The sequence below is a fragment of the Flavitalea plasmicola genome (assembly GCF_030546645.1).
In the GTDB taxonomy this organism is placed as follows: Bacteria; Bacteroidota; Bacteroidia; order Chitinophagales; family Chitinophagaceae; genus Puia.
Window position 1 is genome coordinate 287,660 of the sequence record NZ_JAUOTO010000008.1, and the last position, 115,343, is coordinate 403,002.

At 50.6% G+C, this 115,343-nt stretch carries 91 protein-coding genes (2 of these 91 running past the window's edge); 47 read left to right on the forward strand and 44 right to left on the reverse strand.

What is annotated here, in order from left to right:
• The 3 genes in view from Q4E93_RS29015 to Q4E93_RS29025 are tightly spaced (at most 36 nt apart) and all read right to left on the reverse strand, a layout consistent with a single transcriptional unit that may run on beyond the window.
• Positions 1 to 328 carry the 5' portion of a DUF4760 domain-containing protein gene (locus Q4E93_RS29015; protein ID WP_303591364.1) on the reverse strand. It extends 104 nt beyond the left edge of the window, so 328 of the gene's 432 nt are visible here — the first part of the coding sequence; the start codon lies at positions 326 to 328; its stop codon lies off the left edge, out of view.
• 5 nt (positions 329 to 333) lie between these two features.
• Positions 334 to 2,304 carry a fumarate reductase/succinate dehydrogenase flavoprotein subunit gene (locus Q4E93_RS29020; RefSeq protein WP_303591365.1) on the reverse strand — a complete coding sequence of 657 codons (1,971 nt, stop codon included), beginning with the start codon at positions 2,302 to 2,304 and terminating at the stop codon, positions 334 to 336.
• A 36-nt stretch (positions 2,305 to 2,340) separates the two neighbouring features.
• A complete protein-coding gene (locus Q4E93_RS29025) occupies positions 2,341 to 3,030 on the reverse strand; it encodes a succinate dehydrogenase cytochrome b subunit (protein WP_303591366.1) in 690 nt (229 codons plus the stop codon).
• 445 nt (positions 3,031 to 3,475) lie between these two features.
• On the opposite strand from Q4E93_RS29025, the gene accD reads away from it, so the two are divergent.
• From accD to Q4E93_RS29040, 3 genes are all read left to right on the forward strand, one after another.
• A complete protein-coding gene (gene accD, locus Q4E93_RS29030) occupies positions 3,476 to 4,387 on the forward strand; it encodes an acetyl-CoA carboxylase, carboxyltransferase subunit beta (RefSeq protein ID WP_303591367.1) in 912 nt (303 codons plus the stop codon).
• 27 nt (positions 4,388 to 4,414) lie between these two features.
• Positions 4,415 to 4,858, forward strand: coding sequence for an SsrA-binding protein SmpB (gene smpB / locus Q4E93_RS29035; RefSeq protein ID WP_303591368.1), 444 nt, complete (start codon positions 4,415 to 4,417; stop codon positions 4,856 to 4,858).
• A gap of 136 nt (positions 4,859 to 4,994) precedes the next feature.
• Positions 4,995 to 6,020 (forward strand): hypothetical protein, encoded by a 1,026-nt coding sequence (locus tag Q4E93_RS29040; protein ID WP_303591370.1) that lies wholly within the window; start codon positions 4,995 to 4,997, stop codon positions 6,018 to 6,020.
• A gap of 14 nt (positions 6,021 to 6,034) precedes the next feature.
• On the opposite strand, the gene Q4E93_RS29045 is transcribed toward Q4E93_RS29040, so the two are convergent.
• Genes Q4E93_RS29045 through Q4E93_RS29065 form a run of 5 tightly spaced genes read right to left on the reverse strand, consistent with a single transcriptional unit; the run spans position 6,035 to position 12,147 of the window.
• Positions 6,035 to 8,557 (reverse strand): DNA gyrase/topoisomerase IV subunit A, encoded by a 2,523-nt coding sequence (locus Q4E93_RS29045; RefSeq protein ID WP_303591372.1) that lies wholly within the window; start codon positions 8,555 to 8,557, stop codon positions 6,035 to 6,037.
• Between the two features lie 27 nt (positions 8,558 to 8,584).
• Positions 8,585 to 8,971 carry an SMU1112c/YaeR family gloxylase I-like metalloprotein gene (gloA2, locus tag Q4E93_RS29050; protein WP_303591374.1) on the reverse strand — a complete coding sequence of 129 codons (387 nt, stop codon included), beginning with the start codon at positions 8,969 to 8,971 and terminating at the stop codon, positions 8,585 to 8,587.
• A 7-nt stretch (positions 8,972 to 8,978) separates the two neighbouring features.
• Positions 8,979 to 9,350 carry a DUF4260 domain-containing protein gene (locus tag Q4E93_RS29055; protein ID WP_303591376.1) on the reverse strand — a complete coding sequence of 124 codons (372 nt, stop codon included), beginning with the start codon at positions 9,348 to 9,350 and terminating at the stop codon, positions 8,979 to 8,981.
• Between the two features lie 10 nt (positions 9,351 to 9,360).
• A complete protein-coding gene (locus tag Q4E93_RS29060; protein ID WP_303591378.1) occupies positions 9,361 to 10,200 on the reverse strand; it encodes a DUF1835 domain-containing protein in 840 nt (279 codons plus the stop codon).
• A gap of 48 nt (positions 10,201 to 10,248) precedes the next feature.
• The gene (locus Q4E93_RS29065; RefSeq protein ID WP_303591381.1) at positions 10,249 to 12,147 is read right to left on the reverse strand and encodes a DNA topoisomerase IV subunit B; all 1,899 of its coding nucleotides are present in this window, start codon (positions 12,145 to 12,147) and stop codon (positions 10,249 to 10,251) included.
• Between the two features lie 207 nt (positions 12,148 to 12,354).
• Between Q4E93_RS29065 and Q4E93_RS29070 the strand changes: the two genes are divergently transcribed.
• The 3 genes from Q4E93_RS29070 (at position 12,355) to Q4E93_RS29080 (ending at position 15,002) form a co-directional block, all read left to right on the forward strand.
• Positions 12,355 to 13,812, forward strand: a complete 1,458-nt coding sequence (locus Q4E93_RS29070; protein WP_303591383.1) for an ATP-binding cassette domain-containing protein — start codon at positions 12,355 to 12,357, stop codon at positions 13,810 to 13,812.
• Positions 13,813 to 14,114: 302 nt separating this feature from the next.
• Entirely contained in the window at positions 14,115 to 14,432 is a 318-nt protein-coding gene (locus Q4E93_RS29075) for a carboxypeptidase-like regulatory domain-containing protein (protein WP_303591385.1), read from the forward strand.
• A gap of 300 nt (positions 14,433 to 14,732) precedes the next feature.
• On the forward strand, positions 14,733 to 15,002 hold the full coding sequence (locus tag Q4E93_RS29080; protein WP_303591387.1) for a hypothetical protein: 270 nt from the start codon (positions 14,733 to 14,735) through the stop codon (positions 15,000 to 15,002).
• Here the strand turns inward: Q4E93_RS29080 and Q4E93_RS29085 are convergent.
• Positions 14,981 to 15,583: a hypothetical protein gene (locus Q4E93_RS29085; protein ID WP_303591389.1), complete on the reverse strand. Its 603-nt coding sequence runs from the start codon at positions 15,581 to 15,583 to the stop codon at positions 14,981 to 14,983. The genes Q4E93_RS29080 and Q4E93_RS29085 overlap by 22 nt on opposite strands.
• A 273-nt stretch (positions 15,584 to 15,856) precedes the next feature.
• Here Q4E93_RS29085 and dnaG point away from each other — a divergent pair, with 273 nt between their 5' ends.
• Complete coding sequence (gene dnaG, locus Q4E93_RS29090) at positions 15,857 to 17,824, forward strand: DNA primase (protein WP_303591391.1); 1,968 nt, start codon at positions 15,857 to 15,859, stop codon at positions 17,822 to 17,824.
• Here the strand turns inward: dnaG and Q4E93_RS29095 are convergent.
• From Q4E93_RS29095 to rpsO, 6 genes are all read right to left on the reverse strand, one after another.
• A complete protein-coding gene (locus Q4E93_RS29095; RefSeq protein ID WP_303591393.1) occupies positions 17,817 to 18,389 on the reverse strand; it encodes a DinB family protein in 573 nt (190 codons plus the stop codon). The two genes, dnaG and Q4E93_RS29095, sit on opposite strands and share 8 nt — an antisense overlap.
• A 200-nt stretch (positions 18,390 to 18,589) precedes the next feature.
• Entirely contained in the window at positions 18,590 to 19,252 is a 663-nt protein-coding gene (locus tag Q4E93_RS29100) for a YdeI/OmpD-associated family protein (protein WP_303591401.1), read from the reverse strand.
• Between the two features lie 100 nt (positions 19,253 to 19,352).
• Positions 19,353 to 20,036 (reverse strand): glycerol-3-phosphate 1-O-acyltransferase PlsY, encoded by a 684-nt coding sequence (gene plsY, locus Q4E93_RS29105; RefSeq protein WP_303591403.1) that lies wholly within the window; start codon positions 20,034 to 20,036, stop codon positions 19,353 to 19,355.
• Between the two features lie 81 nt (positions 20,037 to 20,117).
• Positions 20,118 to 20,927, reverse strand: a complete 810-nt coding sequence (gene prmA, locus Q4E93_RS29110; protein WP_303591405.1) for a 50S ribosomal protein L11 methyltransferase — start codon at positions 20,925 to 20,927, stop codon at positions 20,118 to 20,120.
• A gap of 59 nt (positions 20,928 to 20,986) precedes the next feature.
• Positions 20,987 to 23,158 (reverse strand): polyribonucleotide nucleotidyltransferase, encoded by a 2,172-nt coding sequence (pnp, locus tag Q4E93_RS29115; RefSeq protein WP_303591407.1) that lies wholly within the window; start codon positions 23,156 to 23,158, stop codon positions 20,987 to 20,989.
• A gap of 169 nt (positions 23,159 to 23,327) precedes the next feature.
• A complete protein-coding gene (gene rpsO / locus Q4E93_RS29120) occupies positions 23,328 to 23,600 on the reverse strand; it encodes a 30S ribosomal protein S15 (RefSeq protein ID WP_303591409.1) in 273 nt (90 codons plus the stop codon).
• 182 nt (positions 23,601 to 23,782) lie between these two features.
• On the opposite strand from rpsO, the gene Q4E93_RS29125 reads away from it, so the two are divergent.
• Together Q4E93_RS29125 and Q4E93_RS29130 are read left to right on the forward strand one after the other, a co-directional pair.
• Positions 23,783 to 24,886, forward strand: a complete 1,104-nt coding sequence (locus Q4E93_RS29125; protein WP_303591411.1) for a glycosyltransferase — start codon at positions 23,783 to 23,785, stop codon at positions 24,884 to 24,886.
• Positions 24,887 to 24,889: 3 nt separating this feature from the next.
• Complete coding sequence (locus tag Q4E93_RS29130; RefSeq protein ID WP_303591413.1) at positions 24,890 to 26,020, forward strand: glycosyltransferase; 1,131 nt, start codon at positions 24,890 to 24,892, stop codon at positions 26,018 to 26,020.
• Positions 26,021 to 26,031: 11 nt separating this feature from the next.
• Here Q4E93_RS29130 and Q4E93_RS29135 read toward each other — a convergent pair whose 3' ends face one another.
• Positions 26,032 to 26,721, reverse strand: coding sequence for a cell division ATP-binding protein FtsE (locus Q4E93_RS29135; protein ID WP_303591415.1), 690 nt, complete (start codon positions 26,719 to 26,721; stop codon positions 26,032 to 26,034).
• Between the two features lie 87 nt (positions 26,722 to 26,808).
• Positions 26,809 to 28,077: an NAD(P)/FAD-dependent oxidoreductase gene (locus tag Q4E93_RS29140; RefSeq protein WP_303591416.1), complete on the reverse strand. Its 1,269-nt coding sequence runs from the start codon at positions 28,075 to 28,077 to the stop codon at positions 26,809 to 26,811.
• Between the two features lie 242 nt (positions 28,078 to 28,319).
• Here Q4E93_RS29140 and Q4E93_RS29145 point away from each other — a divergent pair, with 242 nt between their 5' ends.
• The 3 genes from Q4E93_RS29145 to Q4E93_RS29155 all read left to right on the forward strand — a co-directional run bounded on the left by Q4E93_RS29145 (position 28,320) and on the right by Q4E93_RS29155 (position 30,554).
• Positions 28,320 to 28,889, forward strand: a complete 570-nt coding sequence (locus tag Q4E93_RS29145; RefSeq protein ID WP_303591418.1) for a Crp/Fnr family transcriptional regulator — start codon at positions 28,320 to 28,322, stop codon at positions 28,887 to 28,889.
• 188 nt (positions 28,890 to 29,077) lie between these two features.
• The gene (locus Q4E93_RS29150; RefSeq protein WP_303591420.1) at positions 29,078 to 29,641 is read left to right on the forward strand and encodes a DUF4138 domain-containing protein; all 564 of its coding nucleotides are present in this window, start codon (positions 29,078 to 29,080) and stop codon (positions 29,639 to 29,641) included.
• A 58-nt stretch (positions 29,642 to 29,699) separates the two neighbouring features.
• Positions 29,700 to 30,554, forward strand: coding sequence for a hypothetical protein (locus tag Q4E93_RS29155; RefSeq protein ID WP_303591422.1), 855 nt, complete (start codon positions 29,700 to 29,702; stop codon positions 30,552 to 30,554).
• A gap of 61 nt (positions 30,555 to 30,615) precedes the next feature.
• On the opposite strand, the gene Q4E93_RS29160 is transcribed toward Q4E93_RS29155, so the two are convergent.
• The 3 genes from Q4E93_RS29160 to Q4E93_RS29170 all read right to left on the reverse strand — a co-directional run bounded on the left by Q4E93_RS29160 (position 30,616) and on the right by Q4E93_RS29170 (position 33,213).
• The gene (locus Q4E93_RS29160; RefSeq protein ID WP_303591424.1) at positions 30,616 to 31,215 is read right to left on the reverse strand and encodes a carboxymuconolactone decarboxylase family protein; all 600 of its coding nucleotides are present in this window, start codon (positions 31,213 to 31,215) and stop codon (positions 30,616 to 30,618) included.
• Between the two features lie 64 nt (positions 31,216 to 31,279).
• Positions 31,280 to 31,849, reverse strand: coding sequence for a peroxiredoxin (locus Q4E93_RS29165; protein WP_303591425.1), 570 nt, complete (start codon positions 31,847 to 31,849; stop codon positions 31,280 to 31,282).
• Between the two features lie 155 nt (positions 31,850 to 32,004).
• A complete protein-coding gene (locus Q4E93_RS29170; RefSeq protein WP_303591427.1) occupies positions 32,005 to 33,213 on the reverse strand; it encodes an MFS transporter in 1,209 nt (402 codons plus the stop codon).
• A 147-nt stretch (positions 33,214 to 33,360) separates the two neighbouring features.
• Here Q4E93_RS29170 and Q4E93_RS29175 point away from each other — a divergent pair, with 147 nt between their 5' ends.
• Positions 33,361 to 33,807, forward strand: coding sequence for an Hsp20/alpha crystallin family protein (locus Q4E93_RS29175; RefSeq protein WP_303591429.1), 447 nt, complete (start codon positions 33,361 to 33,363; stop codon positions 33,805 to 33,807).
• Between the two features lie 64 nt (positions 33,808 to 33,871).
• Here Q4E93_RS29175 and Q4E93_RS29180 read toward each other — a convergent pair whose 3' ends face one another.
• Together Q4E93_RS29180 and Q4E93_RS29185 are read right to left on the reverse strand one after the other, a co-directional pair.
• The gene (locus tag Q4E93_RS29180; protein ID WP_303591431.1) at positions 33,872 to 36,325 is read right to left on the reverse strand and encodes a M56 family metallopeptidase; all 2,454 of its coding nucleotides are present in this window, start codon (positions 36,323 to 36,325) and stop codon (positions 33,872 to 33,874) included.
• Positions 36,326 to 36,329: 4 nt separating this feature from the next.
• Positions 36,330 to 36,692: a BlaI/MecI/CopY family transcriptional regulator gene (locus tag Q4E93_RS29185; RefSeq protein WP_303591433.1), complete on the reverse strand. Its 363-nt coding sequence runs from the start codon at positions 36,690 to 36,692 to the stop codon at positions 36,330 to 36,332.
• Positions 36,693 to 36,868: 176 nt separating this feature from the next.
• Here Q4E93_RS29185 and Q4E93_RS29190 point away from each other — a divergent pair, with 176 nt between their 5' ends.
• From Q4E93_RS29190 to Q4E93_RS29210, 5 genes are all read left to right on the forward strand, one after another.
• Entirely contained in the window at positions 36,869 to 37,495 is a 627-nt protein-coding gene (locus Q4E93_RS29190) for an RNA polymerase sigma factor (protein WP_303591435.1), read from the forward strand.
• Positions 37,496 to 37,571: 76 nt separating this feature from the next.
• Positions 37,572 to 38,564, forward strand: coding sequence for a FecR family protein (locus Q4E93_RS29195; protein ID WP_303591437.1), 993 nt, complete (start codon positions 37,572 to 37,574; stop codon positions 38,562 to 38,564).
• 230 nt (positions 38,565 to 38,794) lie between these two features.
• On the forward strand, positions 38,795 to 42,211 hold the full coding sequence (locus tag Q4E93_RS29200) for a TonB-dependent receptor (protein WP_303591439.1): 3,417 nt from the start codon (positions 38,795 to 38,797) through the stop codon (positions 42,209 to 42,211).
• Between the two features lie 26 nt (positions 42,212 to 42,237).
• On the forward strand, positions 42,238 to 43,752 hold the full coding sequence (locus Q4E93_RS29205) for a RagB/SusD family nutrient uptake outer membrane protein (RefSeq protein ID WP_303591440.1): 1,515 nt from the start codon (positions 42,238 to 42,240) through the stop codon (positions 43,750 to 43,752).
• 104 nt (positions 43,753 to 43,856) lie between these two features.
• The gene (locus Q4E93_RS29210; RefSeq protein WP_303591441.1) at positions 43,857 to 44,852 is read left to right on the forward strand and encodes a sterol desaturase family protein; all 996 of its coding nucleotides are present in this window, start codon (positions 43,857 to 43,859) and stop codon (positions 44,850 to 44,852) included.
• A 12-nt stretch (positions 44,853 to 44,864) separates the two neighbouring features.
• On the opposite strand, the gene Q4E93_RS29215 is transcribed toward Q4E93_RS29210, so the two are convergent.
• On the reverse strand, positions 44,865 to 45,740 hold the full coding sequence (locus Q4E93_RS29215; protein ID WP_303591442.1) for a hypothetical protein: 876 nt from the start codon (positions 45,738 to 45,740) through the stop codon (positions 44,865 to 44,867).
• A gap of 270 nt (positions 45,741 to 46,010) precedes the next feature.
• Between Q4E93_RS29215 and Q4E93_RS29220 the strand changes: the two genes are divergently transcribed.
• Positions 46,011 to 48,500, forward strand: coding sequence for a DUF5686 and carboxypeptidase-like regulatory domain-containing protein (locus Q4E93_RS29220; protein ID WP_303591444.1), 2,490 nt, complete (start codon positions 46,011 to 46,013; stop codon positions 48,498 to 48,500).
• Here the strand turns inward: Q4E93_RS29220 and Q4E93_RS29225 are convergent.
• Positions 48,497 to 50,467 (reverse strand): T9SS type A sorting domain-containing protein, encoded by a 1,971-nt coding sequence (locus Q4E93_RS29225; RefSeq protein WP_303591445.1) that lies wholly within the window; start codon positions 50,465 to 50,467, stop codon positions 48,497 to 48,499. The genes Q4E93_RS29220 and Q4E93_RS29225 overlap by 4 nt on opposite strands.
• Positions 50,468 to 50,544: 77 nt before the next feature.
• Positions 50,545 to 51,633, reverse strand: coding sequence for a cobalamin-independent methionine synthase II family protein (locus tag Q4E93_RS29230; protein WP_303591447.1), 1,089 nt, complete (start codon positions 51,631 to 51,633; stop codon positions 50,545 to 50,547).
• 73 nt (positions 51,634 to 51,706) lie between these two features.
• Between Q4E93_RS29230 and Q4E93_RS29235 the strand changes: the two genes are divergently transcribed.
• The 3 genes from Q4E93_RS29235 to Q4E93_RS29245 all read left to right on the forward strand — a co-directional run bounded on the left by Q4E93_RS29235 (position 51,707) and on the right by Q4E93_RS29245 (position 53,849).
• Positions 51,707 to 52,585, forward strand: coding sequence for a bestrophin family protein (locus Q4E93_RS29235; RefSeq protein ID WP_303591448.1), 879 nt, complete (start codon positions 51,707 to 51,709; stop codon positions 52,583 to 52,585).
• A 50-nt stretch (positions 52,586 to 52,635) separates the two neighbouring features.
• Entirely contained in the window at positions 52,636 to 53,298 is a 663-nt protein-coding gene (locus Q4E93_RS29240) for a (4Fe-4S)-binding protein (protein ID WP_303591450.1), read from the forward strand.
• Between the two features lie 65 nt (positions 53,299 to 53,363).
• Positions 53,364 to 53,849, forward strand: a complete 486-nt coding sequence (locus Q4E93_RS29245) for an anthrone oxygenase family protein (RefSeq protein WP_303591452.1) — start codon at positions 53,364 to 53,366, stop codon at positions 53,847 to 53,849.
• A gap of 6 nt (positions 53,850 to 53,855) precedes the next feature.
• On the opposite strand, the gene Q4E93_RS29250 is transcribed toward Q4E93_RS29245, so the two are convergent.
• On the reverse strand, positions 53,856 to 56,126 hold the full coding sequence (locus Q4E93_RS29250; RefSeq protein ID WP_303591454.1) for a carboxypeptidase regulatory-like domain-containing protein: 2,271 nt from the start codon (positions 56,124 to 56,126) through the stop codon (positions 53,856 to 53,858).
• Positions 56,101 to 56,253: a hypothetical protein gene (locus tag Q4E93_RS29255; RefSeq protein WP_303591456.1), complete on the reverse strand. Its 153-nt coding sequence runs from the start codon at positions 56,251 to 56,253 to the stop codon at positions 56,101 to 56,103. Before Q4E93_RS29255 ends, Q4E93_RS29250 begins: the two co-directional genes overlap by 26 nt.
• A gap of 124 nt (positions 56,254 to 56,377) precedes the next feature.
• On the opposite strand from Q4E93_RS29255, the gene Q4E93_RS29260 reads away from it, so the two are divergent.
• Together Q4E93_RS29260 and Q4E93_RS29265 are read left to right on the forward strand one after the other, a co-directional pair.
• The gene (locus Q4E93_RS29260) at positions 56,378 to 57,433 is read left to right on the forward strand and encodes a sensor histidine kinase (RefSeq protein ID WP_303591458.1); all 1,056 of its coding nucleotides are present in this window, start codon (positions 56,378 to 56,380) and stop codon (positions 57,431 to 57,433) included.
• 12 nt (positions 57,434 to 57,445) lie between these two features.
• Positions 57,446 to 58,201: a LytR/AlgR family response regulator transcription factor gene (locus Q4E93_RS29265; RefSeq protein WP_303591459.1), complete on the forward strand. Its 756-nt coding sequence runs from the start codon at positions 57,446 to 57,448 to the stop codon at positions 58,199 to 58,201.
• A 4-nt stretch (positions 58,202 to 58,205) separates the two neighbouring features.
• On the opposite strand, the gene Q4E93_RS29270 is transcribed toward Q4E93_RS29265, so the two are convergent.
• From Q4E93_RS29270 to Q4E93_RS29280, 3 genes are all read right to left on the reverse strand, one after another.
• Positions 58,206 to 60,134, reverse strand: a complete 1,929-nt coding sequence (locus Q4E93_RS29270) for a T9SS type A sorting domain-containing protein (protein ID WP_303591461.1) — start codon at positions 60,132 to 60,134, stop codon at positions 58,206 to 58,208.
• Positions 60,135 to 60,264: 130 nt separating this feature from the next.
• Positions 60,265 to 60,651 carry a VOC family protein gene (locus tag Q4E93_RS29275; protein WP_303591462.1) on the reverse strand — a complete coding sequence of 129 codons (387 nt, stop codon included), beginning with the start codon at positions 60,649 to 60,651 and terminating at the stop codon, positions 60,265 to 60,267.
• Between the two features lie 76 nt (positions 60,652 to 60,727).
• The gene (locus Q4E93_RS29280) at positions 60,728 to 61,681 is read right to left on the reverse strand and encodes a DUF6454 family protein (protein ID WP_303591463.1); all 954 of its coding nucleotides are present in this window, start codon (positions 61,679 to 61,681) and stop codon (positions 60,728 to 60,730) included.
• 181 nt (positions 61,682 to 61,862) lie between these two features.
• On the opposite strand from Q4E93_RS29280, the gene Q4E93_RS29285 reads away from it, so the two are divergent.
• Positions 61,863 to 62,531, forward strand: coding sequence for a DUF2306 domain-containing protein (locus Q4E93_RS29285; protein ID WP_303591465.1), 669 nt, complete (start codon positions 61,863 to 61,865; stop codon positions 62,529 to 62,531).
• Here Q4E93_RS29285 and Q4E93_RS29290 read toward each other — a convergent pair.
• Positions 62,488 to 63,387, reverse strand: a complete 900-nt coding sequence (locus Q4E93_RS29290; protein WP_303591467.1) for a peptidoglycan DD-metalloendopeptidase family protein — start codon at positions 63,385 to 63,387, stop codon at positions 62,488 to 62,490. The two genes, Q4E93_RS29285 and Q4E93_RS29290, sit on opposite strands and share 44 nt — an antisense overlap.
• A gap of 27 nt (positions 63,388 to 63,414) precedes the next feature.
• Complete coding sequence (locus Q4E93_RS29295; RefSeq protein WP_303591469.1) at positions 63,415 to 63,894, reverse strand: nucleoside deaminase; 480 nt, start codon at positions 63,892 to 63,894, stop codon at positions 63,415 to 63,417.
• Positions 63,895 to 64,029: 135 nt separating this feature from the next.
• Here Q4E93_RS29295 and mnmH point away from each other — a divergent pair, with 135 nt between their 5' ends.
• Both mnmH and selD read left to right on the forward strand, forming a co-directional pair.
• The gene (mnmH, locus tag Q4E93_RS29300) at positions 64,030 to 65,073 is read left to right on the forward strand and encodes a tRNA 2-selenouridine(34) synthase MnmH (RefSeq protein ID WP_303591471.1); all 1,044 of its coding nucleotides are present in this window, start codon (positions 64,030 to 64,032) and stop codon (positions 65,071 to 65,073) included.
• Positions 65,074 to 65,083: 10 nt separating this feature from the next.
• The gene (selD, locus tag Q4E93_RS29305) at positions 65,084 to 66,130 is read left to right on the forward strand and encodes a selenide, water dikinase SelD (protein ID WP_303591473.1); all 1,047 of its coding nucleotides are present in this window, start codon (positions 65,084 to 65,086) and stop codon (positions 66,128 to 66,130) included.
• Positions 66,131 to 66,148: 18 nt separating this feature from the next.
• Here selD and Q4E93_RS29310 read toward each other — a convergent pair whose 3' ends face one another.
• Positions 66,149 to 69,064: a ligand-binding sensor domain-containing protein gene (locus Q4E93_RS29310; RefSeq protein ID WP_303591474.1), complete on the reverse strand. Its 2,916-nt coding sequence runs from the start codon at positions 69,062 to 69,064 to the stop codon at positions 66,149 to 66,151.
• Positions 69,065 to 69,339: 275 nt separating this feature from the next.
• Here Q4E93_RS29310 and Q4E93_RS29315 point away from each other — a divergent pair, with 275 nt between their 5' ends.
• The 3 genes from Q4E93_RS29315 to Q4E93_RS29325 all read left to right on the forward strand — a co-directional run bounded on the left by Q4E93_RS29315 (position 69,340) and on the right by Q4E93_RS29325 (position 74,892).
• On the forward strand, positions 69,340 to 72,408 hold the full coding sequence (locus tag Q4E93_RS29315) for a SusC/RagA family TonB-linked outer membrane protein (protein WP_303591476.1): 3,069 nt from the start codon (positions 69,340 to 69,342) through the stop codon (positions 72,406 to 72,408).
• A 34-nt stretch (positions 72,409 to 72,442) separates the two neighbouring features.
• Positions 72,443 to 73,990: a RagB/SusD family nutrient uptake outer membrane protein gene (locus Q4E93_RS29320; protein ID WP_303591478.1), complete on the forward strand. Its 1,548-nt coding sequence runs from the start codon at positions 72,443 to 72,445 to the stop codon at positions 73,988 to 73,990.
• 62 nt (positions 73,991 to 74,052) lie between these two features.
• Positions 74,053 to 74,892 (forward strand): glycoside hydrolase family 16 protein, encoded by an 840-nt coding sequence (locus tag Q4E93_RS29325; RefSeq protein ID WP_303591479.1) that lies wholly within the window; start codon positions 74,053 to 74,055, stop codon positions 74,890 to 74,892.
• Between the two features lie 4 nt (positions 74,893 to 74,896).
• On the opposite strand, the gene Q4E93_RS29330 is transcribed toward Q4E93_RS29325, so the two are convergent.
• From Q4E93_RS29330 to Q4E93_RS29350, 5 genes are all read right to left on the reverse strand, one after another.
• Positions 74,897 to 75,421: a hypothetical protein gene (locus Q4E93_RS29330; RefSeq protein ID WP_303591481.1), complete on the reverse strand. Its 525-nt coding sequence runs from the start codon at positions 75,419 to 75,421 to the stop codon at positions 74,897 to 74,899.
• A gap of 27 nt (positions 75,422 to 75,448) precedes the next feature.
• Positions 75,449 to 75,877 carry a globin domain-containing protein gene (locus Q4E93_RS29335; protein ID WP_303591482.1) on the reverse strand — a complete coding sequence of 143 codons (429 nt, stop codon included), beginning with the start codon at positions 75,875 to 75,877 and terminating at the stop codon, positions 75,449 to 75,451.
• A gap of 178 nt (positions 75,878 to 76,055) precedes the next feature.
• Positions 76,056 to 77,306, reverse strand: a complete 1,251-nt coding sequence (locus Q4E93_RS29340) for an RNA polymerase sigma factor (RefSeq protein WP_303591484.1) — start codon at positions 77,304 to 77,306, stop codon at positions 76,056 to 76,058.
• 1 nt (position 77,307) lies between these two features.
• Positions 77,308 to 77,646 (reverse strand): YciI family protein, encoded by a 339-nt coding sequence (locus tag Q4E93_RS29345; RefSeq protein ID WP_303591486.1) that lies wholly within the window; start codon positions 77,644 to 77,646, stop codon positions 77,308 to 77,310.
• 85 nt (positions 77,647 to 77,731) lie between these two features.
• On the reverse strand, positions 77,732 to 78,370 hold the full coding sequence (locus Q4E93_RS29350; protein ID WP_303591488.1) for a hypothetical protein: 639 nt from the start codon (positions 78,368 to 78,370) through the stop codon (positions 77,732 to 77,734).
• A 41-nt stretch (positions 78,371 to 78,411) separates the two neighbouring features.
• Here Q4E93_RS29350 and Q4E93_RS29355 point away from each other — a divergent pair, with 41 nt between their 5' ends.
• Positions 78,412 to 78,864, forward strand: coding sequence for a hypothetical protein (locus Q4E93_RS29355; RefSeq protein ID WP_303591490.1), 453 nt, complete (start codon positions 78,412 to 78,414; stop codon positions 78,862 to 78,864).
• 29 nt (positions 78,865 to 78,893) lie between these two features.
• On the opposite strand, the gene Q4E93_RS29360 is transcribed toward Q4E93_RS29355, so the two are convergent.
• From Q4E93_RS29360 to Q4E93_RS29370, 3 genes are read right to left on the reverse strand one after another with little or no spacing between them, the layout of a single operon-like run.
• The gene (locus Q4E93_RS29360; RefSeq protein ID WP_303591492.1) at positions 78,894 to 79,589 is read right to left on the reverse strand and encodes a DUF2461 domain-containing protein; all 696 of its coding nucleotides are present in this window, start codon (positions 79,587 to 79,589) and stop codon (positions 78,894 to 78,896) included.
• Positions 79,590 to 79,612: 23 nt separating this feature from the next.
• Complete coding sequence (locus Q4E93_RS29365) at positions 79,613 to 80,974, reverse strand: SusD/RagB family nutrient-binding outer membrane lipoprotein (protein WP_303591493.1); 1,362 nt, start codon at positions 80,972 to 80,974, stop codon at positions 79,613 to 79,615.
• A 36-nt stretch (positions 80,975 to 81,010) separates the two neighbouring features.
• A complete protein-coding gene (locus tag Q4E93_RS29370) occupies positions 81,011 to 84,283 on the reverse strand; it encodes a SusC/RagA family TonB-linked outer membrane protein (RefSeq protein WP_303591495.1) in 3,273 nt (1,090 codons plus the stop codon).
• A 263-nt stretch (positions 84,284 to 84,546) separates the two neighbouring features.
• On the opposite strand from Q4E93_RS29370, the gene Q4E93_RS29375 reads away from it, so the two are divergent.
• The 9 genes from Q4E93_RS29375 to Q4E93_RS29415 all read left to right on the forward strand — a co-directional run bounded on the left by Q4E93_RS29375 (position 84,547) and on the right by Q4E93_RS29415 (position 98,097).
• Positions 84,547 to 85,164 (forward strand): RNA polymerase sigma factor, encoded by a 618-nt coding sequence (locus Q4E93_RS29375; RefSeq protein WP_303591497.1) that lies wholly within the window; start codon positions 84,547 to 84,549, stop codon positions 85,162 to 85,164.
• Between the two features lie 60 nt (positions 85,165 to 85,224).
• Positions 85,225 to 86,418 (forward strand): FecR family protein, encoded by a 1,194-nt coding sequence (locus tag Q4E93_RS29380; protein ID WP_303591499.1) that lies wholly within the window; start codon positions 85,225 to 85,227, stop codon positions 86,416 to 86,418.
• 198 nt (positions 86,419 to 86,616) lie between these two features.
• A complete protein-coding gene (locus tag Q4E93_RS29385) occupies positions 86,617 to 89,961 on the forward strand; it encodes a SusC/RagA family TonB-linked outer membrane protein (protein WP_303591501.1) in 3,345 nt (1,114 codons plus the stop codon).
• A gap of 10 nt (positions 89,962 to 89,971) precedes the next feature.
• A complete protein-coding gene (locus Q4E93_RS29390) occupies positions 89,972 to 91,432 on the forward strand; it encodes a RagB/SusD family nutrient uptake outer membrane protein (RefSeq protein ID WP_303591503.1) in 1,461 nt (486 codons plus the stop codon).
• Between the two features lie 23 nt (positions 91,433 to 91,455).
• Complete coding sequence (locus tag Q4E93_RS29395) at positions 91,456 to 92,226, forward strand: DUF4397 domain-containing protein (RefSeq protein WP_303591505.1); 771 nt, start codon at positions 91,456 to 91,458, stop codon at positions 92,224 to 92,226.
• A gap of 23 nt (positions 92,227 to 92,249) precedes the next feature.
• Positions 92,250 to 93,176 carry an ABC transporter ATP-binding protein gene (locus tag Q4E93_RS29400; RefSeq protein ID WP_303591506.1) on the forward strand — a complete coding sequence of 309 codons (927 nt, stop codon included), beginning with the start codon at positions 92,250 to 92,252 and terminating at the stop codon, positions 93,174 to 93,176.
• A gap of 11 nt (positions 93,177 to 93,187) precedes the next feature.
• Positions 93,188 to 95,512 carry an ABC transporter permease subunit gene (locus tag Q4E93_RS29405; protein WP_303591507.1) on the forward strand — a complete coding sequence of 775 codons (2,325 nt, stop codon included), beginning with the start codon at positions 93,188 to 93,190 and terminating at the stop codon, positions 95,510 to 95,512.
• A 6-nt stretch (positions 95,513 to 95,518) separates the two neighbouring features.
• The gene (locus Q4E93_RS29410) at positions 95,519 to 96,784 is read left to right on the forward strand and encodes a MutS-related protein (protein ID WP_303591508.1); all 1,266 of its coding nucleotides are present in this window, start codon (positions 95,519 to 95,521) and stop codon (positions 96,782 to 96,784) included.
• Positions 96,781 to 98,097, forward strand: coding sequence for a MutS-related protein (locus tag Q4E93_RS29415; protein ID WP_303591509.1), 1,317 nt, complete (start codon positions 96,781 to 96,783; stop codon positions 98,095 to 98,097). Before Q4E93_RS29410 ends, Q4E93_RS29415 begins: the two co-directional genes overlap by 4 nt.
• 7 nt (positions 98,098 to 98,104) lie before the next feature.
• Here Q4E93_RS29415 and Q4E93_RS29420 read toward each other — a convergent pair whose 3' ends face one another.
• On the reverse strand, positions 98,105 to 98,578 hold the full coding sequence (locus tag Q4E93_RS29420; protein ID WP_303591510.1) for a hypothetical protein: 474 nt from the start codon (positions 98,576 to 98,578) through the stop codon (positions 98,105 to 98,107).
• Positions 98,579 to 98,693: 115 nt separating this feature from the next.
• Positions 98,694 to 99,431 carry a GntR family transcriptional regulator gene (locus Q4E93_RS29425; RefSeq protein ID WP_303591511.1) on the reverse strand — a complete coding sequence of 246 codons (738 nt, stop codon included), beginning with the start codon at positions 99,429 to 99,431 and terminating at the stop codon, positions 98,694 to 98,696.
• Between the two features lie 138 nt (positions 99,432 to 99,569).
• Between Q4E93_RS29425 and Q4E93_RS29430 the strand changes: the two genes are divergently transcribed.
• From Q4E93_RS29430 to Q4E93_RS29450, 5 genes are read left to right on the forward strand one after another with little or no spacing between them, the layout of a single operon-like run.
• On the forward strand, positions 99,570 to 102,749 hold the full coding sequence (locus tag Q4E93_RS29430; RefSeq protein WP_303591512.1) for a SusC/RagA family TonB-linked outer membrane protein: 3,180 nt from the start codon (positions 99,570 to 99,572) through the stop codon (positions 102,747 to 102,749).
• A gap of 19 nt (positions 102,750 to 102,768) precedes the next feature.
• Positions 102,769 to 104,664 carry a RagB/SusD family nutrient uptake outer membrane protein gene (locus Q4E93_RS29435; RefSeq protein ID WP_303591513.1) on the forward strand — a complete coding sequence of 632 codons (1,896 nt, stop codon included), beginning with the start codon at positions 102,769 to 102,771 and terminating at the stop codon, positions 104,662 to 104,664.
• 10 nt (positions 104,665 to 104,674) lie between these two features.
• Positions 104,675 to 105,847 carry a DUF5000 domain-containing lipoprotein gene (locus tag Q4E93_RS29440; RefSeq protein WP_303591514.1) on the forward strand — a complete coding sequence of 391 codons (1,173 nt, stop codon included), beginning with the start codon at positions 104,675 to 104,677 and terminating at the stop codon, positions 105,845 to 105,847.
• A gap of 14 nt (positions 105,848 to 105,861) precedes the next feature.
• On the forward strand, positions 105,862 to 107,073 hold the full coding sequence (locus Q4E93_RS29445; protein WP_303591515.1) for a DUF4998 domain-containing protein: 1,212 nt from the start codon (positions 105,862 to 105,864) through the stop codon (positions 107,071 to 107,073).
• The gene (locus Q4E93_RS29450) at positions 107,073 to 109,313 is read left to right on the forward strand and encodes a GH92 family glycosyl hydrolase (protein WP_303591516.1); all 2,241 of its coding nucleotides are present in this window, start codon (positions 107,073 to 107,075) and stop codon (positions 109,311 to 109,313) included. The genes Q4E93_RS29445 and Q4E93_RS29450 overlap by 1 nt, the downstream gene beginning before the upstream one ends.
• Here Q4E93_RS29450 and Q4E93_RS29455 read toward each other — a convergent pair.
• A complete protein-coding gene (locus tag Q4E93_RS29455; protein ID WP_303591517.1) occupies positions 109,303 to 111,594 on the reverse strand; it encodes a TonB-dependent receptor in 2,292 nt (763 codons plus the stop codon). The two genes, Q4E93_RS29450 and Q4E93_RS29455, sit on opposite strands and share 11 nt — an antisense overlap.
• A gap of 224 nt (positions 111,595 to 111,818) precedes the next feature.
• Between Q4E93_RS29455 and Q4E93_RS29460 the strand changes: the two genes are divergently transcribed.
• Positions 111,819 to 113,996 carry a DUF4331 family protein gene (locus Q4E93_RS29460; protein ID WP_303591518.1) on the forward strand — a complete coding sequence of 726 codons (2,178 nt, stop codon included), beginning with the start codon at positions 111,819 to 111,821 and terminating at the stop codon, positions 113,994 to 113,996.
• A 66-nt stretch (positions 113,997 to 114,062) separates the two neighbouring features.
• On the forward strand, positions 114,063 to 115,343 hold the 5' portion of the coding sequence (locus Q4E93_RS29465; protein ID WP_303591519.1) for a tetratricopeptide repeat protein. It continues 99 nt past the right edge of the window; the window shows 1,281 of its 1,380 coding nt (coding positions 1-1,281); it begins with the start codon at positions 114,063 to 114,065; its stop codon lies beyond the right edge, outside the window.

Sequence of the window (115,343 nt, forward strand, 5' to 3'; positions counted from 1 at the left end):
CGTCACAGACCTGCTTATAAGTCAGCTGCTTATTGGAATACAATACCCCGATGAATTCAAAAAAGTTCAAAAAATCCGTGAACTTCTCTTCGTTGCTGCGCTTTTCCGGTGCCGATAATTTTTCAGCGAGCTCGTTGTAATCCAGCCAGCCCCTTACATCCTTATAAGTAGGGTCTTCAAAAAATTTCTCAAAGAGCGATTTGATCCACTCCGCCCGCTTGATCCTTGTCTGGTTCCTATAGCTAATGGCGGCAATCAGGACGCCTGCCCCTGTTCCAAGAGCGCCAATGACCTTTGCCCCCCATTCTACCCATACGGTCCATGTCATAACTACTATTTATAGCTCCGTTGGCTCGGGTGGGCCACTTCAAATTCCAACGCCTCTTTATGCAGCTCCCATCCTTCATTTTTAAACTCCCAGGCAGCCACAAACGCGAAATTGTCGTCGTCACGCTTGGCTTCGCCTTCCTCCGTCTGCATCTCTTCCCGAAAGTGCCCGCCGCAGCTTTCCCTGCGCTGCAAAGCATCCACGCACATCAGCTCGCCCAGCTCGATGAAGTCGGCTACCCTGCCGGCCTTATCCAGCTCAGGGTTGAATTCGTTGATATCGCCCGTAATGCGCACATCACGCCAGAACTCCGCCTTAAGGGCCCGGATCTCTTCGATGGCTTCCTTCAACCCTGCCTCATTCCGCGCCATGCCGCACTTGTCCCACATGATCTTGCCAAGACGTTTATGGAAGCTCTCGGGACTCTGTGTACCGTTGATATTCTTCAGCCGGCTGATCCTGTCGGATACAGCCTTTTCAGCCTCCTCGAATGCAGGATGCGTGATGGGGATGTTGCCCGTACGGATCTCGCCCGCCAGATAATTACCGAGGGTATACGGAATGACGAAATACCCGTCCGCCAATCCCTGCATAAGAGCGGAAGCCCCCAGCCTGTTGGCGCCATGGTCGCTGAAATTGGCCTCGCCAAGGGCATACAGGCCCGGCACAGTGGTCATCAGCTCATAATCCACCCACAGCCCCCCCATCGTATAGTGGACAGCCGGGTAAATGCGCATCGGCAAAGTATATGGATCCTCTCCCGTGATCTTGTTGTACATGTCGAAGAGATTGCCGTACTTCTCTTTCACCACCTCCACGCCATGCTGACGGATCACTTCGGCGGAAGGATTGTCAATGCCATGCTTCCGGCATTCGATCTTACCATATCTCTCTATCGCGGACGCATAATCCAGATAGACCGCCTGCTTGGACGAACCTACGCCATAGCCGGCATCGCACCTTTCCTTGGCTGCCCTGGAAGCCACGTCACGAGGCACCAGGTTACCAAATGCAGGATATCTTCTCTCCAGGTAATAATCTCTTTCTGCCTCCGGTATCTCATTGGGTTTACGTGGATCGTTCTGCTGTTTGGGCACCCATATGCGTCCGTCATTGCGGAGCGACTCCGACATCAGGGTCAGTTTCGACTGATGGTCGCCTGTGACAGGGATACAGGTAGGGTGGATCTGCGTAAAGCAGGGATTGCCGAAATAGGCGCCCTTTTTATGCGCCTTCCATGCCGCCGTGACATTACTGCCCATGGCATTGGTGGAAAGATAAAAGACATTCCCATAACCGCCGCTGCACAATAATACCGCATGCCCAAAATGTCTTTCCAGCTCTCCGGTGATGAGGTGTCGGGCGATGATCCCCCTCGCCTTTCCATCGATGACCACCACGTCCAGCATCTCGTGCCGCGTAAACATCTCTACATTACCCAGGGCCACCTGCCTTTCCAACGCCTGGTAGGCGCCGATCAGCAACTGCTGCCCCGTCTGGCCCGCCGCATAGAAGGTACGCTGCACCTGGGTGCCCCCGAAACTACGGTTACTGAGCAACCCGCCATATTCCCGGGCAAAAGGAACCCCCTGCGCCACGCACTGGTCGATGATATTGGCGCTGACCTCCGCGAGACGATGCACGTTCGCCTCTCTTGCGCGGTAGTCACCGCCTTTGATCGTATCATAGAAAAGACGGAACACGCTGTCCCCGTCATTCTGGTAATTCTTCGCCGCGTTGATCCCACCCTGGGCGGCAATGCTATGCGCCCGGCGGGGGGAATCCTGAAAGCAGAATGCCTTTACCTTATAACCAAGCTCACCCAGTGAAGCCGCCGCCGATGCGCCGGCCAGGCCGGTGCCGATGATGATCACTTCCAGGCTGCGCTTGTTTGCAGGGTTTACCAGCTTTACATGCCCTTTATAGTCTTCCCATTTATTATCCAGTGGTCCTGCCGGAATGTTTGAATTAAGCATGAAGTATGAGTTTCTAAACGTTGTTGGAAAAATTTTCTATTGCACCCACCCAAAATACATTGATATGGGCATCATGGCGAATGCCAGCGGGACAATGATGGCAAAGCCGATCCCAATGCCGTTGATAAGATGTACATACCGGCTGTTGGATACCCCCAATGACCGGAAGGCGCTTTGAAACCCATGCATCAAATGGTATGCAAGGGAAATACAGCCTACGAGGTAGATGATAACGATCAACGGATGCCCGGCAAAAGTATCTCTCATCAGGCCATACAGGTCATGCACATCCACCCCGGGAACATAGGAAACCTCCTGCATTTCCCCAAAACGGGAAGGCACCCAGAAATCCTTCAGGTGAATGACAAGGAACAGCAGCACAAAAGTTCCCAGCCAGCCCATATACCTGGAATACCACTTACTGCCCTTATTGCCCATCGGCACCTGGTACCCCACGCTCCTTTTCCTGCGGTTCTGCAATTCCAGCACATACGCCTGCACGATGTGGATGATAAAGCCGACGAACAGCCCTATCTCCAATACCCTCGGCACAACAGTGGACCCAAGGAAATGAGCGGCCAGATTGAACATCCTGCCGTCATCCATGGCCCAGATACAGGCATTGACACAAACATGGACCACCAGAAAAAGGATCAGGAATATCCCCGTGAGACCCATTACGAACTTTTTGCCTACGGAAGAAGTAAAGAATTCAGACCATTTCATAATTAAACAACTAATAATATAAATGAAATCGAACCCGGGCTATCCGCGCAAATTTAGCACAGGAATGCTTTTAAAAATTTTTTTGTTTTAACTTTTTTGCCCTGATCATCAGGGGCTCACAGGGTAGTAACAGACCAAAACGGGCCGGAGGCTCGTTGTCCGTAACCGAGGAACGAAGGTTACGACCGAGAAGGAGCGTGTCGAAGCAGCTCCGCCGAAGGTCCCAGACATCAGATTTTTCCGGAAAATGGGTTACACTTTCTGCAGAACCCGTTTTCCGGACATGTTTCATGTTAAATCGCCGTTGTTTAGTATATTAGCCGCCAAATTTGCCCTTCCCTCCCATAGGGAGGACGGCCTTTTGACGGGGACCTGACCAACAAACGCCTTGAAAGGGCGTTTCGTGTAGATGGGATTAAAAAACAAATGAGAATAACTTTACTATATGAAGCAAGAAGATGATTTTGAAGCGAACCTGGCAGGTGACGAAGGACAAAGCGAGGAAAGTAAAAGCGGTTGGTTCAGGCGCATCAAAAAAGGCATCCTGACAAGCACAGCCGAAAAAAAAGAGACGCCCGAAGGACTGTGGACCAAATGCCCGAATTGTAATTATATATGTACCGTCACCGAACTACGGGAAAACCTCTTCGTATGCCCAAAATGTTCGCACCACCATCGCATCGGCAGCTCGGAATATTTCGAAATACTCTTCAATGACAACCAGTACGAGATCCTGTTTGAGAACATCCGCTCCAAAGACTTCCTGCATTTCACAGACCTGAAATCCTATCAGAAGCGGCTGGAAGAAACATGGTCCAAGACGGATATCACGGATTCCATCCGGGTGGCCACAGGCGAGATAAAAGAACATACCATGGTCGTGGGCTGCATGGACTTTGAGTTCATCGGCGGCTCCCTGGGCAGCGTCATGGGCGAAAGGATCTCCCGGGCCGTGGACCATTGCCTGGAACACCATTTGCCACTGCTGATCATCTGTAAATCAGGAGGGGCCCGCATGATGGAAAGCGCCTTTTCATTGATGCAATTGGCCAAGGTATCCGGTAAGCTTTCCCAGCTGACGGATGCCAGGATCCCTTACATATCCCTCCTGACAGACCCCTCTTTCGGAGGTATTTCCGCATCCTTTGGCATGCTGGGCGACCTGAACATCGCCGAACCAGGGGCCCTGATTGGATTTGCCGGCCCAAGGGTCATCAAAGAGACCATTAAAAAAGATCTTCCGGAAGGCTTCCAGCGGAGTGAGTTCCTGCTGGAGCACGGATTCCTCGATTTCATTGTAAGCCGGAAAGAATTGAAAGAGCGGATCGCCACCCTGCTTACCTTATTTCAAGGTTAACCCCGACAAAGGCGAAGGACCTGACGTATGAGCGAGATAAAGAACAGATCAGCCTATCATGACTATTTCATCGAAGACAAATACGATGCGGGAATGGTATTGGCCGGAACAGAAGTGAAATCCATCCGCGAAGGAAAAGTCAATTTTGTCGATAGCTTCTGCACTTTCCACCAGGGAGAGCTTTGGGTGAAGAATATGCATATAGCCGAATATCGCATGGGGACCACCAACAACCATATAGCCGTCCACGATCGCAAGCTGCTGCTTACCCGGCGGGAGCTCCGCAAACTCGAAAATAAGCTCAAGGACAAGGGCTATACCATCGTCCCCCTGCGCATCTTCTTTTCTGAAAAAGGATATGCCAAGATGGAAATTGGTCTCGGCAAAGGAAAGAAGCTCTATGACAAAAGGGAAACCATCAAACAGAGAGATACGCAGAAAGAGATCAAGAGATACCTGAACAGACCCTGACAGCTCAGCAATTACCCTTACGATTTCCCATTATGGGAGGCTTTCCTGCGCGGCATAAAAATTTAAGTACCATTCCTGGCAATTTCGTCTTTCGTATGCGTTATATTACCTTCGTGCTACTCCCTTATATCACTTGATGCAAAGACTCATAATTATATTCTGCCTGGTAGCCGCACAGCGCCTGTGCGCGCAGACCGCCACCGGTTCCTGGTATGGTCGTGCTGACGTGGAAATGGCCGGCATGCACAACAACTACCTGACTGAGCTGGTCATCAAACAAAAAGGCAATCGGGTTGACGGCATCTTCGGCTATTACTTCCGGGACAAATACCAAAGCTTTTTCGTCCATGGACGCTATAACCCCAAGACCCGGGAGGTGATCATCCTGAATATTCCCATCATCTATTTTAATTCCAACTCCACGGTCAACAGCATCGACTGCAATACCAATTTCATCGGCGTTATCATTAGGAGCAAGGTCGGCAGCACCCTGAAAGGCTCCTTTTACCATGATGAAAAATACAAATACTTATGCCCCGACCTTAAGGTCTCCTATACGCTGGATCGGGATGATCAGCAGCACGACAGCCTGCAGGAAATGACGGTGTCCAACGGAAAGATGTGGAAACCCCAGCCGGATGACTTCGTCGTGGATGCCGTGAAGACAGATCAGAAGCCCCCTCCCTCTGCCCCCCCGGCCGTTACCAGGCAGGATACCCCCCTCACTGCCCGCGTCGAAGCGCCTGTGCAGCCCACAGCCTCCATTGCCGATCCCGCAAAGGAGGAGAGCAAGCTCATTGCCGAGTCCTATTCCAAAAGAAAAGAGATCGTTACCAGGACATTGGAAGTGGAATCCGACTCCGTGCGGCTGAGCTTTTACGACAATGGAGATATAGATGGGGACAGTATATCCGTATTCGTCAACAACCAGGTGATCCTCACGCACCAGGAGCTGGCTTCCAGGGCCCTGACCATGTACCTGCACCTGGACAGCACCCTGGATGTGAACGAGGTCAGCATGTTTGCTGAAAACCTGGGCAAATACCCTCCCAATACAGCCCTCATGGTAGTGACAGATGGAAAGAACAGGTATGAAGTGTTTATGAGCAGCAGCCTGACCGAGAATGCCACCATCCGGATAAAAAGGAAAAAGGGCCATTAAAGGCCCTTTTTTCGTTATAGATCAAGCTCCGTCTGCGGAGACTCTTTAGCTTCCTCTTTGTGGCCCCACTCCACTTCCACGCTCTTGCTGAAGTCAAAAAGCTTACTGCCTACCGCTTTCCATCCCATGATCTCAACAAAGCCGGCGATCTTGATCTTCTGGGTCCTGGCCTGGGCGCCCCTGCCTGATTTAATGACGGCAATAGGTTCCGGATGCAGGGTGACGGCCTCCAGCCTGTTGCCTTCGCCTTCCTTGATAAAAAGGAATTTATTATGCAGCGTGGTGGTCTCGATCTTGAATCGCTTGACGTTGAACTGCAGCTTCTCATTATCCAGGTAAATGGCAGTAATGATCCTCTCCGGGTCGAACTTGCGGATCTCGACGATCTTTTCAGCATCAAAACGCTGCGTGAGCTCGGTATCGGTGATCTCGTAGTTGCCATCGGAGTAAATGACGAGCAGCTTTTCATCCGTATCGAAGCTGCCCAGGTATTCTCCTTTTTCTTCCATGTTCAATCTTCCGAAAGTAGCGTCAAACCAAAGCTTGCGGCCACTGAGCGTGGACTTGCCGGCTTCCTTGAACTTCACCGTCCGGATGGGGTACTTCGTCACCTGGTTGCCCAGGCTGCTGCGGTTCTTCACCTCCAGCGTCTCGAAATAAAAATCGAATTCCTTGATACGCGCGGAGCTGCTGGGGCTGAGAATGATCCTGACGACCTCCGCTTCTCCATTGGGGTTGGCAGTGAAATAATGCACCCGGCTCTTCGCATCCTCCTTGGCAAGATCATATTCCCGGTCGCGGGTTACCCCCGTTACATTAAATCGCTTGGCATAGCTGACGCCGGACTTGCCGTCCACATAGATCATGTTATACGTGGTCCGCTCGTCATTCTTCCGGAAAACGGCGACATGGATAATATCCTTTCCGATAAATGCCTTTTCCGCCACTTTCACCACTTTCATCTTGCCCCCTTTGGTAAAGGCAATGATGTCGTCCAGGTCCGAACAATCCGCGACAAATTCATCTTTCTTCAGGCCCGTACCGATAAAACCTTCCGATCTGTTGACATACAGCTTAACGTTGGCGATGGCCACCTGCTGCGCCTGGATGGCCTCGAACAGCTTGATCTCCGTCTTACGTTCCCTCCCCTTTCCATACTTCTTAAGGAGATTGTCATAATAAGCGACGGCGAAATCCACCAGGTTGTTCAGATCATGCCGCACCTGCTTCATATCGGCCTCCAGCCCCTTGATCTGGGCGTTCAGCTCATCGATGTCCAGCCGGTAGATCCTGCGCACGGGCTTCTCGGTAAGCTTGATGATATCCTCCCGGCTGATGTCCCTCTTCAATTGCTTGCGGAAGGGCTCGAAAGCCTTCGCAATCGCGGTTAATACCTTCTCCCAGGTCTCATGCTTTTTTTCCAGCTCCTTATAGATCTTCTCTTCGAAGAATATTTTTTCCAGGGAGGTATAATGCCATTTCTCCTGCAGCTCTGCCAGCCGGATCTCCAGTTCCCTTTTCAACAGCTCCTTCGTATGGTCCACGGACAGTGTCAGCAGCTCCCGGACACCCAGGAACTGCGGCTTCTGGTCGGAAATGACACAGGCATTGGGGGAAATGCTCACCTCGCAATCTGTAAAGGCATACAGCGCGTCGATGGTGATATCCGGCGAAATGCCCGGCGCCAGGTCCACCTGTACCTCTACTTCCGCGGCCGTGTTATCCGTCACTTTTTTGATCTTGATCTTACCCTGGTCATTGGCCTTGATGATGGAATCTATCAGCTGGGAAGTGGTAACGCCATAAGGAACATCCTTGATGAGCAGCGTTTTCTTATCCAATTCCTCTATACGCGTTCTTACCCGGACCTTTCCACCCCGTTTGCCATCATTGTAGTTGGTGATGTCGATCATTCCCGCCGTCAGAAAATCCGGGTACAGTTCGAACTTTTTGTTTTTTAAATATTTGATAGCAGCTTCACAGAGCTCGATAAAATTATGAGGCAGGATCTTGGTAGCTAGTCCGACCGCAATGCCTTCTGCCCCATGAGCCAGCAACAGGGGAAATTTCATCGGAAGAGTGACCGGTTCGTTCTTACGACCGTCATAGCTCAGCTGCCATTCGGTGGTCTTGGCATTGAATGCGACCTCCAACGCGAATTTGCTGAGACGCGCCTCGATATACCGGCTGGCGGCAGCATCATCCCCCGTACGCACATCTCCCCAGTTGCCCTGTGTGTCGATGAGCAGGTCCTTTTGCCCCATATTCACCAGGGCCTCGCCGATGCTCGCATCCCCGTGCGGATGGTATTGCATGCTTTGTCCGATGATATTGGCCACCTTGTTGAATCGCCCGTCATCCATTTCCTTCATGGAATGCAGTATGCGCCGTTGCACGGGCTTGAGCCCATCCTCTACAGCAGGCACCGCACGCTCGAGGATCACATAAGACGCATAGTCCAGGAACCAGTTCTTGTATTGCCCGGTGACCCCGGACTCATTTTCGTGAAAATCGTCAGCTATTTTGATCTTGGCCATAATAAAATATGATAAACACTATTTTTTCTATCCTTCATACAATTCCAGCGGCTGCCCATTGGGATCGATAAAGAAAACAAATCTCCTTTGCGTTAGCGCATCTACCCGCACTGCCTCCACTTCCACTCCTTTTGCACGTAATTCCGCAGCGGCGGCATCGACGTCGTCCACTGCAAAAGCCAGATGTCGCAAGCCCTTGGCTTCAGGATAGCTGCCTCTTTCCCGGTAATCGGGAAAAGAGAAAAGCTCCACCTGGTACTTACCCCCGATCGACAGGTCCAGCTTATAGGAATCCCGTTCTTTTCGATACGTTTCCCGGATGATCTCAAAACCCAGCACCTCCGTGTAGAACCGCTTGCTTCGCTCATAATCATCCGTCAGGATCGCTATATGATGGATCGCTTTTATATTCATTTCCCCTCTATTCTTTAATAACCTTCGCCGCCTTGCCGATCTTACCCAAATGGGTGTCCTGAAAACCGCTGAAATATTTCAGCCCATAACCCATCCCTCTGTCCATGCACGAGTGCCCAAAAAGGATCAATCCGCCAAATTCAAGCGCTTCGTTCACCGTGTACAGTCCCACCAGGTAAACAAGAACTGCAACCCCTTTGTGATGCACAATATTGTAACATACGGCTCCCACCTTGCTCCCGGCCAGGTAACCCAGCATGCTCAGGTCTGGGGCCAGGATCCAGATCAGCCACCACCACCACGAATAATGCAGTTGGCCAACTAAACAAATGCTCAGCAGGAACATCGCCGCCTCTTCCCATTTGATCAGGTTTTTCATGTCTGCTCCTTTATACAGGCTGCTCCGTCACCGGAACACCGGCCTTTGTCTTGATCTCAAAATCCTTCATACCTTTCAGGTCTCCCTGGAACTCGATCTCGCCGGCAGCAATCAATTGCTTGAGCCGCCATAGCAGGTAGGCATCTCCCGTAGTCTGCTTCGCCTTGCTGAGGAACTGATGGATCAGCTTGCTCGCTTTTATCCAATCCCCCGTAATGAACTTCCTGAGTTCCTCATCAAAAAAATCATATCCATGCTGCGCCAGCTTTTTACCGCCTTCCAGCGTACGTACTCCCTTATCCTCGTTGCAAAGCCTGCTCCATTCGTCCGGGTCGATCTCGAATTCGCTCAGCGTAATGGGCCGGGCCAGCTTACGGGCTTTCAGGAATTCCCGGGCGGGTATCTCAAAGAGGTTCACCGGGTAAAAAATAAGGCCTTTTTCGTTGATAAAAGGCAGGTTGTTCAGGTAAAGGATAAAGATCCTCCCCTGAAAATCCTTCAGCTGGCTCATCAGCCAGTAATAACCGCTGACATCATGCTTGTTCTGGGCAGCCCAGATCCACACGATCTCCGAAGGCGCTTGCCCCAGCTTGTCCTTCAGGGCAGCTACTGAAGCCAGGTCATCCCGTACTTCCCCGCTGTCCACCCTTCCCTCGTAATCCCCCCCTGCCAGCACGCCCCTCCACCATTCCTTCCGGGCAGCCCAACCTTCAGCAGTATATATATCTTTCAAAGGTCCCACCGCAAAGTCGTCTTCTATCAGGATCACTTCTCCCGCCAGGGAAGGCTCCAGTTCGAAGGATCTTTTCAATGCGTCTACGTCATTACGTTGAAAAACGATGTGGATCATATAAGCCTGAAATTTATTTTGTAAAAATATCCACTGGAATAATTGCAGCTATGCTGCAGCCGGATTATCTCCTATCAGATCAACCTCGACCTTCAGGTTATTGATAATGAACTCCTGTCTTTCCTGGGTGTTCTTACCCATATAATATTCCAGTATCTGCTGGATATGGGTCTCCGGCATGATCATCACCGGCTGCACACGCATGTCGGCGCCGATAAAACGGGCGAATTCGTCCGGTGATATCTCTCCCAATCCTTTGAAGCGCGTGATCTCGGGCTTGCCGCCTAATTTCTTGATAGCCGCCTGCTTCTCCGACTCGTCATAGCAATAAATGGTCTCCTGCTTGTTGCGCACCCTGAACAAAGGGGTCTCCAGGATATACACATGTCCATTCTTTACCAGGTCAGGAAAGAATTGCAGAAAGAAGGTCATCAGCAGCAAGCGTATATGCATCCCGTCTACATCGGCATCGGTGGCGATAACGATCTTATTGTAACGCAGCCCCTCGATACCATCTTCCACATTCAGCGCATGCTGCAGCAGGTTGAATTCCTCATTCTCATAGACCACTTTCTTGGTAAGGCCATAACAGTTGAGCGGCTTGCCCCGAAGACTGAACACCGCCTGCCTTTCCACATCCCGGGCCTTGGTGATGCTGCCGCTGGCGGAGTCCCCTTCTGTGATAAAGATGGTGCTCTCCTTTTGTTTCTCCAATGTCTGCTCCTTATCCTTACCCGTTGGCTCCTCGTTGTAATGAAACCGGCAGTCACGCAGCTTCTTATTATGCAAATTGGCCTTCTTCGCCCTTTCGTTTGCCAGCTTTTTGATGCCGGCCAGCTCCTTTCTCTCCTTCTCATTCTGCTCGATCCGCTTTTTCAGGGCGTCGGCTGTAGCAGCGTTCTTGTGGAGATAATTATCCAGCTCTTTCGCCATGAAGTCATATATGAAGTTCTTCATGGAGATCCCGCCTTCGGACATATACTGGCTGCCCAGCTTGGTCTTGGTCTGTGATTCAAACACAGGCTCCACCACCCGCACGGAAACAGCGGCTGCTATGCTCTGGCGGATATCGGCCGCATCATAATCTTTCTTATAGAAGTCGCGGATGACTTTCACGAATGCCTCCCGGAATGCCTGTTGATGCGTTCCCCCCTGCGTGGTATACTGCCCGTTGACAAAGCTGAAGATCTCTTCGCCATAATCGTTATTATGCGTAATGGCTACCTCGATGTCCTCACCTTTCAGGTGGATGATCGGGTAGCGCAGCTCGTCCTCGTTGGTCTTGCGTTGCAGCAGGTCCAGAAGACCATTCTTCGAAACATATTTCTTGCCGTTAAAGCTGATGATCAGCCCGGCATTGAGATAACAATAGTTCCAAAGCTGGTTATCCAGGTATTCGTGCTTGAAATTAAAATGCTTGAAGACCGTCTCGTCCGGTATGAAAGTCACCAGAGTCCCGTTTGGCTCGCTCGTCTTGGCCTCCTTATGTTCTTTTGTAAGGACCCCCTTGGCAAATTCGGCGGTCTTTTCCTTTCCTTCCCGGTAAGCCGTCACTTTGAAATATTGGCTGAGGGCGTTCACCGCCTTTGTACCTACCCCATTGAGTCCCACTGACTTCTGGAAGGCCTTGCTATCGTATTTGGCGCCTGTATTGATCTTGCTGACCACATCGACCACCTTTCCCAGCGGAATGCCCCGGCCATAATCCCGGATCGTGACGCTTTTCTGCTCGATGGTAAGTTCCACCTGCTTGCCATAACCCATGGTATGCTCGTCTATGCAATTGTCAATCACCTCTTTGATCAGAACGTAAATACCGTCATCTGGGCTGCTGCCGTCCCCGAGCTTGCCAATGTACATACCGGGACGAAGACGAATGTGCTCCCGCCAATCTAAACTTTTGATGCTTTCTTCCGTGTATTCGAACAAATTAGTTTTTTCTGCCATATCGGGTCGATCGGATTTTTTCCGATAAAGGTCCAAATATAGGCAAACGAATTTAGAGCCGTCTTATTTCAATTTCTACACATTGTGCATAACGTGGACCACAGGTCCACTGGCCGAAGGCCCATCATTAGACGTTCACCGGGAATGAGTTATATTTTTTAAAGAAATCATTCCCGGTCATATCGCGAGCAGTCTTACATTCGCCATATGACCGAAAAATTTCTGTCCCTGGAAGGGATCTCCGTACAGTTAGGGGGAAAGCAGGTACTTAAAGGATTGGATCTTAACATATTAAAAGGCGAGCAATGGGCGATCACAGGCCCTTCGGGCAGCGGCAAGTCCGTACTGGCCCACACCCTGATGGGCCGGCATTTCCACAGCGGGACAATAAAATACCACCTGCCGGACACAGCCGGCAAAACAGTCAGGATCGCCATCGTGGAGCAGCAACATCGCTTTTTGAACCGCAGCGGGACCGCAGACCTGTATTATCAGCAGCGTTTCAACGCCTCGGATGCCGATCAAACCATCACCGTTGAGCAGGAATTGACCCCTTATGCAGACAGGGGATCCCTGCTGGCCTGGGAATGGTTGGATCTCCTGCATATCCGCCCCCTGCTGGACCGCCCCCTCATCCAGCTGTCCAACGGGGAGAACAAACGGGTACAACTGGCCATTGCCTTACTGGATGCCCCGGACATGCTCATCCTGGACAACCCTTTCCTGGGACTCGATACGGAAGGAAGAGCCACCCTGCACCAAATTATTAATAAGGCGGCAGAAAAAGGGATCCAGCTCCTGCTGATCACCTCTCCACGGGAGCTTCCCGCTGCTATTACCCACATCGCCAGGCTGGACCAGGGCGAATGGATATTCCGCGGCATGAAACAGGATCTCGGCCCCCTGCCGGAAGCAGAACAGCAAGTAAGACTGGATCCGGGGACCCTGGAACAATTACAGCAACTGTCGGCACAGGAGACCGGGCCATTCTCCACAGCCGTAAAGATGGTGGACGTGCATGTGCATTATGGAGAAAAGGTCTTGCTGCAGCATATCCATTGGGAAGTGAGGAAAGGAGAAAGATGGAATGTCAGCGGACCGAACGGCGCCGGCAAATCCACGCTTTTAAGCCTCATCACCGCAGACAACCCCCAGGCCTATGCCAACGAGATCTGGTTGTTCGATCGCAGACGGGGCTCCGGCGAGACGATCTGGGAGATCAAGCAGAAAATCGGCTTTGTCTCCCCGGAATTGCACCTCTACTTCGATTACAGCGCCTCTTGTTTCGAGGTCATCGCCAGCGGACTCTTCGATACCATCGGCCTCTTTCGCCCTTTGTCCCCGGAACAGGAACAACGCGTGCTGCTATGGATGCGCCTGCTATCCCTGGACAGCTTGCGTTCGTCTCGGCTGGCGCAACTATCCACCGGACAGCAACGGATGATATTGCTGGCACGGGCCCTCATCAAAAACCCTCCCATGCTGATCCTCGACGAACCCTGCCAGGGTCTGGATGAGGAACAAACAAAATATTTCCGCCAGCTGATCGGTTTGTTATGCGAGGCATTCGGCACTACGCTCATCTATGTCAGCCACTACCGGGAAGAGCTTCCGGATTGTGTAGACAGGTTCCTCAGGCTGGATAATGGATCGGTGGTTCTATGAAATGTTAAGAGAAATGAAAAATTATCCTACGTCTGTTCCTCCTGAAAAAAAATGCGCTGAAATTTTACAGATCGCCAAAACCCTTTACCATAGAGGGATACAGCATACTAACGTTAACGCATACCCTATTCAAACAACAGCCTCTTTGTAGAAATATTTCCACAGTGGCCATCCGCCCAAACCCCTCATTTAAAAAAATTATGGCATAGTCCTTGTCTGCATATATACAGATTCCCTCCCCTGATGCGTAGATTGGATTAGTGGTTTTGAACAGTAATTCTTCATTCTTAAATTCGCTATGTATGAAATTCACAGGTATTAAGCTGGCGGCCGTAACATTTGCCGCAGCAGGGCTATTTGCATTCAACAGTCTCAGATCTGGCTCTATTAAAGGAACGGTATCTCCTACAGACGGAGCCGTAAGAGCCTGGGCCGAGTCGTCGACAGATACTTTAAGAGCCCCCGTCATCAATGGCGCTTACGAGATCACCGACGCAAAGCCCGGCGCTTATAAAGTCATCATAGAAGCCAAGCCGCCTTACAAAAATGCAGCAAAGGATGGCATTACAGTCACAGACGGGCAGGCCACTGATGCCGGCGAGATCAAGCTGGAAAAGTAAAGATGCTGTAGGATAAGTGGTCTAGTAAGATCAGAGGCTGTCCCCGATAAGCGCGATGGCCTCTGATCATTTTAAGGAGTTCCCCCTCCTTTTTAACATATCCACAAGTAATTGATATTAAACATTATAGGATTAATTTTATGTGAATGGCCCCCGGGGCCATTTCTTCTTTCTGGTTGCTAACCCCAAAAACCGTAAATTTGTGGCCTGACCTGTTAAAAGTTACTTCCCATTTAAATTCTCCAGGTTACTTACTACCCCATTTATTCTGTATTGTTTAATTTTTAAAAAAGGCGATGTATGTATTCGTATGCGTTGTTGGAAAAAGGTTGCTATTACCTGATACAGGAAAAAGAGGAAGGACCGGTTGGCCTGATCAAAGTGAACATGGAAACAGACCATTGCATGTATGTATCTAAATATAACGATACGACTTTGATAGAATGGAAGAAAAAGACGGATCCTATCTTCGATATCCTGGAATTATTGGGCGAAGACAAAGTAAGGGCCTGGGAGTCGGTATACAACGACAATCAAGGCACCTTCAACTATGAAGAAGACGAGGAATGAACCAGACCCGGTTCTCTTTGGCCACCTATAACATAGCTCCAGAGGCCCAGGGAGGTGATGGCGGCAGATAGCAAAAGGCTGACATAATACAGCAGATCGCTGTCCCGACCATTACCTTCACTGTTTCCCCGGAGATGAACAAACATCGAAATGATCATGAAGCTGCCATAACCGAAAGATAAAGCGGCATAAACATATGCCATGGAATTTTCGAATGGTGTATGCTCCATCTTCCTCATATAATGTACCAGGCCGATGATGCTGTATGCCAGCACCAGCAGCACACCGGATCCGACGAACATGAAGCTGGAGGTGAAACCAAATCCTTTCCAGCTTACCACCGCCAGCTCTCCGGCGACAAATAAAAGTAAGGTCAGCAGCAACAGCTTTCTGTGGCGGCCAGAGGTGGCGCACGCAAAAAGCACCAGCACCAGGGGCGTATCCAGGAGATTGTAATATTCGGTTATCTGGTCCAGCCTGTTGTTCCTGTAAGCGTAGAAAAAGTAAATATCAGTGAAATGAATAAGCCCGTTCAACAGCCAGTAAATGCCCAGGACCCGGTAAGTGGCGACCTGCCTCATTTTCCTGGATATTAGCATTGCAAAGGGTATGAAGCAACACAATATGGCAATGTTGGATACGATCATATAATGTATGGAGTACATGCCAGTCTTCAAAGGATAAATAGTTTTAATATAAGCGAAAAAAGAGATAGTTTGTTGTGAGTAAAACTACTCAGTTTTATACATAAATTACGGTTATTTTTAACCACATCGGACGTTATAAGCCATTGGTAAGCATTAACCTATATTCCATCTAATGAGTAACCATAAAATGCTAAATTGCATGCTTACATGATCTCCCAACAGACCATACAGCAGATCCTCAGCCGGATAGACATCATCGAGGTCGTAGGCGGCTTTGTCCGGCTTAAAAAGCGCGGGACCAACTACCTGGGCCTTTGCCCCTTTCACAACGAAAAGAGTCCTTCCTTTACAGTCTCCCCCGTCAAGGAGATCTATAAATGCTTTGGCTGCGGACGCAGCGGCAATACCATCAGTTTCCTGATGGAACACGAAAAATACTCCTATGCCGAAGCCCTGCGTTGGTTGGCAGCCAAATACAATGTAGAGATCGAGGAAAAGGAGCAGAGCCCGGAAGTGCGCCAGCAACAGCAGGTGGCAGACAGTCTTTACATCCTCAACGGCTTTGCGCAAAAATGGTTCCATGACACCCTTCTTTCCTCTGAAGAAGGACAGGATATTGGACTCAGCTATTTGCGGGAACGGGGATTTAACGACGACATTATCCGCAAATTCCAGCTGGGATATAGCCCCGAGCAGCGGGACGCTTTTGCACGGGCGGCGCTCGCAGCGCAATACAACCTGGAATATCTGCAAAAAAGCGGTCTGGTGGTCGTAAGGGACGAACGCCCCCTGGATAACTACCGGGGTCGCATCATCTTCCCTATCCATAGCCAAACGGGAAAGACCATCGGCTTTGGCGCCCGCATCATCAAAAGCAATGACCGGGCGCCCAAATACATCAATACGCCCGAGAACGAGATCTATATCAAAAGTAAGATCCTGTACGGCTCGTGGCTGGCCAGACAGGCAATTGATAAACAGGACGAATGCCTGCTGGTAGAAGGTTATACCGACGTCGTTTCACTGCATCAGGCAGGCGTGGAGAATGTGGTCGCCAGCGGCGGGACCTCCCTCACCGTGGACCAGCTGCGGCTGATAAAGAAATACACCAATCATCTCACCATCATCTATGATGGTGACGGGGCTGGGATCAAAGCCGCCTTGCGTGGCCTGGACATGGCGCTGGAAGAGAGCCTGGACGTGAAGCTCGTACTGATTCCCGACAGGGAGGACCCGGATAGCTACGTACGTAAAGTAGGAGCCGCCGCTTTCCGTGAGTTTGTTGCCACCGCTAAAAAAGACTTTATCCTTTTCCAGCTCGAAGTCGCACTGAAGGACGCCGCGGGAGACACCACTAAGCGCGCAGAAGTGGTGAACCAGGTAGCCGAGACCATTGCAAGGATCAATAAAGCGGAAGACTTCACCAAACGACAGGATTATATCCGCCAATGCTCAGAGATCCTCCGGATCGAAGAGACAGGCCTCCATGCCCTGGTGAATAAGTTCATACGGGAACGTATTGCCAAACAGGAGAGCAAGGCCGCCTCCGCCAGTACTCCGTCCTTCCAACAGACAGACGGAATGTCCCTGCAGCAGGAAGGTGCTCCCGAAATGCCCGGCCCGGACGATGAAGATTCCATCAACCTGCTTTTCAAACACGAGCAGAACGAAAGGGGTATGATCCGCAGCCTGCTGGATTTCGGCCTGCGCCCCTGGGATGAAAACACCTCCGTTGCAGACTATATCCTTGCCGAATCCTCCGATTTCTATGACCTTATTGACAATCGCCGGCTGGTGAAGATCCTGGATATCTACAAGGCATGGTATGAAGAAGGATTGGAACCCACCGTAAAAAACTTTCTCTACCACGAGGACCAGGAGCTAAGCACCCTGGCCGTATCCATCATGGATTTCCACCACGAGCTGAGCCTCAACTGGAAGGAACATTTCGAAGGAAAAATAGCCACCCGCGACGACCTCTATAAGGAAGACGTCATCTCCACCATCGGATACCTCAAACTTCGTAAGATCAAGCGGCTGATGGAAGAAAACCAACAAGACCTCTCCAAACCTCACACGGACGAGGAACAAATGGTGCTGCTGCAGACGCATATACACCTCAAACAGCTGGAAAGGGATCTGCTGCTACACCTGGGCACCGTAATTATTAAATGACAGCCGTAAACAACTTCATCATCCGGTGGGCCTGCAACAGGTGCCGCTCATTATGTGCTATGATGAACCGGAGATTGTCACCCAGTCTCAATCTTATCAGCTTCGTGAATGTCAGTGGGATCCTGATGCCTTGCAGGTCCTTCGTAGAGACATGCCGGAGAATGTCATCCAGTGTGTCACATTGCTGCAGAAAACGCTGCAGCTCGTCATATCCGTCCAGTCCCTCTTTGTTGGCATGAAAGTTCCTGGGAGAAGGCAGCTTGAATACCGTGCCGTCCGACCTGGGCATCATCTTCCCATATAATAGGTCGCCCAGCCAGCCACTCCGGAAATGCTCGGCCTTCACATCGGGCGCCAGTGTGACCCGGGCTAAAATACCCCGGAGCTGCAGATCATGCGCGATGTTCAGATGACCGAAGATCTCTGCAATGGACCATTTATCAGGAGAAGGACTGAAGATCAATTGTTGCTCCGTCAGCCGGAGAAAAGGTTGGGTGCTGGCTTTAATTAGCTCCGTCCTGTCCAACAATTCCGTTATTAGACTTTGCTTGCTAAAAACTGCCATGAAGTATACTTAAAAGCATATCGTTTTTCGAAAATGAATAGGGGTCTCTGGGTAAGCAAGTCCTCGGAATACAGCCGGGCGGAGGTAATATAAATCTTATGTTGAACTTGAAGGACGGTTCAAAGATACAGGAAAGCCTTTGGGGTCTAAGATATTAGCTAAAAATACCCAAAAACCTTTATTTTCGGTGGCGTGTCACCCTACTTGGCAGCCGGATTTTTCTTTCCGGCGATCAGCTTGTCGATGGCCAGCTCCAGCCGCCGGGAACGCGTCTCTTCCTTTTTTGCGCTGGTGATCCAGGTCACGTACTCTTTCTTATCGGTGAAAGACAATTCCTCGAAAAAATGAGAGGCTATCTTGCTTCGGCGGAGTTCCTTCACAAAGTCGGCTGGCGGAGCTATCGTACGCCGCATAACATCCACACCGGCTGCCTCCAGCAGCTCTTCCCTCTCCTCTACCCTTTCCAGGATTGCCATGGGTTCGGCTTTCTTAAACCGGACGGCCGTCCATACATGGTCCAGCGCCACCTGGCGGACAACCTCATAGCCATCCCCGGTGATGCATTCCCAGCTACAATCCCGGTTCAGCGTGGTCGCGATCTTAGAGCCCACTTTAGGGTAGGCCACCCAGAACTTGGCATCCTCCTGCAAAGCGGGAAGCACCTCGCAGACGATCCCCCGCAGCTGCTGTTCATTTACTGCAAATACCAGGGCAAAATCTATTTTCTTACTTTTCAGTAATGGAGTGAGATTCTTGGCAAATGCCAGCTTTGCGAATTGCTTTTCGATAGCGGACGGCAGCCCCTGGATCAACAGGTTTTTCTCGTCCTTTAGCTGCAATTTTTCCAGTAAAGTTGGGAGCATCTCCTGAATTTTTTAGATTTCAGTTTGAGAATAGAAGTGGACAACGAATCTTCTGTCCGTCTGGACGGATGGCGAAATTACGAAAAATTATCCGAAAAGTTTAATCATTACCCTTCGCCTGATGAGCCTGGGCGCCATCCAGCCGGCGTTGACGACGCCGGTCGCGATATTTAAAGATAGGTACCTTGTTCTCGCTGCCCCTCAGCAGGCGGGTAATGTTCTTCTGATGGGTAAGGACTACCATCAGGGCTACCGCAATGGCAAACCCCCGGTATAGGGTCTCTTTTGCATCGAAAATATACAGGATAAAGACAGCAAATGCCACACTGGCCAAAATAGAGCTTAAGGATACAAAACGGGTCAGGTACAGCACCAGCAGGAATACCCCCACGCAGCACACGGCCGCCAGAGGCTGAATAGCGATGATCATTCCGAAAAGGGTCGCTACCCCCTTCCCACCCCTGAAATCCGCCCAGATGGGGAAAATATGGCCCGCAACGGCCGCCAGCCCCAGACCGACCATGAAATTGGTCCTTTCCGTCTCATCATGCATATAATAAGGCACCAACACATACAAGCTGGTGGCCACAATGCCCTTAATGACATCCACTGACATTACCAGCGTACCCCATTTCGACCCCAGCACCCGGAAGGTATTAGTGGCCCCGGCATTGCCGCTGCCATATTCACGGATATCGATCCCGAAAAAGGACCTGCTGACCCATACTGCGGTCGGAACAGAGCCAATAAGGTAAGCCAGAAGTATAAGTAAAACTTCCTTCATCAATGGTTGAGTTAAAGTTGGATAACAAATATACTTAAAAAATGACTCCAACGCTTCACGGTCCCCTGGGGTAAATTTCCCTTATTTTCTGAGTTTCAAACAGATCCAGCTTCCCTCCATCAACCGCTCGGATATTGAAAGATCATTCTTAAGCGACTCACTTTCAATGTCTTGAAAATCATCGACCAGCAGGCCGCTCAGTAATATAACGCCCCCTTTCTTCAATTGTTGTTTCATGGCGGCCAGTTCCTTCAGGATTACATGCTTATTGATATTCGCTAATATGACGTCGAAACCAGGTTCGCCGGGCAGCGTATCCAGTTTTTCCACGGAAACCCTGCTAACATGATTTTCTACCATGTTTTCCCGCGCATTTTCGATGCTCCAGGGATCATGGTCGATGGCTATTACCCTGCCTGCGCCTAACTTCTCCGCCAGAATGGCCAGCACGCCCGTTCCCGTGCCGAAATCCAGCACGGTGCAGCCATTTAGATCCAGGTTTTCCATCGCCTGTATCATCATGTGCGTGGTGGCGTGGTGACCGGTCCCGAAGCTCATCTTAGGCGTTATCACCAGCTCATAGCGTACGTCCGGAATAGGCGCATGGAACGAAGCCCGTATCGCACAAAACTTTCCGACGATCACAGGCTGGAAGTTCTTCTCCCATTCCTCATTCCAGTTCTTCTCCGGTAATGCCTGGCGGGTATACGACAATTGCCAGCGGGACAAGATCTCTTCCAACACCCGGGCATCGAATTGCGTATCCGGTATATAAGCCTGGAGATGGCTGCTCTCCTGCAGAAATCCATCGTACCCCTGCTCTTCGAGCCTGGCGATGAGGATCTCCTGAATAGATAGGTCAGCTGCGGGAATAGTGATCTGGAGGTGCATGATCAAATAGAAAAGGTCTGCAGCGTTACACTACAGACCTCATTATGATGAATAATTTATTACTGTTGCTGATCCTGGGCGCCGCCTGCGGGCCTTGCGCCTGCCCCTGCCGCTTCGGGCTTCGGAATAAGGACCTTACGGCTCAGCTTGAACTTCCCTGTCTTCTGATCGAGACCGATGAGCTTGACCTTCACCGAATCGCCTTCTTTCAGGACGCCTTCCAGCGTTTCAAGGCGCTTATGGCTCACTTCACTGATGTGCAGCAAACCTTGCTTGCCAGGCAGGAATTCCACGAATGCGCCATAAGGCATTACAGACTTGACCTTCGCTTCGTATACAGAGCCGACTTCTGGTTGCGCGACAATGCCCTTGATCCAGGAAACAGCTTTGTCCAGGCCTTCCTTGGCAGGGCTGAAAATGCTCACCTCGCCAAAGTTGCCGACCTCTTCCAGGTTGATGGTAGTGCCGGTTTCGCGTTGGATTTCCTGGATGATCTTTCCCTGAGGTCCGATGACGGCGCCGATGAATTCCTTGTCGATAAAGATCTTCACCATCCGCGGTGCATGCGGCTTCACATCTTCACGCGCTGCAGGCATACAGCCATACATCGCTTCCAGGATATGAAGCCGGCCTTTACGGGCCTGCTCCAGCGCTTCACGCATCGTATCCATGCTGAGACCATCCACCTTGATGTCCATTTGTACCCCACAGATGCCCTCACGGGTACCCGTGACCTTGAAATCCATATCGCCCAGATGATCTTCATCACCCAAAATATCCGTGAGGATGGCATATTTTCCATCGGCAGGACGGGTGATGAGCCCCATGGCTACGCCGCTCACGTGCTTGGGAAAAGGAACGCCTGCATCCATCAGCGCAAGGCTGCCGGCACAGACGGTCGCCATGGATGACGACCCGTTGGATTCCAGGATATCGCTGACAACACGCACGGTATAAGGATAGTCATTGCCCGGCATCATCTTCTTCAGACTCCGCATAGCCAGGTTGCCGTGGCCAACTTCACGCCGGCTCTGCCCCCGCATCATTTTCACTTCACCAGTGCTGAAGGGAGGGAAATTATAGTGCAAAAAGAATTTCGAATCGTAGGATTTCGCAGCACTCTCCACCAGCACCTCATCCAACGGAGTGCCCAGGGTGACGGTAGTGAGGGATTGTGTCTCTCCGCGGGTGAACAGGGCAGAACCGTGCGGCGTAGGCAGCGGGTCCACTTCCATGGCCAAAGGACGAACCTGGTCCAGCTGACGACCATCCAGACGGATCCGGTCATCAAGGATCATATTACGCACCACTTCCCATTGGAGATCATGATAATATTTTTTAGCCAGCTTCTTGTCCGCATCAGTAGCTTCCTCACCCAGGCTGGCGATCAGCTCATCCTTCAACAGATCGTAAGCATCGCTGCGCTCGTGCTTGCTGCTGCCCGCACGGGATATCTGGTAGATCCGGTCTTTTGTGAAAGCGATCACTTTCTGCTGGAGCTCTTCATTTACCTCGGGCTTCTTGTAATCTCTCTTCCCCGTGACCCCAGCTTTCGCACGCAGCTCTTCCTGTGCCTTGATCTGGACACGAACGGCGTCATGCGCCAGCGTCAATGCTTTCACCAGGTCTTCTTCACTGCATTCAGCAGCCTCGCCTTCCACCATCATCAGGTTCTTGTCCGTGGCGGCAATGAGGAATTCCATACTGGCCTTCTCCAGTTCCGTACGACTGGGGTTGACGACTAATTGACCGTCAACGCGACCGATCCTCACCTCACTGATGATCTCTTTAATGGGAATATCGGAAACAGCCAGCGCCGCCGAAGCCGCCAGACAGGCCAGCGCATCGGGCATCACTTCATAATCGCTGGATACAAGGCTGATTAGCACCTGCACATCGCAGAAATAATCTTCGGGGAATAATGGACGCAAGGCACGATCCACCAGGCGGCTGGTGAGGATCTCATAGTCGTTCAGCCTGGCCTCACGTTTGAAAAAAGAACCGGGGATACGACCGGCTGAAGCAAATTTTTCCTGATAATCCACCGAAAGGGGGAAAAAATCCTGTCCCTCCTTCGGGTCCTTATTGGCAACAACGGTGGCCAGAATGATACAATTACCTTGTCGTACCGTAACGGCGCCATCCGCCTGGCGGGCAAGCTTACCCGTCTCGATGGTGACCATCCGGCCGCCACCTATATCAAAAGTTACACTGATGGGTTGTGAAAGCATAAAGCTGTTCGTCTTTATAGGATCAGACTCACTGAGGCAGGAACGGATAGTGAAGCCGGGATCCCTATGTTAATAAATGTGTGAAAATGTCAGTAAATCCTTCACGTATAAAAAAACTATTCCCAACCGTAGGTTCAGTTGGGAATAGAGGTCATATACATAATGAGATTTATTTTCTGAGTCCGAGTTTTTCGATCAATTGACGGTAACCCTGGAGGTTTTGTTTGCTCAGGTAGGTCAGCAAACGCTTTCTTTTACCCACTAACTGCATCAGACCACGATGGGTGGAAAAATCCTTTTTATTGGCTTGCAAATGCTCAGAGATACGGTTGATCCGCTCTGTCAACAACGCAATCTGTCCCTCTATGGAACCGGTATTGGTGGTCTTTCCACCAAAATCTGTAAAGAAACTCGCTTTCTTTTCTTTTGTCAAATAAGGCATCTCAAATTATTTATTAAAAACATCCAAATGAATATTTGGCCTGCGAAGGTACTGATTATTTTGACAAACATGAAAAAAAATGCACTCAATCGGACGAAAATTCGTTAAAAATAATCAGGAATCTAGGCGCAATTGGTTAATTTGGCCGCTTTGAAAAGCCAAAAATAATGCCCGCCGGCCCCATGAGCAAAAGGATCTATTGTACAGTGACCAACGACCTGACGTATGATCAACGCATGATCAGGATCTGTACGTCCTTGTCCTCAGCAGGTTATACAGTAGTATTGGTAGGCAGGTCGGAAGCCGCCTCTCTCCCGCTGGAACCCCGCCCTTTTCATCAGAAACGCCTCCGGCTGCTGTTCCGGAAAGGCAAATTATTTTATCTGGAATATAATTTCCGGCTGTTCTTCTATTTGCTGTTCCGGCGGATGGATTGCATTTGCGCCATCGACCTGGACACCATCATCCCCGGCTGCCTGGTTTCCACCCTCCGGCGTATCCCGAGAGTCTATGACGCCCATGAGCTGTTCTGCGAGATGAAGGAGGTGGTATCCCGACCGGCCATCTACAGGATATGGAAAAGCGTGGAAAGATCATTTGTTCCAGCCTTCCACCACGGCTATACGGTCAATGGACAGATCGCCTCGGAATTCGAAAAAATGTATGGCATGAAGTATGAGGTCATCCGGAATGTGCCGCTGCTGCAGCCTGACCCCGCCCCCCCGGAGCCATCCCAGCCTTCAGGCCGCTTTATCCTTTATCAGGGAGCCGTCAACGAAGGAAGGTGCTTTGAGACCCTGATCCCCGCCATGAAAGAGGTAGACGCACAGCTGGTTATATGCGGCAAAGGGAATTTTATGAACCAGGCCCGGCAACTGGTGAAAGATCACAGCCTGGAGGGAAAGGTCATTTTTACGGGACCCCTCCGCCCGGAAGAGCTTAGACGCCTCACCCGGACCGCCTGGTGCGGCATTACCCTGTTCGAAAATAAAGGAATGAGTAATTTTTACTCCCTTGCCAACCGCTTTTTCGACTACATGCACGCGGGTATCCCCCAATTGGCCATGGATTATCCGGCTTACCGGGAAATAAACAATATGTATACAATTGCTGTTCTAATAGACACACCGGACATCCGGCAGGTGACCGGAGCGCTGAACAGCCTCCTGAACAATATGGAATTATATCAAACTTTACAAGGCAATTGCAAGAAGGCAAGCATTCATTTCAACTGGCAGGAAGAAGAAAAAAAACTCGTCCGGCTATATCAAAAAATCTTTAACTGATCAGTGGATAAGCATCTGCACATAGTATGCATGGACGTGCCTTTCCCGGCTGACTACGGGGGAGTGGTCGACCCTTTTCATAAGATCCGCTGTCTCCACGAGGCCGGCGTAAAGGTTTACCTGCATTGCTTCGAATACGGCAGAGGCGAGCGCACCGAATTGAATGCGTATTGCGAAGAGGTGAAATATTACTCCCGGCGGGAAGGGCATAAAGGGTTCTCTCACAAGCTGCCCTATATCGTCTGCTCACGCTCCAATGGGGAATTGCTCGAGGACCTCCTCCGGGATGACTACCCCATCCTGTTGGAAGGGATCCATTGCTCCTACCTGCTGAACGATGAAAGGTTCGACGGGCGGCAGGTGATCCTGCGGTTGCATAATGTGGAATACCAGTACTACCGCCAGCTGTACTACTGCGAACGGTCGTTGCTGAAAAAAATGTACTACCTGCACGAAAGCAATTTGCTCAGGCAGTATGAAAAAAAGATCGCGGATAAAGCAATGATCCTGGCCATGGTGGAAAAAGACTGCGAACAATACAAACAGGAGTTCGGCGCGGAAAACATTCACACCCTCCCCGTATTCCTGCCGTTTAGAGAGATCCTTGGCAAGGAAGGCACAGGCTGCTTTTGCCTGTATCATGGCAACCTTTCCGTTGCGGAAAATGAACAAGCGGTAGCCTGGCTGCTTAAACAGGTCTTCCATTGCGTAGACCTCCCGCTGATCATCACGGGTAAGAACCCTTCTCCCCGCCTGAGCAGAATGGTTGAGCAACATCCCCACGCCTGCCTTATTCCCAATCCTTCAGACCAGGAGATACAGGACCTGATCGCAAAAGCGCAGATCAATATCCTCCCATCCTTCAACTGCACTGGAATAAAAATGAAGCTGCTCAACGCGTTGTTCAACGGACGTCACTGCGTGGTAAACCGGGATGCCGTGAAAGGCACGGGCCTGGAGAGCGGGTGCCATATAGCCGACGATACGGAGGAGCTGATAGAAATGATCGCGCAGCTCTACACAAAACCTTTTACAACCGAAGACATCGCATCCAGGCGAGCCCTGCTGGCAGGTAAATATAACAACGGGGAAAATACCCGGCAGCTGATCCGGTGGATCTGGCCGCAGCAATAAGTAATAAGTGATTAATCCATCGAAATAGTGGCGTTGTCAATGACCTTTCCCCTTTCCGTCCGTAGCATGCGGGCAGGGAATTTATGGATGACCCTGTAATCGTGGGTGGCCATGATGATCGTCGTACCATAATCGCGCGAGATCTGAAAAAGCAGCTGCATGATCTCATCAGCCGTCTCAGGATCGAGATTGCCCGTAGGTTCGTCGGCCAATATCAGCTTGGGGGAATTGAGCAGCGCCCTCGCAATGTCCACACGCTGCTGCTCCCCTCCGCTCATTTCAAAAGGCATCTTGAAACCTTTCGACCGGAGTCCTACCTTATCCAGCACATCGGCGATCTTCTCATCCATGAGCTTCACGTCCTTCCAGCCCGTCGCCTGCAGGACGAACTTCAGATTGTCGTTCACATTCCGGTCCGTCAGCAATTGAAAATCCTGGAAGACCACGCCCAGGCTCCGGCGGAGATAGGGAACTTTCTTCCAATCCATCTCCTGTAACTTAAAGCCGGCTACCAATCCCTCCCCTTCCTTCAGCGGAAGATCACCGTACAGGGTCTTCAGCAAGCTGGACTTTCCCGTTCCGGTCTTTCCCACCAGGTAGACGAACTCGCCCTTGTTAGCGACGATGTTGGTGTCCTGAAGGATAAGATTATCGCCCTGGTATATGTTTGCATGCCTGAGTTCAACAATGATTTCCGCCATATGTTCCGACTTTGATCCTCGCAAATATATGGAAAAAAAGATCGTCAGTACCCGGTTCCGGCCATTTGGGGGCCATGGGAATACCTCCTAACCCCCGGTATCAGCCTTCAACATCAGCCTCAGCGTAGAGTCATTGGCGAAATAGCTCATCATCCAGTTGAAGAAAATAAAAAGCCTGTTCTTGACGCTGAGAATAAGCATAAGATGCACGAACATCCATGTGAACCAGGCAAGACGCCCCTGGAAGCTGAGGCCCGGTAGATCGACCACGGCTTTTCGCTTACCCACAGTGGCCATAGTGCCTTTACTGTGGTACTCGAATTCCAGCCGGGACTTGCCTTTCAACTCCCTTTTAAAGTTCTTTGCAAAAAAAACGGCCTGCGCAATGGCCACATTGGCCAGCTGTGGATGTCCATGGGGATATTTGGGCGTCTCCATATAAGCAATGTCTCCCACGGCATAGACGCCATCCAACCCCTGTACTTCACCGTAACGGTTTGTTATAAGGCGGTTACCCCTGGTGATGCTGCCGGCAGGTATGCCCTCGAGGACATTGGCCGTCACCCCCGCCGCCCAGATAAGGTTCCTCGCGGCGATGGTCTCTCCCCCCCTCAGCCGGACCGTGTTGCCGTCATAATCCTCCACCACCGTCCCGGTCTTAACAATGACGCCCAGGGATTCCAGGTATTGCTGGGACTTGACCTTGGAGATCTCGCTCATGGCGTTCAACGTATGGGGAGATCCCTCCAGCAGATAGATCGTAAACCGGGAAAAATCAACGCCCGGATAATCTTTGGGCAATATGTTCTTCTTCATTTCGGCCATGGCACCGGCCAGCTCCACTCCCGTGGGACCTCCGCCCACAATGACGAAGTTGAGAAGGGATTGCAATTCGTCCGGGCCCGCCACGATAGTGTCCTCAAATGTCTTCAGGATCCTGTTCCGCAACGCCATGGCCTGCGGAACGGACTTCATGGGGAAAGAATGGGACTGGATCCGCGTATTGCCGAAATAATTGGTGGTACAGCCCAGCGCAATCACCAGCCGGTCATAAGGTAAGTCCCCGATAGGTGTATAGACGACCCGCGCTTCCGTATCGATCCGGGTCACCTCCGTGATGCGGATATTCACATTCCCCGAATGCTGGAAGACCTTCCGCAAAGGAAAGGATATGCTCGACGGTTCCAGCCGCGCCGTGGCGACCTGGTACATCAGCGGCTGGAATTGATGATAGTTGTGCTTGTCGATGAGAAAGACTTCATACTCAGTACCGTTGAGCGCCCTTGCAAGGCGAAGACCGGCAAAACCTGCTCCAAGAATAATGATCCTTTGCTTTTTACTATTCCCTGCTGCCATGGTAAGTAATTTAATATATCCTGACTTATCGGGTACGCCTGTTCCGTTTGCAAAGGTACGGGTTGACGCAAAGATCAATGAAATATTATTGTTAAACTGTCATGCAAAAGACGGAAACAACATTATCATTTCGGTATTATTATCAGTTATACCTGCTATTAATAAATTCCTGCGCGTTGAACAACATTTTTGTTTTTGACTAAGATGGTTTTATTAAATTGAACATCTCAAAAACTTACCTTATGTCAAAAGACCTTATCCATCTCCTCAAAACTATTGACAACAATGCCATAACGCATGAGGTCGAATTGCTTCTGTACCGCATGCTGCAAAGAGACCTGATCCTGGCTGATGACCTGCTCCTGAATAAAGGCGAAATATGCGACAGGGTATGGTACATTGAAAAGGGTGTTTTCCGATGCTTCCGAAAGCACAAAGGGCAGGAAGAAAATGTCTGGTTTATGAGCGAAGGGGACGTTATGTTCGTGCCCCAGAGCTTTTATGGCGAGTATCCCAGCAGGCATTACATTCAGGCGAGAAAAGAAAGCATCGTTCACTCCATTTCAAAATCGCAGCTGAATGATATTTATATCAATCACCCCCGGTTTGAGCGCATCGGCCGTCTGCTCACGGAAAAATATTACCTGCTGTCCCTGGACAATTGGGAAGAGCTGGCGTCAGGCACTGTCAAAGATCGCTACAACCACTTCCTGAAAGTCTACCCCACCCTGGCTGACCGTTTGCAGCTCAGGGATATAGCCTCCTTCATTAAATGTTCGGTAAGATCCGTGCAAAGAGCAAGAGAGAAATAACAAGCGACAAATGTCCGGTGGCATTTCTAGATAGCCGCCAACAAGTTGTTCTGTCTTTGATGGCTGCGCCAAGATGACCTCTTTTGATGCCATCCTCCTCCTGTTTCGCTGCTAGCTTTGTTGGTAGAAGGCATCACTGCAGGGATGCTTATAGAAAACCATTTTTTTCATTATTAAACCTTACTAATATGAGTCATATCTCTGTTGTCCTCCTCAGCTATCTGTTCTTCAATTCCCTGTCAGCCAGAACACAGCCCGGTGCCCCGCCGCCGAACGGCGATACATTGGTCGCTTACCGGCAGCAGCTGTGGGTCATAGGAGAAAAAGAAATGCAGGACCATTGCAAAAAAGTGCAGAAAGACCGCCGGAGGATCTATTACCTCTTCAACCGGCGTCTCCGGATGAGCTTCCAGATTAAGGGCATTTATACCCATCAGGGGCTGCTCTTCTTCCGGCTGGCCATCAGCAATCGCTCTCACCTGGATTATGTGGTCGATAGTATCCGGTTCTTTATGTGGGACAGCAAAGGCGTGAAAAGGAACATCCCGTCCATGCACCTGGATCCAACGTACCGTTACGGCAACACCTCCCTGATCAAAGGTAAAAGCCAGGAAGAAAGTGTGATCGTGCTGCCGCAGTTTACCCTGCCTGCAGACAAATGGCTGGTCATTGAAATCTCGGAGAAGAACGGAGGACGCAAACTGGAATTGCTGGTAAGCAATTTTACGCTGCTGAGGTCAAGATTGATCTGAACAGCGTCGCGACCCGGACAGCGCATTATTTTAAGAAAAACAAATTAAAAAAATTATCATGAAAAAAGATAATCTAACTTTTCTCCAGGAAAATCTCAGATACCTGGGTTTCGGAGAAACGCTCCCCTTCAACGAAGAACTGGAGCACGAGGTCGGAAAAGGACAAAAGGAATTTCACCTGACGACCGAAGCACACTTCGACGAATGGAGTAAATTGGAAGCCACGCTGCATTTCCGCAAAGGGGGCCAGCAGGAAATGTACTTCCTTACGAAATACACCGCCGCATTATGGTATGCTGAAAATCCTGACCTCAACAGGATGCAGACCTTCTATATCTTCAAGGGGGCAGGCGTCACCCTGAAAGAAGCGTTCAACCTGTTGCAGGGAAGGGCGGTAAATAAGGACCTGACAGACAGCGAAGGCGAAAAGTACAACGCCTGGATCCAGCTGGACTTTAGTGCCAAAACGCCGATGAACAACTACAGGACGCGTCAGTTCCGCCTGCAATATGGATACGACCTGGAAAAAGTGCTGGATAACTACCCTATCCGGGAACTACAGGTGGAGGAACTAAGATCAAACCTTATCCGGTCTCTCAGGAAAGGCAACATCCACCCGGTGACCTTCGCCATGACCAATAAGATCGAGAGAAAGTATATCGAAGCATGTCCTCAATTCAAAACGATCTCGATCTATTCCGAGACGGTCAGGTCAGTCCAACATCTGGTCCTGCAAAAAGTGGTGAGAACAAATGAAAACACCATTCATTTAACCCCGGAGTTGGAGCTCCCCCCGGTGGGAATTGACGAAGACGGAGACATGGAAAAAGAGGAAGAAAGAGAAGTGCCTGCCCAAGAATCGATACAGGCAGACGGACCTCCGGTTAAAAAAAGGAACCGGAGAACCGCTTAGTTAAATACTAACAGGGTTTTGCGGACGCTTGTTCGCAAAACCCTGTTTTCAATTCTTTATGCTACGTAAGCACTGCGATCAGCCCCTTGACAATCGCCCCGAGCTTCACTCCTTCCAAAACCCTTGACTCCGAGCTACCATGCTGCAGCACAGACCGCTCATGGGAAGTCACACACATCTCACATCCATTGATGGACGAAACCACCAGGCTCACCAGCTCAAAAAACTCCTTGCCCAATACAGGATTGGCCATGATGCTCATCTTGATCCCCGCTGGCTGATTGGTATAAAAATCCTTTTGTATGAAGTGTCTGAATCGGTAGAACACATTGTTCGTATTCATCAATGAGGTACAGGCTATGATCTCCGCGACCTCTGCCTCCGTCGCACCGGCATCCTTCGCCAGACCAGTAAAAGCATCCTGCAACAAAGCGTATTTCTCATTGACGGCTACCGCCAGCGCCAGCAGCAGGGACTCCTTCCTGTTCAGATGCTGGTTGTTATTAAGAACATTGCCGACATTGATCTTCAGATCTTTGATAAACCTCGACTCCGCCCCGACAAGGGCCCGGACGCTGGAGGAAGGTTCATAGTCCGGTATATTCAATTCCAATAAAAGGTTCTGAAATGTTTCGTTTTGCAGCGTGACTGTGGCACTCATATGAATGTATTTTATAAAGGCAGGGATAACCCTGCCTTTTATGATCAATGGATATTTCAGTCGATTAATTCATGCTCAACTGCGTAGTCAGCGTTTCCTCGCCTTTCTTCCAGTTGCAGGGACATAGTTCGTCCGTCTGCAAAGCATCCAATACACGGATGACTTCCTGAACACTGCGCCCTACATTCAGGTCATATACGCTTACCCAACGGACAATGCCCTGAGGATCGATGATGAAAGTTGCACGATAAGCGATCTTTTCTTCCTTGTCCAGGATCCCCAGCTCTTCAGCCAGAGACTTGGATGTATCAGCCAGCATGGGGAATTTCAGATCACGCAGATCGCTGTGGTCCCTTCTCCAGGCGGCATGTACAAACTCTGAATCGGTGGAAGCGCCGATCAGGACAGTATCCCTGTCGACAAACTCACTGTGCTTCTTGTTAAACTCGGCTATCTCCGTAGGGCAAACGAAAGTGAAATCCTTCGGCCACCAGAACAGCACGGTCCATTTTCCTTCCGCGCTCGCATACTCATGTGTCAACTCTGTAAATTCCTTTCCTTTCTCAATAGATACAACTGCTTTCTTCTTAAAAGCAGGAAATTTTTCGCCGATTGATAAGATCCTGTTGGACATATTTGATTTGTTTTTTAATATGAAATGAGTCATTTCGCAGGCGGGCAAATCGTCTTGGGTCTTCTCGCTGTAGTGCGAGAAATAAGATGCTGCAAATATAGCGCAGCAACCTGATAGAATACGATCATAATTATCTATAATCCAATAGACAAAATCTATATATCGGAAACAGCGGCTGAAACTTCCTGTGCGGGCCGGGCCGGTGTTTCTTCACCAGTAAGGATCCTTTTCACCAGCACCGTGATGGCAATGCCAAATAATGCGATCAGCCCAAAAGACCAGCGCAATCCTGCTATTTCCGCCACGGAACCCACCAAAGGCGGCACCAGGAGAAAACCAAAATAACCCACCGTCGACACCGCCGCAATGGCCGACCCGCTGCTCATACCCACCGCCCGGCCGGCCATGCTGAACACCATCGGGATCACACAGCTAACGCCAAAGCCTGTCAGCATAAAGCCCAGTCCGGCCGTCAGCGGAAAAGGCAGCAGCGCCGCAAACAGCAGCCCCAGCCCTATCAACCATCCACTATATATCAGCATGTTCCTGATCCCATACTTGTTGGCCAGTTTATCCCCCGTCAGCCGGCCCAGGGTCATAGCCACCATATACACCACAAACCCTGCAGTGGCCACCTTACCGGAAGTATGCACTGCCTTGCGGAAATAAATGCCGCTCCAGTCATACATCGTCCCTTCACAGGCCATGGAAGCAAATGAAATGACACCGAATTTTGCCAGCGCCCTGTCAGGAAGAGCAAACCAGGGCCGCCTTTCCCGGGCTGCCGGCGCCTGTGGAAGAGCACCGGGATAAGCATAAAAAGCCAGCAAGGTCAGCACGATACCCACCAGCAGAAAATGCCAGCCAGGGCTGATGACAAAGGACACCATCAGGCTCCCTAGGGCGGCGCCGCCAAATCCGGCCAGGCTCCAGACGCCGTGAAAACGGGCGATGATACTCCGGTCGTATAAAGCCTGTACCCCGATGGATTGCGCATTGGCGGAAATATTCAGCAGATTACGGGAAGCCCCGAAACAAAACAGCCCCAACACCAGTTCCCAGGTGCGCGTAGCAAAACCTATTCCACAGAGCATGAGATTGAACAGTACAGCCCCTCCCATCATAATGACCCGGCTGTCAAATCGGCTCAGCAAGGCTCCGGTGACAGGCAAGGTCAGCATAAGGCCGATGGGCAGGGCGAAAAGAACTGCGCCTAATTGCGCTTCGTTCAGCTGCAGTTGCTGCTGGATAGTAGGAATCCGGGACGCCCACGTAGAAAACCCAAATCCGGAAACAAAGAAAAAAATAGCTACCATGACCCGGCTCCCGCCGGGAGAAAAGGACCTAACCTGTCTTATTGCCATTCCTTGTTAACACTATTTGATAAAAAAACAAATTTACCACTCTGGCAATCTTTTTGTGGCCTTTTTTATAAAATACGGATCCCTCACCGGTCGCCCCCTCCATAAGCCTGAGACTTGTTTTTATCACCTTAAAATAAAGGAGGTCTTATGTCTACTAAAGATTTAGCCAGAAGAGGAGAAACGCTTCCCACCATTTTTCAGGATTTCTTCAAGCCCTGGGATAGGTGGTTTGATACCAATGGCGGTTCTTTGTCCCGCATGCTGACGGTTCCGGCTGTGAACATTATGGAAAAATCGGACCATTTCGAAATTTCCTTGGCCGTGCCAGGCATGAAAAAAGACGATTTCGACATCGATGTGGAAGGCAACATGCTTACCATCAGCGCAGAGAAAGAGGAACAAAAGGAGCATAAAGACGCCAGGCACACCCGGACGGAGTTCAACTTTACTTCATTCTCAAGAACCTTTACCCTGCCGGATGGCGTGTTAAAAGACAAGATCGATGCCACCTATGAGAACGGATTGCTCAGGCTGGTCCTGCCTAAAACTGAAGAGGCAAGAAAACCGGCTTCCAAACATATCACCGTTAAATAACCAGGTAAATGAAAAGTTCCTGCCGCTTGCCGCGGCAGGAACTTTTAAGATCTTACGGTCTGGACTAATCAAAAGCATTCTTCAAACGGATATATTTGTTCAGATCATCCGATACGAACCCTTTCTCCTTCATCTTACTGACATAGGCAGGAGTGACGCCCATTGCCTTTACAGAGGCCAGCTGGTTCAGGGGGATGTCCTTAAACCCGATGGCATTGAACTCTTTGATGAATTCAGGCGTAATCCCCATGGATTTCAACGAAGCCAAATGATTCACCGAAATATCCTTATAGCCCAGCGCTAAAAAACCTTTCACATAGTCAGGCGTAATATTCAGGGATTTCAGGGAAATAAGGTTATGCACAGGGATATCCTTATAGCCGATGGCATGAAACCCATTGATGAACTCCGGCGTCACATTCAGTGAACGCAGACTTACAATCTCCCTGGACGCAAGATCCGGATATCCCTCTCTCCTGAGCGAAGCCACATAATCGCTGTCAATACGAAGGGATTTGTAAGTGATGATATCCTGAGGAGGCGTGGAGGCGGGAAAACGACGCAGATAAGCGCCATCGATCTTCAGGGATTTAAACGTGATCAGCTTCTCCGCCGGCAGGTGGTCATACCCCGCTTTACGCACATCGTCTATAAATTCTTTGTCTATATGCAGCGCCTTGAAAGTAATGAGATGGTTTTCCGAAATGTCGGCATAGCCCATTTCACGGACTCCCTGGATATAAGGCTTGTCAATCCCCAGTGCAGCCATAGAAATAAGATGATTTTTCGATATATCCGGATATCCATTGCTGTGCAACATGTCGGCATAGTCCTTCTTTATATCCAGCAGGAAAAAAGACAACAGTTCATCTTCTTCCATCACTACCTTTTGCTGCCGCATCTGGGACAGGTAAGCTGCATCTGGCTGAAACTTATAGTGGCCGAAACCCTGTTCGCCATCAAACTGGCCCGAGAAATGCATGGTGCCCGCTTCACGCGTCAGGGCAAACTCCACTTTACCCACGCCGGATAGGAATAATTGGCGACGTGCAACGGTGAAGCTGCTGTTCCACCGGTGGTCATCGTCCTGGTCGCGCAGCTCGATCGTCACATTGTCCCCTTTATTATCCTGTTTGTAATTCGTAATGAACCAGGAACCTTCCATCCTGTCAGCCCGGGAAGAAGGCTTGGACGTGTCCATCGGTGGAATGGGTACGGGCACAGGCGCCGGGACGGGAGCTTGCCCCGGCTGAATATCGGGCGCCGGCCCCCGCTGTATGCCGGGGATCGACAGAGGAGCCTGGCCGTCACGGAGTGTCGCAAGAGGCCTTTCCACAGGCTGCAGGGCGGCAACGGGCGCCATCGCAACAACGGGGGCCGCAACAGGAGCTGCGTTTACCACCGGCGCCGGGAGCACGGGCAGCACCTGCGCTTTGCGAGAATGCTTACTGTCCTGGGCCAGGGCAGCCGGCCTGTTCAATATCCAGGTCAGGAAAATGAACAGGGGCAGCAGGATAAAATACTTCCAGGCAGTATGACGAGCGGAGTTTTGAGCATTCATCATAATTATACGTCTTTTTAAAAGTGATTGATTATAGTTCGAGGAAATGCTGAGCGGGACATCCGGAGCCGCTACTTTTATAAGGCTTAACTGATAAGCCGACCTGTCAATGCCCGGATGCCGAAGCACATGGCGGTCGGTGAGAAATTCGAGGTTGTTCTCCAATTCCCGCCTGAACCACCAGATAAAGGGATTGAACCATTGGAACACAATGCCGATCTCCGCCAGCAGAATATCCACTGTGTGCCAGCCGCCGGCATGGACCTTCTCATGCAGCAGGATCTGGTGATAGGTGTCCGGATCATAACGGTGCGGATGAATGAAGATCATCTTCCCGAATGAACAGGGACCATGCACACCGGCCGTTGCAATGATCCTGTACTGCCCGTCCCGGATCACCGGTGCCTTGTACCGCTGCACCAGCAGCATGATCACCTGTCGCAGCATGTTCCCCCCCAGGACGATCACACCAAACAGGTAGAGATAAAAAAGTACGGACAGCATACGCGGGAAAAAGTTACCCCCGGCAGCTACGGTCGCAGACGTGGCAACAGGGGGAGACGGGACGGGAGGCAAGGGTGCGGCAGCCTGCTTTTGCGGCGCTGCCACCCGCGCAGAAAGCTCGGTCGGCTTCCGGTGAAAGACGGCCGCCGGAACAGCGGTATGCTCCCCTCTGGCCGCAGTGGACGAAGGAGCCGGCGCCGCGCCAGCCCCCATAGGCTCACCCCGTACAGGAACAACCGTCGAAACAACCGGCGTCGCCGCAGCAGCCGCCACCGGCGCCTGCCAGCTCCACGCCCTCGGTATGGGCAGCAATGGCAACACGAAAGCCACCAGCAGACAGCCCAGTAATATCCACCTGTTAAGCGCATAAAATGTCAGCTTTTTCAGCAGCAGCCTGTAAGAAAAGGTGGCGGCAGCAATAAGAATGCTTACATGCAGGATATAAGGTATCATTTGATCACTTTTTTTGGCTTTTTATGATCTCCAATATCTCATTGATCTCTTCCTTTGATATCTTCTGCTCTTTCGCAAAAAAGGCCAGCATGCGCGAATAAGAGTTGTTGAAATATTGCTTGACGATGTCGTCAAATGCATGCTTCTGATACTGCTCCTTGGATATCACCGGAAAGTACCGGAAAGTATTCCCCAGCGCCTCATGGTCCAGAAAACCTTTTTCCTCCAGGATGCGCACCATGGTGGCTACTGAATTATAATGAGGCTTGGGATCAGGCAGTTCGGCAATGATATCTTTAATGAATGCTTTCTCCAGGTGCCAGCAGGCTTGCATGATCTGCTCTTCCCGTTTAGCCAGTTTCTGCATTTTGTTGCTATTTTATCCTAAGCTACTACTAATCGATTAGTTTGCCAACTAATTCATTAGTTTTTTGAAAAAATTTCTCCCGCCTCCCACTGCGGAGAAAGGACCCTCCAAATAAATTTGGTCAGTGCTGAAATTGAAATAATTTTGGTAAGTGCTTACAAACAACCTGCGAAGCAATGTTTGACACTCAAATTCCAGATACTACGACAAAAACCTTTTCGCTGCCTGACGAGACTGACTTGCTTGCCCTTGTTGCAGAAGGCGATGAGAAGGCTTTTGGAATATTGTTCCACCACTACAGACCCAAGATCTACGCTTATGCCTTCCATTTATTCAGGAACATCGGACTGGCGGATGAATCGGTGCAGGAAGTCTTTCTTAAAGTATGGTTACACCGGAATAAGCTGCCGCATATCCTGAAATTCGAATCCTGGCTCTTTATCATAGCCCGCAATCAGATCTTCGATACACTCAAGCTGCTGGCTAAGGAAGCCGCCGCACGCAAACAAATGGCCCATCTTCTGGATCCAGAAGCCAATTTAGTTGAGGATCAAGTTCTTACAAAAGAAAACGAAGTCCGCCTGCAAAACGCGCTCGATCATCTCTCCCCCCAGCAAAAACTGATCTTTACCCTCAGCCGCAACGAGGGAATGAAACATGAGGAGATCGCTTCTCAGCTCAATATTTCCCGCAACACAGTCAAGACGCATCTGGTACATGCCTTAAAGACCTTAAAAGATATTCTGCACTTTCATTCCGACAACGCAATCTTCCTTCTCCTGAGCATCCCTTTTTTGTGCTAATACTGCTAAAACGTTTTTTTCATATCCCTATACTCCTACCGCCAGAATTTACAGTCTTTACCTGTAATACTACATCATGGGAGTCCCCGAACGATTGACTTACCTGTTTTACAGGTATTATGAAAATACATGCACTCCATCCGAAAAAGAGGAGTTGTTCCAACTATTGTTGCACCCCGGACACGATGCACTCCTGCGGGATCTCATTGACAAAACCTGGGCGAAGGATATTCCTTCCCACCTCCAGGACCCGGCAACAGCCGATAGGATCCTGCAATACATCATTCAACAGCAGCCCGCTGTTCATCTTCCCCCTCGTCGTAAACCAATATTTTTCAGGTATGCCGCCGCGATCCTCATTCTTTTGTCCGTCACTGGTCTGACTTATTACTTTTATACCTCTCACACGCCTGCCCCCGTGTCCGCACTGACGGACATAACCAGGCCGGTCATCGACCAATGCCTCACCCTGTCCGATGGCAGCAAAGTCCTCCTGCATAAGAACGCGCACATCGATTTCGATCCTGCTTTCTCCGGCAAAACGCGCGAGGTGACCCTCGTGGGAGAAGCTTATTTCGACATACGTCACGACACCCGCCCCTTCATCGTCCATACCGGACGCATAACAACCACCGTATTGGGTACGGCCTTTAATATCAACGCACATGAAAAAGGCTTCACAGTCACCGTACTGAAAGGGAAAGTGAAAGTCGACAACGGCTCCGGCGATTTCAGCATCTTAAAACGCAATGAGCAGTTGATGGTCGATCCTGTCAATCATAAATTGAAAAAGATCCAGGTAAATGCAAAAGAAGAGATCGCCTGGAAAAAACCCTACCTTTTGTTCAATGACGTCAGCATGAAAGAAGCCGTGGAAGAATTGCAGCAGCAATTCCACACATCCATTACGCTCGCAAATCCCGCGGCTGAAAGTTGTCATGTCACCGCCAGCTTTACTCAAGGCGAATCACTGGAACAGATCATCAGGGTGCTGTCGAAGATCAACAATATGGAATACAGATTGATCCCGGGCGGAGGCTTTGAGCTAAATGGCGAAGGATGTAAGTGAAAACATAAACCGTAAATAAATAAAATAACCTACTCCGGCTGGAACCCGGAGCAGGTTGTTAAAAATACCTTTTCGCTTAAAAAGAAGGTATCCTGTCTTAAACAAGTATTCATCATTTAAAACAAATCAAAACTATGACATTTTCTTTATTGTCAGCGTTTGAACGGCTCTACCCTGCCGAAGGGCGCCGGAAACTGCTTATTCAATTCAAAAAACGATTGCCTTATTGTATGCGTGTAAGCTTTTTTTTAATACTTATATCACTGTGCAGCATACAGTTAATTAGCGCCCGCGACGTTCGCGGGCAGGACATTAACAAGGTATTCATTTCCCTGGAGCTAAAGAACGAGCCCCTGGTGACAGCCCTGGAAAAGATCCAGAAGCTCACCCCTTTCACCTTTGCCTATAACAAGCGGGAGATCAAACGCGTCACCAATCTCAACCTCGCTTACAATGGCCGGTCTGTGCATACCATCCTGGAAGCCCTCCTGCGAAACACGACCCTGCAATACGAGCAGGTGGGCAACACCATCGTCATCTCCTACAGACGCGATGGCCGCTCCGAACCTGGCCCTGCCGCTCTCGGCAGACTGCCCGCTCTCCTGTCATCCACCACACCAGACCTGGAAGTAAAAGTGCGTACGATCACCGGCACAGTCTCCAGTGAAAGCGGAGTGCCCATCGTCGGTGCATCGGTAACCATCCGCGGCAGCGCCGGTGGCACCACGACGGACGGAGAAGGTAAATTTAAGCTCACCATCCCGGATGAAGGCGCCACCCTCCGTTTCTCTTCAGTGGGATACGAAACAAAGACCGTGTCTGTCGGCAGTCAGGCCACATTGAACATTCAGCTGAAGGAAGTAGCTGCCGGCCTCAACGACGTGGTGGTCATCGGCTATGGTACGGCGAAGAAATCGGATCTCACCGGCGCCGTCTCCAGCCTGAAAGGCGAACAGCTGATGGACAGACCCGTGCCCAACGTCTCCCAGGCCCTCGAAGGAAAGATCCCAGGCGTGGACGTCATGATCAACAGCAGCGCCCCCGGGCAGCCTGCCAAAGTACGGGTCCGGGGTATCGGCTCCATCAATTCCAGCCTTGACCCGCTTTATGTAGTGGATGGTGTCACCGGAGTTGACATCAATACGATCAATCCGCACGAAATAGCTTCCCTTGAAGTATTGAAGGACGCCTCTTCCACCGCCATCTATGGAGCGCGTGGTGCAAATGGCGTCATCATGGTCTCCACCAAGCGGGGCCGCAAGGGCGATACCCGGGTGACCTATGATGGCGATGTCAATATGGCCACCCTCAACAGGCACCTGAAGACCCTGAATGCACAGCAATTCGTCGATGTCTATAACCTTTCTTTTGCCAATGGGACAAAGTTCGACAACGCCGGCGGCGTCTGGACGCCTCCCCAGCCTTTAAACCATGCCTCCCTGCCCAAGCTGTTCGACGCCAACGACAAGCCCCTCTACAACACCAACTGGGAAAAGGAAGTGTATAAAACCGCTTACTCCCATGACCATTTCATCAATATCCAGGGCGGCAGCGACAAATCCATTTACAGCGCCTCCCTGGGATACTTAAACCAGAATGGGCTTATGATCAACAGTTGGTTCAAAAGATATTCAGCTAAGCTGACCCTCGATAATGAGGTCAACAACTGGCTGAAATTCGGCGGATATATCAATGTCATCCAAAGCACGCAGCGGATGGTGTCGGATGGCAACGGCGGCCTCAACGTACCCCGCATGGTCTCTGAAGAAGTGCCCATCGTTCCTGTGAAATATCCCGACGGCAGCTGGGCCGGCAACAATGACATCGGTGGCCTGGAAGGCGGCCCCAACCCTGTTCATATCTCCCAAAGCAGGTATTCCCTGAATAATACGCTCCAGGCGCTGGGAGATGCCTATTTCACCATCCATCTCACGAAAGAGCTGGACCTCAAATCCGACTTCGGTTACTTTGTCAGCGGACAGAAAAATAACTTCTACTCAGCACAGGACCTGCCCCACCTTTCCCAGGACCAGGGCGGCGAGGCGCATATCAACTCATACTATAACTTCTTCTGGCAGTCGGAGAATTACCTCACGTGGAATAAAAAGATCAATGACCACCAGAAAATGACGGCGCTCTTAGGCGCTTCCTGGCAGAAATACAAGCAGGAATGGGTGGATGCGGAATCGCAGAACTTCATCGACGACTTCTTCCAGTACAATGTGCTGGACGCAGGCTCCGTCCGCAGCAACACCAAGTCCTTAAGCGTTCCCACCTGGACCATGAACTCTTATTATGCCCGCGTCACCTACAACATCGATGACAAATACCTGTTCACCGCTACAGGCCGCTATGACGGCAGCTCGCGCTTCGGCAAGAACAATCAATTCGCCTTCTTCCCTTCCGTTGGGGCAGCCTGGCGCATCTCAGAGGAAGATTTCATGAAACACAGCGATGTCATCAGCTATATGAAGATCCGCGGCAGCTATGGCCTCACCGGTAATTCCGAAATTGGCTTTGGCCTCTCCCAGGGACAGATCACGCCCGGGGTCGTCGTGCTCAATGGCGCCAATCAATCTACCCTGCTGCCTAACTACATAGGCAACAAGAATCTGAAATGGGAAAAATCCCTGCAAGGGGACGTAGGAGTGGAATTGGGTCTTTTCAGGGACAGGATCCAGATGAACATCGACTATTACAACCGTACGACCAAGGACCTGCTCCTCCAAACGCCCATTCCATGGTCCGCCGGTATGCAAACCAACAACGTATACCAGAACGTAGGATCTGTCCGCAACAGCGGCATCGAGATCAATCTGAATACGGTTAACGTAAAGACCCCGGATTTTAAATGGTCCACCAACTTCATCTTTGCGGCCAACAGGAACAAAATCCTCAACCTGAATGATGGCAATGCAGATATCTTCCCCGGCCCCAACTTCCTGGGACAGACCAATATCCTTCGCGTAGGCCAGTCCATCGGTTCTTTCTGGGGCATGACTCGCCTGGGTACCTACAGCTCGGACGAAGGCGCCGAAGCCGCCCTGGTTGGTCTCAAGACGGGCGACCGCAAATACATCTATGAAAAAGATGGGAAAACACCGCATTACAGCATCATCGGGCACGCCTATCCCAAATGGACAGGCACCTTCAACAGCACGATCAATTACAAAAGCTGGGACTTCTCTTTTGACATCCGCTTTGTACAAGGGGTGAATACAGCCGCTACATTCAAACATTCCAGCGAAGACAGGCAGACCATCGCCAACAGCCTGGCCACCGTCCTGAACGCCTGGACGCCGGAACACCAGAATACGATGATCTCCCAGGTACGCAATTACAAATTCGCCCAGGACTCTCATTTCGATACATGGTGGGTGGAAAACGGCTCCTTCATCCGTGGCCAGAATATGACCCTGGGATATACGATCCCGGAAGCCACCGTACGGAGGATGAAGCTGACCAAGGTTCGCGTCGCGGCCAGCGTACAGAACTTCTTCCTCCACACGAAATACACCGGCTATGATCCGGAAGTGGATACATACAATACCACTTACGGCAATAACCCGGCCTTCTCTCAAAACCTGGATTTCTTCTCCTACCCCCGCCCCATGATATGGAACCTGGGCCTGACGGTAGGATTTTAATCACGAACCAAGTAAAAATTATGCTAATGCAACGTATTAAACATATAAGTATCATCTTACTCACGCTGGTCTTGCTGGGATCCTGTAAAAAGTTCCTGGAGGAGAAACCTACCAACTTCCTGAGCCCCGGCTTTAAGATCACCAACATCAAAGAAGCCCAGGCGCTGGCAAATGCCTGCTATTCCAAACTGCAGGGCCTCCTCAATGGTCAGCCTTCCTCCTATGGCGGCAATACCTGGAACCTCATGGAGTTCATGACAGGCAAAGCCAACAGCGACCTGGGGCAAACAGGTTTTGTCAGCTTTCAGACCCTTAACTACAATACCACCTCCTTCTATGTAGATACCTGGTGGCAGCAGATGTACATGGGCATCGGCGCCTGTAACCTTGCGATAGAAACCATCCCGACAGCCGATACGGCGGTGGTGCCCACCGCCACCAGCAAACAGCTGCTGGCCCAGGCACGTACGTTACGCGCACTTTACTATTTTTTCCTCGTCCGGATGTATGGCGCTGTCCCGAATGTCACCACCGTGCCCAAAGACCTGAACCTGAAAGTGCCCCGCAGCCCGGCAAAGAACATTTATGACAGCATCATCATCCCCGACCTGCTGTATGCAGAATCCGCCGGCCTCAGCTGGAACAGCATCGGAGGATATGTTTCCATGAGTGTAGTAGAGTCTATCCTGGCAGACGTCTATCTCACCTACGCCGGCAATCCCGTCAAAGGCGGCGACCAGTATTATGCCGAATCGGCCAAACGCAGCAAAGCGGTCATCGACAACGGCGGTTTTACGCTGTTTCCCAATTACACGGATATGATCGATCCTAAGAATAAGAACCTGGGAGAGTTCATCTTCCAGGTGCAATATGCGGCGGCAGCCAACTCGAATAACCCGCTGACCCCGCTGACTATTCCCAACTACTCTGCCATTTCCAAATATTCGGACGAATATGGCTCTGTATTTCCAACAGATCAATTCATCGCCTCATTTCCCGCCGGGGACAAACGCGTTCAGGAACGCCAGTTCTTCTACACTTCCTACCCCAGCATCAAGACGGGCACTCCCGTTGTATTCAAGGCCCACTATATTTATAAATGGTTTGACGTCAACGCTGTCACAAGTACGGCAAAATCCGATCTGAACTACACTTTATACCGGCTGGCTGACGTATATTTAATGTACGCTGAAGCTTCCAACAGGGCCGAGAATGGCCCCAACGCCGATGCCGTCAATTACGTGAACAAGATCCGTGCAAGGGCCAGTCTGGCCCCCATCGGCACCTTGTCGAAAGACGATTTCGAAAAAGAAGTGTGGCTCCAGCGCTACTTCGAGCTTTGCTTCGAGAACAAAATGTGGTTCGACATGATCAGAACCCTGAAAGTGCATAATGATGTGACAGGCAACTGGGACGATTTCGTAGGGCACAAGACGGTTTGGAATACAACATTCACCGCCAGTCAGCTGCTCTTTCCCGTACCAAAGCAGGAAACGGATGTGAATCCCAACCTCCTGCCCAACAACCCGGGATTTCAATAAGCCTATACACATGAGGGAATAACACAGCCGGCTGCCAGAAAATTGCGTACAATGGGCAGCCGGCTCTTTTTAGATTAAAAAAGACTAAGTACATTTGTTTGAACATGGCAATCTTACAGACCTTATATGACGAATTGCTGGGTTTCGCCGGCCTGAGCCCCCTGCTGGACATGTATCATAAAAATGACTACTCCCCGCTGGCCACGCCCCATGGCATCTTTGCAGCCATCTCCCCCGTCATTCCTTTTCTCCTGCTGATTGAGATAGGACGCGCTGTCACCTACAAACGCTTCAGGATCGAAGATTACCGGATGCCTTTCTTCGTCTTCGTAGCCAACAGGTTCATCTCCCGCTTCATCTCCATAGCCGCAGTCGCCTTTTGCATCGGCCTTTTCGAAAAATACGCCATCCTCCCCACCCGTTTCACCTGGTACTGGTTCATCTATGGATACATCGTTTGGGAATTCGCTCATTTCATCTATCACTATTTAGGACATAAAGTACGCTTGTTCTGGTGCCTCCACGCTACGCACCATGCACCACAGACCATGAACCTCTCCGTCACCTACATGCATTTTTTCATGGAAGCTCCCTATGCAGACGTGATCCGGACCTCCATCTGCATCCTCGCCGGCGTAAACCCGCCGCTTCTTTTTCTCATCATGGCCATCGATGGCACATGGGGCGCCTTTATCCACGTGGGAGAAAACATCATGAAGGACGGACGCATGGGGTTCATGCGCCGGATCATCCTCACGCCGTCCCACCACCGGGTACATCACGCCCGCAATCCCCTGTACATGGATACCAATTTTTGCAACTTGCTGAACATCTGGGATAAGGTGTTCAAAACATACCAGGATGAGCAACCCGGCGAAAAAATAGAATATGGCATCACACGCCCCGTCAATACCCGCAGCTTTGTCGACATGTATTTCGGAGAGTTCGCCTGTTTATTTAAAGATATTGCAAAAGCACCCGGCCTGAAGAACAAGTTCCTCTATCTCTGGATGCCCCCGGGCTGGAGCCACACCGGTGAACACAAAACAGCCGCCGTGGTGAAAAGGGCCACCCAATATGGATCATCTACCACCGGCTGATTATCCCGGCTATCAGAATGGACGCGCAGGCGCTTTTTCCAGCGTCATCACATGCCAGATCTTTTTAGGTTTATAGGCCGCCCCCTTCCCCCCGCCAATCCGTGCAAGGCTGCCCGTACCGATGGATAAGCCTACTCCTCCGCCACTTCCGAAAGACCCAAAGCCCAGCCCTCCGCCGATGGAGACGCCCCCGCCTCCGCCGCCCCCCCTGCTGCCCGGAGGAGCCGGTATGCCCTCGATAAAAATACCTACGGCGATGTTCCTGCCTGCATAATAATGAGAATTATTGGCCTTGGGAAAGACGGCCTTCAGCGGGATCTGGGCCTCGTACACCAGGTCCCCCGAAGCATTGTAGTTCATCCGCACCACTACTCCCTGCTTATTTTCCACACCGTAGTTATACCGCGCTATCGGCTCTTCCCGGCTAAACCCGTAGAGCTCGTATGCATCTGCATCGTCCAGCTTGGCCGACCTGTCCTTATACACCTCGGGCCGTGCTTCCGCCATCAGCTGCTTTTCCCTGTCATTATGCGGGTCCAACGGGAAGCCCAGACCGATAGCTTCATCATTGGTCTTATCAGCCTGATTGTTTACCCACACCGTCATTCCGCCCGAAAGGATCTTGTTCTGTTCAGCCGGATCCTTCGTGGAGATCATTACATAAAGATTCTCCGCGTCATTGGTCATGGCATAGGTAAGCTTTTCGGTGCTTTCAATGCCTGGCAAAGGCCGGACCCAGTCGCTGTCGCTGCCATCGATGGTCAGCGGTTGCTTTTGCCAGCCGAGCCCCTGCCCTTCCTGGGCGGCGGCACTCCTGGATGACCGGCAGGACACGGCCAAAGCCGCCGGTATTAGTAAAACGGTCAAACGAAATATCGTGGTTCTCATTTATCTGCCTTTTATGCTTAAGGAACAAAGGTAGGCATTGAATTTGTTAAATATTTTCAAACAACACGAGCTTCAATAGTAATAATTCCAACCAAAAGTTCCATTACATAAAAAAATATATCCTCATTTACACACTATAAGTCTTTTAGGTCAAAGCTTTTATTTTAGTGATGAAACATTATCTTTAGTGGGTAAACACCCCTGTTGATTCAAAAACCCGCTAACCTTTTTGCATTGTCGCTAAAGCAACCGATATTATTTTGCATTTTATTGAATTTGCTTCTGCTGGGCTGGCTTCCGGCTCTTCTCGCCCAGCGCGTCGTGGTTCACGGCACCGTCAGCAATCGCTTTACCAAAGAACGGATCCCTTTTGCCAGCATCTCCTGGAAAAAAGCCGGCCGCGGTATTGTTTCCGACAGCGCAGGTACTTTTACCATTCAGGCCGGCCGACGACAGGCCGACACCCTGCTGGTCAGTTCAGTAGGATTTGAGACCGTGTATGTGCCCGTGGTATTGTCTAAGGATACGACGGAGGTGACTGTATTCCTGGAAAATACCCGTGACGCCGGCGAGGTGGTCGTCAAGTCCAGGTATAATCGCGGATTATTGTGGTGGAGAAAGATCGTCGCTAACAAACCGCTCAATAACCCGTATAAACAGGAGAGCTATTCCTATGAGCTATACAACAAGGTGGAAGTGGATATTGATAACTTCAGCAGGAAAAAATTCGAACAGTACAAATTACTAAAACCATTTGGATTTATATTGGATAATATCGACAGCGTGTCGGAAGACAAACCTTTTTTACCCGTATTCATCACCGAGTCGATCTCCGACTGCTATTTCGCGATCAACCCATTGCGGGAAAGAGAGGAGATCAAGGCCATCAAGACCAATGGAATTAAAAATGAATCCATCCTTCAGTACATGGGCGGGCTGAACCAGCGTATCAATTCCTACGACAACTATATGACTTTGTTCGGTAAGGAATTCATCAGCCCCTTAAGCTCCGTGGGTGATCATTATTACAATTACAGGGGCGCGGATACACAGTACATTGCAGGTGAGCGTTATCTCCATCTGCTGTTTACTCCTAAAAGAGAAGGAGAGAATACTTTTGCCGGCGACTGCTGGGTCCATCACACCAGCTGGGGCATCCGGAAGATCACGTTGAATATGTCTTCCTCAGCCAGCATTAACTTTGTCAACCGGCTGAGTCTCATACAGGAATTTTCCCGTCGCAGCGACAGCTCGTGGGTCTTCACCAAAGACAAATTCGTGGCGGAGCTTTCCCCCCTAAAAAAAGACAAGCTGGCTTTTATAGCCCGGAAAACAAGCTTGTATAGCAACATCCGGATGAATGAGCCTTTCATCGAAGCGGCCCTGGAAAAAAATGTGCTCAATGAAAAAGTCGTCATCCAGGACAGCGCCCGGGAAAAAGATACCGCTTACTGGAGCAGCCACCGGGCCGAGCCACTCAGTAAGAACGAAGAGCGCGTGTATAAGATGATCGATACGTTGCAGAAAATGCCCCTCTTCAAAAAATACACCGATATCGCCACCTTCATCGTGGACGGTCGCAAACAGCTGGGCAAGATAGAGATCGGCCCCTGGTTCAAATGGATCAGCGGCAATCAGCTGGAAAAGGTCCGCCTGCGCTTTGATGTCGCTACTACCAGGCTTTTCAGTGAGAACCTATGGCTGCACGGCTACCTTGCCTATGGGTTCAGGGACCGTACGTTCAAAGGCAAGGGAGAGTTCACCTACAAATTCCCCGGAAAGAATGGCTATAGCGTACACGCCTCCTATACAAAAGATCTGGACAATGGTCGCACCCGCAACAATGACGAGGATATTACCACCGACAACCTGTTCAGCCAGCTCATCCGCCGGCACGGTATCCGCCAGAAATTCCTCATGGAAAAAGAAGCAAAGTGCTGGGTCCGGAAAGAATGGGGTAATGTCTTTTCCGCACAACTGTCTTTTTCCAGGACGGACTATGAGACCTTCGCTCCACTGCCTCCCAAAGAAATGTTCTCCAACAGGGAGGATCACAACATCGTCACCAGTGAGCTGGGATTAAAGCTCCGCTATTCTCCAGGCGCAAAGGTCATCCGGACGAAAAGAAGAGAGTTCCGCATGAACGGTGAAAAACCCACGCTGGAAGCAGGCTTCTTTGCCAGCCTGCCTGACGTATTGGGCAATACTTATAAATATCAGAAGATCAGCCTCTCCCTCAACCAGGACTTCCGCCTCCCCCGCTGGGGCAAGGTCAGCTACAGGGTATTCGGAGGCAAGATCTTCGGTGATCCCCTGCCTTTTATGCTGCTGGAGATCCATCCCGGTAACGAGATCTATTACTACAATAAAAATTCGTTTAACCTGATGAATCGTTTTGAATACATCAGCGATCGTTATGCAGGCTTCAGCCTTGAACATAATTTCGAAAAGAAACTATTGAACCTGCTGCCTTTCCTGCGCAAAACGACCTTACGGCAATTCTGGAATGTAAAAGCGGTCTGGGGAGACCTGTCCCCGGCAAATAAACAGCTGAACCTGCAGGATTTCCCCAATTACCGGCTTCGGTCCTTGCGAAGCAACGGATACGTGGAAGCCGGCACCGGCATCGACAATATCTTCCGGTATTTCAGGGTTGACCTGGTATGGCGTTTTGCCCCGCCCCAGCAGGTAGTGGTCCTCAATAACAAAAATTCCATTTACAACTTCGGGATCTTCGGCAGCTTCCATTTCCAATTCTAAAGCTGACCCCTCTTGATAAAGGATCCCACCTGTCGCCGCCCTTCCATTTCAACAACCAGGAAATAAGTGGCCGGAGCCAATGTATGCAGGGACAAAGGAATGGAGTTGGCGCCTTTATGAAGGACTAATGCAAACGTCAGGAGCGTTCCGCCCTGCGCATTGTAGACCTTTGCCACTGCGCTCCCATCCCTCTCTGACATCACCGTCAGCAGCGGCCGGTCCGTCACAGGATTGGGCTGCAGGCGGAAGGAAAATGATGCCGGCGGCGCCCTTCGTTTCACTGCTGCTATTTGAGAATAAGTGAGATCACCTTGTCCATGCTGCCATACGAGCCTGTAATAAACATCACCGTCCATGTTTTCTGCAGCGTCAATATAACGATAGAGGATCAGATCCTCTTTGGCTGGCAATGAAGCGACTTCAGTAAAATGGGACTGGTCGACGGACCGTTGGATGATAAAGCTGCGGATGTCCGTCGCCGGTGCTGGCGAATAAAGCGCCCAGCTTACAACAATGCCGGGACCAGATGGGTCCGCTGTAAAATACCTAAGCTCAGACGATGCCAGCACGACACAGGTCGGTCCCGCCGATACGGGAGGCGTATAGCTGCTCTTCCCCAGTCCCGCTCCACCTGGCAACGCACCGTTGGCTAATCCCTGGCACGCAACCTTCGTATTACCAAGGCTGACAATCCCGTTGGAGCCTCCGTTCACTACGGCCGTGACAGACGCAGGAACGCCGGTGCCGGCCGTCCATACAAGCCCTCCTCCTCCTCCTCCGCCCGGGCCGGTGCAGTCATTCACCCTGTTGCTGGCGTCGGAGCCTCGCCCGCCTTTGGCCTCCGCTGTAACAGCTCCGGTGATGGCAGCAGCGTTCAAAATGATCGCCCCTCCTCCTCCTCCGCCGCCGCCGCCATCCCCCTCTGCCTGGTAGGGATCGTTGTTGGTCGGATTGACAGAAGCAATCCCGGAGGCCAGCAGCCTGCCGCCGCCGCCCGCAATAGTCGCCGCCGAAAGGATAATGATACCTCCCCCATTACCGCCAGGCGTGCCCACGCCGTTGTTTTCATGTCCGCTGCCACCGCCGCCGCCGAAAAAGATCCGGTTGGCGCCCGTAGTATAGCCATAGGAAGACAGGCTGCAGCCCCCAACGCCCGGATAAGGGCCATGACAGGATGTGATCGACTCACCGGCACGCTTGCCTCCTATCCCTCCCGCTCCATAATTGCCGCCCCCGCCGCCGCCTGTGTTGGCATTATTACCACCGCCGCCGCCATTGGCCAGCTTGCCCCTTCCATATTCCGCATTGAGGATATAGCCAGTGATACCCTCCCCTTTCCTGCCGCCGGTGATGTTACCCGAAGCCGGCATAGGCAGGAAGAAATTGGTTACATTGTCTAAAGGACTGCAATCATACGTTGGCGTGGGATAGTTCACCAGCGCTCCGCCCTGGAATCCAAGACCGCTGACATCGATATCCGCATTCAGGGTGATCGTGCCGGACGCTTCAAGCACGACAATGCCCCCTTTCCCCGTTGCAGGGTCCCAGGGCGAGGCGGTCACCGCCCCTGCAATGACGACATCCGAATAAGAAGGGATGCTCACCAGCTGGACTTGACCGGCAACGCTGTACGCATTGACGAACTGATCTCTCAGCCGGACGTCATTGCCGCTGATAGTGCAGATAGTATTGAACTCATAACCACCCGCATTGTTAAGCGCTGTAATATCGCCGAAAGTGGAAGTATTGGTAGCCGTAATGGCCGCACCTTTTGCCTGATGGATCAGGACCCGCTGACCCACGGTCAGTCCCGCGGCGTTGTCGACCGTCACCGTATTAGCGCCGCTATTGACGGCAGTCACCTGGTAGTAACTATTCACAATGCCGGACACCGACTGGCCATTGGAGAAGTGGCAGACGGCAATAAGTAGGGTCAATAGCAATACTATCCTTGCGCAGGCTTTCATAATATATTGGACAACGCCTGTAAAATACGGCTTTTCCCTAATACGTCCAAGTCTGAAGCTTGCTGACCTGCCAGGTATTAAAATCTATAACTCATTGAGCTACCTTTAGATATGGCCAATTCCGCCAACCGGGTGCCGTCTACGCGGGCCTTGATCTTTGCAAAAGCAATCTCCCTGGAAGTGGAAATATCATCTGCAAAAGGAGAAAATCCACAGTCGTCCGTCGTGCCCAGCTGTTCGAAAGGAATAATTTCGGCAGCCTCCAGGATAACATCGCGGATCTCCCCGGGCGTCTCAACGCTCGGGTTAAGCACATCGGTTACCCCGAGGAAAACACGCTGCCCCGGCCGCATAGCCTCCCGTATAGACCGCAATACTGACGGCTTGTCTCTTTCAGCCGCATATTCCAGGTAAAAACTCCCGGCATTGAGCTGGAACAATAAAGGCAAAAGTTTGGTATAAGCAATGTCGGCGCTGTGCGTCGAATCATGATCTCCTCCGGGACAGGAATGGATCCCTATCTTCTTCCTTTCTTCCTCCGTGAAGCGGCCTAGCACCTGGTTATTCAGGTCGATGAAAGATCGCAACAGCCCGCCGCTGGGATCCAGCTTCAAAGACAGCCTGGCCTCCGTGAAATCGATCTGTACATTATATGCTCCGCTGTCCAGGCATCTTCTTATGTCGGCTTCTGCCTCATCCACGAGATCAACGATAAACTGCTCCCGGGAATACCCTTCTATCCCCTCAGTGGGATAAAGCAAACTTAGCGCTGATGCCGAGATCACCGCTTGCTTAACAGGCAGCCTGGTCCATTTCCTGGCGTTGTTCAGATATTCATCCGCATACGTCTGGTAACGGAAAGGCCCCTGTGTGATCTTTGGCAGCTGCCTGGTATGCCCGTCCGCGAAAGGAATGGTTACCCCATCGGGTGACAAATGCTGCATGCCGGCGATGGGATAAGTGACGAAGCTGGGCTTGGATTGCTCCCCGTCCGTGACGACTCCGGACCCTGTCTGCTCCAGACGTCGAATGGTATCGGAAAGCGCTGCGTCGATTAGTTGCTGCAGGCCTCTGTCATCCAGCTCACCCGCCGCATAGGCCTTCATACCAAGGATCAGCTCGACAGGACGAGGAATGCTTCCGATTTGTTCTGTAGGTATGTTCATGATTTTTCATTTTAAAAATTAACAAATCACACCTTAAGGTAACAATATTTATCTTTACCCCCAATTTCTTTACATGGTCAGTTATAATCCCAAAGAATGGACTTCTCTTATCTTCCGGTTCCACGAGGCGGACACTTTCCGGAAACTGCTTTGGCTGATAGTTGCTTTCTGCGGATATGCCTGGCTGATAGCATTTCTGGAAGCCAGCGTCTTCAAGGTGTCGGAGACCAGCCACCTGAGGAATATCACCGCACTGCATAGCATATTGGGGTTCGTCATTTCACTGCTGCTGGTGTTCCGCACCAATACAGCCTATGACCGCTGGTGGGAAGGACGAAAGCTCTGGGGCGCCCTGGTGAACAATAGCCGCAACCTGGCCATCAAACTTTCCGCCATACTGGGCAAAGACGATGAAGTGAGCTGCAGCTTTTTCCGTAACATCATACCCTCCTACGCCGCCGCCCTCAGGGACCACCTGCGCAACGACATCACCCGGATTGAGTTATTTGACAACAATCCCGCCCTTGTCGATCAGCTGGATCATCAAAAACATATCCCCAATCAAATAGCAGGCCTGATGCTGGCAAAAGTGATGGAGTTGCACCGCGCAGGCAGGATCAGCGGCGAACAGCTCATTTTCCTCAACCCGGAGCTGCAGTCCTTTACTGAAATATGCGGCGCCTGTGAAAGGATCAAGAATACGCCCATCCCTTTTTCCTATACCGTCTTCATCAAGAAATTCATCTTTTTTTATGTCCTGTCCCTCCCGCTGGGATATGTCTTCAGCATGGGTTACCTGATAGTGCCGGTGACGGGGTTTGTCTTTTATGTAGTGGCCAGCCTGGAGCTGATCGCGGAAGAAATAGAAGATCCTTTCGGCAAAGATTCCAATGATCTGCCCACAGCGAAGATCGCCCACAATATCCAGGTGCATATCCACGAGTTGCTGTGATTCACAATGGAATTTTCGCTAATTTGTCCCGCTAACTAAAATCCATGCACATGCATTATAAATTCGAAAAACCTGTCTCGGGGACCATCGGTACGGAGAAATACCAATGCAGCATCGAATGGCGGAACGGGAAATTCATCGCGGACGAGCCGGAGCATACAGGAGGAAAAGATACGGGACCCGACCCCAGCACCCTGCTTTTATCCTCCCTTATTAGCTGCACGCTGATCACTCTCCGCATGTACATCGATCGCAAAGGCTGGGATATCCCGGAAATAAAAATAAGCGCCAATCTCTTTCACACTATCCAGGACGATAAGACCACCACTGTAATTGACAGGGATATCTCTTTCCCAGGCCCCCTGCCGCCCGATCCGGAGAAAAAAGAAAGGTTACTGGAGATCGCCCAACATTGCCCTATCTCAAAGATCCTGGAAGGTGGCATCAAGGTCCGCAGCTTTGTATACCATGAAGAGGCAGTGGAAAAAGAGATGAAGTATCCCAATAATGACATCACCGTCATTTGGAAACCCGAAGTTTGTAAACACTCCGGCCGCTGCGTCACCCAGTTGCCCCGTGTATTCGACCTGAAGAGCAGGCCCTGGATAAACATGAGCGGGGCCGATACAGCGGCCATCATCGACCAGGTGAATAAATGCCCCACCGGGGCCCTGTCGTATGTCCGCAACGAAAAAGACCAACAGACCACCTAGAACAGGCATTGTCGGATTTATTCTATTTTAAGCGCCTCCAATACGGCAATTTTGTCTTAAAAAAGATGAAACTACTCGTTTTGGGCAGCAGCGGCTTGATGGCCGGCCTGTTTTTCGCTTACGCATGCTCTGTCAACCCCGGCCTGGGCCGGCTTTCTGACGCCAGCTATCTCGCCGCTATGCAATCCATCAATCGCGCGATCCTGAACCCCGTGTTTCTCATTGTCTTCACGGGTACGGCCCTGCTGCTGCCCGTCAGTACCTGGCGCATTTTCGAAAGGCCGGCATCCCTGCCTTTTTATTATTTGCTGGCAGCGTCCGTTATATATGTCGTGTGTGTCTTTGGCTTCACCATGATTGGCAATGTCCCTTTGAACGACCGCCTCGATGCTTTCGATCTCTCTGCCGCCTCCCCGGAAGCGCTCGCCCGGATGCGGACTGACTTTGAAGGTCCCTGGAATGCCTGGCACCTGGTCAGGACCATTGCCGCCACCCTCTCCTTCCTGCTCGCTGTCATGGCTTACCTGACTCCACTGAAAACAATCAAATAATACTCCTTAAAATTGCACCCTATATAAAATATCCGGAAAAAATCTTATCTGGTAGACAGGCTCAGCGATGCCTTTTGCCTGGTTATATTGCACCAGGAATATATTTTTCCTGTTCGTCACATTTTGCAGATCCAGGTAAAAGGTCTGGGTAAGCTTGTGTTTCTTACTGTTGGTGCGAAAACCCAGCTTGACATCCAGCCTGAAATATCCATCCAGCTGCTGGGAATTATAATGCAGGGTGTCCAATATTTGGTATCCGGCAAGGACGGAGGCCGGCACATTGACAGGCGTGGTATAGCGCCCTCCAATAGAGGACAGACGGGCATCGAACGTAAATGCATTGTTCCCGCTGCGGCCCACCTTCCATTCCTTGCCTGTGAGCATATTGAAAACCCTTTTGTAATTAAAAGCCGTATTCCGTTCGACATCATCGCTGCCTCTGTATTTCGAATCGAAGATGGAGGCAGTGAATAAAAAATAGTAACCCCGGCTGAGGAATTTCTCAGCCGTCAGCTCTACTCCCCGGTTGTTGCCCGTCCCCTTGTTCACCAATCCCACCTTATTGGGGAATCCGAAGTCGGCGCCTGCATTAAGCATGGAAAAACCGCTGAACTGCCTTTCCACCGGCACATTGAACAGATGCTGGTAGTAGAATTCAGCCTTTATTCTCCAGTCCGGCAAAAATCGCTTCTCGTATGCCAGTACGAAATGATGCGCCCGGGTAAATCCCAGGTCGCGGTTGCCGGGGTTTCTTTCTCCCGTCATCTCGTTCATCTGCTGGAAATACACCGGCAGCGGCTGCAGCTGACTATGCAGCCCATAACTCAAGGAGACAGACTGTCTGGCAGGCAGCTGGTACGCCAATGACAATCGCGGCTCCAGCGTAGCGCTGTTATTGACATCGAAATGCATGCCATGCAAGCCGCCCAAAATGCTGAATTGCTCGCTGACACGGTATTTCAGCTGCCCAAAATATTGCACCAGAAAAGGAGTGCCGTTGTAATTGCTCACCGTATCAAAAGGCTCCGCGGCCGGCCTGGATGTCTTATCCAATATCCTTACGTCCAGCCCCAACGACTCCGTCGTCGCACCAACGCGGTAAGACAGGCGGCTATTGACCTTGCTGTTGAGATAAGTGCTGACGCGAAAAGTGCTGGTCGTATTTTTCGAGGAATAATGCAGCCACCGGCTCTCATAAGGCGGCACGGGATCAGGATAGCGATATTCGTCATAGGCATCGATCGTATGGGCGTAGGACACCACAGTACGCAGATAGGTGCGATTGCCCAGATCCAACGTATGCTTCACGCCAAAGATGGAAAAATTACTTTTATCATAGCCGTCCTGGTCGGCTTGTCCATAAAAATCAGTTGAATCCACTTTACTGCCCAGCAGAGCGATATTGCTCCATCCACCCATGCCGAAAAAGGAGAACTTTCCGGCGCCGCTGTTTCCCGTGGTAACATTGAAGACCCAATCCTGGTATTTTGGAGTGGCCTTCGTCCCGATGTTGAGACCGATCGAGTTGGCTATCTGTGCAAAAGAGTAACGATAGCTCGCGAGATAGGCCGCACCATTGTTCTTGTGGTTGAGGGGCCCCTCGATAGTAGCTTCCACTCCGCTGAAAGTATTCAACTGTATTGTCTGTTCATGCTTGCTGCTGTTGCCGCTGCGGAGATTGATATCGAAAACTGCCGCCACCGCATTCCCATATTCGGCGGAGAAGGCTCCTGTGAGAAAGTCAGAGGCCTTGAGCGCATTGGTATTCAACGCGCTGACGGGCCCTCCGGTGGTGCCCAACGCCGAAAAATGGTTGGGATTCGGAGAGGGGCTGCCTTCCATCCTCCACAGTACGCCGGTAGGCGAATTCCCCCTGACGACGATATCATTCCGGGCATCGCTGTTGGCCGCAACGCCTGCATAATTGCTCACCAGCTTGGAGGGATCATTCCTTCCCCCGGCATAACGTGTCACCTCCTCCAGGCTGAACGACCGGGCACTGCCGGCCGTGAATTCATTCGCAGCCGCACCTTTCCTGGTGACGGGAGCAGTAATGGTCAAAGCATCCAGGGTGACCAATTTTTGCTCCAGTGCAACGTCCAGCACCACCTCCTTTCCCGCCGTGACCAGCACTTCCGGGATCACTGCCGGCTGGTAACCGGCGCTGCCATAGGAAAATTGCTGACGGCCAAGGGGAACGGCGGGTAAAACGTACCTGCCCGCTTCATCCGTCACGACCCCGATCACCGGGTTAACGCTGGTTACCTGCACTGTCACTCCCCCAAGTGGCTTCCGAAGTTTTGTCGATCACTACTCCCCGTACGATCTGGGTGAGGCGGGGCGATTGGGCCGGCATGGTCAGGGACAGCCCAAGGATCATCGTCAATAAGGTTAGCTTTTGCATATTGTGCACAATACTACAGGCCTCCGGCCGCAGCCGCAATGGAAAAGGAGTGAGCCGTCGGAAAAGAGGAATAAGCCGGATGAATTTAACCAATCGTCTTATTTCGAATATGTACTTTTACACCATGAGATGGTCCAACAGTAAAATAGGATTCGACGACAGGCTGGTGATGCTCGTAGGCATTCCTTTATTTTCTTTTCTGGTACCTGTCATCTTCTTCGGTTGGAGGATCGGGCAGCCGCCCTATTATCCCCTGGCAGCTTATTGGCCCTCCTTTGCCATCACCACAGTCATCTGGATCACCTGCCGCTGGATCATGATCCGGACCCGCCAACGATACGCGTCCTTTACCCAGGTGAAAAAAAGGCTGATGATCCAAACCTCCCTGATCCTGCTGACCGCCATCCTGGTCAACAACCTGCTGAGCTACCTGTTAAAGGACGTCTGCGAAGACCTTATGCGGCAGCGGAATCTTTCCTTCAAAACAGGTGAGTTCGCCATTAACTGCAATGCCGCCGCCATCTTCAGCACCCTGTTGGTATGTGCCATCTACGAGAGCATTTATTTCATGAACGAGCTGCGCAAATCCGTGGAAGAAAAAGAAATGTTGAAAAGGGAAAGCCTCCGGGCACAGCTGGAAGCGCTGAAAACCCAGGTCAATCCTCACTTTCTCTTCAACAATCTGAACACCCTAAGCGCCGTTATTCCCGACAACCCCGGACAGGCGATCGATTTCGTACAGCAGCTTTCCAGGGTCTACCGGCACATATTGGAAGTGAAGAATGAGCAAAGTATCCTACTGAAGGAAGAACTGGATGTGCTGCAGGCTTACGCTTTTCTTCTCAAAACCCGCTTTGGCGACAACCTGGATATTTCCATCCGCGTTGCCGAAGAAAAATTACAACAGAAGATCGTGCCGCTGTCCCTTCAGATACTCATGGAGAACGCCATCAAACATAACGTTGTTTCCTCGGCAAGACCGCTGCGGATCGATGTCTATACGCAGGATGGACGGCTTATCGTCAGCAACAACCTGCAGAAGAAGAATCAAGCTTACGAATCCACCGGTATTGGGCTGGAAAATATACGCAACAGGTACTTGCTGCTGGACGGCCGCCCCATCGAAGTGGAGGAAGGGCCCGCCTGCTTCACCGTTTCCATTCCCCTTATAGGGAATTAACTAATAGTGAAAATGAAAGTAGTCATTATAGAAGATGAGACCCCTGCCGCCAATCGCCTCACCCGCATGCTGGAAAAGATCGACGAAAGCATTGAGGTGATAAAAAGACTGGACAGCGTGGAATCGTCCGTCAAATACCTGTCCGCCGGTCCTGGGTGCGACCTGATCTTCATGGATGTCCAGCTTGCTGACGGCCTTTGCTGGGATATTTTTCAGCAGGCCAGGTTGGCACCGCCCATCGTTTTCACCACAGCCTTTGATCACTATACCCTGAAGGCGTTCAAGGTCAATAGCCTGGATTATCTGCTAAAACCCATCGATGAGCAGGAACTGCAGCAGGCTGTCGAAAAGTACAAACAGCTCTATCTCCGCCAGGACAATGGATTACCTGAAAAGATCGAACGGCTGCTGCAGGAACTGGGCGCCACCCGGTACAAGGAGCGCCTGCTGATCAAAAGAGGCCAACAGCTGCATTATCTCAAAACAGCCGCCACGGCTTATTATTACGCGGACGGAAAACTCTGCTACGCGATTGATTTCAATGGCAATAGTTACCTGCTGGACAATAATCTCAATCAGTTGGAAGAGCTGCTGTCCCCTCAACAGTTCTTCAGGGTCAACAGACAGCTGCTCGTCAATATCGAATCTATCAAAAAGGTGCATACCTGGCTGGGAGGACGCCTCAAGCTGGAACTTTCCCTGCCGGCCCAGGCCGACACCATCGTCAGCCGTGAAAGGGTCTCCGGCTTCAAGGACTGGTTGGGTTGAAGACTTAATTCTTCAGGATCTTCTGAACATATTTTGCCGCACCTGCCCTTACTTCGACAATGTAAATTCCCTTGCTCAGATCGCTCACTGGCACATCTACCTCTTCCGAAGCGGCCGAGGTCACCGTCCGCACCACCTGTCCCCGGGCGTCGATGATCAGAGCGCTGATCACGCCCGCGGGATCGGTCACCATGATATGCAGCCTGTCCACGACGGGGTTGGGGAACAAACTCATTGCAACAGCGTGATCCACCGGGAAACTCACAGGAACTATAATGGAATAAGTGCTGGCCCCATCCCTGTCGACCATCTTCAACCGGTAGTAATTCATGCCAGTGGCTGGCTTACTATCCCAATAGCTATACTGCGTAGGCAGGGAGCTGTTGCCATTAATGGGCACCTCACCGATGGTGGAGATATCTGCCGCATTTACTCCACGCTGTATTTCATAGTGATCCATATTCGTCTCCTGCGCAACGTTCCATTTCAGTAGGGTGCTATTCCCCTGCCTGGAGGCGGTAAATCCCGTCAACTGGACAGGAAGGGGTGTGGAGCTATAAATGATCGTATAATAGCCGTTCGCCAGGTTGGCGGCGTTGACCACGAAGGATACTATATTGCCTGATACGGTGGGGGTGGACACCGTCGTCACCACATCGTTAAAGCCACTGGCGAAGGTCCCGTCCGTGGCATTGAAAAGAAGGCCGTATGTATTGGCGCTGGAGGGTGTCGTCCCGTTATAGTCCGAAAAATTAAAGTTGATCGTAACAACGCCCGTCGCATTACCTGCGGTCTTCTGCAGCTTCCAGCTGCGGTTCCAGCGCGAGATGCTGCTGGCGCTTGTAATATTATAAATACTCACATTACTGAGCGTGGTATTGCTCTGACCATTGTGTGCGGCCATCAGGTAACCGGCCGTATTTAAAAAATCCGTCGCCCCTATGCCGCTGCTGAAACCAAAGCCGTCCGTGGCACCGGCAGGGTTGGTCAAAAAATAATCCGTTGAGCTGGTGTACCCTACTCCGACCAAATTAGTACCATAGGTAGTGGTGGTCGCCGGGGTATACCTGGAGACGCCCACCGCCTGGTTCCATTCCGCTGACAGGTAATTTTCCATGATGACGCGCTGCGTGGTATTGAAAGCGGTTTTGTATATCAGTATCTCGGACATGGTCCCGGAGAAATAATCATCCACGGCCCAGTTGCTGTGGCCGATGTAGTTTTTAGTCCTTGCGATCGAAGCCGGTACCCAGGTATTGGTACCAGACGCACCGGAACCAGCCTGTAAAGTGCCTGCCAAATAGTGCTTTACAGCGGTATAGTTCCCGGGAGGTGCGCCTTGTTGGACGGCCTCATAGATGTTACTGGACCCGTTCACAATGGGAGAGGTGGTGGTATATGTCTGGTCGCCGGTGCTGCCTATAAAACCCTCATAGTAAAAATTAGCGGTGGAGCCCTTTCTACCGAAAGTGAGATTATTGGAAGCCTGGCCGTTGCCGAAATCATAAATCCTCTCCCACCCCCAGCTGGTCTGCGAGGCATTGAAGCTCACCTGGGTAAAAGTGCTGATGCCGCCGGCAAAGGATATGCTGGAAGGCAAACTTGCCAGGGCTAAATATTGCGAGCTGGTGGAGGTGAATGTCAACCCCGGTCGTCCGTTGGGCGCTGCCGTCGCCCCGTACACAGGCTGATTGGCCGCGGTCGCCTGGGAAAAATGATACCCGTTGCCGCTGAGGTCCGACCACTGGCTCACCTGGTTAGAACCATTCTTTGTAATGGAACTGCTCTTGTTGGCATTCAGCCAGATGAGGAGGTTGGCATTGCCCAGCCCCCCGGGATAATAGCTTTGTGCGAAAGACTGCCGCAAACAAAAGCAGGACGCCAGGTAAATGATAAAAATACGGATCAGTTGTTCAGGGTAAGAAGCCTTCATAAACATATTGGATTATGTAATATATAGTGCAAATAAAGGGCTACAAACATTACACCTGATTACCAGCGCCTTAACTAAGAATAGCTATCGCCGGTGTCCAATTTTTGGAAAAAATTTACAATTATGGGAATCACCTTTCTTTTAATAAAGAGATAAAATTGCCGGCCGGGTCTTTAAACCAGGCGATCGCCTCCGGTCCCGTACCATTGCTGCCATGGGCGATGCCCTTATCGTCTGTCTTCAATTGGCCTTCATAGTGTTCGAATTGCACCCCCTCAGCCGCAAGTTCGTCTACCGCGGCCTCGACATCCTTTACCTGGAAATTTAACACCGTGAACGTGGCCGGAGTATGATCCGGTTTCGGATAGATAAAGACCCGCTGACCACCGGGAAGGTTCAGGTCAAGCCCTTCAGGCTGCTCCTTTACATCAAGTCCCAATGTTTTCTGGTAAAAATCCCTGGCTTTTCCAAGGTCATTGACAGAAAAAGTGCTAAATGATTTTTCAAAGCTGAACATAGTGGCTGGTTTAAAAATTATAAATAGGTTTCCGCTGGATCTCCTGCAAATCTCTTACCATGGTCCTCCCCTGCCGTCAGGCTTCATACACGAAGATCGTGGACTCATTGTCATCCGGCATAAAGTAAGCACGTATCCTGTTATCAGGCGTCAGCTCGAAAAAGCTGGGATTTTGGGTCATCAGGGCGCCGGAGGCGGGCGACCAAAGCTGAACAGGCACCTGGTGTACGGCGCACTTTTTTTGCAGGTCCACTACCTCCAAACCTCCCAGCGCCATGGACGGACCGCCCGGCTTTTTGTAGACGCAGAGTCCCGTGTACAGCATTTCCTGCCCACCCAGGCATTGGTTGTCCTGGTAATCTATATAGAACGATGGATTGGCGACAGCCACCTCTTTCGGTGTCGCCAGCGGCCTACGGACATTTCCTTTCTCGTCCAGCGTCCATTGGTAATAACGCCTGGAACCCCAGCTGATACCATGCAATGTATTGGTCTCTTTATCTCTTGCGACTGCGCCAATATGGTCCTCCCAACGGAAGACCTCCTGCAAGGTCTTTTGTGCAGGATCGAATGTATAAATGATGGACTGGCTGTCAGGACGGTATTCAGCCGCTGCGATCCAGATGTGCGTGCCGTCGAAATCGATCCCGCTGGGATGATAGATGCTACCCTCTCCTATTGCCACGTCGGCAAGTAGTTTGCCTGCACTACTGATCCTGAACAAATGCCCCTTCCCTTTGCTTCGGTCGAATATCCCATCAACGGGTATCTCGACCTCTACGGATGACACCCAAAAATCATCCCCTATCCTCACCATTCCCTGGCAATGAAATGTCTTAAACCCGACTTTGATGGCTGAGATCAGGCTCCAGGTGGTGCTACGGGTAAGTGATTTCAATCGCTGGCTTAAAGGACTTGCGGCAGGCCGGGTAGTCGCCGCCGGCTGTACTTGTGCGCTTAAGGCCGGAGGCAGACAAACAGCGGCGGCCGGGAGAAGGCTACGTTTAATGAATTGTCTTCTGTCTGTCATCCATGTGATATTTAAGCTGTAAAACTAACCATTGGGATCCTTACCCCCGCCCGGTCTTCGATTATGAAAATATTACCGTCTTCACATATGCCCCGGACGTCGACTCTTTTGCCTGGCCACCGGGTAAGTCATTTATTTTTGACAGGTGTACAAAACAAAAACGATAAACAGGGCCCGTCGGTTGCTACATACGGTTATGTTCCTGCCGGCCTTCATCGGCATCGCCATGGCTGCCCGCAGGACGCTGGTCCTGGCCGGGATCATTGGTTCATTCAATCCTCCGGGAATGGCCAAAGGAAGTCCTCCTTTTGATGCGGAATTCGGCACACATCCCTTCCTTACGCTGATACATATTCTACCGGGGGCCTTATTTATGATCCTGGGTCCACTGCAATTTATGCCGGGCATCCGGACCCGCCATCCGCACCTGCACCGCCTGGGCGGCAAGATCTACATTGCCTCGGGCTATATCGTTGGTATTTCGGCGCTGATCATGTCTTTTGTACTATCCCCCATCGGAGGCATCGATCAGGCTGCCGCAACCATATTATTCTCCCTCCTTTTCCTTCTATCGCTCAGCAAAGCCTGGTATCACAAAAAGGCCGATAATATCCTGCATCACGAAACAGGCCTCCACCGGGAATGGATGATCAGGGCTTTCTCCATCGGGCTGGCCATCGGCACGATCCGGCCGATCATGGTGCTGTTCTTTGCCTTTTCAGGACTGCCGCCGCAGGCGTTCTTCGGCGCCGCCTTCTGGATTGGGTTTACCCTGCACCTGCTGGCGGCCGAAGCCTGGATCAATTTCACCCGGCCTTCTTTTTGGCGGGAACAGCACCCTTCTTTTTAGACGCAGGCGTCGCCGGTGTTTCCTGCAATAGCACTGCCTGAGGATGCTCGCTTATATAGGTGCCGCCATGCTTCAATTTTCCTTTCCCGTTCTTCTTTGTCCAGAACTGCATGGGAAGAGGGATGCTCCGTGGTCCCTGGTAATAGCTGACATTGAATCTCACATCGGAGCCCCTGCCGAACTTATCGCCGCCGACAAGGCCAAGGGGCGTCCCCGCCTCCACCGTTTGCCCGGGATGGACAAAAGCGCCGTCCTTTTTAAATACGCCGTACTGGCCAAATGTACAATCCCCGTGAACGATCTCCACAAGGTTCCAGTTATCCGTGGCGGTAGCGCCTGCATCGTTCTCTGCGCTATTGGTATGTACGGCCGTGACCACACCTCTCCTGGCTGCGTAAATGGTATCTCCCTGCTGCATCTTCAGCCGGATGACAAATCCACTATCCAGACCGTCGGTGCCGGGGGTTTTGTTCATCTCGAATACCTGGGTCTCCTTTCCGGGTGCAATGGGCAGAACATAGGTGAAGGCGGGATGGAGGGAAGGGTGTAGGCATCCTTTCTGATAGCTGCTGGTATATTTTATCTGCAGGTCGCCGGCTCCCTCCGGTGATACGGTGAACAGCCGGTTCATGCCGGGTTTCACTTCCCCTTCGTAAGGCAACACATGATCCGCTTTCGCATTTTGAAAAGTGGTAAAACTGACCGATAGCACATAAGGACAAAAGGCCCTGTTATTACAGGAAAATAGCAGGTTTCCCTTGGCATCCTGGGTATAGCTCACTTCGATCACCCGCTGAGACAAAAGAGACTGCTGCAGCGAGAGCAGGAACAGGAGAGGCAGACAGACGCGTGTCATCTTCTTTTTTCCTGAAGATAAGAAGTTTTATCTTGTAGCTTTCGTCCATTTCTCATAACAGGCAGCAGCTTCTTCCTCCAGCAAGGGGCCCAATACCACCACCTCGCGCCCGCCATGATGGAACAGCTCTTTCGCCGGCACTTGTAACAAATGCGCCGGTTCGCTTGTCCCGGCAATCTTATGGTAGGCATCCTTGCCCAACGCATATACTACCGTGCCAATGCCACTCCAGTAAATAGCTCCCGCACACATGGCGCAAGGTTCCGTGCTGACATAGAGCGTACAGTTTTCCAGGAAGTGAGGCTCTATGCGGCTGCTTAATTGACGGATCAGGTTGATCTCGCAGTGCGCGATGCAGCGTTCTTCCGTGATGACGGTGTTCTCTCCTTCCAGTAAAATAATATCATCGGGGCCGGTCATGATACATCCGAATGGCAGGTTGCCCTTGTCCATTGATCTTTTAGCTACTTCCAGCGCTTTTGTCAAGAAATACCGGTGATCCGTCATGCACTTCACTTTTGCGCAATCTATGGCAGAAAAGAATGATCGGCAATCAAAAGAGAGTCAACTGTTGGTTTTATGGCTTGAGCCGTTATATCTCCCCACACGCCTCAAAGATAAAGTTTATCTTTATTTTCAGAAATGATCCACAGTATTGCCATTCATGACCTCGTTAAGCCGTCTGCTTCCATCCCTGTGCTGGATGTACGCACACCCGCCGAATTTACCCATGGGCACATACCCGGAGCCTCCAACCTTCCTTTATTCAGCAACGAGGAAAGAGCGAAGGTGGGTACTACCTACAAACAGGAAAGCAGGGAGGCGGCCATTTTGCTTGGATTTGATCTCACAGGCAGCAAATGGTCCGGCTTCATCCGCCAGGCATTGGAAATAGCCCCTCAGAAGAAGGTAGCCGTACATTGCTGGAGAGGAGGTATGCGCAGCGGTGCGATGGCCTGGGCGCTGAACCTGTATGGATTTGAAGTATTTGTACTCGCAGGCGGCTATAAAAGGTACCGAAGATGGGTGCTGCAGCAATTTGAAGCGCCTTATAAGCTGTGGACCATCGGAGGCATGACGGGCTCCGGAAAAACCAGGATATTGCAGCAGCTCGGATCGATGGGACAACAGGTCATTGACCTCGAAGATCTTGCCCGGCATCGGGGCTCTGCTTATGGCACCATGAATAAGCTGGTGCAGCCCTCCCAGGAACAATTTGAAAACAACCTCTCCCACCAGTTGAACCAGCTGGACCGTGACAGGAAAATATGGGTGGAGGATGAAAGTCTCAACATCGGTAAATGCAATATCCCCCGTCCATTATGGGATCAAATGCAATCGGCGGACCTGTTTGAGCTGCAGACACGTGCGGAACAGCGCGTGCAGGCGCTGGTGCAGGAATATGGTTCGTTGGACAAGACCTTCCTGTCGGAATGCACGGACCGCATTCGCAAGAGACTTGGATCCGAACAGACAAAAAATGCACTGACTGCCATCCAGGAAGATCGTATGGAAGATTTCATACGCATCGTATTGGTGTATTATGACAAGACCTACAGGAAGGGCCTGAATAGCCGGAAAGCCGGCCGTATCTTTCCCGTTGACATCCGGACGGACGATCCGACGGCAAATGCAAGCCAGATGCTGATGACCGCAAAAGATTTTTCACCCCTGCCTACTACCTGAAAGAATGAACATGGATACCAACATAAAACTGACACAATACTCTCATGGAGCAGGATGCGGCTGCAAGATCAGTCCCGCCATACTGGACAGGATTCTTCATAGCACACACGTCGCCGCACCCGATCCCCGGCTGCTGGTCGGCAACGACAAACGTGATGATGCGGCGGTATTAGATCTCGGCAACGGTATGGCCCTCATCTCGACCACCGATTTTTTCATGCCGATCGTGGACGACAGCTATGATTTTGGCAGGATAGCATCCGCCAATGCCATCAGCGATGTGTATGCTATGGGGGGCAGACCGGTGCTCGCCATTGCCATCCTCGGATGGCCCGTTGAAAAGCTGCCGCCTGACGAGGCGCAAAAAGTGCTGGAAGGAGCCCGGGCCGTCTGTGCCGAGGCGGGCATTACCCTGGCCGGAGGCCACAGCATCGATTGCCCCGAACCGGTCTTTGGCCTCGCAGTCAACGGACTCGTACCCATACAGGATCTCAAACAAAATTCAACGGCTGAACCCGGCTGCCGCCTCTATTTGACCAAGCCCCTGGGAGTGGGCATCCTTTCCACCGCGCAAAAGCGTGGATTGCTACAACCTGAAGACGCCGCCATTGCATTAAAAAGCATGGTCACATTGAATAAGGCAGGAGAGACATTCGGACATCTGGCCCAGGTGAAAGCCATGACGGATGTCACAGGGTTCGGGCTGCTGGGCCATCTTACAGAAATGTGCGAGGGCAGCGGCCTGTCTGCCATTGTCGAATTCGATAAAGTGCCGGTCGTTCCGGCCTTGCCCTATTATCTCGAACAGAAATGTATACCCGGGGGTATGCATCGCAACTGGAGCAGCTACGGTCACAAAATAAATGAGCTGTCTGATGAAAAGCGATATATCCTCGCAGACCCTCAAACCAGCGGCGGTCTGCTGGTCGCAGTGTCAGAAGAAGGTGTTCCTGCCTTTGAACAGCAATGGGCAGCACTGGGCTTGCCTGCAATCCACTGCCGCCCTTTCGGCGTTCTGAAAGCGAAAGAAAATGACACGCTGATCAGGGTGATTTGAATGCCGCCTGTACAATGATCAACCCTTCATCCCATCCCGCTGCAGATCGAACAGGAACTGGAAAAGATTAGTCTCTGTCGGTAGCTGCAATTTTTTACGGACCCTGTAACGGCTGATCTCCACGCCACGCACCGAAATGCTCATCAGCCGGGCAATTTCCTTACTGGACAGGTTCATCCGGAGATAGGCGCACAGCTTAAGCTCATGGGCCTTGAGACTGGGGTATTTTTCCTTAAGGATGATCAGCAGATCGCTGTGCACTTTGTTGAAATGTATGGAAAACTGCTCCCATTCCTTATGTAGCTCCTCCTCTTCAGAAAGACTGCGGAGCAATTTCTTTACTTCACCCGGGGCCGCTTTGTCCATTCCCGTTTTTTCCAGGTGCAGCAGCTCGCCTTTGATCCGGGTAATGAACTCTTCCTTCTGGACCAGGTGCATGGCAGTGGTCGCCAGCTCCGAGTTCTTAAATTCGATCTCAGATTCCAGCTTCTCATTGCGCAGCTTTACCACCTCTTTCTCGGATTTTTCCAGTTCCAGCTGATGCAGATAAGCCTGGCGCTTCTGCTCTTCCTGGTGCTTCAGCCTTTCCGCCATGAGTTTCTTATGATGCCTCCGGTAAAGATAAAATGCCAGGCAAACGCCCAGCAACAGGTACACTGCATAAGCCGGAAAACTTTGATACCAGGGAGCCTGTACGGTAAAGCCATATGCGCTGGCAGCCGACTCATTGCCGAGATTGTTCCTGGCCTTGACCAGGAATGTGTAAGCGCCCGCCGGAAGATTGGTGTAATCCTTCTCCGTCCGCTTGGACCATTCGGACCAGCCTTTATCAAAACCTTCCAGGAGATAGCAGTACTCAATGTTAGACTGCTGTTCGAATAAGGGAGATGCATATTCAAAATGAAAAGAATTCCAGTGATGGCTGACCGAAGGCATCCTTTCCTTCCCTTGCCCCGGATTCTCATTGGCCTCCCCGAAGTAACCGCCGAACAACAGGCTGTCCGTTCTCCCAATGGCTTTTACCGTCCGTATATACACGCTCAGCGGATGGTTGTTCTGTTTGTATTTCTTAAAATTGATATGATAAAATCCTTTTTCACCGCCAAGAAAAACGTTATTGTCGTTCACCGGGTAGATATGTTCAAAACCGCTGAGCATCTTACTTTTCAGCTCCGGCAGATAGATGACGGAAGGCTTGAAAGTGGAGAAATCCACCACACCGATGGCCTTCTCCTGGATAAACCAGATATTGCCGCTGGGGTCTTCCTTAAGATACCGGACGCTTTGATCGCCGAATATCTCCCGGAAATAAGCGGAAGGCTCAAACCTGTCCGTTCCGGGATTGTATTCATACACTCCCTTCTCCGTGGCAATGACAACCCGGTTCTTTACTTTATAAACGTGGTTATTCAGGGAAGAAGGTAAGCCATTCTTGTCCGTATACAGTTTAAAGGCAGCATCCGCTGCAGTGGACAACGGCAGCTTGTATACTCCCCGGTAAGGGTGGGACACCCATATGGTGTTCTTGTCGTCCACCGCAACAAAACGGGCCGACTCCGAGAAGCCCGTGATATTTCCCTTATCTTCCAGGCCCTTCCCGTCCCACGCAAATAGCCGTACGCCCTGGTAATTACCGGCGGCCAGCAAGGTGCCCTGAAGCATATCCTCCAGTGGCTGGAAGGTCCAAAAACCCCTACCCTTCATAACGGGCTCCATCTTGTCGTCCCTCACCCGGAAAAATCCCTCTTCCTTACCAGCCAACAACTGGTCATTCATAAGGTAAAGCCCCCAGGTCTGTCCGTCAGCAATGATCTTGCATGCATCCGGCACATAGCTGAGATCTTTCGCATCCGGGGGTAAGGGGAACGCATAAATGCCATTGGACAGTCCAAGGTAAAGCTTATTGTGATGAATGACGGCGGCATATCCCGATCCGGAGTTCATAATGGCAGGATTGATATGCTTGATGGCATTGTTAAACGCAATAAAATCAATGCCGCTGTCCAGCCCCACCCATATGTTGTGGTCGCGGTCCATAAAGACGCTCCTTACGTTGTTGTTTTGCAGCCCTTCCCGTTTCGAAAGGTTCTCCAATACCTGACCCCGCTTGTTGATCAGGTAAAAACCATTGGTATAGGTGCCAACGATAAAGCTCTCTTCATCCACCCTTACCGCACCTGAAAAATTCAGTTTGGGATCAAATCCTTTCCCCGAAGGCGTAAAGGGAATAAGCCGGTCGCCGTTCAATATGAACAGACCGCTCTGGGGAGTGGTTACCAGGGAGGAATCCTGTCCAATGGGGATGACGGATGTAATTTGTATATCCTTCGGCAGGGCGCCCGCCGCTAAAAAAGGTTCCCATGCCCCTTGTTTAAAAACCAAAAGCCCCTTTTCGGCGTCCTGGGCGATCAGCTTTCCATCCGCCAGTCCCATAAAGATCCAGGCGGCAAAAGGACGGAATACCTGGATCGTATCATGGGTAAAGCACAGGATCTTGTTGTCACTGCGGAAAAAGATGCTGCGTCCGTACGAGACGATATTCCAGATGTCGGCAAACTTCCTGTCAGCCTCAGGTACCAGGTTCTTCAACGAGGTATATCCCAGCCTGCCCGACCTGTCAGGGGAGAAATAACCTATCTCATCCTGGCCCCCCGCATATATCCGGTGATCAGGCCCGAAGCCGATACTTCGTACAATGGTCTTATTGGGCAAGGGATAAAGCTTCCAATAAATACCGTCGAAGCTTAGTAGCCCCTCATTATTCGCAAAATAGACCCGGCCCTGAACGTCCTGCCGGATATCCCAATTCTGTGCGCCGGCATTGTAAGTCTGTTTTTCATAGCTGACTACTTCCCTGCGGCCAATAGTCCCTTGTGCGAGGCACGTCGATACCCAGTAAGATACTAGCAGCAACAGCAAAGCTTTATTTCTCATAATGGCAGGCAATTTTAAGGGGATATATATCCAGATGTAGTCCAGATGTAGTCTGGTAAGCTTAAAATTAGGTTTTTTTCATCATGGTAGTAGTAGGGATGTAGTCTAATACTTTTTTATGGGATGTAGTCCCTCTACTTTTATCCTGCCCGATTTCCAACGATAGCTCCCGGGCAGGCGCCCTATCGGAATTAATAAAATTTTTAATATGAAATAACCTTTCATAGCTTTGCCCGGTAATTTGGTCACGGTCAACACAAAACTAAAACTTGCATATGAAAAGAACATTGACGTACGTCCTTGTATCCTTCCTATTTTTATTATTAGGAACGCACCTATCCACACAAGCCCAAAACAGGGTAATCACCGGTAAAGTAACAAATGACAAGAACGAGCCCCTGGCAGGAGCATCTGTTACTGTGAAAAACAGAGCCACAACGGGCACTATCACCTCCGAGAACGGTTCATTCAGCCTCACAGTTTCTTCCACCGACGATTCGTTGCTTGTATCAGCCATTGGCTATGAAAGACAAGCAGTTGCGATTTCAAACGATCTCCAGGTCAGGCTTTCCCCCAGCCGCAGGCAACTGGATGAAGTCGTTGTCATCGGCTATGGCACCCAAAGAAGGGCAGACCTAACGGCCCCGGTCACCACTGTGAACACCGAGAACATGCTTAAACGGACCACAACTACGCCTATGGAGGCGTTGCAGGGCGCCGTTCCCGGAGTACAAGTAGTCAGCACCGGCGCTCCGGGCAGCTCACCCAATGTTCGGATCCGCGGGGTAGGATCTTTTAATAATGAAAATCCGCTGTATGTGGTCGACGGAATGTTTGTCTCCGATATTGGCTTTCTTAATCCGAACGATATCGCTGAAATGTCTGTCCTGAAAGATGCTTCGGGAGCAGCTATCTATGGCGTGCGCGCGGCCAATGGAGTGGTGCTGATCACAACAAAAAAGGGGTCCCTCAATATGAAAACCCGGGTTACCTACAATGGGTATGTCGGTTTTCAGACACCTGCCCACCGGCTTAAAATGGCCAACGGGAAGGAATACACTACTTTTTCATTGGGACGCCAATCCGTTCAGGACAGCGGTACGGCCATGCTTTCGGCGCAAAAATTCGGGGGTAGCGGACTTAATCCCACTACCAGCACCGATTGGTATGGAGAATTACTGAGAAGCAAGGCGATGATCTCAAACAATGGCATCGACGTGCAAGGCGGCAGCGACAAGGTGACCTATGCTGCCGGCTTCAATTATACGTATCAGAATGGTATCATGGAAGCCAGGAACAATTTTAAAAGGTATAATATCCACCTTCAGATGGAGGCCAAAGCCTATTCGTGGTTGAAAGTAGGTTTTACCGCCCATCTTAATAACTCTACCACCTTTAATCCTGCCAATGGCGCCTGGGCGCAGGCTTATTCATCATCACCCCTGTTCCCTGTGTATGACAGCACCAACGTCAACGCATTCCCTGTAAGATTTGCGTCGGCCTCGGTCATTGGACGGGGGGATGATGCAAATCCTGTAGCCTCCGCCTATTATAATTATGACAGGGCCAAGGCATTCCAGGTACTACCCACCGTCTATGCCGAAGCCGCTTTCTGGAAAAATAAGATCACTTTTCGTTCCCAATTGAGCCAGCTATACAGCTCTCTGTCGGGCATTCAATTTACTCCCCGGTACAATCTGGGACCAGGTGCAAACGCCAATGCCGTCACTCACTTAAATTCTGCACAGGAGCGTAATACCAACTACATTATAGATAACCTCCTTACTTACAGGGATGGTATAGGTCAACATCACTGGACCCTGTTATTGGGTCAGTCCACCAGGGAAGAACGGTGGAGGAGAACTTCGGTGAGCGCAGATGGCGTACCAGACAATGAGGAATCCTGGTATGTAGGCCAGGGTACTATTACCTATCCCCCTACTGAGGACGGCACACGCAACGCGAACATATCGTACTTCACACGCGGTACTTACGATTTTGACAATAAGTACCTGCTTACCGCCACCTTCCGCGCAGACGGCAGCTCGAAATACCAAACCAAATGGGGCTATTTCCCCTCAGTAGGCCTGGGCTGGGTCATCAGCAGGGAAGATTTTATGAAAGATCAGAAGGTCTTCGATTTTTTAAAGCTGCGGGGAAGCTGGGGCAAGTTGGGCAATGACGGCGTTACGCCAAATGCAGCATATGCCATCGTTCACCAGGGGGTTGATAACTCCGCCATCTTTGGCAGTACAGCAACAGCGAACGGTCAGTACGTATCGGGCTATACGGTTGATAGGTACTTTACAGATCTCGCGTGGGAAGTCGTTACGGAATGGGACGGCGGTGTTGATTTCGAACTGTTGAACAGGAAACTTAAAGGTTCTGTTGATTATTACAACCGTAAAACCAGCAGACTGGCTTTTAACCGGCCTTTACCCTATCGCTACAACTCCGTTTATGGCAACTGGGCCGAGATGGTGAACAGCGGTTTTGATGTAGTTTTGAACTGGAGCGATAAAATAGGCCAGCTGGGCTACCAGATCGGCGGCAATTTTTCCACCTTGAAGAACAGGGTCACCAATATGGGCTCTCTGCCCCTGCTCACCGGTGGTTTCCCGGAATGGACGGCCGAATTCCCCAATCGTACTACAGTGGGGCAGCCTATTAATTACTTTTATGGTTACCAGGCCATCGGTGTGTACCAAACACAGGACGAAGTCGATAAGGACCCGATCGCTGCCAATTTCAATGCAACGGCCACTTCAAAAATAGTTCCGGGATTTCTCAAATACAAGGACCAGGACGGCAATGGCATCCTGGATAATAACGACCGTATCAATATGGGTAGCTATCTGCCTAAATTGACGTACGGATTCAACCTTGGTCTGGATTATAAGAATTTTGATCTCAGCATCGCATTTCAGGGAGTCGCCGGGAATAAAATTCTCAACCTCAATCGGGGCAAGCTCTACAAAGCATCCACCACCCTTAATATTGATGAAAAATTTGCCACCAGCCTTTGGACAGGCCCCGGTTCTACCAATTCTTATCCTTCCGCATATGCCATCGGACAAGGTTGGTTCAAGCAGAGCAACACCTTTTTCGTGGAAAGCGGCGCGTACCTGCGGATCCAAAATATACAGCTGGGATATAATTTTAATGTAGGCAAGACGTCACCCATTGCCTTGCGTGTATTTGCCACTGCGGACAGACCCTTCATATTCACCAAGTACAATGGGTTTACGCCCGAAATACCGTCCTATCAGGGAGTGTATGGCTATGATGCCAACGTCTACCCTATTTCGGCAACTTACAGTCTGGGTGTAAGAGCTACTTTTTAAATAAATATCATTAGACAATATAAAAACATTGAATATGAATCACTATATGAAAATAATAGCCTGGGTGCTTACCATCTCTATTTTGTCAGGCTGTTCCAAATTTTTAGACCGTCCCCTGGAAAATCGGGGCCAGGCCACCAAAATCGACTATACCAACCTGTCGAACATGTACCAACCCGTCTCCGGCGTTTACAGGACCGCCAGCAGCGGGAGTTTTAACAGGTGGATCATCACCGCCATGCTCTCCGAACGCAGTGATGACATCGAGCCGGGGAATGATGACGCGGGACAGATCGGCATCCATAATTTCCAGACGGATGTGACGGTGAAGAGCTATTGGGCCGTAAATGATATGTGGATCAACCTTTACTCCGTGGTATTTGCAGCTAACAGCGCACTGGTCGAACTGGATCAATTTGGTAAGAACATACCCGCATCCGACGCCGCCAATACGGCGCTTCTCGCACGCTATCGTGCAGAAGTGAGGTTTTTCAGGGCGCTGGCCCATTTTTACATCGGCAGGCAATACGGCGCCGTACCGATCCTTGGATTGGAAAGCAACGATGTGAAGACGATGGCCAATGCGAAAAAGAGTAGCGTAGAAGACATGAAAAAATATGTAATGGCTGAAATGGATACTTGCATCGCCAGCCTGGAAGATAAACGCCCCAACGAGGCAGACCATCTGGGAGGAGTAACCAAATACGCCGCATTGATGTTGAAAGCCAAGGCCGCAATGGACCTTGCCGGCAATGATAACAACAACGCTAACTGGGACGTGGCGCTGGATTGCACCAACCAGATCGTCAACAGTCACAAGTTCACCTTGTTCAATGACTATTATCAGCTGTGGAAAAAACCCGGCAAACTCTCCGATGAAGCTATCCTGGAATTCCAATATTCGGATTTTGGCAACCCAACAGGCGATATTGTAACATCAGGAGCAAACCCCGGTGAAACCTGGGCCAATTTCTTCCTCTTCCAGGCGCCGGAAAATACGTTCGGAGGTGTGATCAGCGGACCGGGTTGGATGGTCCCCACGCAAAAAGCGGTTGATTTCCTGACAGCCCGCAATGACGTGATCCGGAAAAAAACGGCCATTCAGTATTGCGGCGTAGACGGCGACATCAATACATTCGTTGTTACACCCGACGGCGATAAAGTATCTGGCAATGCCGGGAGGAAAAAGTATTTTAATGGTAAAGCCTACTTTCCAACATCACAAATGACCCCGGGAAGAGTGGACTACTATGGCGCCAATAATAATATCCACATGCTCCGGTATGCAGAAGTGTTGTTGATGAATGCCGAAGCAAAAATTCGCAAAGGACAGAACGGAGACGCCCAGATCAACGAGGTCCGCACAAGGGTTGGACTTGCGCCCTTGACGAACGCCACTATAGACCAGTTAATGGATGAACGTCATGCCGAGCTCATCTGTGAGTGGTGGGGCGAGCGTTTTAATGACCTGCTGCGAACAGACCAGGCTGCCACCGTATTGGCGCCGGGCTTTCAAAAAGGCAAAAGTGAATACATCCCCATTCCGCAAGCGCAGGAAGATGTAAATTCAAATCTTAAATAGTATATCAGAAGCCCGGCGTAAAATAAATTCCGTTTTCGCCGGGCTTTTTTAAAACCCTCACCATGCAGAGTTCCCTACGGCGGCTCGCGCTCGCATTGAGCGCACCAACCTTACTTTGTCTGATCAGCAACAACGCTCAAAGTCAAACGATCTTCTTTGATGACTTTTCCGGCTCGAAGCTGGATAGGTCCAAATGGAATGTAGAGATCACGGGTCATACCAATAACAGCGAGCAACAGGCCTACGTGGATTCCTCAGCCACCGTCTATCTTGATAAAGGCGCTCTCGTAATACAACCGAGATACGCTCCGGGCTTTAAAACCCCGGAAGGAAGATCATTCGATTTTATCTCAGGCAGGATCAACACCAGCAAAAAACTGGAGTTTACTTACGGAGAATTTTCCGCCAGGATCAAACTGACAGCAGGCGCCGGCCTCTGGCCCGCCTGGTGGTTGCTGGGGAACGGTGACTGGCCCGAATCGGGTGAGATCGACATCATGGAATTCATAGGGGAAAAAGACTGGGCCAGCGCAGCCGTACATGGCCCTGGCTACAGCGGAGAAACACCCTTTGTAAACCGCCTTTACTTCACAGGCAAAAATGATGTCACCCAATGGCATATATATGCGGTGGATTGGACGCCGGACAGCCTGGTATTCAAATATGATGGCATCCCCATGTTCAGGGTAACACGCTCCATGGCGGAACACTATGGAAGATGGAGCTTCGACACCCCTGAATACCTTGTCCTGAATTTTGCGCTGGGTGGCGCATATCCTGCAAAGATCAATGGCGTCAAAGAACCTTATTACGGCCTGCCCGCAGCAACCGTAGAGGCCATCAAGCGCAATCAATGCAAGATCATGGTGGACTGGGTAAAAGTGGAGAAGAAAAAGTCGTGATCTTTTAGACCCCTCCACAGAAATCCAGTTCAGGAACGGAAAAGTCCCCCTCAACTGTTTCTATCAAAAAATTCCAATCAAAAAGTTTTTTCATTATCGCGAGCCTCTCTTTTTGTTTTAGATGAGGATTTAACCGCGCATAATTATACTTCTTTGAGACATAGAAATAATGGTTAAAAAAAGCTTTTTTTCCCCTTGCTGCAGCGGCAACTACTTTCCTGTCTTCCTGTAACACAACGGCATTCATCCTTACCAGTTCCCCAGAGTCAAGATCGATCGCCCCCTTTTGCTCTATCATGTTCTTAACATAATATTTATACTTTCCCATATTATTATAGACGCTATCCTTACTTTTCATAACATTATGCAGGTCATCATTCAAAACCAGGACCTCCTTCTCTTTTTTATCAATGTTGACTTTTACGACAAGAAAGAATTTTGCCGAACTTTCGCTTTCTAACACTCTATCGAGATATTTGTCCCGGCAATTTTGTGTGATCAGGAAGGCTATTAAAAGTATATTGATCATAAAAAAATATTTAATATTTCTTGCCTTTCAGAAGCTCTTCGATCTTATATGTTTGACCGCATGGATCATAGTGGAAGACAGTTTGACATAGCACAACATCCATGCTTCTTTCAGTTCATCGTTCCATTTGTCCCCCAGGCTCTTTTCCAACGTCCAAAGCAATGCCTCTCCCACATCTGCAAAATGCTCCGGCCTTACGCCATAGTTATTATGCCGTTGGGCAAGCTTTACAATATTTTCCACGATCTCCTCCATGACATCCAGCTTTTCAATGACATGATCCAATATAGTCAATAGCTTCCTTGACTGCTCCGGAACAGGCCGGTGAAACATACGCCTCACGCCGGGAGCCGTCTCAAACAGGCGGTTGTAAAACAGGGTTCCAACGATGTCAGGATCGATGGCAGCGACCTTAAGCCAGGACGATCTCACCAGCTCCACTTGTTTCGGTGTCATTACATTATAGTTTAAAGAGTTGCTACAAAAGCCGAAATCAAAATTAACGACTAAGTGATATGATAAACCCTACCCGAACAGTATAGTAATGAAGCAACCCCTTTAGTTAGTTGAAACAAACCTTTCATAAAAAGATAAATGCCGATGGGAGCAACAGGATGTGACATATTTTTAATTTTTATCTTTCCGGCATCCGGAGCAGGTTGTCTATCTTTTCCTGGATGTCCTGTCTCTCCGTCTGGGTCTTGGCCAGGGAATAAGCCTTTTGGAAGTTGGACTTGGCCTTCTCGTTGTCCAGGCCTTTATAAAGCTCTCCCAGCAGTATATAATAAAAATGGTTACTATCTAATTTTAGCTTCTCGGCGGCTATCAGGGCTTCCTGCCGCCCATTGGCTTTATAGAGGGCAAAGGTCCGGTTGAGGGCAACACTGGGTGAATAATTCACCAGCAGCAGCTGATTGTATAAGTCGAGGATGTTCTCCCATTTTTCCTGTGTGTCCTCTTTCATGCTATGCCACCAGGCAATCCTCGCCTCCAGATGGTAAGAGCTGACCTCGCTGCCCTCCGCCGAAAGATACAAAAAATGTTTGCCCTGATCTATCAGCTCCCCATCCCATAGCGCTTCGTCCTGCTGTTCGTAGAGGACCAGCGTATGCCCACTGGCCTGCCTGGCGCTGAACCGGGAAGCATGAAAGCACATCAGCGCGATCAAAGCATTGGTCTTTGGTAAATTGGTTCTTTCAAATCCCGTCAGCATGAGGCCCAGCCGCAATGCCTCAAAACAAAGATCCTTTCGCAGTATCTGATTTTGAGTCTTGGAATAATATCCTTCACTAAAAAGCAAGTAAATAATATGCAATACATTATCCAGGCGGGAAACGATCTGATCTTCCGGAGGCAGCTCCATCTTTACTTTTTCGGTGCGCAGTTTCTCCTTTGCCCTGAACAGTCTTTTATTGATGGTGTCCTTATTGGACAAAAAGGCTTCGGCGATCTCATCTATCCCAAAGCCGCAAAGTATGCGTAAAGCCAACCCGATTTGTGCCTCACTGGCAATGGCTGGATTACAAACGGCAAAAAGCATCTGTACCTGACTGTCCCTGATATTCTGCTGGGAAAAATTCAGCTCCTCGATCCCCACGCTTTTCTCCTGCCTCGCCGTCAGCTCCGGGATTACTTTCTTCCGGAGTATCTTATCCCTTCTGAAATAATACAGCGTCTTTTGCCTGGCCACCGCATAGAGCCACGCGGTTGGGTTGGGAGGCAACCCTTTCTTTTCCCAGGTCTCTGTAGCCTGCAGGAAAGTCTCGCTGACAATATCCTCCGCTATCTCGATATGCTGTAAACCAAAAAGGCTGCTGATCACAGCAACCATTTTGGAGAATTCCTGTTGGAACAGCCGTTTAAGCGATGTTTGCTCGTTTTCCATCTTATCCCATAATAGGTCTGATCTCTACACTGCCGTTGGCATCCAGCGCCGGACAGCCGTGAGCCAATGTGGTGGCTTCCTCTAAACTATCCGCTTTGACGATGAGGAAACTTCCCAGCATCTCCCTGATCTCGACAAAGGGGCCATCCGTTACAACACCGCCCGCCTTCAGGACTTTCCCTTCCAGGGCAAGACGACGCCCGTTGCTGGCTATTTTTCCCTGCGCCGCGATGCCACCCGCCCAATCCTGCCATTTTTTGGCCAGCGCCTGGAATTCTGCCGCCGATAATTTGCTATAGTCGTAGTTAGGCTGCCGGAATAATAGCATGAACTCTTTCATTTTGTTTTTTTTAGTTGTGAAAAAAAGGTTCTGTATATACTCCAATAATGACCGGGGGCAGCGAAATTGGACATCGCCGGCAAAATTATTTTAATTTCTTCTCCTGAACGCCAGACAAGCTTATTTTTCCATCTTCTCCTATTTTCCCGGCCTTCCACCGGATATATTTTTTCATTGTACTCTTCTTCGGTCCGGATTCATCGCACGTACAGCTCTTAATGGAGTCTACCGAATAAATGCTCCTGTCTTTTTTGATATAGATATACTCATCACAGGTAAAACAACAGTCGGAACCACATCCTCCCACGCCTAAATGCTGCTCGCTGATCTTCAGACCGCCTTTTGTAAAAGTTGTCAGAACAGGGTCATAGATCTCGGCGGGAGCAAGCCAGACCAGTTGGATATTGCCGGACGTATCTGGCAGCATCCCATAGGCCCAGGTCTCATTGGGATAACCTGAGTTGATAAATATACTGTCTTTCCCCGCGATCGGCCTGTAACCAGTCGTTGACTGAATATCCAATGTCTTGATGGCCAGGGGCAAGGTCAGTGGCTTGAATTTTTTAATGAATCTTTCGAAAAGCGCTTTCCTGCTCACATCCTGGGGCGGTTTCTTGTTATTGGAGATCGTTTTTCCGTGATGCTTGTTATTTGGCTTGTCTTCCTCGCAGCTCAGGGCGCCAACAAATAATAAAAAATAAATAAGGGTCAAAGTTTTATTCATAAATTCCTGTCTATCGAACCGCTAATGTATATATTTATCCTATGAAAAGTAACATCCTAACCATCGTATTGCCATTTTGCCTTCTTTTTGCCTGCAAACCACAGCCGGCTTCCACCGTCAATATTATTGGCACCTGGAGACTGGTATCAGGCACCACTATTACCAGGGGTGTCAGCACGTTCACCGACTACACGAAGGAAACCAACATGATTAAGATCATCAATGGTTCGCACTTTTCTTTCTTAAAACATGACCTGAATAGCCCAAAGGATTCCTCCAATCACTTTGATGCGGGCGGAGGCAGCTATAGCCTGGTGGGCAATCAATATACGGAGCACCTGGATTATTATGGCGACCGCAACTGGGAAGGCAAAACCTTCCTGTTTACTGTCAGTATCAGCAATGACACCCTTGTCCAGCGGGGGATGGAAAAAGTGGAAAAAGAAGGCATCGACCGGGAGATCATTGAAAGATATGTCCGGGAGACAAAATAAGCCGCGATGGCTAACGTAACAGGAGTAGGTCAAATGGCCATTCCATTCCTATCCGTCACCAGCACTTCGCTCATATGATCGAAGAAGGGACGCATTGCTTTAAAGGTGAGGTTGGCCTCCTTTAAGAAATCCTTGGCTAATACCTCCTTGTCCGAAAATGGCCTTATAAGCAAGAACTGTTTATAACGCAGCAGGTCGATGGCCTCATGGCCGGCATCAAACCCCTGCGGGGCCGTTTTCAGCTGCTCACCCTGCAACGTTTTGAACATGGATACAAAGGTCTTGTTCTTTAATATTTTCCGTAAAGGTGCGGCATCAAATGCAATGTCATCCCGGATCCGTCGCAGATCCTGGGGAACAGGCCCCCAAAAACCTCCTGCGATATAGGTGTTACCCGGCTCGATATGAAAATGATATCCGCCCCGGCGATATTTGGTGGCGCGTCTGAAGCTGCCGCTCCAGTGTGTCTTATAAGGCGTCTTATCGCTGGAAAAACGGGTATCCCTATAGATCCGGTACAAGCTCTTTTTCCCCGAGGGCGTCTCTATCATGTCATGCACGTTCAAATGCCTCAACAGCCCCTCGGCAAAGGCTTCCACCAGTAATAATTCCTTTTGGAACGCGGCCTTATGCGCGTTGAACCATTCCCTGTTATTATTTTTCTTCAGCTTATTTAAAAAATCAAAACCAGATTGATATATAAATAGCGCTTCCTTTTTTTGCATTGACAAAAATAGCCATTCCCGCTTTATTTATCCCAAAAGACCTTCGGGCTGAACAAGGTCACCGATGCCGGTACATTCGCCTTATTATACGAATATTCTGTCTGCGGGTACAGCAGCCGCCGGGGCACGCTGGTCCCAGTCACAGGCGTCAGCGCCGGACTATTGGTCCTTCTCCATAACGTCCATGCCTCGGGGTTCAGGTAGAGGGCCAGGTATCCCTGGGTGGCGATCTGGGCGATGGCAGCGTCCACATTGCCGGGCAATGTCCCGTTGGCTGCCAGATAAGCGGTAATATCCGCGTCCTTTACGCCCAGTTTGCTCATATTCGCCGTGATGGCCGCTTGGTAAAAAGCCTGTGCGGCCGCAATACTTCCGCCGTTCCTCAGCACACTCTCTGCCGTGGCAAACTGCAGCTCGTCATAAGTGATCAATTCGACCGGCGCGTCCGTCACGCCATAGTACAACAAGGCATCCTTTTTCGACGTGTCGATCAGGATCGGCAGCCGGGGGTCATGCAGGTCCTTCATCATTTTAGCCACGTTCCCCGAGGAGAAGCCGATCTGCCCGCTTCGCTGCTGGTTGAACTGGTACCAGGGATTGGCGGTGGTTTCCGTGCTTCCAAACACATATCTCGCATTATCTCCATTGCCCGTAAATGAATGGGCGATCTCCTCCAGTGCATTCGCCGCCATGGCAGCGTCGCCTTTGGACTGGTGTATGAAAAGACGGGCCTTGATGGCATGTGCGAACTTGATCCATTTACCTGAATTGCCTCCATATAATGCATCTTCGTCTCCCGGAACCAGCGCTCCCGGGTCAGCGTTGTTTAAATGCGCGATCCCATCTTCCAGGAGTCTGCCGATGGTGTCGTACAATTGCTTGTCGCTATCGAATGCCGGCTTCAGGTTGCCCGCCCCCTGCAAAGCCTTGGAATAAGGGACAGAACCCCAGGTATCAACAGTTACCTGTAGTACATAGGCCCGGAGGATACGGGCGACCCCGGCATAGGCATGGTACCCTTTGGCCTCAGACATTTGCAGCAGGATATTATCATTTTCAAGGACAGCCGTATAGATATTAGCCCAGACATTATCGAAATCCTGAGAGGTATAGATGTACTTGTAATATCCATCGGCCTGGTTGCCGATGCCTTTCACCTGCTGGATGTTCAGGGAGCTGAATCGGGACAGGTCTCCTCCCTGCAGGTAGCCTATGGCAGATTCGATGGGCGGCAACAGCACACCCGGTACAATGCTCGCGGAGGAAGGCGCATTGGGATTGACGTTCACATCCGAATAAAATGATTTCTTACAGGATGCTGCTCCCAGTAAAACAAGGATCAGCACGCAGATCACTGACTGCTTATAATTGTGCTCGACTTTCATAATTTTTATTTTTCTGTTTTTACAGTTCCCCGTTAATTATAAACTAAGTCCCAGGCGTACACCGTAATTTTTGACGCCGGGCCCGTTGAAATAATCTATCCCCTGTCCGTTGGCGGGGCCAGCCAGGCTGGTCTCGGGGTCCACTCCCTTATATTTTGTCCAAAGCAGCGGGTTATTGGCAAAAAGCGTCAGCGACAAGCTTTTCAGATGCAGGTTCTTTAAGACAGACAAGGGCAGCTGGTATCCCAGGCTGGCCTGGCGGATACGGACAAACCCATCCTCTTCCACGCTGGCTTCAGCCGGCCCGATAAAGCTGCTGGCGACGTTCTGCCAGTAATATTGATTATAGGCGGAAGCTACCGTATTAGGACCGCCGGGTTTCAGTACTTCGGCGCCCGTTGCATCGAAATGCGCAATGTTGCCGTTGTCGTCCAGGTGCCCCGCTACCCCGCGAAAAGTAACAGCCTGGCCCCGATTAGCCGTCTCCCGGGATGTGCCGAAATAGCTCATGGCGCCTCTCGTCCCATTCCATATATGGCCGCCGTGCCTGATGTCCAGCTGAATGCCCAGGTTAAAACCCTTATAAGTGAGGTTGGTGATCATCGAGCCCGTCCAGTCGGGATCGACCTTTGCCAGCACAGCACTCTGGCTGCCGACGATCGGCATGCCATACCCGGGTCCCGGCCTATCGCTGATCAGCAATGGACTTTTGGGATTGGAAGGGTCACTACGGAGATAGGCGGAACCGTAGATGACGCCGAACGGCTGACCCGGAACTGCGTTGACCGAACCGCTGACAAAACCGGCGATCCCCACCTGGTCTACCCCGGCGGCCAGGGACTTCACCAGGTTGACATTGCGGGCCCAGTTAAAATTCACTTCCCACCGCCAGTCTTGCGATTTGAAGGGGGTTGTATTCAGGGTGATCTCAAGTCCTTTATTAGTGATCACTGCAGCATTCAGCAATTCCGCCCCAAAGCCGGATGTAAACGCAACAGGCACAGTGAGGATCACATCCGAGGATTTGGAATAATATAATGTTGCATTCAGCGAGACCCTGTTCTTAAAGAATCCCAGGTCCGTTCCGAATTCATAGGAATTGGTCTTTTCCGCCTTAAGATCGGGATTACCGATGACAGCGGTCGGAGTTGCGAGCTGGTATCCCGAAACGCCGGCTACGGGAAACACAATGCCGCTGGTGAATCCATCGTTGACGATCGCCGGGCGATAATAGGTACTCAATCCCTGTGTCGGCGCATCTTTACCCACCTGCGCAAAAGATCCTCTCAACTTCCCATAATTCAGGATACCATTGGATGTTGCCTGACCAGGCTTGAAAAATTCATAAGCCAGGCTGACGGATGGATAGAAGAAGCTATTATTTCTGGGTGGCAGCGTAGATGACGTCTCCCTCCGGCCGGTTACGGTAAGAAAAAGCTTGTCCCGGAATGACAGGTGCGCTTCTCCGTAATAAGCCGACGTCCGCTTCCTTGAATCGAATTCCTGGGCGGTATAAGACTGAACATTAGCCATATCCAGGAAGTTTGGCAGCGTCAGTCCCGTCCCGCTGGAGATCTTCGCATGACTCGTTAAGGTAAAATAGTTTTGTCCCACCAATAAAGACCCCGACCAGTCATCGGAAAATGTCTTTTTCATGCTGATGGTGACATCCGAGTTGTATTGCTGGTTGTAAAAGTCTGACAGGTACACGGCTCCTTGCGCGGCGACATTGGCCCCTATGTCGTATCCGTTCTTATCATTCTGAGAATAAACATCCCCTCCCACTTTATAAGACAGGGTCATCCAGTCCAGCAGCTGGTAGCTGGCCTGGGCATATCCGAATGCCCTGATCAGGTCTTCATGAAAAGTGACCCGGTTCACGGTCCAGTAAGGATTGTCATATCCGTGCCCGCCCCTGTAATCCCTTTGCGTACCATCGGCCAGCAGATAGGCGGCCGGATTGTTGACGGCGTCCTTCAGCCCATTTGAATTGTCAAACGTCGGCGGGGTACGCAATAGTCCCAGCATGACGCCGGAGGTATTGGAACCCTGCTGCGCTTTGTCATTCGCACTCCTGACAAAATTGATCCCGCCCGAGATGCTTAACCGGCTCGATAAAGCGGATTGCCCGCTTACATTGAACGTAGTCTTATCGTATTTCGATCTGGGAATGATCCCGCTCTGGTGCAGGTTACCCAGGGACATCCGGTAAGCGGATTTTCCACTACCGCCCGACAAGGCGATATTGTTGTTAAAGGTCAGTCCCGTTTGAAAGAATTTATACGGATCATACACCACTGCTTTTGATTTCCTGGTTGGATCCGATGCGCCGACGAGCTGTCCATTCGGGTCGTATTCATCGCGTATCCCGTCGCGGTATAGGGTGTCGATCCGCGCACCCCAGGAGAGTCTGTTCAATGCTTTGTATATTCCCCCATCTCCCTGCGAATATATATTTTGCCGCTCCGGCAGTTTGCTGACCTTGTCTACGGAAAAAGAGGAATTGAAAGTGAGGACAGGTCCTTGCCCCGCTCCCCCTTTCTTGGTCGTAATGATCAGGGCCCCGCTGGATGCCTGTATTCCATAAAGCGCCGTCGCTGCAGGCCCTTTCAGCAGCGTGACGGACTCGATGTCATTTGGGTTTAGATCTACTCCCCGGTTAGTAGGCTGGACACCGCCCAGCAGATTGCCGTTGGGGCCGCCCGCTAAGATCCCGGTGGAAGTGGGATCATAGTTATTAATGGAATTATCGATCGGCACGCCGTCCACGACCATCAGCGGCTGATTATTTCCCGTGATGGAAGTCACCCCGCGCAGACGGATATAGGTGCCCGCTCCCGGATCACCCGAGCTATTGATCACCGTAAGGCCGCTGGCCTTCCCATTCAACTCGCTCAATGGATTACCCGTTCCGGTATTGTTCAGCTGATCCGCATTGATCGTCTGCGTGGCGGAGCCAAGTTCCCGCTTCTCCCGGCTGATGCCGATGGCAGTTACCACCACTTCATTCATTACGCGTCCACTGGCAGACAATGTAATAGTCAGCGAAGCTCCGTTGACAGCCCTTACCTCCCGGGGCGAATAACCGACGGCGCTGACCACCAGCACCCCTTCCCGCGGAAGCTTTAACCGGAAGCTCCCATCTGCGCCGGCACTGACACCAGCTTTTATTCCTTTGATCTTCAGCGTGGCTCCGGATAATGGGTTTCCGGCAGAATCAACGACCTTGCCGGTCACTTCCTGCGCCTGTACTTTTATTGCAATCGAAAGTAAAAGGCAGCACAGCGGTAGTAATAAGAACTTTCTCATGACTGCTAATTTTGATTAGAAATGGAAATTAGCAGATTATCATAGCCACGATGAGCTCAATTACCGAAGCGCCTTACTCAATATTCGAAAGGTTGTCTTTGAAATACCAACGGCTGATCACTCGAATAATCGCCAGATCCTTAGAAATACAACAACCACAGAACCATAAATGACAATCGGGAAAAGCAAACAGACACCCCCCGGCAAACAAAAATTTAACCCTGGAAAATACCTATATTGCGAATAACCATACACTGTTTATTTTGCCGCCGCCCCACTACAACAAAACGCCTCTCGTCCGGATCCCCGATGAAGCCAATTTAGTACGTCTCGCTGCCGATGGCGACCAGATGGCCTACGGCCGGCTGTATACCTATTATTATCCCCAGCTATATTCCTCACTCGCCTTCATAGCACAATCCCACGAAGATACCCAGGAGATCATCCATGAGACGTTCCTGAAGATCTGGAAGGCCAAAGAGTCCCTGCTTCTTATCCGGTCATTCGAAGACTATGCATATACGCTGGCTAAAAACCTTCTTTTCAATCAATTAAAAAGAAAAAAGATCAATCAGCGGATCATCCGATCCCTCTCCGATCACACGATAAGGAATGCCGGTACTTCCCCCGACCAGGACTACTTATATAAACAATATTATCAAACAGCCGTCAATGCCATCAACCAGCTTTCTGCACAAAAACACAGGATATTTGTCCTGCGCACCCAGGAAGGTATGGCCCTGGGGGATATCGCCCATGAAATGGGAATCAGCGTTTCAGCCGTAAAAAAACATCTCTATGCAGCGCTTCAATCGGTGAAAGAAGCCCTTCAAAAAAATACGGGCGATACACTCATCCTGCTCCTATTATTTTTTCTTTAAAAAAAACGTCGTTCCCGGTGTCCGTTTTATTTCCTCAATTGTCAGATATAAGTCGAATATATGGAAGATGAAAAGATCATAGCACTGATGGAAGGTTATGCTGCCGGCACACTTTCCGGGGAAGAAGCAATCGCCTTCTTTCAATGGTATAGCCAAGCCGGTCTGGAAGAATTTCACCGGGTATATTCCCTAAGCAGCATTTTACCAGGCGCCTTTCCCGAAACCGCGGAGATGCCGGAAGATTTCAGACTGCAACTGGAACAGGCCATCCGGGGTCACTCGGAGAATGGGACCATCCCGTTATTTCGCCGGCACTGGCTGGGATGGGCTGCAGCCATTCTCTTATTGATAAGCGTTGGGGGATACTTATTTTATCACAGCGAGCGACCAACCCCGGTAGACAATACAAATAATAATATTGCCCATTCGTCATCCAACGATGTAGCGCCGGGTATGACAAAAGCCGTATTGACGCTTGCGGACGGCTCCCGGGTCACCATCGACAGCGCCCGGTCTGGTCAATTGGCCGTTCAGGGCAGAACGACAGTTCAACACGAACATGGCGCCATTACCTATAACAGTATCACTCCGTCGAAAATACAAACCAACGTCAAGGCGCTGCTTTATAACACGCTCACCACCAACCGGGGCGAGCAATCTCCTCCCCTCACCTTATCCGATGGTACGAAAGTCTGGCTCAATGCCTTATCCTCCATTCGCTTCCCTGTGGCCTTTACAGGCAGCTCCAGGGATGTAGCCATCACAGGGGAAGCCTTTTTTGAGATCGCAAAGAACCCATCTATGCCCTTCCATGTAACAACGAAGGAGATAGACGTGGAAGTGCTGGGTACGCAATTCAATATCAATGCCTATCCCGGCGAACCTGACATCAGGACCACTCTATTGGAAGGGAGTGTAAGAATTGTCAGCGGTCCATCCCACAGCCTGATCCTGGAGCCAGGCCAGCAAGCCCGGGTGCAGGATGGGATCAGCCTGGTCAAAAACCCGGATATAGATCAGGCCCTGGCCTGGAAGAGAGGAATATTCGATTTTGACCACGCCAATCTGCAAACGGTGCTGAGGCAATTGGCCAGGTGGTATGACATCGAAGTAAAATTTGATGGCAATGTACCAGTCAGGTCCTTTCATGGCAAGATTACCAGGGACCTGAACCTCTCCCAGGTGATCCAGTTATTACAGGACGTGGATGTCAAATTCCATATCGAAGGAAAAACATTGACTGTAACACAGTAATCACTTTTCATAGGTACCTAAACAAAACCGGAAGTGTTGGAAGCACTCCCGGCGGAGTCTGGGCAACCGTTCACAAACAAAGTCCCGGCAGGACTGCTTATTCAATCACCCAAACACTGCAAATTTATGCATTTTAAGGCTCTTTTTAGCCGGCCAGCCTGGAAGAGGCGCTACGGCTTCAAACCAACTCTGCTAGCAATGCGACTTACATCCATCTTACTTCTGGGCGCCTGTCTGCAAGTGTCCGCCCGCGTGCATTCTCAAACCGTCAGCTTTTCCGGGCGGAATGTGCCACTTGAGAAGATCTTCGCCGCCGTGGAGAAACAAACGGGGTATGTATTTTTCTTCGATGAGGCGATCCTGAAGGATGCCCGCCCCGTCACCATCCGGGCGGAAAATTATTCCCTGCCCTTGTTCCTGAACTGCGTGCTCAACGGGCAACCGTTCAAATTCTCCTTTCAAAACAAAACCATCGTCATATCCCGCACCAGCCAGCCCAACCCGGCCCCTGCCCCACCCGCAACAGACACGTCGGCCCGTCCACCCAGCCCGGAGCTCTTACACGGTGTGGTAACGGATAAAAATCTTATCCCCCTTTCCGGGGCGTCCATTATTATTGTCGGAACAGGTAAGAGCACCCTCACCGATGGCCACGGGGCATTCAGCATTCCTGCTTCCGCCAGGAAAAGTAAACTGATAGTCAGTTACGTCGGCTACACCAACCGGCAGATCACCCTGTCGGGTAAGGAAGAGGAATTATATATCCAGCTTACGGTAGCCATCAATACCATGGATGAAGAGGTCGTACAGGGCTATGGAAAAACGAGCCGGCGTCTGTCCGTAGCAAACATCATCCAGGTATCAGGAGAGGATATTCAAAAACAGCCTGTGATGAACCCCCTCCTGGCCCTCAATGGAAGGGTTCCCGGAATGTTGGTAACACCCACTTCAGGTTACGTCAGCGCCCCCGTCAAAGTGGAGATAAGAGGTAGGAACACCCTTGATCCAAACCAGGTATCCGATCCGCTGTACGTGATCGACGGAGTCCCCCTCACCATCCTCGACCTGACCAACACCTCTTTTCTCAAAAGCAGCTATACCAACGGATCCACCGGGTTTATCCAGGCAGGCCTCTTTTCCAATACCAGGGGGCAAAGCCCGCTGTTCAGCATCAACCCTGCAGATATCGAAAGTGTGACGGTATTGAAGGACGCCGCAGCCACAGCTATTTATGGCTCCAGGGGAGCCAACGGGGTGATCCTCATCACCACTAAAAAAGCGCAGCCGGGTGCAACCTCCCTGCAAATGTCCGTCCAGCAGTCCACCAGCAGCGTTCCCAGACACTGGAAAATGCTGAACACCCCCCAATACCTGCAAATGCGCCGGGAAGCCCTGAAGAATGACGGCCTGCCCCTCACAGCCGCCAACGCTCCCGACCTCGTCAACTGGGATACCACCCGCTATACAGACTGGCAGAAGAAAATATGGGGTGTCGCAAAGAGCACCAACGCATCCATCAGCCTCTCGGGCGGCGATCGCATCACCTCCTTTATTGTTAGTGCGGGCTATAACCGAAGCCAGGATATCACCACCCTCAAAGGCACCAACCAGCGGATCAGCCTATCCTCAGGCCTGATCCACCATAGCCTCGACCAGCGACTGACTGTTGATCTCAGGGCCACCTACGGATATACGTATGTAGATGCCATTACCATGCCCGGCCTGTCAACCTTGGCGCCCAATACCCCACCCATCTTCGATGACAAAGGCAACCTGAACTATAAAGATTGGAACGAAGCCGGGGTCGGCGATAAGTTTCTTTTTGCCGGCATCCTGCAGCCTACCAGCGCCAGCAGCCATTTTCTCAACGGGGGCCTGAACGTAAATTACATCCTGGCAAAGGGATTGAAACTGGGTATCCAGGGTGGCTTCAACCATGCGACAACGACGAGCGCTAATTATACTACCATCGCCTCCCAAAACCCCCTTCTCCATCCGATGGGGTTTGCCGGTTTTGGCAACTCCGCCGCCAGCAACTGGAACATCGAGCCGCAGCTGAACTATGCTTTCTACATCGGGAATGGCAAGCTCGATTGCATGGCAGGAGGTTCTATGCAAGGCACCATTTCCCGGGGCACCACCATCGGAGCATTTGGATATACCAATGACGCGCTGCTGCATTCCCCTTCCAACGCCATGGGCTCATCTTCCTCGTCAAATGAAGCGCAAACAAAATTTGCCAATATACACGGTCGCATCAATTATAACTGGGAGAACAAATATATCCTTGAACTGTCCGGCAACCGGGACGGGTCTTCCAATTTCGGGCCAGGCAGGCAATATGGGAATTTCTGGGCCATCGGCGGAGCCTGGATCGCCTCGGAAGAACCATGGATGAAACGCGTATTACCTTCCTGGTGGAGTTTCTTCAAGCTCAATGCCAGTTATGGCATTACAGGCCATAATGGCGGTGGCGCTTATCAATACCTCTCCCAGTGGTCAACCCCTGCCGCCTACCTCGGTTCTCCCCCGTACAACGGTATTGTTCCCCTTGTCCCCGTACATGCCGTGAACCAGGATTACCAATGGCAGTCCAATCGAAAAATAAATACGGACATTACCCTGGGCTTCCTGAAAGACAGGATCAATCTCACCGTCACTTACTACAGAGACCGCTGTAACAATCAGCTGGTGGGCATGCCTACTCCCGCATTCACCGGCTTCACCAGCGTCACCGCCAACTCCCCCGCCAATGTACAGAACACAGGATGGGAAGGGATTGTCAAAGCAAAAGTGGTTGCCTCTAAAAACTTTTCCTGGTCCGTCGATTTCAACATCGGGATCAACCGGAATAAACTGCTGAGCTATCCCGACTTCGAGTTCTCTCCCTATTACACTACCTATAAAATAGGAAAGTCGATCAACGCCATTTATGTACTCCACTATCTGGGCATCAATCCCCTGAACGGGCAGCCCGGCTACGCTGATTATAATCACGACGGCACGATCAGCACCAACGCCAATGTCCCGGCTGCCACTGGCAATGACGACCGGTATATAGCCATCGATATTACCCCGCGCTACAGTGGAGGGATCAACAGCATGTTGACGTACAAGCGATGCATGCTGACTTTGTTCTTTAATTTCAAAAAGCAATTGGGTCAGATACCCTTCACGGATGTCCCCGGCAACATGGGAAATATACCAGCCGATGTTTTCAATGACCACTGGCAAAAGCCGGGCGATCAGTCCAGGTATCCCAGGTTTTCAACCGTGGGGTCGCAAAATGACAGTTATCTCACCGCATCAGACGGAGCCTACACCGATGCATCCTACCTACGGCTGAATAACCTGGTCTTTTCTTACTCATTGCCGGAAAATATCTGTAAGAAGGCGCATATGCAGGGAGTGAACCTCTCCGTCAACATGTCGAATGTCTTTACCATCACCAGCTATAAAGGCATTGACCCCGAAGTCACAACATCATTCGGGTACCTGCCGTCACCCAGGATCATCGCCGGCAGCATCTCACTTAATTTTTAATTCTTCTACCATGTTTACTCATCACCGATACGTATTACCTGCACTTTTCTGCATTACCATAGGCCTTGGCCTGCTATCATGCAGGAAAATGGTCTCTGTTCCCGAGCCGATCAATAGCATTACAACCGCCGAAGTATTTACCTCCGATGCACAGGCTACCTCCGCCATGGCCGGCATCTACACCCAGCTGATCAACGGTCAGGCGCTGTCTTTCAGCAATGGATATATCACCTTGCTTGCCGGGATGTCCTCCGATGAATTATTCTATTATGGCATAGGAGATCTTAACATACTTGCCTTTAGCCCGAATCAATTGCTAAATTCCAACAGTTATACCTCCGAGGTCTGGACATCTGCCTATAAAACCATCTATGGCGCGAATTCAGTCATCGAAGGCATTGCTGCCTCCACTTCCGATGCATTGACCGACAGCGTCCGGAAGGAGCTTACCGCTGAGGCCAAATTCGTCCGGGCCTTCGCTTATTTTTATCTCACCAACCTGTTTGGCGATGTACCACTGGCACTGACGGTGGATTTCAATAAGACCCGGTACATGGCAAGAACGCCCGTCAAGGATGTGTACCGCCAGATCATCCAGGACCTGAAAGATGCACAGTCCCTGTTGCCTCCCGACTACTCGGCAGCCGCCAACTCCGGCTATGAAAGGATCGTCCCCAATCGATGGGCTGCCACAGCCCTGCTGGCAAGAGCCTATCTCTACACAAAAGATTACGCGAATGCCGCCGCCCAGGCTACTTCCGTTATCAACAACACCACATTGTATAGCCTGGAAAGTGATCCCAAAAACGTATTCCTGGTAAATAGCAGGGAAGCCATCTGGCAATTAAAGCAGGGTACTGACAACACCCCGTATCAGAACGCAACCGTGGAAGGATTCACCATACTTCCATCCCCACAATTCACCGGTGTGGCCCACTATTGTCTGGCAGCACCCTTGCTGAATGCTTTCGAGCCGGGAGATCTTCGCCGCAGTGCCTGGGTTGACAGCACCAGTAATAACGCCACCGGTTTCACCTGGTACCCTTTTAAATACAAGACCGGTCCCTACAACGCTGCCCTCGGTGCGCCATCGACGGAGTATTACATGGTGCTCCGCCTGGCGGAAATGTACCTGGTACGCGCAGAAGCGGAGGTCAACGACGCCGCGGGGGGCGCTGCCGCAGCCATCTCCGACCTGAACGTCATCCGCAGCCGCGCAGGATTGCCGGCGCTGTCCTCTTCCCTGCTCCAACCGCAAATAATCACCGCCGTAGCGCATGAAAGACAGGTGGAGCTTTTTGCTGAATGGGGACATCGATGGCTGGACCTCAACCGCACCGGCCAGGCACATATAGTGCTTTCGGCCTTCTCCGGCAAACAGCCATGGGCGGGAGATTACCAACTGCTCTATCCCATCCCCCCCGCCGAGATCCGGTCAGACCATTTCCTGGTGCAAAACCCTGGGTATTGATATTTACTAACCTTAAACGATATATGATGAACAATATATTCCTCAGGCAGCTCGCCACGTGCGCGCTGGCTGGTACAATGTTATCCTGCGCGAAACAACACGCCGCGCCCGGCACAGCCTCCCTGACACTGATCAATGCAGTCGTAGGCAGCAGTCCCTCCCTGGTGACCAACTTCAGCGGCAACAGCCCCATCACCTGGTATAATAAAGCTTTAAAACTCGTATACGGCAACTGGAACAGCACCTACCAGCAAGGGTGCTACAGCGGCCAGCAAAAACTGGCCATCTACCATTATCCGGATACCAGTGCACACAGCACCCCCCTATTTTCCCTGGACCTTCTCCTGCCGGCAGGGACTATCCATACCCTCTTCCTGACAGGCACCATGTCGGCTCCGGATACTTTGTTTACGACGGATACGCCCCCTTATCATCCCCCCTCCGACAGCAGCGTGGGTTTGCGGTTTGTCAACCTCTCGCCCGGCAGCAACCCGGTCAGCATCAATATCACCGGTGGCGCCAATGGGTCGGAAGTGAGCAGCCTGCCCTATAAAGGCATCACGGGATTTAAGAATTACCCTGCCACCGCTGCCGTCAGCGACTATAATTTCGAGTTCCGGGACGCAGCCACCGGCGCACTCATCGGCAACTATGATGTTACGGGTATCAACAGTCTTCTCTACGGCTTTAATAATACGCGCCTTTACCGGAATTTAACCCTGGCCTTATTGGGACTGCCCGGCGACCCGGCCAGCCTGAAAATAATGCTGATCGAATCCTACACCTCTTATTAAGTATTACTGATAAACAAGAAGATATGAGTAGCATTTTAAAAGTAGAGCGGCTCTCACACAAGTACAGCAATACCTGGGCGATACGTGATATCAATATCGAAATAGGTCACCATGGCACCGTGGGGCTCTTAGGCTCCAACGGCGCGGGCAAGTCTACCACGATGAACATCATGTGCGGCGTACTGAACCAAACAGAAGGCCATGTCTATATCAACGGCGTGGATATACGTGAATCTCCGGAATTAGCCAAGAGACAGATCGGCTTCCTCCCGCAAGATCCCCCCCTGTACACGGACCTCACCATCGACGAATACCTCACCTACTGTGCAGAACTGCGGCTAATGCCAAAGGATAAAATTAAAGCAGCTGTGGACGAAGTAAAGGAACGTTGCGGTATCGCACATTTCAGCAGCCGGCTGATCCGCAACCTGTCCGGCGGCTATCGCCAGCGGGTGGGCATCGCACAGGCCATTATCCATAAACCCAAGCTGGTGGTGATGGACGAGCCTGCCAATGGATTGGATCCCAACCAACTGATAGAGGTCAGAAAGCTGATAAAAGAGATCGCCCGGGATCATGTAGTCCTTCTATCCTCTCACATTCTTTCCGAAATACACTTGCTGTGCAAGGAAGTGATCATGATCGAGGCGGGTAGGATCGTTTTTGCGGATTCCATGAGCGCTTTCAACGATTATATTCAGCCGCATAGCTTGTTGGTCCGGATGGAAAACCCACCCCCGGCAGCCGGACTGCTGGCAGTGCAAGGCGTCACCAGGGTCGAATTTCTCACAGACCGGCAAGTCCGCATTTACTTTGACAGCGACGATGAAATTGCAGAACGAGTAGTGGCTGCCAGCATTCAACATGGATGGCGCCTGCGGGAGATCAGCCTGGATAAAGGCCTGCTCGACGACGTTTTCAAACAACTATCCACTCAATCCCACCCATAAATAAATTTTCAATGAAGATGATATGCAAGATCGCGAAGACTGAGCTTCGTAACCTCTTTTACTCTCCCGTAGCCTGGTTCCTGGCGGTGGCATTCATGGTGCAGGGCGCCTACTTTTATTCCAACGCTCTTTATGACATGGCTAAATGGCAGGATATCCTTGTCCGGAATAATCCAAAATTCACGGATTTCGGACAGACTTCACTGACTGATCGTGTTTTTTTAAACGCTGACGGCATCTTTGCCAATGCATTCCAGAACCTGTATTTATTCGTCCCATTGCTCGCCATGGGATTGATCAGCAGGGAGATCAATAATGGGACCATTAAATTACTGTACTCCTCCCCCATCAGGGTACGCGACATCGTCCTGGGAAAGTACCTCGCCGTAATGATCTACAATCTGTTGTTACTTTTCATAATAGGATTGTTTATGATGTCGGGGGCCTTTAACATCCGATCCGTGGATTATGGCATGCTGCTGTCCGCATCCATAGGGTTTTATTTGCTTATATGCGCCTTTTCTGCCATCGGCTTGTTTATGTCCAGCCTCACCATTTACCAGATCGTGTCCGCCATCGGCAGTTTTGTGACCATCTTCATCCTGAGCCGCATCGGCGGCCTGTGGCAGAAAATAGATTTTGTACGGGACCTCACCTATTTTCTTTCGATGTCTGGACGCACCGTGAAAATGGTGGTTGGGTTGGTGACATCCAAGGATGTAATTTACTTTATCGCCATCGTCTATATGTTCATTATGTTCACCATCCTCAAACTGAAAGGCGGGCGGGAATCCAAACCCTGGTACGTGAAGGCCAGAGGATATATTGCCGTGGCGGCATCTGTATTACTGATCGGCTATGTCAGCTCTCGCCCCATGTTCACTGTCTATTGGGACATGACTGCGAGCCAGCGCAACACAGTGCACCCCCGCACCCGGGAGATCATCAAAGAGCTGGGCAAAGAGCCGTTGGAGATCACCTTATATACCAATATACTGGGAGCCGGTGTTGGCAGGGGGCTACCGGAAAACAGAAATAATTATTTGTCGGAGGTTTGGGACCCTTTTATTCGTTTTAAGCCGGACATCCGGTTTAAGTATGTCTATTATTATGATTACGACAGCATCATAGATAATGGATATATGCTCAGGAACTTTCCCGGCAAGACCGTCAAACAAATGGGAGAACAAATGGCGGATGGCTACGACCAAAAATTCTCCCTGTACCAGGCGCCGGAACAGATTAAAAAAAACATCAACCTGCTGCCGGAAAACCTCCGGGTCGTAATGCAGCTGAAATACAAAGGGCAGAGCACCTTTCTGCGAACTTTTGACGACAATCTGTTCTGGCCGACAGAGCAACAGATCGCTGCCGCATTCCGGCGGTTGTTGCAGGCTAAATTACCAAAGATCCTTTTTATAACGGGAGACCTGGAACGCAACATTTATAAGAAGGGCGAGCGGGAATACAATGATCATTCTATTGCAATCGATCACAGGCTCTCATTGATCAACAATGGCTTTGATGCAGATACCATTTCACTAAGCACCGGCGATATCCCCCCGGATGTCACGGCGCTGGTGCTGGCCGATCCTAAGCGCATCCTGAGCGCTGCCGCCATAGCTAAGATCGGGCATTATATAGACAATGGCGGTAATATGCTGATCCTGGGCGAACCGGGCAAACAGTATGTGCTCAATCCTTTGTTACAGCGCTTAGGGGTCCAGTTGATGGATGGCACCCTGGTCGAACCTTCGAAAGATGAGATGCCCCATATGATCATCCCGAAAGTAACCATCGCGGGCAGCAACCTGGCGGAGAATCATATTCTGTTGGGAATGAAAAAGAGCGGGGTCCCGGCAACTGAGCTCCTGGCGGGGGCGACCGGCATTGCTTATACTGCCCATGGGCCTTTTGTCGCAAGCCCTTTGTTAATCACCGACGCACAGCGCTCCTGGCTGAAAGCAGGCCGGCTTGTCACAGATTCTACGCCCCCTGTATATAGCCCGGAAGAAGGCGATATCAAAGGGTCCTTCCCGACTGCCCTCGCATTGACCAGGCAGATCGACCATCGGCAACAACGCGTTGCCATCTGCGGTGATGCGGACCTTATAAGCAATCTCAGAAATGGATACGATTTTTTGGGCGAGTCGATCTATAGCTGGCTGGCCTATGGAAAATTCCCCATATATACACCCCGCCCCGATCCAAAGGACAATAAATTGATCGTCACTTCCGCAGGTGTGGCTGTGCTGAAAATAGTGTATATCTGGATACTCCCGGCCCTGACATTGTTGCTGGGGTCCATCCTGTTGATCAGACGCAAAAGAAAATAAAATACAATGGTTCTGCATACAGACGAACAAACGACGATTGACCTGGGAATTTTCGGCAATCGCAACGGCGGTGGCATCTACGACCTTTACAACCGTACGCATACCCGCGGCGGCGAAGCCATCCTGAAAGAGATGTTCCTGCACCCTTTGTCGGACAAAGAGGCCATCAATCAACGAAGCAGCATTTTCAGCTATTTCGCCCGCCAGAACACAACCTTCCCTTTCGACGCTGCCCTGATCGATATGACAGAGAAGTATTTGAGGGACCAGCAGGGTACATTGGGTGAGCGGGAGATCCAGAATGGCGTAGCATCCGTGATACAGATCATTCAGCAAAGCAGGGAATTTATAGAAACAAAAGAGATTAAAGGAAATGCTGCCTACGCGGAAGAGCGCGAAGCCATCACATTGCTCATTGCCGATCCGGCATTCGAACCAGTGATGCGGGGAAAGGAGAAAGGCAAGCCGTCATACACTGCCATCGCAGCATACGACATCCTCTTCAGGACCCGCCAACGTCATAAAATTGAGCAATTGCTGCGGCATATCTATTTCCTGGACGTCTGCCTCTCTGTGGCAAAAGTCGCCGTTCACCTGAAATTCGTTTTCCCAAAAGCCCTGGAGAAAGGATCATGCATCCTGAAACTGGAAGGTGTGTACCATCCGGAACTGAAGACGCCCGTTGCCAACAATGTTACGATGAACGCCGGTCAAAATATTATCTTCCTCACCGGGGCCAACATGGCCGGCAAGTCCACCTTCCTGCGATCCGTGAGCACAGCCGTATATCTGGCACACATGGGATTTCCCGTGGCGGCAACATCCATGGAATTCTCTGTGGTGGATGGTATTTATACCACAATCAACCTCCCGGATAACCTGGGCATCGGCGCAAGCCATTTTTACGCGGAAGTGCTGCGGGTAAAAAAGATGGCTACGGAGCTGAACCAGGGCAGATCGTTGTTCATCATTTTCGATGAGCTCTTCAGGGGCACCAATGTAAAGGATGCCCATGAGGCCACGGTTGCAATAACCAATGCATTTGCAAAAAAGAAGACCAGCATCTTCATCATCTCCTCTCATATCGTGGAAGCAGGAGAAGCATTGAAACAACGGAATAATATCGGGTTCCTCTACCTTCCAACACGCATGAACGGCCACCAACCCGAATATACCTACACGTTGCAGAGGGGTATTACGGACGACCGGCATGGGATGATCATCATCAGGAACGAAGGCATCCTGGATATATTAAAAAAACAATCACCATGAGCTTTAGCATAGATACGCAAACATTGGAAGAGCTTCACCTGCTGGGAAAGTTCAGGCAGGGTTCCGTCTATAGCCTGTTCAACCATGTAAGGACCAGGGGCGGCGAACAGCTGCTGGATAGTATGTTCCGGACGCCACTGGACAATGCCGCCGCCATCAATGAGCGCAGCAGCATATTTCGATTTTTCCAGCAGACAGAGCTGGCCTTCCCTTTTGATGTACAGGAGATCAGCTCGATGAGAGAGTACCTTGATGCGGGAGCAGGCAATAGCCCCCTGTTAACCTTAGCCGGTACCGTCTGGAAAAAATGGCTTTCCGGTCTAACCCGGGACGAACGCTTTAAGAAAAATGTACAAGGCCTGCAGGCGGTCATCGGCGCCCTCAACAAGTGTTATGCTTTCCTGGAAACGCTTCCATCCATGACGGGACCTTTTGCGATTCGGATAGAGATCATGAAGTCATTATTGTCCGACCGGCGCCTGGAAAAACTGCGGAATATCGATATCTATGCTGCTTTATCGGTAAAGACCCTGGCTTATTATGATCATTTACTAAAGAACAAAGTGCATGAAGAGATGGAAACCATACTATCCTTCGTTGCCGAGCTGGATGTGTACATAACGGTGGGCGAAGTAGCCCGGTCCAAAGGATTTACTTATGCCCGGGCCTGGCCGGCGGAAAAAAACATGCTCTCCGCCACCTGCCTTTGTCATCCCTGTATCAAAGGCGCCGTTGGCAATTCCATCTTCCTGCATACGGACAGGAACGTACTTTTTCTGACAGGCGCGAATATGGCCGGCAAATCCACCTGGATGAAGACAGTAGGCATCGGGATGTACCTGGCCCACATGGGTTTCCCCATCGCCGCCACGGACATGGAATTCTCCGTCCGGGAAGGCCTCTACTCCTCCATCAACGTAACAGACGATATCAACCTTGGCTACAGCCACTTTTATGCGGAGGTAATGCGGGTAAAACAGGCAGCTGTAGCCACCAGCACAGGCAAAAGACTATTGTTGATGTTCGACGAACTCTTCAAAGGCACCAATGTAAAAGACGCCTATGACGGCACCCTGGCCGTGACCGAAGCCTTTTCCGAATACAGAGACTGCCTCTTCATCGTCTCCACCCATATTATCGAAGTGGGAGAAGCGTTGAAAGGTCACAGCAATATCCAATTTGCCTATATGCCCACTGTCATGGAAGGACCGTTCCCCCGCTATACTTACAAGCTGCAGGAAGGCATTACGGAAGATCGCCAGGGAATGATGATCATACGAAATGAAAGGATACTGGAATTGATCGGGGAGTAAGACAGCGTCAATCCAGCCTTGCAGTCAGGGTGATATTCACCCCTTTCCCGTTTTCCCGGGAATAGTTCGGTTCCAATGCCAGCATGGTAGATTCCGATAGAATAACCCCCAGCCTGTAGCTTACCCCTCTTATCCCGTTTGCTCCATACCAGCCAGTGAGATATTGCCGGATCAGGCTGGCATCCTGGTTACTGATCCTATAGCTTAGCCGGGCATAGGGCTTGATAGTTTCTGAAAATTGAGAGCTGGTCTTCGCCGGAGACGGTTGTTCCCGAAGGAAAAGTTTCGCGCCTGCATACACACCGATCCTTTCGCTAAAACCCATAACCCCGCCTTCGGCAAAGAGATTGTACGGGCCACCAGCCGACAAGGATAGAACAGGTGAAAGAAAGTGCGCGCATGGATTCATTTGAGCCTGACAGGTTGCACTACGGCAAATAGAGAAGATGAGTAAAAGAGCGGCGATTATTATTGTTTTCATATGACTGGATTTTAGAGGATGCTTCCACTCATATACGTTTTATTAAAATATTTATTATCGCCCGTTTTGTATTAAAACACTTAGTAAGATAAAATATTATGTACCAACATATCGATCATCTGTTTCTTCTGCTTTCCACCGTATAAACAAAACTATCCGCCTTATAATAGCCGATATTGTACTCCATAGGCCTGTCCTCCTGATCAAAAACATACCGCTTCCGGAACAGCACCGGACTCCCTGTGTCTATCTCCAGCTTGTTCGCCAGGAACTTGTCGGCAGTCCTGGAGCTGATCTCTTCCTTGGAGAGGTCAGCTATTGTAGATCGTTCATTTTCAAGCATTTCGTAGAGCGGCATAGAAAAATCCTCATTGCCTGTCAACCCGATCCGCGGGTGAAAATAAGATATGAAATAAACAAACGGTTCCGCAGTGTCCCCTCTTAATCGCTCCATTTTCAGGATCTTCTTGTCCGTGCCGATCTCAAAAAAATCAGCAATATGCTCATCCGGCAATACCCAGCTGATATGCAGCTCATAATTCTTGACCACTACCCCCCGGGCGTGCATTTCTTGGGAAAACGATAGCCAATTCATTGATTTTAAGCTCATTTTAGGGTGCGCCACCTTGGTCCCTTTCCTTTTTTTCCTCACCAGCAGCTCTTCGAACACCAGCTTGTTGATCGCCTGTCGCAACGTCGTTCGGGATATGCCCAGGTCCCTCGCCAGGTCCACTTCGTTAGGCAGCAGCTTACCACTCTGATATTCAGGCGCTTTGATGAGTGCACGCAAAAGGTGTTCCGCCTGGGAATGCAGTGGAATGGGACTTTCGGGATCTATGTGGAGCTTCACCATGTGTTATAGGAAAAATTTCCCAAAGATCGACAATCTCCTCTGTTAGAAGGCAAAAAAAAATTTGTCTGAAAAAATAAAACAATTATGTTTGTACATATTCGAATTGTAGAGACAAAAGTAACCAAATACTAAAGCCATATGAGTGAGCGCACTTTTACTGCTTTCAAATCAGGATGCCTTCCTTTTTTCTGCCTGTTAGCGCAATTCATATCCGCAAGCGCGCAGGACCCGGCTATCATAAATGGAAGAGTCGCCGACGACAAAGGAATGGCCATGCCGGGCGTAAGCGTTTCAATAAAACATTCCAACACCGGCACCTCCACCAACAAAGAAGGCAATTACACGCTGAGATCGCCGGGAAAGGCGGATACCCTCGTTTTTACCTTCGTCGGCTATATGCAGCAGGAAATTCCGGTAAATGGGAAAAAACGCATCGACGTGATCCTGCTGGAAAAAAAGAATGACCTCGATGAAGCCGTTGTGGTCGCCTATGGACAACAAAAAAAAGAAAGCCTCGTCAGCTCGATAACGACCATCTCTCCCAAGGAGATCAAAGGACCGACAAGCAATTTAACAACGATGCTGGCCGGCCGCATATCAGGCCTCATCTCCTATCAGCGCAGCGGTGAGCCGGGCGCCGACAATGCCTCATTTTTTATCCGGGGAATAACAACATTTGGCTCAGGGAAAATTGACCCGTTGATCCTCATTGACGGTATGGAATCATCCGTCACTACGCTCGCCCGCCTCCAGCCGGATGACATCGCTGGATTTTCAATATTGAAAGATGCGGCCGCATCCTCCCTGTACGGCGCACGCGGCGCCAACGGCGTGATACTGGTGACGACAAAATCAGGTAAGGTCGGCGACACAAAACTAAATTTGCGCTTGGAAAATTCTTTGTCCTCCAACACTCAGAATTTTCGCCTGGCGGATAATATTACCTATATGAAATTATCCAACGAGGCTGCCCTGACACGGAATCCACTGGCCCCGCTGCCATACACCCAAAACAAGATCGACCATACCATCGCCCATGACAACCCCTTGCTTTATCCCAATAATGACTGGGTCGGGACATTGATCAAAAATTACACCAGCAACCAGCGTGTCAATCTGAATGTTAGCGGAGGTGTTAACAAAGCGCAGTATTATATTGCCATTTCAGCCAATAAGGACAATGGCGTGCTGAAAACGCAAAAAGGCAGCAATTTCAATAGTAACATCGATCTGAAAAGCTACCAGATCCGGTCTAATGTCAATGTCAAACTAACGACCACCACCGAAGCGGTCCTGCGGACCTCCGGTGATTTCGACGATTACAACGGCCCCGCCGGCGGAACCTATGACTATAACAATAACGTGCCGGTCACCTCAGGCAGCGCCATCTTTGCAAGCGCATTGAACGCCAATCCCGTCCTGTTCCCTGCGATATTTCCCGCCTCGGATCTCCCCGGCGTCAAACACCCGCTGTTCGGGAACGCTCCCCGCGGCAGTAACGGAGAAGTCTATGCCAACCCTTACGCTTCCATGGTCTCGGGCTACCAGCAATACAATACTTCCACCCTCAACGTCCAGCTGGAGCTCAAACAGGATCTGAAATTCATCACCCAGGGCCTGTCCATGAGAGGAATGATCTTTACCAAGCGTTATACGTATTTTAATCTCAACCGGCAATATAACCCGTTCTTCTATGCCGCCAGCCCCTCCCTCACAGACCCGAAAGGATACGTCCTGTCGCTCCTGAATGAAAATACAGCGACGGAATACCTTAGCTACAATCCCGGTGACAAGGTCGTCAACACCACCACGTACGAGGAGCTGGCCCTGAATTACAACCGGACATTCGCCAAAGTGCACAACATCAGCGGCCTGCTCATCGGGATCCAAAGGAATTACCTCACCGGCAACGCCGGTGACCTGCAATCCTCCCTCCCATTCAGGAACCAGGGCGTGTCAGGCAGGTTCACCTATGGCTATGACAACCGCTATCTGCTGGAAGCGAATTTCGGCTACAATGGCTCGGAACGTTTTGCAAAAAACAACAGGTTTGGTTTTTTCCCCTCCATAGGCGTGGCCTGGAACGTACACAACGAAAAGTTCTTTGCGTCACAACAAGGACCCGTCACTAAACTAAAGTTTCGCGCCACCACCGGCCTGTCAGGTAATGACCAGATCGGGCGCGCACAAGACAGGTTCTTTTATCTGTCCAATGTCAGCCTGACAGATCCCAACTATGGGTTTTCCTTCGGGGACAATTACAGTTACACTAAGCCGGGCGTATCCATTTCCAGGTATGCGAACAATGGAATTACATGGGAGAAATCCAACAAACAAAACCTGGGCATGGACCTTGCATTATGGAACGCCCTGAACGTTATCGTGGACGTCTACCAGGAACGCCGAACCAATATATTGATGCAGCGGGCGTATGTTCCCTCTACCATGGGCCTCACCGCCCCGGTAAGCGCAAATGTCGGCGTCGCCCGGGGAAAAGGCGTGGATGTAGCCATGGATTATAACAGGACCTTCGGTCAGGCATGGCTGCAGGTGAGAGGCACATTCACCTATGCGGCAAGTGAGCTGCTGGTGAATGAAGAGCCGGATTACCCCTCCAATTCAAAATACCTCTCCCGCGTCGGTCAATCGCTGGGCGAAGTGTACGGGCTTATTGCCGAAAGGCTGTTCGTGGATGACGCTGATGTAAAAAATTCCCCTCAACAGAATTTCGGCGAAACAAGAGGGGGAGATATAAAATACCGCGATCTCAACGGCGACGGTCAGATCACCAACCTGGACATGGTCAACGGCCTTGGATACCCTACCACTCCCGAGATCATTTATGGGTTCGGCTTTTCCTTTGGCTATAAGAATTTTGACATCAGCACCTTCTTCCAGGGGTCTGCCCGGTCTTCCCTGTTCATCGACCCTTCAGCAATATCCCCCTTCGTGGCGAATGGCGCCTACCAGCACGGACTGCTGAATGTCATCGCAAATGACCATTGGTCCGAAGACAACCGGAACCTGTACGCCTTCTGGCCGCGGTTAGGCCTTACACAAAACAATAATAACAACCAGCCCTCGAATTGGTGGATGCGCAATGGCGCCTTCCTGAGGATGAAAAGCGCGGAGATCGGATACAACGTCAAAGAAAGAACATTGAAAAAACACCATATTTCCGGGCTGAGGTTCTATCTCAACGGCACCAACCTGTTTTTGATCAGCGCCTTTAAACTGTGGGACCCGGAACAAGGAGGGAACGGGCTTGGCTACCCGGTGCAAAAAGTATTCAACGCCGGTGTGAACATCCAATTATAAGGCCATTAAATCAGCGTAAATGAAACCGTTATATAAATATCTATTGTTCTTCTTCGTATGCTCGCCGGCATGTAAGAAAAGCTATCTCGACATCGTGCCGGACAATATTGCAACCCTTGACAATGCTTTTGCCAACCGGAATGAAGCCGAAAAATACCTGTTCACCTGCTATTCCTACTTACCCCAGGAAGGGCATCCTGATAAGAATCCCGCCTTCAGCGGCGGCGACGAAGCATGGACATATTGGCCCATGTCCGAAGATTATTTCTACCTCGATCCCTATAATATTGCACGGGGTGAGATGAACAAGGTGGACCCCTATATGAACTATTGGGATGGGTTTGACGGCAAATCCCTATGGCAAGGCATAAGGGCATGTAATATATTCCTTGATAATGTAGATCAGGTCTTCGATCTGCAGCCATATGTCAAGACTCGATGGATGGCAGAAGCAAAATTCCTGAAAGCTTATTTTCACTGGTACCTGTTCCGGATGTACGGCCCCATTCCTATCGTTGACAAGAACCTGCCCATTACTGCATCCCCTGAAGACGTGAAAGTTTACAGGCAGCCGGTGGATTCGGTAGTACACTATATTTCCAACCTCCTCGATGAAGCAGCGGCCGGCGATGACAACACTGGCTTGCCGCTGGTCATTACCAGCAGCTCCACTGAAATGGGCCGCGTAACCAAAGTGGCCGCCCTCTCTATCAAAGCCCGTCTGCTGGTTACGGCAGCAAGCCCCCTGTTCAATGGCAATAATGATTTCGCCGGCATGAACGGCAAAGACGGAAAGCCCCTGTTTAACCCCCAATATGATGCCGCAAAATGGTCGACCGCTGCCGCTGCCTGTAAGCAAGCCATCGATGCCGCCGCTCGTGCAGGCATAACACTCTATTACTTCAATTCGGCTTTGACGGTGGTGGATCCATTTATAAAGGTGGAAATGAACATCCGCAATGCCGTCTGTGAGAAATGGAACAATGAATTGATCTGGGGACTGACCTCCGGCGGAAACCCGACATTCTGGCTGCAGACATATGCCATTCCACAGCTGGATCCCAACAACATTAACCTCAACCTGAAAGGGAAGCTGGCGCCCCCTTTGAAAATGGCCGAGCTTTTCTATACCAGCAATGGCGTACCGATCGAGGAAGACAAAACCTGGGATTATGACAACCGCTTTGCACTGCGTACAGCAGCTGCCACAGATACGGGTATGCAGGAAGGGTATGAGACCATCGGCCTTCACTTCAACAGGGAAAAACGTTTCTACGCTGATATGGCCTTCGATGGTTCCAAATGGTTCATGAAGAACGGAAATTATAATATCCAAAGTAAATTGGAACAATACACAGGCAAGAAGCAAAGCCGCCTGTATTCCATCACCGGCTATTACACGAAAAAAATTGTCAACTGGAACCTGGTCTTCTCGGCGTCTAACCTGACAGTGGAGTCCTATCCCTGGCCGGTGATGCGTCTGGGCGATCTTTACCTGCTGTATGCCGAAGCCCTGAACGAAACGGGCGACCAGGCACAGGCATTGACCTACATCAATCCAATCAGAGCCAGAGCCGGTCTGAATTCAGTGGAAAGCTCCTGGTCTGCCTACTCCAACAAACCCACCAAATTCACCACCCAAAAGGGCCTTCGGGAGATCATTCACCAGGAGCGCGGAATTGAAATGGCGTTTGAAGGCAGCCGTTTCTGGGACCTTCGCCGGTGGAAGTCGGCGCCCCAGACCTTAAGCGCGCCGATCTATGGGTGGGATATCCTGCAATCCTCTTATGAGGATTACAATAGGAAAGTGCTGCTGTATAATCCAAGATTCCTTTCTCCCAGGGATTATTTCTGGCCGATCAAAGAGTATGACCTTCAAATTAACCCCCATCTCGTTCAAAATGCGGGCTGGTAAATCATAAACAATGAAAATTAACCGATTATTCATCAGCAGCCTCGGAATGATCTTGCTGGCATTCAATGCGTGCAAGCAGGAGCGCCTGGGTCCTGTAGAAAAGGACAACGTGGCCCCCGGGTCGGTGTCGGATATCAGCATCGTCAACCTCAACGGAGCTGCCAGGATCAGCTACTCGCTGCCCACCGATCCCGACCTGCTGTATATAAAGGCGCTCTACACCACCCGGCAAGGGGTGGTCAGGGAAACGAAGGTCAGCCGGTACAACAGCAGCCTCACCGTTGTCGGCTTCGCCGACACCAACGCATATGACGTAAAACTATATGCAGTAGATAAAAGTGAGAACGTCTCTCCAGCCGTCGACGTGACCGTCCATCCCCTTACTCCTTCGGTCTTCCTGGTTCGTGATAGCCTGGTGGTCAATCCGGATTTTGGCGGCATCAACGTAGCATATACAAACACTGCCGAAGAGAACCTGGCCATCGTCGTATTGTCCAATGATTCCTTAGGCCAGTTCTCGCCCATCAATACGAATTACACCAACCTCAAAGCGGGTAACTTCTCTGCAAGAGGCCTGCCAGCCGTCCCCACCAAGTTCGGCGTCTATGTACGCGACAGATGGGGAAATTTGTCGGACACCCTCATCGTGACGCTGACACCCCTGTATGAAGCATTGCTCGACCGGACAAAAATGAACGGGGTCGTATTGCCTGGCGACGCGCCTTTGGGTTATAGTGGCAACATCAACGGCCTCTTTGACGGTGATGTCAATGACGGTTTCTATCACTCGGGAGATGCGGCCAGGATGCCCCAATGGTTCACCTTCGACATGGGAGTAACGGCTAAATTAAGCAGGCTCACCTGGTTTATGCGCCCCGGGTACTTTTACTCTCTGCACAACCCCCGGGTAATAGAGATCTGGGGATCGAATAGCCCCAACCCGGACGGAAGCTTTGACGCAAGTTGGACACTACTGGTGTCCTACACACAGGTCAAACCATCCGGATTGCCGGTCGGCCAGCTATCATCGGACGACATAGCCGCAGCAAATGCAGGTGAAACGGTAGTTTTTCCATTAAATGCCCCCAAAGTTCGCTATATAAGGTTCAAGACCCTGAAGAACTGGTCTGACGGGACCTATGTAAATTTCTACGAACTCATGATGTGGGGCGATACCCATTAATTAATTCAGTCTATATGCAATCGAAAATACTTTTTGCCTTCCTGATCGTTCCGGCCTGCATGGCAATATTTTCATCCTGCACAAGAACGACAGGAGATGCCTATAAGAAATATTTATCCGGCGGAGAGATCACCTACCCCGGGCGCGCAGATTCAGTGATCGTTCGCGCAGGATACAAACGCATCCAATTGTCCGTCATCCTTGGCAATGATCCTTTGGTAAAAAAGATCAGGATCTTCTGGAACAACGGCGTCGATTCCATCGACGCAGCTGTCAGCCACATTACAGGAAAAGATACGATCAATGTCATTATTCCCCATCTGGTGGAAGGGAACTACAACTTTACAGTATATACTTACGATGACGCTGGCCACCGGTCTGTAGCCTTCCTGGGCTCAGGCATCGTTTACGGTGACAGTTATGTCGCGTCGCTGACCAACAGGACCCTGAGATCGATCACACAATCCAAAGATGGCCTTCAGATCCTGCTCTCCTGGGGCGGAGCTGCCGAGGGCGATCTCGGAACAGCCGTAGACTATATAGGGCACGACGGCAACAGCCATACAATAATCGTCCCACCTGCTGAAACCACTACCACCCTGCCCGACTACCAGGAAAATAGCCCATTGACCTACCAGTCTTTGTACAAGCCTGATCCTACGGCGTTCGATTTTTTTTCGCCGGCGCCCGGCCAGGCGACATTACCCGCATTTGAAAGACAGTTCGACAAAGCCAAATTCGCTATGATGATTTTACCCACCGATGTACTGGAAGGCGGTTATGGCTGGCTGGAAAATTATATCTGGGATGAACAATATGATCCCCCGGGGTTTGCGACGCAAAGCCAAATCCCCTGCTGGTTTACCTTCGACGCCGGATCTTCGGCCTCGCTCAGCCGGTTCAAAGTCTGGCAGGCCAATGACAGATTATACGATCTGGAAAGCGTCAAAACCTTTGAACTGTATGGCAGCGACAGCCCTAATCCCGATGGCAGCTGGAGTACCTGGACGCTGATTGGCTCCTATACTTCCGTAAAACCCTCCGGCCTGCCGGTCGGCCAGAACACACAGGCGGATATTGACTTCGCAAAAGCCGGAGAAGAATTCACCGCACCCGCCGGCTTGCCAAAATTCAGATATTACAGGTTTAAACTTCTCTCCAATTGGGGCGGCGGTAACTTTATGACAATGGAGGAAATTACTTTTTACACCCACGACCTGCAATAATGATGTCCCGCATTGGAAATACAACCTTATTGGTAATTACCCTCCTGTCCTTGGCTACTGCAGGCTATAGCCAGGCTAAGCAGCCCGTGGATTATGTCGATCCCCTGATCGGCACGTCCAATTCCCGGTGGATGCTATTCCCGGGCGTAACACGGCCCCATGGAATGGTAAAGCTCAGCCCCGACAACCAGGGCAGTGTATGGCAGGGCGGCTATGAATATTCCATTGGAAGTATTCACGGCTTCTCCTTTTTGCATGGATGGACAATGGCAGGTCTATTGACCATGCCCACCAATGGCGACCTTTCCTTAAGTCCCGGCACTCCGGATGCTCCGTTTAAAGGGGCCGGAGCAGGTTATCATTCCCGCTTCAGCCACCGGGACGAACATGCATCCCCCGGCTATTATTCCATCTATCTTTTGGATTCACGAATCAAGGCGGAACTCACCGCCACGGAAAGGACAGGCGTACAACGGTATACCTTGCCCGCAGACCCTACCAACAGGATCATCATCCAGGCCGACCCACCTGCCGAATATGGTTATGATCTGCAGGACGCCGTTATCACAAAAGTGAATAATCAGGAAATACAAGGTTACGCAAAAACCTCGTCCGCTAATTTTAACACCTATACCCTGTTCTTTGTCATGCAGTTCAGCAAACCCTTTCATGAATTTCATGGGTTTAAGCCAGGCGCCTACGTTACCTACCCCACCGCCAGGGAAGTACAGCTCATCGTACGTACAGGCATATCCTTTGTCAGCATTGACCAGGCCAGACTGAACCTCTCAACAGAGCTGAACGATTTCGGCTGGGACTTCGACAGGCTGGTGAAATACAACCGCTCCATGTGGAACAAACAGCTGAGCACAATCGAAGTAAAAGGTGGTACGGAGACCGATAAAGTAAAATTCTATACCAACCTCTACCGGTGCTTTACAGCCAAGATGATCATGAGCGATGCCAATGGCAAATATGTCGACGCCTGTGAGAACATGCAGCAGCTGCCGGCATCATGCAAAGCAATGATCGGAGGTGACGCCTTCTGGAACACGTTCTGGAATCTGAACCTGCTCTGGTCGCTCGCCTCTCCTGGAACCATTCAGCAACTGGTCGATACAGAGCTGGAGATGTACGAAAGAACGGGCTGGCTGTCAAAGGGACCCGCAGGCATCGAATATTCCGGGATCATGGAAGGCTCTCATGAAATGGCATTGATCACCAGCGCCTATCTGAAAGGCATCGTCAAAGAAAACCCCGGCCTCGCCTACCAGGCCATGAAAAAGAATGTCGAAGTGGAACCCTCTCCCACCTGCGGTGGCAATCCCGGCAACCCTCAGATCAGCACCTATGCCCGGATGGGATTCGTTCCGGTGGAAAAAGGCGTGACATCCAAAACCCTGGACTATGCTTACGATGATTGGTGCGTGGCGCAAATGGCAAAATTCCTGCAGAAAAGCGAGGACTATCACTTCTTTTTAAAAAGGTCCGCCAACTGGCGGAATGTCTTCAATCCTGCCAACAAATACGTTACACCCAAAAAAGAAGACGGAACATACATCCCCGATTTCGACAAATTCTCTGTCAACCACTTCGTGGAAGGCAATGCCTGGCAATACTCATTCTACGTACCGCATGACGTCCCCGGCGTGATCGCCGAAATGGGGAAAGACACTTTTCTCAACAGGCTCACGGAAGGCTTCTCAAGGTCCGAATTTCACAAATTCGCCGCCCATGCATTGGATCGCACCATGGGCCAGTCCGCGGAATATTATATCAACCACGGCAACGAAGTTAATATGCAGGCGTCATTTCTGTTCAATTACGCCGGCCGGCCCGACCTGACCCAATACTATACCCGGAAAATACTTGACAAATTCTATGACGCCTCTCCCTATGTCGGATGGAATGGCGATGAGGATGAAGGACAGATGGGTGCCTGGTTCGTCAACAGCGCCCTGGGTCTGTTTGAAATGAATGGCGGCACGTCCTCCGACCTCCGGATAGATATCACCAGCCCCCTTTTCAGCGAAATAACGATCAACCTGGATCCCCATTATTACAAAGGAAAGGCATTTGTCATCAAGGCTCATAATAATTCGACACAGAATATTTATATCCAATCGATAAGGCTCAATGGGAAGCCGGTGAAAGACCTTAATATAAGCTTTAAGGACATCGTCAATGGAGGTAGGCTCGAATTGTGGATGGGTCCCTCTCCCGCAAATATCAAAAGTTAAACGTACCCCGCAACTTTACACCCAAAGGGGTCCCGGGCGTAAAACAGATCTCATCGACAGGCTGCGCCTCCCCTTTCAGACGGGTGGTGGTATCGAATTGGGCTTCTTTCCATTTTGTATTTAAGATATTATTGATCACGAAGCCAATCTCGTACTTCTTCCTCGTAAAGTTAATGACAGCGTCAGCGACAAAATATCCCACTGCCTTAAGGCTATAATCCTCATTGGCCGGCCGGTTGCCCATCATCCTGTAGCGCAGGCTTCCGTTGAAGCCGTTCTTTCTGGTATAGGTTACTCCTCCGGCGCTTGTCCATACAGGCGCCAGGGGAATATACGCTGCTCCTTTCGGATTACCGGGAGCTCTCCCATGGGAATAATTCAGGTCCAAGTCAATATACACCGACCTGGCAGGCTGGTACCTTCCGGAAAGATCAAAACCCACACGACGCGTCCGGCCGCTAAAGCCAACATCACCTCCATCTCCATTATATACGAATTCCTGCTGCAGATAGATGTACCAAATGCATGCATTGACCAGGACGTCCTTCAGCGGTTTGATCGCCGTTCCCAGGTCGACGCCATAGACGGCAGGCAGGGTGGCGGAGCCATTTTTCACAACCGCCACCCTTGCATCATTCGAATGGAAGCCGCGTCCGGTGGTCAGATAAAATTGGGTCTTTCCATTGAGATGATAATAAATATTAAGCTTGGGGCTGATCGTATGCGCACTTTCCTTATAAGTGCCGATCCCTGGCAGCGTAATATCGCGGACGGTTTTATTATCATATTGGTGAAAGAATTTGTCAAAACGTAGCCCTGCATTGATGCTGAAACGCTCGTTAAAGGTGAAGGTCTCGCTGGCATAGGACGCAATATCCGTCACATTGATGTCGCCCAGCTTTATCTGCTGCAGCGTGACAAGCCGGTCGAGGGTATGGGATAATCCGGAATGGTGAATAAGATCCTGCCGTATATTCACGCCGGCTTCCGTAGTAACCTTTGTGGCGCCGGTATAACCAGTGTGTTCATAACTACCGTTGTATCCAAAGAGGTCCCTTGCCTCCTTTTGTCCGATCTCATCCCCATTTATGGTATCCACCAAAAAGAAAGTGAAGTTGGTATGCAGATCGAAATGGTAATTGGAATAAAACACCTGGTTCCTGAAGAGGTCTCCATTGGCGCAGGAAGTGACGAGCGCTACATTGACATTGGTACGGCAAGTCTCACCCCCTTCCGACGGATCGATGGCCCCGTAGAATCCGATGATATGTTCGGACACAGCCCTATCAGGGATCTGTCCCGAAGCACTCCACTTGCTCCGGAAGGTGGTCGCTGAAACAGTAAGGTAATGGTGTTCCGAAATTTTTCCATTGTACTTTGTGAATAAATTGAAGCGTTTGAAGTGCTGGGGGTTGTCAAAATATCCGTCTGAATATCCATATTCCGAAGCTGCATACCAGGATTGCTGCCGGGCTCTGGCTTTTTCACGCAAGAGATTGAAGAGGCCTAAAAAGCGAAAAGTATTGAACATGCCGCCCTCCGCCTTAATACTGTTGCCGGGCAGCGACTCCCGGGTATTAAAATCAACAAAGCCTGTGGTACAAAAATCACCTTTGGCGGCCGTATACGGACCTTTTTTAAAATTTACGCTTTCAATTGTCTCGGGTATGATGAAATGACTGTCGGCATAACCCTGCCCATGCGCATGGGAAGACATATTGATGGGCATTCCATCTACGTCCTCCCTGAGATCGGTGCCGTGATCCGCGTCGAATCCCCGTACCAATATCTGCTCTGCCTTGCCCCCTCCCTGATGCTGGCTGATCACCATCCCGGGGATGATCCGTAAGACCTCCTGTGAATTATTTACGCCCCGCATGGCGATATCGGCCTTGCTGATGGACCTGTATTGCTCTCCCGGCTGCGAAGAGACGGTCACCGTGCTTAAAGCTATATTTTGAGCGTTGAGGGAAATATGAAGTTCCGGAACTTTAAGATCCGCAAGAGATACAGTTCTTGTTTCGTAACCAATGGAAGATATCACGATGCTTTCGGGTGTTCCTTTAATATGCATGAAGTGAAAATTTCCGGCCTGATCAGTCATCCCGGTGACCTGTCCGGGCATTAAGGTCACGTTGATCCCCTCCAGCGGTTGCATGCTTGCGGCGTCGGTGATATTCCCTCTGAGCGTTGTAAGGATGGATTGTGCGCCCGCCGGCTGCAATACCATGACAAGCACGAGTAAATTCACCAGCATAAAACGCGTACACCTGAAATTCATATACAAAACTTTTAGGGACCCGCCCGGAAACGTACGAACAAAATGTCGCGCCGGATTTTGAGACCGGATATAGAAATATATCCTGACAAATAAAATCTCCCCACTCCGATTTACCGTAGTTTATGGGACCTATGCATAGCGTTTCCCGTCCTACCTAAACACATTTTACAATCCCTACCCTGTTCAGGTTCCTGTCATTTATTTATTAAAGTAAAAATCTGTTTATGAATCAGCAATTCAATACTGGAAGAGGGATCGTGGCCTTTATGGCCGTCGTTTGTCTGGTGGCTGTTTCCGGTGTCTTGATGTCTTCCAGCCACCGGGAAGCGCCGATGATTGCCAATGATCCGCTCGCCGACAACACCGATCTGTATGCATTCCGAAGTCCGGATCACCCGGACAAGATAACGATCCTTGCCAATTACATTCCCGCTCAATTGCCCTTCAACGGCCCCAACTATTACCAATTCGGCGAGGACATTCGTTATGAGATCCACATCGACAACGATGTCAGTACCAAAGGGGATGATATTGTTTACCGGTTCACGTTTCACAAAACCAACCAGGACCCTACTACTTTCTTTAATATCCGTTTGGGAAAGCAGAACCTGAAAACCACTTACACTTTGGAGAAAAGCCGGGAATGGGGAAGAGGATTTGAGACCATTGTCCGCAATGGCATCGTGCCCCCGCCAAACATCGGACCCCGTTCGATCAGTTCGCCGGTGGGCCTTGACGTAGGGGACTACAATACATTAATTAATAGCGCTATTACCACGGCAAGCACAGGAGAGAAGGTTTTTTGCGGCACGGCAGATGATCCCTTCTTCGTCGACTTGGGTGGGATTTTCGATCTGGGGGATGCACCACGGACGACGGGCACCAGGCCAATGGACGCATTGAAATGCAAGAATGTGTCTGTCATCGCCCTGCAGGTGGATATCGCCGATCTGCAAAAAGACCACAAATCCGTCAGCCAGGCAAAGAACATCCTGGATCCGGATTATGTCATCGGGGTATGGGCTTCCGCCAGCAGAAAGAAGATCAGGACACTTAACAAGCCAAGGGTCGAAGAGGACCACTATGGTGGAAGAAATGACCGGGACGGCCGGGACGACCATGACTGGGACGATCATAGCAGGGACCTTGAATCTTCATTCGGACCCTGGGTGCAGATCTCAAGATTAGGTATGCCGCTCACAAATGAAGCGGTCATTCCCATCGGCAAAAAAGACCTCTGGAATTTCTTAACGCCCTATGAAGACCTGCCCAACATCAAAACATTCGGGAATTACTTTTATAATCCTGAATTGGCTTTGTATATGGATGATACTTACTTTGGAGGCGCCGTTCCGGCATTGAAGTCCCTGCGCATTCAAAGAAATTCATTGGGTGCTTTTGGGTTTGGGAACAACCAGGATGGGTTGTATGGCCTGAAAGGAAGTGCGTCCCTGGCAGGTACCGCGCTGGATGATGCTGCCTTTGGAAAATTGCTGCTGCCCGCGCCTAGATCTCCCCGGTCGGTGGACTTATGGCCCATCTTCCATACAGGCGTGCCTAATTTGCGGCCTTATCAGCTAGCCACCGGCAAGAAAGGAAATCCTTTGGCTGCCGGCAAGCCTTTCATCAGCAATTTTCTGCCGAATGGAGGGGATATGCTGCGTTTGAATATGGCGGTCCCCCCCACCCCGAGAAATGATCCGAAGTTCAGTGCGCTCGGATTGGTTCAGGCTGCTGTTTTGGGCCTTACTGACACCCTTTACAATAAGAACCTTTCTCTCCAGTTCATCCCAAACATGGACGGCTTCCCCAATGGAAGAAGGTTGGAAGACGATGTTACCAGGATCGAGCTGCAAGCCGTCAGTGGAGTGGTCCTTGCCGCCATAGGATTGTGGTATGATGATTATAAGGGAGGCGCAAATCCTGTCACCACCGATCTGGTGAACGTGCTGACTTATAACACCGGTGTGAACACCAACGACACCACTTTTAAAATGTCCTTCCCCTACGTGCAGACGCCATGGTCGGGATCGAACAATTGTTGCGGTGTCCCTGCTGAGTATAATAAGAACAATACGGTCGCCTCTTCCCTGGATGAATCGGATGTTTATAAATCAACTCCTACGCTGGAAATTTCAGCGCCGGAAATCTTCGTCAGCGCATCTCCTAATCCTTTTGTCGACAACAATACGATCAGGTACCATCTCGAAACCACCTCCCAGGTGAAGATCGAAATATATGACGCAACCGGGAGACTAATGAAGGTCCTGGTCGACGGAAAAATGCAGCCGGGTACTTATTCGGTTCCCTGGAATGCATCCAACATGGCGAAAGGCGCCTATTTCATCAACGCCGTTCGCAACGGCAGCCCCAGACAAACAATTCAGGTCGTTAAAGAATAAACAATCACATTGGAAGCAGGCCCGTCTGTCAATAACGGGCCTGCTTCTATCAGAACTATCAAAATTATGAACAAGAAATATTGGTATGCCATCAGCCTGGTCGCTATGGTCCTGGCGATAGCCGTCATTGCCATCGGATATAATACCCGGGAAAATAAACTGGACGACTTGCTGGAAAGAAAAGTCGCTTTCGCGGGTTCAAACGAATGGGCCATCCGACGGGATTATGTCACTGCTTTGCGGAGTAAGATTAAAAAGGATCCGACGGATACGAAATCTATTCTTGCGCTCACTACCCTTTTTGTCCAGGAAGCCCGGATCACCGGTAATTATATGTATTATGACAGAGCCGCTTTGAAATGCGTCAACAAGGTATTGCAGCAGGATTCCTTAAACTTTGAGGCTTTATCATTGAAGTCCCTTGTTTATTTATCCCAGCACCATTTCGCCGATGGACTGGCATTGGCTGAGAAAGCTCAAAAGATCAACCCCTTCAATGCTTTTATTTATGGATTGCTGATAGATGGAAATGTGGAAATGGGACATTATGATTCGGCAGTGGCAAATGCTGACAGAATGGTGTCCGTTCGGCCGGACATAAGATCCTACTCACGTATCTCCTATCTGCGGGAGATCCACGGAGATTACGCGGGAGCGATCGATGCGATGAAAATGGCGGTGGATGCAGGTGGCCAGGGTGATGAGACTACTGAATGGGCAAGGATACAACTAGGCCGGTTATATGAGTATACAGGGGACCTTAAGAACGCGGAAATGCATTACACGATTGCATTGGATGAAAGACCGGGTTATGCGTTTGCCTGGTCCGGCCTGGCGAGAGTGGCTGTCGCCGGCAAAAGATATTCGAAGGCGATCGAATATTACAGAACAGCGGATTCATTGATCAACGATTACTCCATCAAAGAAGAATGGGCGGATGCGTATAAACTCGCCGGTAAAGAAGAAAGCGCGGATTCTCTCACGGCCATTGTCGTCAACGAGCTCAGCAAGGACGAACAGAACAGCCTGAACAATGACGATATTGGCCATTATGCAGATCGGGAATTAGCCTACGCTTATTTAAAGCTCAAAAAATATGACCAAGCCCTGGGACATGCGCTGATAGAATACAACCGACGGCCAGCTAATATTGATGTCAACGAGACGGTGGCCTGGATGTATTATTGCAAAAAGCAATATCCGGAAGCGTTGCCCTATCTTAAGACGGCTTTGACGACACACAGCAAGAACCCCGTTTTGCTTTGCCGCGCCGGTTTGATCTATGCAAGCACCGGCCACCGCACTGAAGCAAAGGCGCTGTTGGAGCAGGGATTGGCAAATGACCCT

Excerpts from the sequence above, each read along its gene's own strand:
- Q4E93_RS29320 (WP_303591478.1), top strand. The coding sequence starts at position 72,443 with ATGAATCACTATATGAAAATAATAGCCTGGGTGCTTACCATCTCTATT.
- Q4E93_RS29385 (WP_303591501.1), top strand. The coding sequence starts at position 86,617 with ATGCGACTTACATCCATCTTACTTCTGGGCGCCTGTCTGCAAGTGTCC.
- pnp (WP_303591407.1), bottom strand. The coding sequence starts at position 23,158 with ATGCTTTCACAACCCATCAGTGTAACTTTTGATATAGGTGGCGGCCGG.
- Q4E93_RS29410 (WP_303591508.1), top strand. The coding sequence starts at position 95,519 with ATGGTTCTGCATACAGACGAACAAACGACGATTGACCTGGGAATTTTC.
- Q4E93_RS29455 (WP_303591517.1), bottom strand. The coding sequence starts at position 111,594 with ATGAATTTCAGGTGTACGCGTTTTATGCTGGTGAATTTACTCGTGCTT.
- Q4E93_RS29080 (WP_303591387.1), top strand. The coding sequence starts at position 14,733 with ATGTATTCGTATGCGTTGTTGGAAAAAGGTTGCTATTACCTGATACAG.
- Q4E93_RS29235 (WP_303591448.1), top strand. The coding sequence starts at position 51,707 with ATGGTCAGTTATAATCCCAAAGAATGGACTTCTCTTATCTTCCGGTTC.
- Q4E93_RS29425 (WP_303591511.1), bottom strand. The coding sequence starts at position 99,431 with ATGGTGAAGCTCCACATAGATCCCGAAAGTCCCATTCCACTGCATTCC.
- Q4E93_RS29460 (WP_303591518.1), top strand. The coding sequence starts at position 111,819 with ATGAATCAGCAATTCAATACTGGAAGAGGGATCGTGGCCTTTATGGCC.
- rpsO (WP_303591409.1), bottom strand. The coding sequence starts at position 23,600 with ATGCCTTATTTGACAAAAGAAAAGAAAGCGAGTTTCTTTACAGATTTT.
- Q4E93_RS29350 (WP_303591488.1), bottom strand. The coding sequence starts at position 78,370 with ATGAATAAAACTTTGACCCTTATTTATTTTTTATTATTTGTTGGCGCC.
- Q4E93_RS29395 (WP_303591505.1), top strand. The coding sequence starts at position 91,456 with ATGATGAACAATATATTCCTCAGGCAGCTCGCCACGTGCGCGCTGGCT.
- Q4E93_RS29405 (WP_303591507.1), top strand. The coding sequence starts at position 93,188 with ATGAAGATGATATGCAAGATCGCGAAGACTGAGCTTCGTAACCTCTTT.
- Q4E93_RS29335 (WP_303591482.1), bottom strand. The coding sequence starts at position 75,877 with ATGACACCGAAACAAGTGGAGCTGGTGAGATCGTCCTGGCTTAAGGTC.
- Q4E93_RS29075 (WP_303591385.1), top strand. The coding sequence starts at position 14,115 with ATGAAATTCACAGGTATTAAGCTGGCGGCCGTAACATTTGCCGCAGCA.
- Q4E93_RS29100 (WP_303591401.1), bottom strand. The coding sequence starts at position 19,252 with ATGCTCCCAACTTTACTGGAAAAATTGCAGCTAAAGGACGAGAAAAAC.
- gloA2 (WP_303591374.1), bottom strand. The coding sequence starts at position 8,971 with ATGAATATAAAAGCGATCCATCATATAGCGATCCTGACGGATGATTAT.
- Q4E93_RS29135 (WP_303591415.1), bottom strand. The coding sequence starts at position 26,721 with ATGGCGGAAATCATTGTTGAACTCAGGCATGCAAACATATACCAGGGC.
- Q4E93_RS29205 (WP_303591440.1), top strand. The coding sequence starts at position 42,238 with ATGCAACGTATTAAACATATAAGTATCATCTTACTCACGCTGGTCTTG.
- selD (WP_303591473.1), top strand. The coding sequence starts at position 65,084 with ATGGATACCAACATAAAACTGACACAATACTCTCATGGAGCAGGATGC.
- Q4E93_RS29045 (WP_303591372.1), bottom strand. The coding sequence starts at position 8,557 with ATGGCCAAGATCAAAATAGCTGACGATTTTCACGAAAATGAGTCCGGG.
- Q4E93_RS29155 (WP_303591422.1), top strand. The coding sequence starts at position 29,700 with ATGAAAAAAGATAATCTAACTTTTCTCCAGGAAAATCTCAGATACCTG.
- Q4E93_RS29065 (WP_303591381.1), bottom strand. The coding sequence starts at position 12,147 with ATGGCAGAAAAAACTAATTTGTTCGAATACACGGAAGAAAGCATCAAA.
- Q4E93_RS29230 (WP_303591447.1), bottom strand. The coding sequence starts at position 51,633 with ATGAACATACCTACAGAACAAATCGGAAGCATTCCTCGTCCTGTCGAG.
- Q4E93_RS29290 (WP_303591467.1), bottom strand. The coding sequence starts at position 63,387 with ATGACACGCGTCTGTCTGCCTCTCCTGTTCCTGCTCTCGCTGCAGCAG.
- Q4E93_RS29265 (WP_303591459.1), top strand. The coding sequence starts at position 57,446 with ATGAAAGTAGTCATTATAGAAGATGAGACCCCTGCCGCCAATCGCCTC.
- Q4E93_RS29025 (WP_303591366.1), bottom strand. The coding sequence starts at position 3,030 with ATGAAATGGTCTGAATTCTTTACTTCTTCCGTAGGCAAAAAGTTCGTA.
- Q4E93_RS29450 (WP_303591516.1), top strand. The coding sequence starts at position 107,073 with ATGATGTCCCGCATTGGAAATACAACCTTATTGGTAATTACCCTCCTG.
- accD (WP_303591367.1), top strand. The coding sequence starts at position 3,476 with ATGAAGCAAGAAGATGATTTTGAAGCGAACCTGGCAGGTGACGAAGGA.
- Q4E93_RS29085 (WP_303591389.1), bottom strand. The coding sequence starts at position 15,583 with ATGAGGCAGGTCGCCACTTACCGGGTCCTGGGCATTTACTGGCTGTTG.
- Q4E93_RS29340 (WP_303591484.1), bottom strand. The coding sequence starts at position 77,306 with ATGGAAAACGAGCAAACATCGCTTAAACGGCTGTTCCAACAGGAATTC.
- mnmH (WP_303591471.1), top strand. The coding sequence starts at position 64,030 with ATGATCCACAGTATTGCCATTCATGACCTCGTTAAGCCGTCTGCTTCC.
- Q4E93_RS29420 (WP_303591510.1), bottom strand. The coding sequence starts at position 98,578 with ATGAAAACAATAATAATCGCCGCTCTTTTACTCATCTTCTCTATTTGC.
- Q4E93_RS29210 (WP_303591441.1), top strand. The coding sequence starts at position 43,857 with ATGGCAATCTTACAGACCTTATATGACGAATTGCTGGGTTTCGCCGGC.
- Q4E93_RS29175 (WP_303591429.1), top strand. The coding sequence starts at position 33,361 with ATGTCTACTAAAGATTTAGCCAGAAGAGGAGAAACGCTTCCCACCATT.
- Q4E93_RS29055 (WP_303591376.1), bottom strand. The coding sequence starts at position 9,350 with ATGAAAAACCTGATCAAATGGGAAGAGGCGGCGATGTTCCTGCTGAGC.
- prmA (WP_303591405.1), bottom strand. The coding sequence starts at position 20,927 with ATGCACCTCCAGATCACTATTCCCGCAGCTGACCTATCTATTCAGGAG.
- Q4E93_RS29325 (WP_303591479.1), top strand. The coding sequence starts at position 74,053 with ATGCAGAGTTCCCTACGGCGGCTCGCGCTCGCATTGAGCGCACCAACC.
- Q4E93_RS29345 (WP_303591486.1), bottom strand. The coding sequence starts at position 77,646 with ATGAAAGAGTTCATGCTATTATTCCGGCAGCCTAACTACGACTATAGC.
- Q4E93_RS29225 (WP_303591445.1), bottom strand. The coding sequence starts at position 50,467 with ATGAAAGCCTGCGCAAGGATAGTATTGCTATTGACCCTACTTATTGCC.
- Q4E93_RS29060 (WP_303591378.1), bottom strand. The coding sequence starts at position 10,200 with ATGATCCACATCGTTTTTCAACGTAATGACGTAGACGCATTGAAAAGA.
- Q4E93_RS29195 (WP_303591437.1), top strand. The coding sequence starts at position 37,572 with ATGGGAGTCCCCGAACGATTGACTTACCTGTTTTACAGGTATTATGAA.
- smpB (WP_303591368.1), top strand. The coding sequence starts at position 4,415 with ATGAGCGAGATAAAGAACAGATCAGCCTATCATGACTATTTCATCGAA.
- Q4E93_RS29150 (WP_303591420.1), top strand. The coding sequence starts at position 29,078 with ATGAGTCATATCTCTGTTGTCCTCCTCAGCTATCTGTTCTTCAATTCC.
- Q4E93_RS29390 (WP_303591503.1), top strand. The coding sequence starts at position 89,972 with ATGTTTACTCATCACCGATACGTATTACCTGCACTTTTCTGCATTACC.
- Q4E93_RS29200 (WP_303591439.1), top strand. The coding sequence starts at position 38,795 with ATGCGTGTAAGCTTTTTTTTAATACTTATATCACTGTGCAGCATACAG.
- Q4E93_RS29280 (WP_303591463.1), bottom strand. The coding sequence starts at position 61,681 with ATGACAGACAGAAGACAATTCATTAAACGTAGCCTTCTCCCGGCCGCC.
- Q4E93_RS29190 (WP_303591435.1), top strand. The coding sequence starts at position 36,869 with ATGTTTGACACTCAAATTCCAGATACTACGACAAAAACCTTTTCGCTG.
- Q4E93_RS29125 (WP_303591411.1), top strand. The coding sequence starts at position 23,783 with ATGAGCAAAAGGATCTATTGTACAGTGACCAACGACCTGACGTATGAT.
- Q4E93_RS29295 (WP_303591469.1), bottom strand. The coding sequence starts at position 63,894 with ATGACGGATCACCGGTATTTCTTGACAAAAGCGCTGGAAGTAGCTAAA.
- Q4E93_RS29360 (WP_303591492.1), bottom strand. The coding sequence starts at position 79,589 with ATGCAAAAAAAGGAAGCGCTATTTATATATCAATCTGGTTTTGATTTT.
- Q4E93_RS29160 (WP_303591424.1), bottom strand. The coding sequence starts at position 31,215 with ATGAGTGCCACAGTCACGCTGCAAAACGAAACATTTCAGAACCTTTTA.
- dnaG (WP_303591391.1), top strand. The coding sequence starts at position 15,857 with ATGATCTCCCAACAGACCATACAGCAGATCCTCAGCCGGATAGACATC.
- Q4E93_RS29040 (WP_303591370.1), top strand. The coding sequence starts at position 4,995 with ATGCAAAGACTCATAATTATATTCTGCCTGGTAGCCGCACAGCGCCTG.
- Q4E93_RS29355 (WP_303591490.1), top strand. The coding sequence starts at position 78,412 with ATGAAAAGTAACATCCTAACCATCGTATTGCCATTTTGCCTTCTTTTT.
- Q4E93_RS29185 (WP_303591433.1), bottom strand. The coding sequence starts at position 36,692 with ATGCAGAAACTGGCTAAACGGGAAGAGCAGATCATGCAAGCCTGCTGG.
- Q4E93_RS29445 (WP_303591515.1), top strand. The coding sequence starts at position 105,862 with ATGCAATCGAAAATACTTTTTGCCTTCCTGATCGTTCCGGCCTGCATG.
- Q4E93_RS29380 (WP_303591499.1), top strand. The coding sequence starts at position 85,225 with ATGGAAGATGAAAAGATCATAGCACTGATGGAAGGTTATGCTGCCGGC.
- Q4E93_RS29400 (WP_303591506.1), top strand. The coding sequence starts at position 92,250 with ATGAGTAGCATTTTAAAAGTAGAGCGGCTCTCACACAAGTACAGCAAT.
- Q4E93_RS29070 (WP_303591383.1), top strand. The coding sequence starts at position 12,355 with ATGACCGAAAAATTTCTGTCCCTGGAAGGGATCTCCGTACAGTTAGGG.
- Q4E93_RS29180 (WP_303591431.1), bottom strand. The coding sequence starts at position 36,325 with ATGATACCTTATATCCTGCATGTAAGCATTCTTATTGCTGCCGCCACC.
- Q4E93_RS29330 (WP_303591481.1), bottom strand. The coding sequence starts at position 75,421 with ATGATCAATATACTTTTAATAGCCTTCCTGATCACACAAAATTGCCGG.
- Q4E93_RS29270 (WP_303591461.1), bottom strand. The coding sequence starts at position 60,134 with ATGAAGGCTTCTTACCCTGAACAACTGATCCGTATTTTTATCATTTAC.
- Q4E93_RS29095 (WP_303591393.1), bottom strand. The coding sequence starts at position 18,389 with ATGGCAGTTTTTAGCAAGCAAAGTCTAATAACGGAATTGTTGGACAGG.
- Q4E93_RS29245 (WP_303591452.1), top strand. The coding sequence starts at position 53,364 with ATGAAACTACTCGTTTTGGGCAGCAGCGGCTTGATGGCCGGCCTGTTT.
- Q4E93_RS29240 (WP_303591450.1), top strand. The coding sequence starts at position 52,636 with ATGCATTATAAATTCGAAAAACCTGTCTCGGGGACCATCGGTACGGAG.
- Q4E93_RS29435 (WP_303591513.1), top strand. The coding sequence starts at position 102,769 with ATGAAACCGTTATATAAATATCTATTGTTCTTCTTCGTATGCTCGCCG.
- Q4E93_RS29370 (WP_303591495.1), bottom strand. The coding sequence starts at position 84,283 with ATGAGAAAGTTCTTATTACTACCGCTGTGCTGCCTTTTACTTTCGATT.
- Q4E93_RS29315 (WP_303591476.1), top strand. The coding sequence starts at position 69,340 with ATGAAAAGAACATTGACGTACGTCCTTGTATCCTTCCTATTTTTATTA.
- Q4E93_RS29145 (WP_303591418.1), top strand. The coding sequence starts at position 28,320 with ATGTCAAAAGACCTTATCCATCTCCTCAAAACTATTGACAACAATGCC.
- Q4E93_RS29415 (WP_303591509.1), top strand. The coding sequence starts at position 96,781 with ATGAGCTTTAGCATAGATACGCAAACATTGGAAGAGCTTCACCTGCTG.
- Q4E93_RS29440 (WP_303591514.1), top strand. The coding sequence starts at position 104,675 with ATGAAAATTAACCGATTATTCATCAGCAGCCTCGGAATGATCTTGCTG.
- Q4E93_RS29255 (WP_303591456.1), bottom strand. The coding sequence starts at position 56,253 with ATGCAAAAGCTAACCTTATTGACGATGATCCTTGGGCTGTCCCTGACC.
- Q4E93_RS29275 (WP_303591462.1), bottom strand. The coding sequence starts at position 60,651 with ATGTTCAGCTTTGAAAAATCATTTAGCACTTTTTCTGTCAATGACCTT.
- Q4E93_RS29020 (WP_303591365.1), bottom strand. The coding sequence starts at position 2,304 with ATGCTTAATTCAAACATTCCGGCAGGACCACTGGATAATAAATGGGAA.
- Q4E93_RS29310 (WP_303591474.1), bottom strand. The coding sequence starts at position 69,064 with ATGAGAAATAAAGCTTTGCTGTTGCTGCTAGTATCTTACTGGGTATCG.
- Q4E93_RS29430 (WP_303591512.1), top strand. The coding sequence starts at position 99,570 with ATGAGTGAGCGCACTTTTACTGCTTTCAAATCAGGATGCCTTCCTTTT.
- Q4E93_RS29165 (WP_303591425.1), bottom strand. The coding sequence starts at position 31,849 with ATGTCCAACAGGATCTTATCAATCGGCGAAAAATTTCCTGCTTTTAAG.
- Q4E93_RS29215 (WP_303591442.1), bottom strand. The coding sequence starts at position 45,740 with ATGAGAACCACGATATTTCGTTTGACCGTTTTACTAATACCGGCGGCT.
- plsY (WP_303591403.1), bottom strand. The coding sequence starts at position 20,036 with ATGAAGGAAGTTTTACTTATACTTCTGGCTTACCTTATTGGCTCTGTT.
- Q4E93_RS29365 (WP_303591493.1), bottom strand. The coding sequence starts at position 80,974 with ATGAAAGTCGAGCACAATTATAAGCAGTCAGTGATCTGCGTGCTGATC.
- Q4E93_RS29140 (WP_303591416.1), bottom strand. The coding sequence starts at position 28,077 with ATGGCAGCAGGGAATAGTAAAAAGCAAAGGATCATTATTCTTGGAGCA.
- Q4E93_RS29170 (WP_303591427.1), bottom strand. The coding sequence starts at position 33,213 with ATGGCAATAAGACAGGTTAGGTCCTTTTCTCCCGGCGGGAGCCGGGTC.
- Q4E93_RS29260 (WP_303591458.1), top strand. The coding sequence starts at position 56,378 with ATGAGATGGTCCAACAGTAAAATAGGATTCGACGACAGGCTGGTGATG.